Genomic DNA, 114,585 nt, shown 5'->3' with positions numbered 1-114,585 from the left:
CCGATGACGTGCGCGCAGGACAGGCCCAGCAGTTCGTCCGTGTCCGTGGAGCGCACCACGCACCCCAGCGTGCCGGAGCCGCCCCGCCGGTGGCTGATGCTGAAGCCCGGCAGCACCGGGCGGTCGTTGCTGATGAGCGACTCCAGCCACGGCGCGCCCACCTCGCGCACGTCGGTGGGCACACGGCCGCGCAGCCCCAGGCCCTCTACACTCACCGAGTCGGGGATGCGGCGGCTCGCCGCCACCTTGCTCTTCGGGCGCTTGAGGCGCACCAGCACCTGGAGCGCCAGGTCGTCCACGCGCCCGCGCTTCAGCTTGGGCGCGAAGCACAGGCCCACCACGTTGGGCGCGGTCCACCAGCGCGCGTGCTCCTTCGCGAGGATGGGGGCCGTCACCTCGGGCCGCGCGGAGCGGATGGCCATCCGGGCCATGGGCGGCGGGGTCGGGTCCGTGCCAATGGAGATGGCGTGGACCACGCGCCGCATCTGCTCGGACGTCAGTCGCAATCGCGCTGCTCCGGCTTCTTGTCCGTGCACTGGCCCACCGGGGAGAACTGCGCCTCGGCCTCGGCCACCGCCGCGTCCACGGGCTTCTCGCACTCGCGCTTCGCGATGTCTCCGCGGATGTCGAAGAGGCGCAGCACCTCCGTGCACCGTTGCTGGAAGGTCTTCACGCCGTCCTGGAAGAGCGGCCGCATGACCGCCGGGGCGAACGAGTAGCCGCTGGCCGTCTGCAGCTGGGACTCCGGGCGGAACATCCACGCCGAGCGCCAGCTCGAAGCCACCTGGTCGAAGCGCGCGGAGCCCAGCCACATGCTGGTGGCCGCCTGGAGCGCGACGGGCTCCTTCGGGACGAAGCCCGGGCCGGTGCGGCGGCAGAACGGGCCGATGTTTCCCTCGTTGTCCACGTCCGCCAGTCGCTCCTCGCAGACGTTGTACTCGGCGAAGCGCCGGCCGATGGCGGCCAGCTCGCCCTGCTGCACCTCGCCCACGCGCGGCTGCGTGACGAACAGGTCGATGGTGCGCATCAGCGTGCTGACGGCATGGGGCGGGGCGTTGGCCGTCTCCGCCTGGAGGCCGCCGGTGGAGATGATGAGCACGCGCTCGGCGCCGCGCTGGACGGCCTGGAGCAGCGGCAGGCCGGAGCGCACGCCGCCGTCGAGGAACGTCCCCCGGAAGCGACCGGTGTTGGAGGGCAGCCACGGCACCGGCTCGGCGAGGACGGGCTCGACGATGGAGGCCACCGCGGCGTTGATGACTCCCTCCACGCGCTGCTGCTCGGACGCCTTCGGGTCGATGTCCTGCGGGTCCTGGTCGCTGATGCCGTAGACGTCACCGGTGTTGAAGTCCACGGAGACCGTCACCAACTCCGTGTCGTTGGTGAGCTGCGCGGGGGTGACGGCGTTGCGCAGCTTGTTCTGGACGCCGTCGAAGCGGACGAGGCCGCGCAGGTCCGAGGCAATCTTCCATATCCAGGTGGAGTTGACGCAGTACAGGTCCGACTCCACCGAGCAGGTGTAGTTGTCGAGCAGCATCTGCCGGGCCTTCGCCTCCTGGCCGGGCGTGTGGAACAGGTCCACGAGGGTGCTGATGAGCGCGCCGGTGCTGGTGCCGGCGGCCAGGTCGATGCGGGCATCCCCGCAGCCCTCGGGCGCGGGCTTGCCGCGGCACTGCTCGAGGATGCCGAGCAGCCGCCACATGATGCCGGCGCTGAAGGCGCCATTGGCACCGCCGCCGCTGAGGACGACGGCGTTGGACGGGCGTCCCAGCTTGCGGCTCCAGCGGCGGGCGCTGATGTACTGCGCGGCGGACTCGGCGCCCTCGCGGATGCCGCGGCCGAGCTCGTTCGGGCTCACCGGGTCCTGCAGCGAGTCCTGCAGGGACACCAGCGACTGGGCGATGCCCAGCGCATTGCCGAGGAAGCGCGCCGCGTCCACCTCCGCGGCGGCCGGGTTGATGGGGTCCACCGACTTCGGAGGCGGCGGCAGTCCCCAGAGCGGCGCCGACACGGCCTTCTCCATGAAGGTCTGGAAGCAGGCCTGGTTGGTGCCGCCGGAGGTCTTCCGGAGGCACTCCACCTGGTCGAGGATGACCTGCGGCGAGCCGCCCATCGCCGACATCCAGCGGGCCACCTCGCGCGGGTCCACGTACGCGTCCACGAGGTGCGAGCGCGTCAGTCGCGCCGCGCGCTCGCGGGCGGGAATGGGCAGCGGCGCGGACTTGGGCTCCGAGGGCTTGTTCAGCTCGCTCAGCAGGTAGTCCGTGCGCAGGAAGCAGCCGCTCACGAGCGTGGCGAGCGCGGTCAGGAACAGCAGGGAGGTGGTGCTGCGGGTCATGGGTCCCCCGTCGGGAGTCTTTAGGGAGGGGACGTGGCCCGGGCGCGTGGCGGCCGGGTCCGGCGGCCCCTTCGCCGCATCAGCTTTGCGTGACGTTAGCGCATGGCCCTGTCCTGGTTGCGCAAAACCCCATGCCTCCTGTCCGGCGTCGACACACGCCCGCTCAAGGGGAGCCGCTCGGAGTGACTTCGGTGAGGAGTCCCTGCCGGTAGAGCCAGCCGAGGATGCCGACGCCCTGGCGCCACGGCACCCGCCGTGCCCAGGCCTCCGCCAGCTGCGGGAGCGTGAGTCCCTCGCGGAGGCTCTCCACGAGGGAGGCCAGCTCGACGCCGTCCAGCCAGGCCACGGGCCGCGCGAGCCGTGGATGGCTCAGCGCCCCGCGCAGCTCGATGACGTCGCCGACGATGCACGGCGTGTCCACCAGGATGGCGTCGCTCGCCAGGCGCCAGCGGCGGTGGGCCAGCGCGTCCTCCGGCAGCGGTGGGGGCTCCGGGGGCGACGGCATGGGGCCGCGTGCGGCGCGGCGCTTCCAGAAGGGCCGGTCCGCGTGGGCGCGATGCTCGCCGTAGTACCCGGCCGCCCAGGCCGCGTGTCGCGCCACCGAGTCGCGCTGGTCCTCCCGGTAGAAGCGCAGCGCGGCGGCCGCGCTGTCGGGCCGGACGAGCAATGTATGCACGGCCACGGCGCCGCTCAGCGCGGTCTGCAAGGCCTTCTGCACGCCCGAGGAGGAGAGCGGGTCGATGGAGAAACTGGCCTCGCCCACCTTGATGCAGTCCTCCTCGATGGGCACCTCGTCGCGGTAGCACGTCGCATCGCGGGCGTGCACGGCGCCGACGAGGCGGGGCGCCGTCCACGCCTCCAGCAGCCCCGAGCCTTCCATCAGCGCCCGGTAGAGCAGCTCCAGCGAACGCCGTCCGACGCTCCGCTCGCGCAGCAGCGCCGGGTCCACGAAGGCCATGGCGCTGAAGGTGCCATCCGGCAGGTGCGCGCCCCAGTACCAGCCCTCCGCCCCCGCCACCACGCGCGTCTCCGGGCCCTGGCGTTGCTCTCCGCGCCAGTACCCGTGGAGCGCCAGGGTGGATACGGAGACGGGCACCTTCCGTCCTCCCAGGCAGCCACCGCGCCCGCCCGCGTCCGCGAGGAACCGCGCTCGGAGGCGCGTTTCCCGTCCATCATGGAGGAGGGGCACCACCCAGCCCTCCGCCGTCCGCACGGGGCGCCGGGCCGTGGCGGGCTGGAGCACCCGCACTCCTGCGTTGGCCGCCGCGGCGAGCAGCAGCGCATCGAAGCGCCCCCGGTCCACCAGCAGCCCGTCCGCGCCCATGCGCACGGGCCGCGCGGTGGCGTCCTCCCAGCGCACGAGCGCCTCCCGCGCGGGAAGGAAGCCCGCGCTCCGGACGGCGTCCGCCACACCTAGCACCTCGAGCTGCGGCCACACGCCCGGCGTCAGGGCCTCGCCCACCTGGGGCCGGGGGAAGGCGTGGCGCTCCACGAGGCACACCTCATGGCCCATGCGCGCGAGCCGCAGCGCCAGCGCGGAGCCCGCGGACCCTCCGCCGACGACGCAGACCTCGGTGCGCGGCCCCGCGTCCAACCCGCTCATCCGCTCGCCGGAGGCAGGCCGAAGTAGTCGGGCCGAGCCTGGGAGAGCCGGCTGTACGCCTCCAGGCAGTAGTGCAGCCAGCCCCGGATGTAGTCGCAGGCCGGCCGCCCCCGCTGGATGACCTCGTGGTGGCAGCCGCCGCCGCACAGGTAGCGCGCCCAGCAGGAGCGGCACGGCTCCTGGCGGTGCACGTGACGCTCCGTGAGCCAGCGGGCCTGACGCTCACGGTCCACGCCGGTGACGAGGTCACCCATGGCGCCCTCCTCGTCCCCGACGAAGCGGTGGCACGCGGCCAGCTCGCCGCTGGCGGAGACGCCGAGGTAGCCCGCGCCCGCGCCGCACGGGTAGGGCCGGTGGGTGCCCTTGTGCAGCTCGCGCATGGCGTTGACCATGTTGGAGAACGGGTAGCGCCGCCCGGCGATGAGCCGCCGCTCGAACTCCTGGCCGCAGTCCACCATCTGCTCGAGCATCAGCTCCAGCTCCGCGTGCCCCATCTCGTCGCGGCCCGTGGGCGAGCTGAGCATTGGAGAGAAGCCGACGGCGTGGAACCCCTGCTCCACGAAGGCGTCCAGCGTCTGGCGCAGCTCCAGGTTGCGCGGCGTGACGGTGACGCGCGCGGTGACCTGCATCTGGCGCTGGCGGGCCAGCAGCGGCGCTACGTGGGCCATCACCTTCGCGAAGCTGCCCTGGCCGCCCTTGAAGGCGCGCAGCCGGTCATGCGTCTCCTGGAGTCCGTCCAGGCTCACCGTCACCGCGAAGCCGTGCTCCTCCAAGAAGGCGGCGTCGTCCTCGGTCAGGAGCGTGCCGTTGGTGGTGAGCGACAGCGTCAGCGAGACGCCCTTCGCCCGCGCGCCCTCCACGGCCCGCTCCGTCGCGGCGCGGATGACGGCCCGGTTGAAGAGGGGCTCGCCGCCGAGGAACGACAGGTTCACCCGCTCGCCCCGGCCGGCATCGCGCAGCAGCAGGTCCACCGCGTCCAGCGCCGTCTGCAGCGGCATGTTGCGCGCCGGGCCGCCGAAGTCGCCCTGCTGCGCATAGCAGTACGTGCAGCCCAGGTTGCACTTCTGCGCCACCGCCAGCGACAGCGCCCGCACCGGAGGAGACTGCACGGGCGTGTCGTCGATGAACGGCGCTTCCGAGACGCCCAGCGCCTCCAGCAGCCGCCGCACCTCTGCTCCGTCATGGTCCCGCCGCGCGCGGTCCAGCGCGTCGGACGCCTCGGCATCCACGTCGAACAGGCGGCTGCCATTCACCACCAGCAGGTGCTGGCCCACCTGCGTCTGGTAGAGGTGCACGTCCGGGACATGGGGTAGGGACAGCGCGAAGAGCCTTCGTGCCTGAGCCGCGTCCGGGCCGCTCATGCCGGAGGCTCCCCGTCTCCCTCCGGCAGGGGCACCGAGACACTGTCGCGGCCCTCAATCTGGAAGTGCAGCGACTCCTGCCAGTGACGGAAGAGGTCGTCGTAGGAGACCAGCCGCGAGTCCGAGCGGTTGTCGAGGATGTACTGCTGAGGCACCTCGGGGCCGCGCTCCTTCTGCATCCAGTTGATGCCGATGCTGGTGCCCTGCGGGCCCTGCTCCACGCTCACGTAGTCCGGGCGGCTGGCGGCCCAGTAGTAGCAAGCGCACTCGCGGTAGTCGTTCTGCCAGGGCGAGCACAGCCCCTGCGTCAGCTCGCCGGGCTGCGCCAGTTCCTCGGCGATGACGGCGAGCTGTCCCTGCGGGCCCCGGGCGAAGAAGTGCCGCACCTCCAGGTCCGCCACGACGAGCTTCTTCTTGTCCGTGGGAATGCCGGCGGGGAGGGGAGACTCCTCCTTGGTGAACTCGCAGCGGACCTTCTTGCCCGCCTTGGCGTGCAGCACCTCCGCCAGGGCGTTGGACCACTCCATGAAGGTGATGCCATCCGGGTTGGCCGAGTTGGTGAGCTGGATGGGCGCGGAGCCGGGGCGCTGCGGGCCCATGACGGGCACCACCAGCGGGTGGCCGTCCACGCGCAGCAGCCGGCGGTGGAGCAGGTGCTCCAGGCCCCTGTCCACCTTCATCACGTAGTTGTCCGCCTCGTGCATTTCGATGCCGACGAAGATGCGGCGCCACACGTTGCGGAAGTCGAACTCCAGCCCGGGGAAGCAGTTGGAGATGGCGGACGAGGGCAGGGTGCCCGGCGGGTTGCCGGCGGCGCGGTAGTGGAGCTGCGCGGACAGGTTCTTCGGGTCGAGCTTCTTCATTCCGTGTCCCCTCCGCTCCGGCCCGGCTTGCCCTGCTTGAACAGCGCCCTGCGCGCGGCCTTGCTGACGGTGTCCACCTGCCTGCGCGTGAGCGCCAGGGTGCGCCCGTCCGCTCCGCGCATCATCGCCGGCATCTTCCGGCGTCCCTTGTTGCTCAAGTCGCCCACCTCGTCGTGGCGCCGCAGCACGTCCGAGAACCAGGGCGCCGCCCCGCCCTGCAGCGCGGTGAAGACGTTCTGGTGCAGGGCCTTGATGGTGAGGTTGTCCACCAGCGACGGGGCCATGATGGGCTCGAAGAGGCGGCCGGTGTCCGCGGTGTCCTGCCGCACCATGGTGCTGGCCACGTCCACCTGACCATTCACCGTGTTGCCGTTCATCACCGCGGTGTTCATCAGCCGGATGGTCTCGAAGGCGCGGCGGACGATGTCCTCGGCCGCCTCCGGCGTGGCGTCGCGCTCGCGCGTCTGGGGCCCGTTCAGCGCCTGGTCCAGGTCATCCGCCACGGTGCGCACCGGGAAGCTGTCCGGCGCGAAGGCCGGCGGCCCGGCGCCGATGCGCGCGAAGGCCTTCAGCGGCTCGGCGGCGCCCTTGAGCTTGAGCTGGACGTGGACGAGTCCGTCGCACTCGTCGTCGAAGTACCCGCGGCTCTTCCAGTACGCGCCGCTCGGGTCGAACCCGCCCTTCTTGTCCGAGGAGTAGCCCGCGTAGATTTGAGCCGGCATCGTCAGCTCGGGGCCGGAGCTCTCCTGGTAGCGCGTCCAGTCGCCCTTCTCCGGGTCGTAGAGGATGCGCTCGGGCTGGAGATTCTCATCGGGGACGGGCTTGCCGTCGGAGCCCGGTGTCTCCGCGCTGGAGCCGTACACGTGGCCCGCCCCGGGGGTGAAGCGCAGGCGTATCTCCGGGAACTCGTCGGTGGGGCGGATGTACCGCACCGAGCCCAAGGGCAGCACCTTGCCCTCGCGGAAGTTGCGGCACTGGCCGTCCAGCGGGTGGGCGTCGTGGTCGGAGAAGCGCCCCGTGCTGGCGATGATCTTGTCCCGCTCCTTCCCCGTGCGGCGGAAGATCTTGATGTTGCCCACCCGCACCTCCCACTTCACGTCCGACGGCCGCAGCCCGTGCTCGGCGAGCAGCGCCACGGTGAGCGGCACCAGGCTGTCCTTGTCGGTGACGGCCCAGACCTCCAGGAAGGGCGCCACCGGGCGGATGTGGCCCTCGGGGGACTTGAAGGCGATTTCGGTGGGGAGGAAGGCCTCGGAGATGGCGCCCGTCGCCGGGTCCACGCGGAAGGTGGGGGCGGCGCGCAGGCGCCGGTAGCCGAGCGGGTCCCCGTCCGGGACTTCCAGCTCGTAGTTGTCCAGCGGGTCCGGGGCCTCGCCGAGACGCGCGATGGCCAGCGGGGGAAGGATTCGCAGTTCCTTGATGGTCACGCCAGGTCCTCCGGTGAGGCGGCTCAGGGCTTTGGAATCATCCGAAGGGCGCTCTGCAGCGCCGCTCCGTCCAGGTCCTCCAGGGCCCGGAGGTAGTCGGCGTGCCGGCCCGGGAAGCGCTGCTGCAGCGAGTGGTTGAGCTCCAGCGCCGTCTCCAGCAAATCCCGGTGCAGCCGCCACCGGTCCGGCTCCGTGTCCGGCAGGTCCAGCGTGTACGGCATCTCGAAGGGCGGCGCGGCCACCGCGCCCGAGCCCGACTCGTCGAGCGGCGACTCCACCAGGATGTTGGAGATGGCGCGCACGTTGTACATCTCACCGAAGGTGCGGTTGATGAGCAGCCCGCGCGGGGTGAGCGAGTCCCCCTGTCCCGTGGCGCCGGCGAGCTGGTACGCGTGCGTGAGGTACATCAGCAGCATGCGGTAGCGCACGTTGAACAGGTGGGCCCAGGTGACGGACTCCGGATGGGAGATGACGGTGCTCACGGTGACGGGCGGCGCCGCCTTGGCCTTCGCCGCGGACAGGCGCACCACCCGGCTGGCGTTGAGGTCCATCTCCGTCTTCGGGTTGATGGGCACCGGCCGCGTGGGCGTCCACTCGCCGTCGGGGAACTCGCGGTAGATGTCGAGGAAGCGGCGGAAGTGGGACTTCTCGTCCGCGTCCTCGTCGAAGAAGAGCGCCTCGCCCTGGATGCCGACGGCGGCCAGCGCGGCGACGGCCTCGTCCCGGTTGCTGACGGGCTGGACGATGACGTCCGGCGTGGCCTGTCGGGGCCCGCCCGTGGACTGCCCCCGCGCGCCGCGCATGTAGCCCCGGCCCCACTCGTCCCACGAGGCCTGGAACGTCGTGGTGGCCGCCTGGAAGTCCGCGTCCTTCACCCACTCGGGGTTGGCGAGCACCTGTTGCATCCGGTCATACAGCACGCCCACGCGGTGCAGCGGCTGCTGCGGCGAGGGGTTGCCCTGCTGCGCGCGCTTCTTGACCTCCTCTGCCTCCGCGCCCTCCCAGCCGGCCGGCATCTCCGCGTAGACGTAGCGGGCCAGCGAGTTCTTGGTGAGCGGCTCCAGGGTGAAGTCGAAGGGGTAGAACTGGCTGCCCCAGGGGTAGTCCTCGCGGTCCAGGTTCAGCGGCGCGCCGATGAGCCGCAGCACGTTCTGCACGGTGATGAGGTGCCCCATCTCCTCCTTGGCGATGCCCAGGATGACTTCCTGCCAGTGGCGCACCCGGTCGCGGTGCTTCGAGGGGACCAGCGGCCCGCCCAGCGAATAGGCGGCGTACAGGTACTGCGCCATCAGCGCGTGCTCCACCTCCGCGGCGATGTGGAGCAGGAGGACGGAGTAGTCGTGCCAGTTGAACTCGGGAGGCAGCTCCGGGACGGTATGGAAGAAGGGCTTCACGCCCCGGGCCTTCGGCTCCAGCGCCCGGAGCGCCGCCGGCTGCGGCTCGAATCGCAGCAGCGACTCCAGATGCCTGCTCATCCGTGAACGCATGTCCCCTCCCGACATCGTGGATGCGGCGGGCAAACCAGAACATCCTGATTTTCGGATGTCAATTTGGGATGTCTGCCCAACCCATGTCACAGCGCGGGAGGGTGCCTGGAATTGGCGTGCGTCTGGAGTTGGACGCCTATGGATAGACTTCGCGGCGCGGGCCCGGCACGACGGCTCCTTCGGCCCGGACGCGCTGGCGCCGGCTCACGCCGAGCGTGGCGCCGAGTACCGAGGAGACGAGGCCGAGCAGCAGTGCGCCGAAGATGCCCCAGAAGACGCGGCCGGTGGTGTCCGCGGCCTTGAGCGCGCCCTCCTGCACCTGCTGTCCAATCTGCCCTGCCTGTTGTTTGATTTGCCCTCTGGTCTGATTGAACTGTTGTTCAACACGCGTTGCGACGTCCTCCGCATCCTGGCGTGACAGCTTCGTGTTGTTCGCGATGGAGGTGACGAGCACCTCCCGGTCCAGCTGGCCCGTGCGCAGCGCGGTGCTGAGGACGTCGCTGGTGGCGTTCTGGAGTTGGTCGGCGGTGACGGCGGGCTTGCCCTCCTGGGCCAGCCGCTGGTTGACGGGGCCGAGCGCGTCGTTGGCGTCCAGTCCGAAGGCCTTCGCGGCCTCACCCCCTTGTGTCGCGGCGCCCACCACGGCCGTGCCCGCCGCGCCCACCGCTGTCTTGCCGACGCTGAACACCGCGCCCATCAGCGATGAGAGGGCCATGCTCATGAGGATGGTGCCCGCCAGCGTCGTCAGGCCCCACAGCACGGCGCCGTGCAGCGCTCCGCCACCCTTGTCCAGCACGCCCGCGGTGCGCGCGGCCACGAAGCCTCCGAAGAAGAGGGCGATGAGGGGCGCGACGAGGCTCCAGATGCCGGTGCCGATGCCCGCCGACTTCGCGCTGCCCGGGTCGTTCGGGTCCATCGCGGACAGTCCGAGCGCGAGGCCGAGCGAGTAGAGGAGTATCCACACGCCGAGCGCGACGAAGGCGCCTCCGAAGATGGCGCTCCAGCTCAATTTGGAGGGAACTCCCGCGACGGCTGGAACGACGGCGGGTCTTTCGTTCTCCACGATGGCTGCCATGGTTGCCTCTCCTGCTTCAGGGAGCGCCCGCATGGGAGGTGGACGCTCGGGTCCGAGGCAAAGATGGGCATGTGACAAGGGGTGGACGCTTACCCGTCGTCTGGATGTCCTGGGGGGAGGGGAGAGTGGAAGCTCAGCGCAGGCCGAGTGCTTCGACGAGCACCGCCTCGCGGGCCACCACGGGCGTGCGAGGCAGCGCTTCGAGGCGGAACCTGCTCACCAACTCCGCCAGCGTCACCGGGTCGCCCTCGCCCAGCCCGCTCCATGCGGCGAGCAGGCCCAGGACGCGCTCGGGAGGAAGGCCCCGCTCACGCAGCTCCGCCAGGGCGAAGGCGCCCTCGCGCTTGGCGAGCCGCTTGCCGTCTTCCCCGAGCACCAGCGGGACGTGGAGGAAGGACGGCGCGGGGAGGCCGAGCGCCGCGTAGAGCTGGAGCTGGCGGGGCGTGGAGGACAGCAGGTCGTCTCCGCGCAGCACGTGGGTGATGCCGGTGGCCGCGTCGTCCACCACCACCGCGAGCTGGTAGCTGGCCACGCCGTCGTTGCGGCGCACCACGAAGTCGCCGACCACCGCGTCTACGTCCTGGGTGTACGGGCCGAGCAGCGCGTCCTCGAAGCACACCTCGCCGGGGCGGGCGCGGAAGCGGTAGGCGGGAGCACGGGTGCGGGCGCGCTCGGTGGCCTGCGCGGCGGTGAGGTGCGCGCAGGTGCCGGGGTAGCGGGGGCCTTCCTCGGAGAGGCCGTGCGGGGCACTGGCGGCGCGGGCGATTTCTCCGCGTGTGCAGAAGCACGGGTAGACGAGGCCGTCTCGCTCCAGCTTCGTGAGGGCGTCGCGGTAGACGTCGTCGCGCTGGCTCTGGAAGAGGGGTGTCTCGTCCCAGGTGAGGCCGAGCCACTCCAGGTCGCGCATCAAGTCATCCACGTGCTGCGGCTTGCAGCGAGCGCGGTCCAGGTCCTCGATGCGCAGGAGGAAGCGGCCTTCTGCGGCGCGCGCCTGGAGCCACCCGAGCAGCGCGCTGCGGATGTTGCCCAGGTGCATGCGCCCCGTGGGGCTGGGCGCGAAGCGGCCTCGGAACGGACTCACGGACGGACCAGTGGCTTGCGGATGGGTTGCAGGGGCTTGCGGTCAGGTGCTGGAGCGGTGGGCTTCGGCGCTTCCGGGGCGTGCTTCTCGCTCACGGGGTACGGCACCTGCGAGGGCGGGGGTGCGAAGGCCTCGCCGGGCGCGGGCACCACGGGCAGGGGCTCTGACACACCGGCCTCCACGCCGCGCGCGGCGACAGCGGCGATGCCTTCGCGCAGCGGTGCGCTGGCCTCCAGCAACTCCGTGTCGACCGACAGTCGAGCCAGGCGGCGCGGCGTCGTGTCTCCGGGAGCGAGGACGAACGCGTCCACCGCGAGGCCCGTCACCGTGCGCGCCACCGTACCGAGCACCACGAGGTCCGCGCCCGCGGCGCGTCCCAGCGCCGAGGCCGCTTCGAGCGCGGCGGCGTCCAGCCGATTGCTCGCGAGCGCCAGGGCGAGCGCCGCATCGGGGCCGGTGCCGGAGGGGCGCACCTGCACCACGGCCTGCTTGTCCGGAGCCACCTCCACCACACCACCGACTGCATCGCCCGAGGGCAATACCGAGCGCCACAGGTGCGCGCCGGGAGGCACGTCGGTGACACGCAGGGGCGCGGCGCCCACGGGCCTGCCGTCGAGTGTCACCGCGAGCCCGGAGGGAACCGACTCGAAGCGCACGCCGCCGCGAGGTCCGGACTCCCGCGCGGCGCGTACACGCTCCACCGTCTTCGCGAAGAGAGGGGAGGTGGCGGCGAGCGGCAGGGGACGGTCGGGCGCGAGGGCGAGCGCCTGGGTGAGACTGGCGGCGGCTTCCGTGTCACGACCGGTGGCGTAGCGCACGGCGGCGCGCAGGGCGTAGGCGTCGGCCAGCTCGGAGGCCTCCGTGAGCTGCGCGGCCCCGGCGGCATAGGCGTCCAGCGCGCGGCCCAGCGCGGCCTCCGCGCGGGTGAAGTCGCGGGCATCCCGTGCGGCGGTGGCCTCCTTCACGGCCTCGCGCGCCACGGTGATGGGGTCGGCGGCGGGGACCTGCGCGGCGTCGCGTTGCGTGGCGATGGCCTCCTTCGCTGTCTCACGAGCCACCACGGGCGTGGCCTTGGCGCCCTGCGCGTTCCCGCGCGCGACGGCGGGCGTGGCCATGGCCTCTCCTGCCGCACGCGCCACGGACGCAGGCCCACCCGGGGCCTCCTCGGTCGCCCGGGGCAGCTCGGCGAGCGCGAGGCCCGCCGCGGCATGGACCTCCGCGGCGAGGCGCGCCGTGACGCGAGGCCCGGTGCGCGCGGGCACGTCGGCGGAGATGGCCTGGAACGGGAGGACGGCGACCTTCACGTCACGGGGCCGTGCCTTCCGAGGCTCGGCCGACCGCGAGGCGGTGGGGAGGACGCCGAGGATGAGGGTGAGCAGGAGCGCGGTTCGAGTCATCGTCGGAGAAGACAATACCCGACGGGGTGGACCCAGACGGAATGCGGTAGCTCAACCTCCGCCTGGCCGCCTCCAGGGCATGAACGTCCCCGTCCTGGCAAGCTGCGCCGCAGCCCCCCGAGAGTTCCTTTCAATCTTGACGAACCCGTCCACGAAATCTCGGGGCAAGCCCAGCCTGGAAGGCGGCGAAGGTGATCATTCAGAGAAGGTTTACGGCAACTGTGCTCCTCGTCCTGTGGTGTGTGGCCTGCGCGACGGTGGAGCAGGCTCCCACGGACCCGAGGGTGGTGGAGGCGGAGCAGGCCTTCGACGAAGCCAGGAGACTGTCCGCGGCGGGGCAATATGCGCAGGCGTTGCCGCTCGCCGAACGCGCACTCAAGCTCCGGGAGGCGGTGCTCCCCAAGACAGATCCGCTGGTGGCCCAATACCTCCATGCGCTCGGCAATATCCTTGTCGAGCTGGCGGACTATGCCCGCGCCGAACCCTTGTTGGTGCGCGCCCTCGAAATCCGGGAGGCCGCCCTCGGTGAGCACCATCCCGACGTCGGCGAATCGGTCAGCCTCCTCGCCGCCCTCTACTATTTCCAGGGCCACTACTCGCGCGCCGAGCCCTTGATGGTGCGCGCCCTCGAAATCCGGGAGGCCGCCCTCGGCAGGAGCCACCCGGACGTCGCCGTCTCGCTCAACGACCTTGCGACCGTCTACATGAGCCAGGGGCTCTATGCGCGCGCCGTGCCGTTGTATGTCCGTGCGCTTGAGATCTTGAAGGCCGCCCTGGGCGAGAACCACCCGGACGTCGCCGTCGCGCTCACCAACCTGGCCAACCTCTACGTGATCCAGGGCCTCTACGCACGCGCCGAGCCGTTGTATTTCCGCGCGCACAAGATCCGGGAGGCCGTCCTGGGCAAGAGCCACCCCAGCGTGGCCTACTCGCTCCACGGCCTCGCCGTCCTCTATATGGACCAGGGGTTCTACGCGCGCGCGGAACCCTTGATGGCACGCGCACTCGAGATTCGGACGGCGGCCTTCGGTGAGAACCACCCGGACGTCGCGACCTCACTCGACCGCCTGGGCACCATCTACATGAGGCAGGGGCACTACGCGCGCGCCGAGCTCCTGTATTCCCGCGCGCTCGGGAGCTGGGAGAAGACCGTGGGTGCGAATCACCCGGATACGGCCCGCTCGCTCCACAACCTCGCCGACCTCTACCTGTTGCAGGGGCTCTACACGCGCGCCGAGCCTTTGTTGTCACGCGCGCTCAATATCTTTGAAACCACTTTCGGTGAGAACCATCCCTCCGTCGCCGCCTCGCTCCACAACCTCTCCCACCTCTACAGGGCGCAGGGGCTCTATGCGCGCGCCGAGCCTCCGGTGGAACGCGCCCTCGAGATCCGGAAGGCCACCCTCGGTGAGAACCACTTTGAAGTGGCCTCCTCGCTTCAAAGTCTCGCGACCCTTGCCTACCTCCAGGGGCACTACGCGCGCGCCGAACCGCTGTATGCGCGCGCGCTCGAGCTCGCGAAGGCCACCCTCGGCGAAACCCATCCCACCATCGCCGTCTGGCTCAACAACCTCGCGCTCCTGCGCCTTGCCCAGAAGGACACCGGCGCGGCCCTCCAGTTGCTGGAGAAGGCCTTCACTATCTCGGAGCAGCATCTCCGCCAGGAAGTGTTTGGCCTCTCCGAGAAGAACCTCGACAGCTTCCTGGGCCTCCTCCGGGCCCAGGAGAAACGCGTCTACGCACTGGCACGCGCTCACCCCAGCGATGCGCGCGTGCTCCGCCTGGCCCTCTCCACCGCGCTTCTCCGCAAGTGCCGCTCCGTCCAGGAAGCCGCCAGCACCGCGCTCATCATCTCCCACAACCTGGGCCCCGCCGACCGCGATGCCTTCGAACGCCTGCGCGCCCTGCGTACCCAGCTCGCCTCGCTCTCGCTCGCCGGTCCCGGCCAGCGCCCCCTCGCCGACTACACGGAGCGCCTCAAGCAGCTCGCAGCCGAGGGTGACGCGCTGGAAGCCGACCTCGCCAGGCGCTCGGCCCCCCTGCGCGCGCTGACGGCGCTGCCCTCCACCGCCGACATCGTGGACCGCGTCGCCCAGGCCCTGCCCCGGGATGGCGCGCTCGTCGAGCTGATCTCCTACGAGGACCGGCCGCTCGTGCCCGAGCCTGGCACGCCGGAGTCAGGAGTCCCGAGCGAGCTCCGCTACCTGGCGCTGGTGCTCTTCCCCGACTCCCGCATCCTCGCGCTCGACCTGGGCCCCGCCGGGCCCATCAACTCCGCTGCCTCGCGCCTGCGCGACGCCATGGCCAACCGGGACGCCGCCTTCCAGCCCCAGGCGCGGGCGCTCTACCGGCGGGTCTTTCAACCCCTGCTTCCCCTGGTGGGGAAGACCCGCCACCTCTTCCTCTCGCCGGATGACCAGCTGTCCCTGGTGCCCTTCGCGGCACTCCACGATGGCCGCCAGTTCCTCGTGGACGCCTTCGACTTCACCTACGTCACCTCCGGCAAGGACCTGCTTCCCCGACCCCAGGAGACCATCTCCGCGGACTCCGTCGTCGTCTTCGCGGACCCCGATTTCAGCGCACCGCTTCCACCTTCCCCGCCTTCCAGCGCGGAGGCTCCAGCGCCCGCCGCCCGCTCCGCATCCGCCGAGCGCTTCTTCTCCTCGCTGCACGAGGGCGAGGTGCAGCGCGCCTGGACCACGACCCCGCTCCCCGGTACCCGACGGGAGGCCGAGTCCATCCATCGCCTGTTTCCCCAGGCCCGGCTCATCCTCGGCCCCGACGCCACCAAGGAGCGACTGCTGCACCTATCGACTCCCGGCATCCTCCACCTGGCCACCCATGGCTTCTTCCTGGATGACGCTCCCGCGGCTCCCCAGTCCCGTGCCGTGGGCACCTTCGGCGCCCTGGGCGAGGACCCGCTCGCCTCGCGCCCTCCGGACCCGCTGTTGCGCTCCGGGCTGCTCCTCGCTGGGGAGGTGGCATCGGCCTCCTCCACCCCGCCCGACCATGCGCTGGTGACAGCCCTCGAGTTGGCCGGCCTCGACCTGTGGGGCACCCAGCTCGTCGTCCTCTCCGCATGCGACACGGGCCGAGGTGACGTGAAGCTCGGCCAGGGCGTCTACGGGCTGCGCCGGTCCTTCATCGTGGCGGGCGCCGAGACAGTTGTCATGAGCCTGTGGCAGGTGAAGGACGACACGACAACGCAGTTGATGGAGGCCTACTACCGCAACCTGCTGGCCGGGCAGGGTCGCGCCTCCGCCCTGCGCGAGGCCATGCGCTCACTGCGTGCCAGCAGGCCCCACCCACACTACTGGGCCCCCTTCATCGTCCTGGGCCGTGACGCACCGCTGCGCGCGCCGGCACCCCCGCGCTGAGCCGGGGCCTGGGATGCCCGGGGGAGGCCACGTGCTTCGTGGCTTTGCTGGGCAGGCTCTCGGACGTATCCAATCCCGAACCCACACCGTGGCTCACCGGAGCCCTTACTGGGGCAGGGCTGATGGAGCTGCCGGGTTGTTCTTCCCTGGAAACAGGAACCGGAGAGAATGCCGGCCCCCGGTCGGCCGTTCCCCAGGCGGGATACCTTCATGCGCTTCGTCCACTGCTCCGACGTCCACATCACCGAGGACTACCGCACGCTCCCCCTGCTCCGGCTCGGCTGGCGGCGCTGGTTCGCCCTCGTCGAGCTCACCCTGGGAGGCCGCGCGAAGCGCTACGTCCGCGCACCCCAGGTCCTCTCCGCCATCGTCCGTGACGCCGACGCCCACAAGGTCGACCACTTCATCCTCTCCGGAGACCTCACCGCCTACGCGCTCGACGGCGAGTTCGCCGGAGCCCGCAAGGCCCTGGGCCCGCTGGCGGAGGACCCACGCCGCTGCACCGTCGTCCCTGGCAACCACGACGTCTTCACCCCTGGCAGCATCCGCACCGACCGCTTCGCCCGCCACTTCGGCCAACTGCTGCACAGCGACCTCCCCGAGTACCAGCGCGAGGGCCCGTACCCCTTCGTCCGGCTCGTCGGAGACGCCGCCGCCGTCGTGGGCCTGCTCTCCACCCGCCGAGCCCCCCTGCCTGCCTTCCCCTATGGCGAAATCGGCGAGGCCCAGCTCGAAGGCCTGGCGGCCCTGCTGAAGGACGCTCGCCTGGACGGCCGCGCCGTGCTCGTCGTCGTCCACCATGCGCCCCGCAACCGGAAGGGCGGCGCGGACCGGTGGAACCACGGCCTGCGGGACGCGGACGCACTGCTGCGCCTCTTGCCCGGTCCGCGCTTCGCCGTCCTCCACGGCCACATCCACCAGCGCTACCACCACCCGGCCACCGCCGACCGGCCCCACCTCTTCGGCGCCGGCTCCTCCACCGAGGCCGGCCACGAGGGCTACTGGGTCATCGAAGTGGCGGGCGGAAAAGTGGTGGGCGGACAGCCGCACACGCCCGCCCTGTGACAGCACGCCCGAGCGGCGGTAGAAACCCGTTCCATGCCGAACGCGCCGCACCCGCAGCCTTCGCCCAGCGATTTCACCCTCGAAGAATACAAGGCCCTGCGCACCCTCCAGCGCGCCGTGGATGACCTCCTCGAGGAGAGCCTCCGCGAGCGGGAGACGCTCACCCAGTCCTTCCGGCGCTGCTTCCCGCCCATCCTCAAGCTCACCGGCGCGCGGGCCGTGGCCATCACCACCCGTGACGAGGAGCTGGTGGAGCAGACCTGGAGCGAGGGCGACTGGGGAGACCGCTTCCCCGGCTCGCTCCTGGAGGGCCCGTCCGGCGTGAGGCGCATGGAGGGCGACACGCTCGTCACCCAGGCGCTGGACGTGGCCGGCACCCGCGTGGGCACCTTCGGCATGCTGTTCCCCGGGGACCTCACGGAGATGGAGGCCTCGGCGCGCGCGCTGCGCGTGCTGGACACCGTCGCCGAGCAGCTCGACACGGTGCTGTGCCTCGTGCACACCGCGTCGGAGAAGCACCAGCTCATCATCCAGTGCAACGCGCACCTGGCCAACCCCGTCTTCGAGGCGGGCATGGACCAGGCGGTGCTGACGCTGGCGCAGCGGGTGCGGCTGCCGGGCTTCCTGCTGCTGTACCGCGACGCCGTGCAGCCCCAGATGCTGCACTACCGCACCTACCGCAACGGCTACCTGGAGTTCGAGAGCGGCGAGCAGCCCAGCCCGGTGCTGGAGAAGGCCATCCGCCAGCACGGCCCGCGCCTGCTCGCGAGCGAGGAGTCCGCGCTGCGGCAGCTCTTCGGCGGCCGCACCACCGAGGCGGTGCTCATCTCCGGCGCGGCCTCCAGCGAGCCGCTGGGAAAAATCGTCATCTGGAGCGACGCGGGCTTCTCCGCGTACTCCATGGACCTCATCCGCGTGCTGGCCTCCACGCTCAGCCAGCGACTGTTGGACTACAACCGCGAGCGCATCCACCTGTCGCAGTTCTTCCCCAACGCCGTCATCGACGCGCTGTTGCAGGACCCGAACTACGCGCAGCACCTGCGCGCGCAGGACCAGGAAGTCGGCATCCTCTTCGCGGACATCAACGGCTTCACCCGCATCTGCGAGCAGGGCTTCGACAGCCCGCGCAACATCGGCCGCTTCGTGGACGAGTGGAGCGAGCGCGCCGTGGGCTGCATCTGGGAGCACGGCGGCGTGTTCGACAAGATGGTCGGCGACTGCGTCATCGGCCTCTTCGGTCCGCCCTTCTTCAAGTCCTCGCGGCTGGAGCGCGCGCAGGCCGCGGTGCGCGCCGCGTGCGACATCCAGGCCTTCACCGCGTCACTCGGCGCGCGCGAGGAAGTCGCGGCGCTGTGCCAGCGGGTGAAGCTGCCCGGGCTCGGCGTGGCGGTGGGCGTCAACCTGGCCAACGCCAACTGTGGCCTCTTCGGGCCCAACCGGCAGTACACGGCCTTCTCCAGCGGGATGAACCAGGCGGCGCGCCTGCAGTCGCTGGCGGGCTTCCGCGAGACGCTGGTGATGGCGAGCGTGCGCGACGTGCTGGGCACGTCTCGCGAGCCCTTCTTCCAGGGGCTGCGCTTCGGTCCGCTGACGGAGACGCCGGTGAAGAACGTGGCGCAGCCGCTGCGCCACTACCAGCTGGAGTCGCTCAAGCCGTGAGCTGACGGCCTGAGCGCTTATCGCGGCTCAGGCCTTGAGGTGCGGGGCCGCGTAGCGCCGGGAGAAGTGGATCCACCGGCGCTCGTCCACCTCCACCTGCCACTCGGAGTTGGGCGTCAGCGGCATGCGCTGCTTGAGGAAGCCCTCCAGGTGGTCCGCGGCCTTCACGGGTGTGAGGCCGGGCGCGCGGAAGGCGACGTGCAGGTAGACGTCCAGCGTGGCGCCCACGTCCACCGAGGCGCAGACGCGCAGGGTGCCCACGCGGCGCTGGTAGACGGCGTTCTGCCCGGGCCACACGGCCGGGTCCATCTGTGCCACCGAGAGCCAGTTGGACGGCTCGAGGATGAAGTCGAGCAAGTCGCTGCTCGCCTCGTCCAGCGTTGCGTGCTCCTGGATGGAAAGCATCGCCCACCTCCCCGATGAAACTGATGGAAAGAATGTGCCCACGTCCATGTTGCGTGCAAGGGCCCCCCCGCCGCTTTCACCGAACGTGTCCGTCACCGACAGGACGCACACACGTGGGTGTGGGGCGGGGCCCGCACAATCGAGTGAGTCAGGCGCGCTCCAGCGCGCGCAGCTCGTCCGCGGAGAGCTTGATTGACGCGGCGGCGACGTTCTCCTCCAGATGCTTGACGGAGGAGGTGCCGGGAATCGGGAGCATGACGGGCGAGCGGTGCAGCAGCCATGCGAGCGCGAGCTGCCCTGGCGTGACGCCATGGTGCTTCGCCGCCTGCGTGAGCGGGCTGGTGCTCCCCGTCAGCGCGTTGGCCGCGAGCGGGAAGTACGGGAGGAAGCCCAGTCCCTCGCGCTCGCACTCCGCCAGCACGTCGTCGCTCTGCCGGTCCGTGAGGTTGTAGCGGTTCTGCACGGAGACGATGGGGACGATCTTGCGCGCCGCGCGCAGCTGTTCCACGGACACGTTGGACAGCGCGACGTGGCGGATCTTCCCCTGCTCGCGCAGGCGCGCGAGGGTGCCCACGGACTCCTCCAGCGGCACGCGCGGGTCCACCGCGTGGAGCTGGTACACGTCGATGCGCTCCACGCGCAGGCGCTTGAGGCTGCCTTCCAGCGCGTGGGTGAGGTGCGCGGGCCTGCAGTCGCGCTTCCAGTCGCCGGGCCCGGCGCGGGTGAGGCCGCCCTTGGTGGCGATGACGACGCCGGCGGGGTACGGGTGCAGCGTCTCACCGATGAGGCGCTCGGACACGTCGGGGCCGTACGAGTCCGCGGTGTCGATGAGCTGCACGCCCAGCTCCACGGCGCGGCGCAGCACGGCCTTCGCCTCGGTGGGATTCTTCGGCTCACCCCAGATGCCCTCGCCGGTGATGCGCATGGCGCCGTAGCCCATGCGATTGACGGTGAGGTCGCCCAGCTTGAAGGTGCCTGCGGCGGCGGCGGTGGGAGTCGGGGACAAGGCAATCCTCGCGGGTTGGGCGGAGAGAAGGTCGCGCACGTTAACGAACACGGGTGACACCCGCCCGCCGTTCCCACCCTGCCCTCAAGGGCTGGTCGGAAGTGAACGGCGCGAGCGCCGCTCCACGGTGGACTTGAGCTGGCCGCAGCCCGCGTCGATGTCGATGCCCCGGCGCTGACGCACCGTGCTGGGCACCGCATAGGACGTCAGCACGTCCTGGAAGGCGCGCACGGACTCCGGGCGGCTGGGGCCGCCGTCGTAGCCCACGGTGGGGTTGAGGGGGATGACGTTGACGTGCGCGTCCATGCCGTGCAGCAGCTTGCCCAGCGTGTGCGCGTGCTCCGACGTGTCGTTGCGGCCGGAGATGAGCGTCCACTCGAAGAAGATGCGGCGCTTGCGCTTCTCGCTGTAGTAGCGGCACGCGTCCATCAGCTCGTCCAGGGGCCAGCGGCGGCCGGCGGGCACCAGCGCGGCGCGCTCGGCGTCGGTGGCGCCGTGGAGGCTGACGGCGAGCTGCACGGGGCGCTCCTCGTCCGCGAGCCGGCGGATGCCGGGCACCACGCCCACGGTGCTCAGGGTGATGAAGCGCGGGCCCATGGCCAGCCCGAGCGCATCCACCAGCACGTCCACCGCGGCCATCGTCCCGTCGTAGTTGTGCAGGGGCTCGCCCATGCCCATGAGGACGACGTTGCGCAGCGACTCGCCGGACTCGCGGAGGATGCGATTCACATGCAGCACCTGGCCCACGATTTCGCCGGGCGTCAGGTGGCGCGACAGGCCCATCTGTCCCGTGGCGCAGAAGACGCACCCCATGGCGCAGCCCGCCTGCGTGCTGATGCACACCGTGGCGCGGCCCTTGAAGCGCATGAGCACCGTTTCAATCGTCTGCCCGTCGTCGAGCTTGAGCAGCAGCTTGTGGGTGTGGCCGTCGCTGCTGAACGTCTCGGTGTGCGTGGCGAGGTGGCCCAGGCGGGCGCGCTCGCGCAGGGCGGCCTGGAGGTCCGGGCGCAGCCCCTCCACTTCGTCCAGCGAGCGCACCTGCTTGCGGTACAGCGCGGTCCACACGAGGTCGCGGTAGTAGGGGCCAAAGCCCCAGCCGGAGAGCAGCTCACCCAGCGCGGGGCGCGTGAAGTCGTACAGGTTGGTGGGCGTGTCGGACGGCATGGCCATGGACGGAGATAACACACCCGGCGGGCGTGCATCTGCCGGCCGCGGGCAGGGCACCGGGCGGGCGGCCCGGCGAGCCCCTTCGTCCGCCTGCCAGGGCAGCCGGCCGTGCACACCTTGAGCCCATATGGGTCTGGCCATCCAGCAGGAGGAGTTCCGCCCGGAGGACTACGAGCGCTTCTCGCGGCGGCTGAAGGAGAGCCTGGAGGCGCTGCGCGCGCTGCTGGCGCGCCCGGGTTTCGGGGTGGGGCCGAGCACCATCGGCGCGGAGCTGGAGCTGTTCCTCGTGGACGCGGCGGGCTTCCCGCTGCCCATCAACCGTCAGGTGCTGGCGCAGACGGTGGACCCGCGGGTGACGCTGGAGATGGACCGCTTCAACCTGGAGCTCAACCTGCGCCCGGGGCCGCTGGCCGGGCGGCCCTTCACCGCGCTCAAGGCGGAGTTCGAGGACACGCTGCGCGAGGTGCGGCGCGCGGCGGCCACGCAGGGCGCGCGGGTGGCCGTCGTCGGCATCCTCCCCACGCTGCGCGAGGCGGACCTGGGCAGCGGCGCGATGACGGGACAGGCCCGCTACCGCGCGCTGTCCGCGGCCATCCGCCACCGCCGCGCCGCGCCCTTCCACGTGTCCATCCGCGGCGAGGACACGCTGGCGCTCACCTGGGACGACGTGACGCTGGAGGGCGCCAACACGTCACTCCAGTACCACCTGCGGGTGGCACCGGGTGACTTCGCGCGGGCCTATAATGCCGCGCAACTGGCGACGGCGCCGGTGCTGGCGGTGGCCGGCAACTCGCCGCTCTTCCTCGGGCACCGGCTGTGGGACGAGACGCGGGTGGCGCTGTTCCGGCAGGCGGTGGACGACCGCGGCGAGCCGGGCGAGGGCGGCTTCCATCCGCACGCGCGCGTGTCCTTCGGGCACGGCTGGGCCCGCGAGGGAGCGCACGAGCTGTTCGCGGAAGCCGTGGCCCTGCACCCGCCGCTGTTGCCCGTGCTGGGGCGCGAGTCGCCACTGGAGCGCGTGAAGGCCGGCGCGCTGCCGGGGCTGGACGAGCTGCGGCTGCACCAGAGCACGGTGTGGACGTGGAACCGCGCCATCTATGACCCCAAGGAGTCGGGCCACCTGCGCATCGAACTGCGCGCCCTGCCGGCGGGCCCCACGGTGGTGGACATGGTGGCCAACGGCGCCTTCCTGCTGGGCCTGACGCTGGCGCTGGCGGAGCGGGTGGACGCGCTGCTGCCCGCGCTGCCCTTCGTCCACGCGTACGGCAACTTCATCCGGGCGGCGCGCCACGGGCTGGACGCGGAGCTGCTCTGGCCCGCGGACGCGGCGCCCAGCCCCAGGCCGGTGCCGGTGGTGGACCTGGTGCCCCGGCTGCTACCGCTGGCGCACGAGGGTCTGGTGAAGGCCGGCGTGGACGCGGCCGACGCGGATGCCATGCTGGGCATCATCGAGCGGCGCGTGGCGCTCGGGCGCACGGGCGCGCGCTGGCAGCGGCTGGAATTGGCGCGACTGGAGGAGCGGATGCCCCGCCCGGACGCGCTGGCGGCGATGCTGGAGCGCTACCTGCTCCACGCCGACTCGGGCGAGCCCCTGCATACCTGGCCGGTGGCGTAGGCCGGGCCCTCCGTCAGGGGGCGGATTGCAGGAAGGGGCGTGGGCCGGTGAATATCCGCTCGCCTGCCACGTCAGCGGGCTGGCGGTACTCCCGCGCAGCCTTCCGCTCACCTCCCGGCCGCTCATGGTCCGACTCCTCCGACTGCTGCCCTTCCTGTTGCTGTGCGCCTGCACCTCCCTGCGCGGCCGCGCCGATGACCTCGCCCGAAAGGGGCAGTTCGTCGAGGCCGCCGCCATCTACGACGACCTCGTCCGCAAGAGCCCCTACGACACGGAGCTGGTCTCCGCCCGCGACGACTTGCGCTGGAAGGGGCTGGAGCAGCTGCTGGGCAACGCCCGGCGCTACCGGCTGGAGGGACGCGACGAGGACGCGGAGGAGGACCTCTTGAGCTTCCTCAACCACCGCGCCCAGTGGAACTCGCACCTCAATGGCGCGCTGGAGAGCTCGCTGCTGGAGGAGATGGGCGGGACGCACCAGCACCTGCGCACGCTCATCGGCGCCCCCGCCCAGAAGGGCCACGCGCTGACGGCCGAGGAGTCGCTGATTCGCAAGCGGCCGCTCCTGGCCCACCGGGAGATGGTCGTCATCCAGCGGGAGATGGAGAACGCGGTGCTCCAGAGCGGCAAGGACGCCTGCCAGCGGCTGCGCACCGTCAGCAGCGAGGACACCCCTCACTGGAAGGAGCTGGTATTCCGCTACTGCTCCCACTGGCGCGAGTACGCGCCCCAGCCGCCCGCTGCCCCGGAGCTGTTCGGCCCCGCCTCATTCGAGGGCGACATCTCCGGCCTCGACGAGGCCCAGGTGGACCGGCTGCGGGAGCGCCTGACGCGCGCCTTCGAGTCCTCGCCCTGGTTCTCTCCCAGCGCCACGCCCCGGCCGGACTTCGCGCTGGCCGGACGCTTCTCCACCTCGCGCGACAGCCAGAACGTGGAGCTCACCGCGCCCTATTACGAGCAGGTGCCGTACACGGACCACGAGGACCGCACGGAGACGATTACGGAGCCCTACACGGAGGAGGAGGAGTACACGGACGAGAAGGGCGAGACGAAGAAGCGCACCGTCACCAAGACGCGCACGTACACCCGCACCTTCACGGTGGAAGTCACCAAGTACCGCGACGTGGCGAGGACCTTCGAGTACCACGCGCTGCGCCTGTCCGTGGACCACCGCGTGGCCCTGTCCTCCTCCGGCGTGCTCGACGCGCGGCGCGGCCCCCTCACCGCCGTGCTCCAGGACCAGTTCTCCGAGTCCGGCTACGAGCACGACGTTTCCTTCTCCGACGCCAACGTGTCGCCCCAGCACGTGTCCTTCACGCCCCCGCATGCCTGGCTCGAGCAGCGCATGGCGCAGCTGGAGAGCGTCTTCTCCCGGGGGCTCGTGGAGCACTGGCAAGAGTCCTACTGTGCCCCGCCCACGCTCACATTGGACGACGCCGCCCGCTGTGCACGTGCCGGTGCCGCGCTCCCCACCCCCGCTTACCGTGTTCTCTCTGAAGTCCTCGGTGATGACGCGGCGCGGGTGCCCCAACTCTACGCGTCACACTGACAAGTCATCGTCCCGGCGACGACGCTCCGGTGTCATTCAGGACTGTGTGGATTGTTGAGGAAATCTGACGTGAAATACCCGCGAGTTCGGGCTTTGACGCCGTGTCAAGCCCGTCCTCTCGTAGGACATTTCCAACCAGAGGACCCTTATGCATCCAACCGAAGTCCGAAGTCGTCTTTCCCGAAGGACCGTCGCGCTGTGGATGGCTTCTTCTCTGGCGCTCGCCGGGTGCGGCGAGGCAGGCGGGGCGGAGGCTTCTGGCGGCGCCGAGCCGTACGCGACGGAGTCGCAGCGGCTGGACGCGAGCGGTGACGAGGGCGTCTCCAGCGACCGCCGCATCATCGTGTACCAGACGCCGTCGCTGCAGCTGTACGCGGTGGACAAGAAGGGGAACGCCCAGCTGCTCGCGCAGCGCAGTGGCGCGCCGGTGCTGTCGCCGGATGGCCGCGAGGTGGCGTACGCGAAGCTGCCGGACTCGTGGAACGCGGGCGACCCGGTGACGCGCGCGGAGCTGCACGTGTTCGACACGCGCACGGGCCACAGTGAGCGGGTGACGCGCGGCAATGACGACACCGAGCCGGTCTGGACGCCCGACGGCCACAGCCTGCTGTTCCAGTCCACGAAGCGCTCGGGGATGGCGTCGCTCTGGAAGGTGAAGGAGACCGGCATCGACCTGGAGCAGGTGACGAACGAGAACTGCACCGGGACCAGCCCCGACTACGTCCCCAACCCGCTCTCGAGCACCACGGTGGAGTGGGACGCGGACCGCCGCATCATCGTCTACAGCACCACCAGCCTGACCAACGGCGACGTGCGCGTCATCCGCTTCGACCGCTCGCTCAACGTGGTGGAAGCGTACAGCCTGGGCGTGGGCTACGCGCCGAAGTGGACCGACCACGGCACCGTCGTCTTCTCGCGCGACGTGAACGGTCAGACGGTCACCATCGAAGTCAGCGTGGACTGAGTGGCGGTGACGCGGGGCCGCGAGGCGGAGGCCGCGTGAAGGGCAGTGAAGCAGCAGGATGAAGAGCAGTGGCCGCAGGCGGGCCGGCGCGGAAGCAACGGAGCGCAGGCGCCCGTGGGGAGGGGCAACGGAGGCCCTCCCTCGCCGCGGCCGGTCTTCATCTCCCGTCGTGAGGCACGTGCGACGTGGGGGCGCCCGGAAGGCCCGGGACTCAGCCCTCGTCCTCGGCGCCCCGGCGAAGGCCGAGCATGCGCCGCAGCTCGCGCGCGGACTGGCGGCTCACCTCCACCGCGTGGCCCCGGACGGTGCGCGCCAGGTAGCCGCCCGTGTCCAGCGGCTCCAGCCGGGTGACGTGGGACAGGTTCAGCAGCGCGCGGCGGTGGACGCGGTGGAAGCGCTCCGCGGGCAGCTTCTCCGCCAGCTCGTTGAGGGTGAAGTCGGTGAGGAAGTCGCCCTGCACGGTGAACACCGTCACCAGCTCGTCCTCCAGCGCCGCGTGCGAAATCGTCTCCGGGTCCACCAGGACGATGCCCTGCCGCGTGGGGATGGGCAGCCGCCCCAGCCCGCGCGCGGCCGGGGCCGCAGCCGCCGCCGTCTTCTCCGTGCTGGGGGCCGGGGCCTCGCGCGGGGATTCCTCCAGCCGGGCGCGTGCGCGCTCCAGCGCCTTCTGCAGGCGCGCGGGCTCCACGGGCTTGAGGACGTAGTCCACGGCGCCGTGGTTGAAGGCCTCCACGGCGTGCTCGGCGTGGGCGGTGCAGAGGATGACGCGGGGGCGCCCCTCCGGCATCAGGGCCAGCGCATCCAGGCCGCTGAGGCCGGGCATGTGGATGTCCAGCAGCACCACGTCCACGCCCCCGGCGCGCACGGCGGTGAGGACGGCCTCTCCGTCCGCGGCCTCGCCGCACAGCTCCACATCCGGGAAGGCGGCCAGCAGGCGGGACAGGCGCTTGCGGGCGAGCAGCTCGTCATCGGCGACGAGGACACGCAGGGTGGGACTCACGTGACGACTCCAGGCAGGGGGCCCGAGCGGGGCAGGATGACGGTGACGCGGGTGCGCTCTTGCGCGCTCTCCAGCGTGAGGCGGGCCCTGCCGCCATAGGCCAGGGCCAGGCGGCGCTCCACGGTGGGCAGGCCGGCGCTGCCCTCGCGGGGGCCCTTGGAGGCGCCGGGGTTTTCAATCGCCACCTCCACCTCGTTGTCTCGCACGGTGATGTCCAGCGACAGGCGGCCCCGGTGGCCGGCGGCGGGGCCGTGCTTCACGGCGTTCTCCGCCAGCGGCAGCAGCACCAGCGGCGGGACGGGCACGTCCCCCGTGCCGGAAGGAACGTTCATTCCAAGCTGGAAGAGGTCCGGGTCCCGCAGGAGGTGCAAATCGAAGAGGGTGCGGACGAGCTCCAGCTCCTGCGACAGGGGCCAGGTGGCGCTGCGCACCCCGGCGAGCACGGAGCGGAGCATGGTGGACAGCCGCAGCACGGCGGCCTCGGCGACGGCGCCGTCCTCGCGGCACCACTCGGCGATGGCGTTGAGGGTGTTGAAGAGGAAGTGCGGGTCCAGGTGGCTGCGCAGCGCGAGCAGCTGCGCCTGCTCCGCCTCCAGCGCGAAGCGCGCGGCGCGGGCCCGCTCCTTCACCAGGCTCTCCTCGAAGCCGATGTCCCGGCCCAGGCCCCAGCCGCCCACGAGGAAGAGCGCGCCGCAGATGGCGAGGTTGAGGCGCTGGGTGAGGAAGGTGGGCCCCATGCCGAGCAGCTTCGGCAGCACGAAGCCGGAGGTGAGCACCACGCCGCTGCCCACGGTGCAGTACAGCAGCAGGCGGATGCCGCCGTGGCTCAGGTCCAACCCCTCCGGGAAGAGGAAGCGGTAGGAGACGGGCGCCACGGCCACGAACAGCAGGCACATCAGCATGCCCAGGTAGATGGCCAGCGGCTCGCGGCTGAAGCGCGCCTGGGCGGCCACGAGCGGCGCGGCCACCAGGAGGATGGGCAACAGCCTCCGGGGCTCCACGAGGGCCCGCCACGTGGCACGGACGATGGATGCTTCCGACGTCTCCGACATGCGCCAGCGGGAGCCTACCCCGCCGGGGCGCTCAGCGCGCGGGGCCCTCCTCCAGCTCGGTCTCCATGACGTCCAGCACCATGCTGCCGGCGAGGACGATGGGGAAGAGGAGGATGGCGGCGAGGATGAGGAGGGGGGAGGGGAGGGCAAGCATGAAGGGCTCCTGACTCCGGGAAGCATGCCTTTGCAGTCTGACGTGTCTTCCCTGGCTGTGCTGACGTCCCCGGCCCGAGCGGTCGCCAACGGACAACGAACGGTCGCCCGGGCTATTTCCTGAACGTCGCTATGCCTCCGCGGCCAGTGCGTCCGCGAGCTGTGCCCCGTTGCGGATGCAGTCGTTGAGGCCCACGCCCTTGTAGGCGTTGCCCGCCAGGTGGAGGCCCGGCCAGCGCTGGAGCGCCGCGTCGATGGCGGACATGCGCTCCAGGTGTCCCACGTTGTACTGGGGAATGCCGCGTTCCCAGCGGATGACCTCCCTGAAGGACGGGGTCGCCGTCACCCCCGCGAGCGCCTTCAATTCCTCGCGGGCCAGCGCCACCAGCGCGTCCTCGTCCTGCTTCACCAGGTCCGGCCGGCGCGCCCCGCCCACCATGCACGTGTAGAGCACCCGCCCGCCCTCCACGCGGAAGGGGAAGGTGGTGGACGCGTGGATGGCACCCAAGAGCCGCCGCTTCTCGCCCGACGGCACGAGGAAGCCGAAGCCGTCCGGCGCGGGCGTCGTCCCCGCGTCGAAGCCCAGGTGCACGACGGCGATGGGCGCGTATTCGATGTCCGCCACCTTCGCCGCGAGCGTCGCGTCCAGCGGCCGCAGCAGCCCCGTGGCCACGTGCGACGGCACCGCCAGCACCACGTGCTTCGCGGACAGCTCCGCGCTCCGCCCGTGCTCGTGCACGCGGAGCCGCCAGCCGTCCTCATGCCGCTCCACTCCCTCCACCGTGGCATTCACGTGCGCCGCGTCGCCCAGCGCGGAGGCCAGCGCGTCGATGAGCGTCTGCAGGCCGCCGTCGAACGTGCTCAGCGCGCCGCTCAGCTTCGGCGGCGAGGCCGCGCCGCCCGTGCCCGCGGGCAGCGCCTTCTGCGCCTTCTGCGAGCGGATGGCGCCGAGGATGAGGCTGCGGTGCTCGCGCTCCAGCTTCACCAGGGGAGGGAAGGTCGCGGCCACGCTGAGCCGCTCCACGTCGCCCGCGTAGATGCCCGTCTGCACCGCGTCCAGCAGCACCTCCGTCGCCGTGCGTCCCAGGTGCCGGCGGCCGAAGTCCGCGAGCGACTCGTCCACGCCTTGCGGTGCGCGCCCGGTGAACAGCTCGCCCATGACGCGCAGCTTCGCGCCGAGCGGCAGGATGTCCGAGCCGAGGAACGCGGGCGGTGACGCGGGCACGGACCTGAGTCGGCCACGCGTGTAGACATAGCGACGCTTCGCCGCCGCGTCGGCCGCGCGGATGCGACCTTCCAGGTGGAGCGCCGTCGCCAGCTCGCGCGTGGCCGGCTCGCGGTCCAGAAAGCTGTTCGGCCCCTGCTCCACGAGGTATCCACCTCGCGCACGCGTCCCCACCGCGCCACCCAACCGCGCCGAAGACTCCAGGAGCACGCAATCCCTACCGCGAGAGCGCAACCGGTGCGCTATGACCAGTCCTGAAATCCCGCCTCCCACGACGACGATACTCATCGGGTTGTCCTTCCATGCTCAGTGCATTGAAACACCATCACGCAACCCTCACCTGTGAGCAGGGCTTCCGGTGACCAGCGTGCACTCCTCATTCACACTCCCCACTCGTCAACAGGCGCGTTTTGCCAGCGCGGTCCATTCGGCGCGTTAATGCCTCTCATGCGCTACGTCATCACTGGAGCAAGCCGGGGTATCGGTCTCGAGTTCGTCCAACAGCTCCTGCGAAGAGGGGACACCGTCGACGCGGGAGTGCGCTCGCCCGAGGGTGCGAAGCGGCTGGAGCCGCTGGCGCGCGAGGTGGGCAACCGCCTGCGCATCCACGCGCTCGACGTGGAGGACGCCGCCAGCATCCGCTCGTTCGCCGCGGACGTCTGCGCCGCGCCGGTGGACGTGCTCATCAACAACGCCGGCGTGCCCGGCCTGTGGTGCGCGCTCACCGACGTGGACTACACGGACATGGCGCGCGCCTTCGCCATCAACGCCCTGGGGCCGCTGCGCGTCACCTCCGCGCTCCTGCCCGCGCTGCGCCGCGGCGCCGTGCGCAAGGTGGCCCACGTCAGCTCGCGCATGGGCTCGGTCGCCGACAACACCGAGGGTGGCGCCTACGCGTACCGCATGTCCAAGGCCGCGCTGAACATGGGCGTGCGCACCCTGGCCAACGACTTGCGCGTGGAGGGCTTCACCACGGTGGTGCTCCACCCCGGCTGGGTGCAGACGGACATGGGCGGGCCGCAGGCGCCGCTGCCGGCGCCGGACTCCGTGCACGGCATGCTGCGCATCATCGACGGCATGGGGCCGGAGCACACCGGCCGCTTCTTCGACTACCAGGGCGCGGAAGTCCCCTGGTAGGGCGCATGACGCGGGGCGTGCTTCCGGATCCATGGTCATGGCCATGGCCGGGGGCCTACGGGTACAGCATCTCCGTGCGCCAGCCGTCGCCCTCGCGCAGGTAGACGTGCCGGTCGTGCAGCCGGCTGGGGCGGGAGTGCCAGAACTCGATGCGGTCCGGCACCACGCGAAAGCCGGACCAGTTCGGCGGGCGGGGCACCTCCTTGCCGGCATGGCGCGCCTCCACCTCCGCCACCCGCGCGTCCAATTCGTCGCGGGAGGGCAGGGGGCGGCTCTGGAGGCTGGCCCACGCGCCCACCTGGCTGCCGCGCGCCCGGCTGTGGAAGTACGCGTCCGCCTCCGCGTCGGACACGCGCTCCACCCGGCCCTCCACCCGCACCTGCTCCTCCAGCGGGGCCCAGTGGAAGCACAGCGCGGCGAAGGGGTGCGCCAGCAATTCGCGTCCCTTGCGGCTCTCGTAGTTGGTGAAGAAGACGAAGCCGCGCGCATCGAAGTCCTTCAGCAGCACCACGCGCGCGCTGGGGCGTCCGTCGTCGCCGACGGTGGCGACCACCATGGCGTTGGGGTCCACGGGGACGGCCTTCTTCGCCCGCTCGAAGAGGGTCGCGAAACGGTGGATGGGGTCCGGTGGAATATGCACGTTTGAAACATAGGGGACGGGCGCCCCGGGCGCACCTTCGCGGTTGACTCATGCGGGCCACACGTCAATGTGGGCCCATGAAGATTCTCTTCATCTCCTCGGAGGTGGCGCCCTTCTCCAAGACGGGAGGCCTGGGAGACGTGGCCGGGGCCCTGCCCGCCGCGCTCGCCTCGCTGGGCCATGACGTGAAGGTCGTCACCCCGCGCTACCGCGACGTGCGCGACGCCCGGCTCACCCCCACCGGCCAGTCCCTGGTGGTGCGCTTCCCCTCCGGCGAGGCGTCCGGCCCCATCCTCTCCACGCGCCTCTCGGAGAACCTGGAGGTCCTCTTCCTGGAGAACGAGGCCTTCTACGGCAGCCGGAGCGGCCTCTACGGCGACGCGTGGGGCGAGTTCGGCGACAACGCGCGGCGCTTCGCCTACCTCTCGGTGGGCGCGCTCCAGGCCGCGCAGCGGCTGCGCTTCGTCCCGGACATCATCCACGCCAACGACTGGCAGACGGGGCTCGTCCCCGTGGCGCTCCAGCGCGGGTTCCGAAACACCCCGCTGTCCCGCGCGAAGAGCGTCTTCACCATCCACAACCTGGCCTACCAGGGGCAGTTCCCCAAGGGCGTCATGGACGAATTGGGCCTGCCCTGGGACTTGTTCACCTCCGAGGGCGGCCTCGAGTTCTACGACGCGGTCAACTTCCTCAAGGGCGGGCTCGTCTTCTCCGACGCGCTCACCACCGTGTCGCCCACCTACGCGCGTGAAATCCAGGCGCCGGAGCAGGGCTACGGGCTGGACGGCCTGCTGCGCCGCCGCGCGCACCGGTTGCACGGCATCCTCAACGGCATCGACGCGCACGAGTGGGACCCCCAGGCGGACCCCGTCCTCCCGGCCCGCTACGGCCCGCGTGAATTGGAGGGCAAGGCGGTGTGCAAGCGCGACCTGCTCGCGCGCTTCGGGCTGCCGGACGGGGACGCGCCGGTGTTCGCCATCGTCAGCCGGCTGGCGTGGCAGAAGGGCATGGACCTGCTTCTGGACGTGCTGCCCACCGCGCTCCAGGCGGACATCCGCTTCGTGGGCATCGGCAGCGGGGAGGGCCCGCTGGAGGACGGCCTGCGCGCGTTGCAGGCCCGTCACCCGAAGCAGATGGCCGTGCACATCGGCTTTGACGCGGCGCTCTCGCACCTGGTGGAGGCGGGGGCGGACTTCTTCCTCATGCCCAGCCGGTACGAGCCGTGCGGGCTGAACCAGATGTATTCCCTGCGTTACGGGACGGTGCCCATCGTCCGGGCCACGGGCGGACTGGTGGACACCGTGGAGGGCGGGCTGGACGGCACCGGCGTCCTCTTCGAGGCGTTCCACCCGGCCGCCCTGCTGGCGGCCATCCGCCGGGCCCTCGCCCTCTACGCGGACCCACCCCGGCTGGAGGAGTTCCGGCGCCGAGGCATGGAGAAGGACTTCTCCTGGAGTGCTTCCGCCCGGAAATACGAGGCCATCTACACCGACCTCATGGCGGAATAGTGGGTGCGGACGGAAATTCGCAGTAGTCTTGTGGCGTGGCGGAAGCTCCGGACCTGGGCGGTTATGAGGTGGTCGGCCGGTTGGCCGTAGGCGGCATGGCGGAGGTGTACCAGGCGCGTGCCCGGGCCACCACGCAGCGCTCGCCGGGCGAACCGGAAGAAGTCGTCATCAAGCGGCTGCACCCCTCGTTCCGCAGTGACACCGCATACGTCAAGGCGTTCGTCGACGAGGCGAAGCTGACGGTGCGCCTGCGCCACCCGCACATCGTCCGCACCTACCGCCTCTTCAAGGCGGGGCCGGACTACCTGATGGTGCAGGAGCTCGTCAGTGGCCGGACGCTCGGCTACATGCAGGAGCTGCTCATCAAGGCCGGCGCGGCCATGCCGCCCGAGTCCGCCCTCTACATCGCCTGGTGCCTGGCGAAGGCGCTCGACTACATCCACCGGGCGAAGGTGGGGGATAACGGCGCCACCATCGTCCACCGCGATGTGAACCCGGCCAACGTGCTGCTGGGCATCAACGGCGACGTGAAGCTCACCGACTTCGGCGTGGCGGAGGTGGAGGGGATGATGCGCGGCGACTCGGGCGCGCTGCGCGGCACGCTGCCGTACATGAGCCCGGAGCAGGTGCTGGGCCAGGCGGTGGACGCGCGCACCGACTTGTACGCGCTGGGCGTCATCCTCTGGGAGCTGTGGGCCAGCCGTCGCCTGCACGCCGGGGACAACGAGGCGGACCTGATGCACCGGGTGCGCGACGCGCGGGTGCCGCTCTTGTCGTCGGTGGCGCCGGACCTGCCGGACTACGCGGTGCAGGTGGCGCGCAAGGCGCTCTTCGCGGACCGGGCGCGGCGCTTCCAGACGGCCGCGGAGTTCATCAAGGCGATCGAGGCGCTGTCCAAGCGCGCCGGCTGGCCCCTGACGGTGGAGGCGCTCCAGCCTCTGCTGGGCGGCTGAGTTCCGTGCGCCGCGCCACGACGGCGCCGGGTGGCGCGGGCTCCAGCCCGTTGAGCCCGGTGCGCCGCGCCACGCCGGTGCCAGGTGGCGCGGGCACTCCGGCCGCCAGCCCGTTGAGCCCGGTGCGCCGCGCCGTCATCGCGTTGCTGTGCGGCGGCGTCCTGTCCGGGTGTCTGGGCTCGGTGCCCTTCCGGTCTCGCGCCTATGACGAGGCCGTGCGCGTGGACACCGTCGCCGTGGACTTCCGGCCGGACGGCTCGGGCGTGCTGGATCTGGGGCTGGAGGTGGTCAACCCGTCCTCGGACGCGGCCAGCGTGTCAGCCGTGGACTTCGAGCTGCGGGTGGACGGGCGGCGCGTGGCGGCGGGCGTGCAACAGGTGGCCGTGGCGCTGCCTTCGGACGGGCGCCTGCCGCTGCGGGTGTTCTTCCCGCTGGCCAGCGAGGGTGCCACGGGCGGTGTGGAGCCGGTGGCGCGCCGGGTGCGGGTGAGCGGCGGCGTGGTGCTGCGCTTCGGCGGCACGGAGCGGCGCGCGCCCTTCGACGACGCGCGCGTGCTGCCCCTGGCGTACGTGCCGCCGCTGAACGGCCCGGAAGGGGACTGACGCTCAGCTCTTCGCGGTGACGGTCTCCACGCGCGTGTCGCGGACGCCGGAGTCCTTGCCGTCGCGCGGAGGGCCGTCGCGGGGCTCGCGCCCGTCCTTCCCGTCCCGGCTGTCCTTGCCGGTGGTGGACTTCAGGCGGGACATGCGCACGCGGTCGATGCGCGGCCCCTCCTTGGTGGCGACGACGAACTGCCAGCCGTTGTAGGTGAAGCGCTCGCCCACGTCCGGCAGGTGGCCGGCGAGCGACGACAGGAAGCCGCCGAGCGTGTCGAAGTCGCCCTCGGGCAGGGGGAAGCCGAAGGCCTGGGTGAAGGTGTCCACCTCCAGCGCGGCATCCACGAGGAAGCTGCCGTCGGCCATCTTCTCCACCTGCTTCTCCTCCACCTCGAACTCGTCGCCAATGTCGCCGACGATTTCGCGGAGGATGTCCTCCAACGTCACGATGCCCATGAAGCCGCCGTACTCGTCGACGACCATGGCCATGTGGATCTTCCGCTTCTGCATGTCCCGCAGCAGGTCCCCCACGGGCTTCAGCCAGGGCACGAAGTGGGCGGGGCGGATGATGTCCTGGAGGACGATGAGCTCCGGGTGCTGGAGCAGGGGGATGATGTCGCGCGCGTGCAGCACGCCGATGATGTGGTCCACGTCGTCCCGGTACACGGGGATGCGCGAGTGGTTCTCCTCGGCCAGCAGCCGCAGCAACTCATCGGTGGAGACGGTGATGTCCACGGTGACGACGTCCGTGCGCGGCACCATGACGTCGCGGCAGCGCTTGTCGGACAGCTCGAAGATGGAGCGGATGAGCTGCGGGGCGCTCTTGTCCACCTCGTTCTTCGCGGCCTGCGCGGCCAGCAGCTTCTCCAGCTCCTCCAGCGGCGGGGGCGGGGGCTCGAAGCGCAGCGTGCGGCCGAACGTCCGCGCCACCAGGTTGAGCAGGCTCAGCGTCAGCCGCATGGGCGGGTAGAGCAGGAAGACCAGCAGCGACACCACGCCGGACAGCCGCAGCGCCCAGCGCTCCGGGTTCGCGTTGGCCAGGCCGCGCATGGTGACTTCCATGAGGCTGGCCAGCACGCCCACGAAGAGGGCGCCGGCGGCCACGGTGGCCACGGGCAGCCAGGGGGCCTCGCCATACTGGGTCATGTCCAGCATGCGCGGCGGGACGAAGGCGCCAATGGCGGCGGCGAGGAAGCCGCTGAGCAGGGTGCCCAGCCGCAGCGCGGTGGCGGTGGCCTCGCGGTTGGTCTTGTGCCGATAGACTCGGCGGCTCGCCGAGCCGGGCTGCGTCTCCACCAGCTCCTGGGCGCGCAGGTCCGACGTTCCGTAGAGCGCGGACTCCGCGGCGGCGACCAGGGCCCGGATGAAGCACAAGGCCAGGCAGGCGACCCAGAGGGTCCAGGTAGGCATAGAGCCTCTCTCTTATCCCGTGCTAGGGGTACGTACCACCCCGCCGGAGCCCCCATGCCCGCTCGCATGTATGCCGTTGGAGCACTCCTGGCCCTCCTCGTTCCCGCCCTGGCCGGCGCCTGGCCGGTGGACCTGGTCGTCCCGCTGGAGTCCGGGAAGGAGCACTTCCACAAGCTGTCCACCGTGGACTGGGTGGAGGTGGAGGATGCCTCCATCGCCACCGCCGAGGTGCTCCCCGGCAGCAACGAACTGTTGCTCACCGGGCACTCGACGGGGCGCACGCTCCTCCTCCTGTATGCCGGGGGGCGCTTCGCGGTGTGGCGCCTCACGGTGGGCACGCCGCCGCCGGAGGACCCCGCGCCCCGGCTGGCCGCCGCGCGCAAGGCGTGCCCCGACTTGAAGACGACGGAGGGCGCGGAGCGCGGCCTGTCCGCCACGGTGAAGGACACCGCCTGCCGCATGGCGCTGATGGAGCTGCTGCGCACGGATGCGTACGTGGCGCGCGAACTGGAGCTGACCTTCGACGTGCCCGTGCTCCAGGAGCAGCTCGCGTCGGTGGGGGCGGGGCTCCAACCCCTGGGGTTGGAAGCGCGCTACAGCGGCGCGGGCATCGTGCTGTCCGGTACGGCGACGCCCGAGGTGCACCACCGCGCGCTGTGGGAGCTGTTCCGCCGCTCCGTGGGCCGCGTGCCCCTGAACGACAACGTGGAGGTGAAGGCCCCCGAATCCCCCGAAGCGCCCGTGGCGCCGCCGGACGCAGGGCCGGCCGTGAAGGCGGAGGCGCCGGTTCCGGTGGAGGTGCTGCCTCCACCGCGGAAGCGGAATCGCAAGCCCTGAGCACCGACGCGCCCGCTGCTTGCGCGTGGGCATCTTGAGGTATGACGGCGGGCCTCTACTCCGAGGGAAGGAGCCCGATGATGTCCGTGGTCCGGCTGACTCCGCAGGCGCTGGTGCTGGGCCTGTTGCTACTCACGCCGCCAGGCGCGCTCGCGCAGGATGATGGCGAGGCGAGAGTCGTGCCCCTGGAGGAGGCGGAGAAGGGCTGCCCGGCGAAGCCGGACGTGGTGCCCTTCACCTCGCGCACGCTGGTGGGGCTGTCCGGCGCGGGCTGGCTGGCGCACCAGGCCGTCATTCCCCCGGCGAAGGACACCTTCTTCCGGGGCGGCGAGGCCGACCGCGCCGGTGTGAAGCTGGTGCCGCCGGAGGAGGTGCGCAAGCTGGGCGCGCCGGACCCGGCCGTGCCGCTGTGGGTGTTCGGCAAGGCGGACACGGCGGCGTGCCGCGCGGTGCCCATCACCTGGTGGGCGGTGCGCATGGGCACCGACGAGGACCGCAAGACGTACCTCATGGCGGAGCTGGAGGTGGGGTGTGACTTGCTGCCCCCGGGCCGGCTGTCCGGCACGCCGGTGGCGGTGCGCCAGAAGGACGCGCCCACCGGGTGCAAGCTGCGCCGCGCGAATGACAATGACACGGGCCGCGCGGGCGTGGGGATGCCGCTGGAGGTGATGGACTTCGTGCCCTCGCGCGACTGCGAGGCCCCCGAGTGCGTGCGGCTGTGGGAGAGCTTCGGTAGCCGGTGGGATGACGGCAGCGCGGTGACGGACCTCACGGTGTCGTGGATGGAGCGCAAGGGGAAGAAGGACCCGTGTGACTGGCATACGGAGGACTTCTCGATTCTGCTGCTGCGCCCGCCCGACGCGATGGCGCCGATGCAGCTGAAGTCCGGCGGCGCCTTCTTCGGCGCGCTGTACGACAGCACCGGCCTACGCACCGTGCTCAGCCGCAACCTGGGCGTCGTCTACGTGCACGACGTGGCGAAGCCGAAGGCGGCGCCGAAGTCCGTGCGCTACGGCAGCCCCTCCGAGGAGGACCTCCTCACGGCGAAGCGCACGCTGTCTCCGTGCAAGCGGCGGTGAGTCTCCGGGCGCGCGGCCTTGAGACGGCTCGCGCTTCCGCATGTGCCTCGGCCGGGCATGCGTGCCGGGCCCGCCAGGAGCAGGCACACGCCCTACCGTTGAGGGCCATGAGCCCTCTCTCCCTCCCCGCGAAGCTCCGTTCCTGGCTCGGTTCGAGCCGGCTGCCCGTTCCCCTCCTGCTGACGGTCTCCGCCTGTGGGCTCGGCGCGCCCCGGCCGCGCGGCCTGCGTGCACTCACCGTCATCCCCGTGCTCCTGGGGCTGGCGTCCCTGGGAGTGCTCGGCTGGAAGGCCGCTCAGGCGCGCAGAATCACCGCGGGGACTCCCGGCGCGGCGCGCTCCAGGGTCCCCTTCGCCTTCACCTGGCAGATGTCCGAGGAAATCGTCGCGTCCGCTGCTTCCGGGCACTGAGGCCGCGGCGGCGCTCAGGCCGGCGTTGGCGTCGGGTCCGTCCACTTCCCTCGGCGGGTGGGCTCCTTCAGCGCGCGGGCGAGCGCCGCGAGGAAGCGCTTTCGCGGCCAGTGCTCCGCGCCGAAGCGCGCGAGGTGCTCGGTCTCCACCTGGCAGTCGACGAGCTGGAAGCCCCACGACTTGAAGCGCTCCACCGACGCGACGAAGGCCACCTTCGACGCGTCCGGCGCCAGCGCGAACATGCTCTCCCCGAAGAAGACCGCGCCCAGGGACACGCCGTACAGGCCGCCCTTCAGCTCGCCCTCCGCCCACGCCTCCACCGAGTGCGCGAAGCCCAGCTCGTGCAGCGTGACGTAGGCGCGCAGCATCTCGTCGGTAATCCACGTGCCGTTCTGGCCGGGGCGCGGCGCGCGGCCGCACTCCTCGATGACGCGCGCGAAGGCCGTGTCGTAGCGCACCTCGTAGGCGCCGCGAGCCATCGTCTTGCGCAGCGAGCGGCCCACGTGCAGCCGGTCCGGCTCCAGCACGAAGCGCGGGTCCGGCGAGTGCCAGAGGATGGGGTCCCCCTCGCTGTACCAGGGGAAGATGCCGCGTGAGTACGCGGCGAGCAGCCGCTCCGGCCGCAAGTCCCCACCCACCGCGAGCACGCCGCTCTTGTCGGCTCGCTCCGGAGGGGGGAACAGCTCCGGGTGCTCGTCACTCAGAAGGTAGATGGGCACGCGCGCGGCATTCTACCGGGACACGTTCAGCTTCACCTCACCGGACAGCGAGTAGGGCACGCGCATCAGCGGCGCGGTCAGCTCGCCCGTCACCCCGTAGGGCAGCACGCCCTTGGAGATGAGCGCCTTCACGTCCGGGCCGTAGGTGTCCTTCGTCACCGCCACCTCCACCGGGTACACCCCCGTGGCGGACGCCTCCACACTGTCCGCCTGCGCGAGCGTCCCTGTCTCGAGGCTCTTCCCCGCCACGGAGACCTGGAAGGTCATCCCCTCCAGCTTCAGCGGGAAGGGATTGGGGTTGTGCACACCCAGGCGGAGGTTGATCTGGACTTCCTCGGGCGAGTAGCGCGCCCCGTCCAGCTCCGCCACCACCACCGTGGGCAGGCGGGGCACGCGGGCCGCGCGGCTGGCGGCGAAGGGGACCTTCTCCTCCTGGTCTCCCGAGCGCACCACCAGCGTGCCCCGTAGTGCGAGCAGCAGCGTGCCACCCTGGGTGCTCAGCCGGGCGAGGTCCTCGGCGCTCTTCACATAGGGGGCGCGCTCCTCGAAGGAGATGTCCGCGGGCACTCCCGGCACCAGGTGCACGTCCAGCTTCGCGCTGCCCGTCTTCACCACCTGCCCGTCCGAGACGAGCTCGTAGTCCGCCCGCTCCACCACGGCGGGGGCGGGGCTGGCCACCTGGGCGCGGTAGCGCACGGCGGCCTCGGTGATGCCCTGGGACAGGACGGTGGTCTCCTGGGAAGTGAGGACGGCCGGCCCCGAGGGCTTCGTCGGAGCGGAGGCACACCCCAGGCCCAGGGTGAGCAGGGCGGACAGCAGGAAGAGGGGCGAAGTCGAGCGCATGGCGTTAGACATTGTGGCCAGCCTGGGGACCGACCCAAGGACTTTTCCGCTAGACTGTCCACCACTCGTGGCCCGACGCCGCCCCAACTTCAACAAGACGCTTCGCACCCTCATCCGGGACATCGCGGCGAAGATGCCGGAGTTCGGCCATGTGAAGCCGGGCCGCATCCTGGTGGTGGCCGGCGAGGCGCGCCGGGCCTCCCGCGGCACCGTGAAGCCGCTGTGCTTCCGGGGCGGCAAGAGCGTGGACCGCACCGGCCGCCGCAAGCCCATCATCCGGATTCGCGGCAAGCGGATGCTGTACTGCATCACCCTGCGGCCCCTATTCTTCCGCTCCTCCACCGCCCAGGCCCGGGTGGAGACGGTGCTGCACGAGCTCTTCCACCTGTCGCGCCGCTTCGACGGGACGCTGCACTCCGGCCGGCGTCACGCGGTGCTGGGCAAGGCCTTCTCGCGCAAGCTCGGGCCGCTGGTGCGCCGCTACCTCAAGCTGTGCCCGCCGGAGCTGCTCACGGAGCTGGCCCACACCGGAGAGGTGCGCGTCCTCCAGTGGCTGGAGCGCCCCGGCTCCGCGTACGTCCCCGGCACCCACCGCCGCGTGCGCCGCGTGTACACCGAGGACCAGCTCTACTACGGCATCGCCCGCATGGTGACGCGCAAGTCCCGCGCGGCCCGTGAAGCGCAGGCTCGCGCCAAGGTGCACTGACGCTTCCGTGAGGGGGGGGCCGCCGGCTTCGCCTGACGCGGCGCCTCGCGCCGGCTCCGCGCGCCGAGGGTGGCGGGCGCTGCCGGCTGAAACCAGGCGCGCGAGGGCCGCTCGTGGAAGCGGTGCCTCGCGCCCGTCCCGCGCCCGGGGACATGGGGCCTGCCCCGGGGTGTTCCCCTCCAGGCCTCAGCGTCGCCGCAGGGCGACGGGGGCCGGTGCGGCGAGGCCCACGGGCCCGGCGCTCTCCCCGAGCGGCTCGGGCTTCGCGGTGGTGGTGGGCTCCAGCGACCAGCCCGTCTTCAGCCCCACCACGAACCAGGCCAGGAAGAGCACGCCGAGCGCGAAGACGGTGTCGCCCGGGGCGCGCAGCCAGCGCAGCGTGTCCATCAGCGGCGTCTGGAGGAACTCCGCGCTGCGGGCCCACCACGTGCCGTGCTCGATGGCCGCCTGCGTCTGGAGGATGCCGATGGGCAGCATGGACAGCACCACCATCAGCACCAGCCCGCCGTTGAGAGACCAGAAGCTCCACGCCAGCGTGCGCGTGCGCCACCGGGCCTCGGGTGCCGCCATGCGCAGCGTGAAGAGCATCAGGGCGATGCCGAGCATGCCGTACACCCCGAAGAGCGCGGTGTGCCCGTGCACGGGCGTCAGGTTGAGGCCCTGCATGTAGTAGAGCGCCAGCGGCGGGTTGATGAGGAAGCCGAAGATGCCCGCGCCCACCAGGTTCCAGAAGGCCACCGCGACGAAGAAGAGGATGGGCCAGCGGTAGCGCTCCATCCACCCCGGGGCGCGCGACAGGCGCAGGTGGCTCCACACCTCGCGGCCCACCAGCACCAGCGGCACGATTTCCAGCGCGCTGAACGTGGCGCCCAGCCCCAGCGCCGAGGACGGCGTGCCGGAGAAGTACAGGTGGTGGAAGGTGCCGATGATGCCGCCCGCCAGGAAGATGACGGTGGAGAAGAGCACCGTCGGCGTGGCCACCCGCGCCGACAGCACGCCCAGCCGCACGAAGAGGAACGCCATCACCACCGTGGCGAACACCTCGAAGAAGCCCTCCACCCACAGGTGCACCACCCACCAGCGCCAGTACTCCACCATGCCCAGGTGGCTCTTCTGCCCGTACATGAGGCCCGCGCCGTAGAAGGCGGCGATGGCCACCGAGGACACGACGAACAGGAGGATGAGGGGCCGGCTCTCCGACGGGCGCTTCAGCGCGGGCCAGATGGAGCGCGCGGTGAGGAACAGCCAGACGAACAGGCCCACGAACAGGAAGATCTGCCAGAAGCGGCCCAGGTCCACGTACTCGTAGCCCTGGTGGCCGAACCAGAACCACAAGTCTCCGCCCAGCCGCTGCTGCACGCTGGCCCACTGCCCCACCATGGCGCCCGCGACGATGATGACCAGGCACACGAAGAGGAAGTTGACGCCGAGCCGCTGGAAGCGCGGCTCCACCCCGCTCACCGCCGGGCCGACGAACAGGCCCGTGGCCAGCCACGCGGTGGCAATCCAGAAGATGCCCAGCTGCGTGTGCCAGCTGCGCGTCACCGCGTAGGGCAGGTACTTCGCCAGCGGCACGCCGTAGAAGCCCTCGCCCTCCACGCCGAAGTGCGCCGTGATTCCGCCCAGCGCCACCTGCACCAGCATCAGCGCCACCACCACCAGGAAGTACTTGCCCGTGGCGCGCTGGCTCGGCGTCAGCACCAGGCCGGAGAACGGGTCCTCCGCGGGCGGCGTCTGTTCGCCCTCCTCCTGCTTGCGGCTCACGTACCAGACGAGCGCGCCCACCGCCGCGAGCAGCAGCACCACGGAGAGGTACGTCCAGAGGTACGCGCCCGTCGTGGGCACGTTGGCCACCAGCGGCTCGTGCGGCCAGTTCTGCGTGTAGCTCACCGTCTGGCCGGGGCGGTTGGTGGACGTCACCCAGCTCGTCCACCAGAAGAAGGCCCCCAAATCCTTCAGCTTCGCGGCGTCCGTCAGCGCGCCCTCGGGGATGGCGTAGGCCTGTCGCCCCTTCGAGAAGACGTCCGCGTAGTGCGCGGCGTTGGCGCGGTACGCCTCGGCGCGCAGCGGGTCCATCGTCACGGTGTCCGTGGCGGCGTCATACGTGTTGGTGCGGATGACGCCCTGCAGCCGCGCGCGCAGGGCTGCCTGCCGCTCGGCCGGGGCGGCGTCGTAGCCGGTGAGGCCCTCCGCGCGCGCCCAGGTGTCGAGGAGGAAGACGCTCTCGCGGTGGAGCCAGTCCGCGCTCCAGTCCGGCGCCACGTAGGCGCCGTGGCCCCAGATGGAGCCCACCTGCTGCCCGCCGATGGACTGCCACACATTCTGCCCGCGCTGGATGGAGGCTCCGTCGACGAGCAGGGTGCCGTCGGGGGTCACCACCCTGCCGGGGATGGGCGGCAGCGTCCGGGAGATGTGCACGCCCTCCCTGCCGAGGATGAAGAACGAGGCGAAGAAGACGGCGCCCAGTAGCGCCCAGAGCTTCTTGTGTTTCATGACGGCGACTCCGGAAGAAGGGGTGTGGCGGTGAGGCTTCCGACCCCTCCCAGAGCAAGCGGTGTTCCAGGCGCGCCTTCCGTCCGGCTCGCCCGTGCTCGCCTTCCGGGCCGTGCAGTCCGTGCGCTCCGCGCCCCGGTGTCGCGCAAAACATGCATCTAGAATGCTTGTTTCAGGGGGCAGGGGTCCTGGCACGTCCGTCGCAGCAGGGGAGCTTCCGTCGAGTCAGCTCGGAACGGGAGGTCCGTGATGTGGGGCAACGCCGCACGAAGAAGAGGTTGGGCCGGGGTGGTCGCCGCAGGTGCCGCGTGGGGCGCCCTGGCGTGTAACGAGCAGGGGGCTGCGTCCTCGAGCCCACCGCCGGACGTCGCCGCGGCGGCGCCCGCGTCCGCGTCCGCGCTCACGCCCGCGGTCCGCAAGGAGGCGGAGGAGGTCTTCAACTCGCGCTGCGTGGTGTGCCACGGGCCCCGGGGCGGGGGAGACGGGGCCGCGTCCGCGGGCCTCACGCCGCCGCCGCGCAACTTCCAGGACAAGGCCTGGCAGTCGGCGGTGAGCGACGAGCACATCGAGAAAATCATCGCGTACGGCGGAGGCGCGGTCGGCCGCAGTCCCGCCATGCCCCCCAACCCGGACCTGGCGGACAAGCCGGTGGTGCGCGGGCTGCGCGAGCACATCCGGGGGCTCGCGGCGAAGTAGCCGCAGCTCCCCACGCGAGAGCGAGGACATGGCCATGAAGACCTGGAGAGCAGGGTGGATGTGCGGAGCCGCGGCGCTGATGGCGCTGGCATGCAGCGGCTCCAACGGCGGCGGAGCGAGCCCGCCGGGGACGGCCTCCGCGGGCCTGGGCAGCACCGGGCTGCGGGACATGATGGAGAAGCGCGGGCTGTCCGAGGCGGACGTGGTGGCCGCGCTGAAGACGTACACGCCCTCGGGCAAGCACGACGAGTACTACCTGTTCGCGTCGGGCGGACACGGCGGCAACCTCATCGTCATGGGGGTGCCGAGCATGCGCATCCTCAAGTACATCGGCGTCTTCACGCCCGAGCCGTGGCAGGGCTACGGCTACGGTGACCAGACGACCGAGCTGCTGAAGCAGGGCAGCCGCGACGGGAAGATGCTCACCTGGGGCGACATGCACCACCCGGCGCTCTCCGAGACGGCGGGCGACTACGACGGCCAGTACATCTTCGTCAACGACAAGGCCAACCCGCGCGTCGCCGTGGTGTCCCTCAAGGACTTCGCCACCACGCAGATTGTCGCCAGCGAGCTCATCGAGAGCGAGCACGGCTCCACCTTCGTCACCCCCGACACCGACTACGTCATCGAGACGAGCCAGTACCCCACGCCGCTGGGCGGCAAGTACGCGGACGTGAAGCGCTTCAACGACGAGTACCGGGGCGCGGTCATCTTCTGGAAGTTCGACCGCGCGAAGGGCCGCATCGACCCCGAGGCGTCGTGGGCCATGGAGCTGCCGCCTTACATGCAGGACCTGGCGGACGCGGGGAAGCTGGCCAGCGACGGCTACATCTTCATCAACTCCATCAACACCGAGCGCGCCTACGGCGGCAACCTGGAGGGCAACCCGCCGCTCGAGTCCGGCGTGTCGCAGAACGACATGGACTACCTCCACGTCATCCCCTGGCGGAAGGCGGAGGCGGTGGTGAAGGCGGGCAAGACGGAGACGATTGCCGGCATGCGCGTCATCCCGCTGGAGACAGTGGTGGCGGAGGGGCTGCTCCACTTCGTGCCCGAGCCCAAGAGCCCGCACGGCGTGGACGTCACGCCGGACGGCAAGGACATCGTCGTCGGCGGCAAGCTGGACACGCACGCCACCGTCTTCAGCTTCGAAAAAATCAAGGCCCTCATCTCCGCCGGGACGGTGGTGGGCAAGGACCCGTACGGCGTGCCCATCCTCCCGTTCCAGGAGGCCATCCGCGGCCAGTGCGAAATCGGCCTCGGGCCCCTGCACACGCAGTTCGACAACGAGGGCTTCGCGTACACGTCCGTCTTCATCGAGTCCAAGGTCGCCAAGTGGTCGCTCAAGGACCTGAAGCTCGTGGACAAGATTCCCACGCACTACAACATCGGCCACCTCGCGGCGGCCGAGGGGGACACCGTCTCTCCGGACGGGAAGTTCCTGGTGGCGATGAACAAGTGGGCCATCGACCGCTTCGCGCCGGTGGGGCCGCTGCTGCCGCAGAACTTCCAGCTCGTGGACACCACCGGGCAGAAGATGCAGGTGCTCTACGACAGCCCCATCCCCCTGGGTGAGCCGCACTACGCGCAGATGATCAAGGCGGACAAGATTCACCCGCTCGACATCTACAAGCCCGCGGGCATCAACGCGCTGACGCACCAGAAGGACGCGGATGCGGTGGAGGGCGGCAAGGAGCGCGTGGAGCGCCGGGCGGACGGCGTCCACGTCTACATGACGGCGGTGCGCAGCCACTTCACGCCGGACATCGTCCGCGTGAAGGAGGGGGACACCGTCCACCTGCACATCACCAACATCGAGCAGGCGAAGGACGCCACGCACGGCTTCACCATCGGCTCGCAGAACATCCACCTGAGCCTGGAGCCGGGCAAGCACGTCAACGTCACCTTCGTGGCCGACAGGCCGGGCGTGTACCCCATGTACTGCACGGAGTTCTGCTCGGCGCTGCACCTCGAGATGGCGGGCTACTTCCTCGTCGAACCGAAGTGAGGGCCCTCGGCCACCTTCTTCTTCCTGCCTTCCCACACGCCATGACCTTCCTCCTCCATCGCCATGCCGGAGCCGCGCTCGCCGCCGCGGTGGCCCTCTGCGGCTGCGCGCGGCCTGCTTCCACGCAGGTGGCGCGGCAGGGCACCGTCCCCGCCGCGCTCGCGCGCCCGCCGCGGTGCCGGCCCGTGGAGGCGGGGGCCGCCGTGCAGCCCCTGCTCGACGGCGCCCGCGAGGGGGAGTCGCTGTGCCTGGCGCCCGGGAGCTACCGGGGGCCGCTGCGGCTGCCGGCGGGCGTCACGCTGTGGGGGCCGCGCGAGGCGGTGGTGCGCTCCTCCGGCGAGGGCACCACGGTGCGGCTGGAGGGGGAGCGCGCGCGGCTGTTGGGGCTCACCGTGGACGGCAGCGGCGGCCGGTTCGACACGCTGGACGCCGCCGTCCACGTGCGCGGGCGCGGCGCGGTGGTGGAGGGCATCACCGTGCGCAACGCGGTGTTCGGCATCCTGGCGGAGCGGGCGGAGGGCGTCACCGTGCGCGGCAACCACGTGGTGGGCTCGGGCGGGCCGGCGCTGGGCATGCGCGGGGACGCCATCCGGCTGTGGGAGACGCAGCACTCGCGCGTCGAGGACAACCTCGTGGAGGCCGGGCGCGACGTGGTGGTCTGGTACTCCAGCCACAACAGCGTGCGCCGCAACACCGTCACCGGCGGGCGCTACGGCACCCACTTCATGTACAGCCACGACAACGTGGTGGAGGACAACCACTACCTGGGCAACGAGGTGGGCATCTTCGTCATGTACAGCCGCGGAATCGTTCTGCGGCGCAACGTGCTGGCGGGGGCCACGGGCGCGGCCGGCATGGGCCTGGGCCTGAAGGAGAGCGGCAACGTCACCGCGGTGGGCAACCTGCTGGTGCACAACACGGTGGGCCTGTACCTGGACACGTCGCCGCTGCAGGAGGGGGACGCCAACGTCTTCGAGGGCAACCACTTCCGTCTGGGGGAGGTGGGCGTGGTGTTCCACAGCAGCGAGCGGCGCAATGCCTTCCGCGGCAACAGCTTCCGCGACAACGCCGCGCCGGTGCAGGTGGAGGGCGGCGGGGACGCGCTGGAGGTGGAGTGGCGCGGCAACGACTTCGACGACTACGCGGGCTACGACTGGGACGCCGACGGCGTGGGGGACGTGCCCTACGAGCTGCGCAGCCTGTCCGGCGACCTGGTGGCCCGCTACCCGGACCTCGCCTTCTTCCGGGGCTCGCCCACGCTGTCGCTGGTGCGCGCCGCGGGCGAGTTGCTGCCCCTCTTCACGCCGAAGCCGGTGCTGCGGGACACGGCGCCGCGCATGGCGCCCCTGGCGCTGGAGGCCGGCCATGCGGATTGAGCTGAAGGCGGTGCGCAAGCGCTTCGGTGGCGCGGAGGCGCTCAAGGGCATCACCCTGTCGGTGCCCTCCGGGCGGCGCGTGGCCCTCATCGGCCCCAACGGCAGCGGGAAGTCCACGCTGCTGCGCTCGCTGCTGGGGCTGGTGGAGTGCGAGGGCGAGGTGCGGCTCGACGGGCGCTCGCCCTTCGAGGACCGGCTGGAGGTGGCGCGCCGGCTGGCCTACGTGCCGCAGGTGGCGCCGCAGCTGGGCGCGCCGGTGGAGGACGTGGTGGCCCTGGTGGCCCGGACGCGGGCGCTGGCCCCGGAGGCCATCGCCCGGCTCGCCGCGCGGCTGGAGCTGGACGTGGACGCGCTGCGGGGCCGGCCCTTCCGCGCGCTGTCGGGGGGGATGAAGCAGAAGCTCCTCATCGCCCTGGCGCTCGCGTCGGATGCGAGCCTGCTGGTGATGGACGAGCCCACGGCCAGCCTCGACGCGCGGGCGCGCGAGCGCTTCTTCGCGCTGTGCGAGGAGCAGGCCCCGGGCCGGACGCTCGTCCTGTGCTCGCACCGGCTGGAGGAGCTGCGGCACCTCGCCGGACACGTGGTGTCCCTGGACGACGGGCGCGTCACGTACGACGGGCCGGCGGAGGACTTCCTCGCGGGGCGGGGGCTGGCGGTGGTGGAGGTGGCCACCGGCTCGGCGGAGGCCGCCGGCTGGCTGGAGGCGCGCGGCTTCCGCACGGGGCTGCGCGGCTGGTGGGTGCGCACGCTGTCGCAGGCGGAGAAGCGGGAGCTGGTGCCCGAGCTGGCGCACGAGCTGGGGCGCGGCATGAGTGACTTGCGGGTGCGGGACGTGGAAACGGTGGAGGTGTCCCATGGCGGCGACTAGGCACCCCTGGCGGTGGCTGCGGCGAGGGGTGGTGGTGCTGGCAATGGTGGGCGGGCTGGCGTTCGCGGTGTCGTGGACGGAGCGGCTGCCCGAGGGGCCGGCGCCGGTGGCGTGGGACCGCGAGGCGTGCGCGCACTGCCGCATGCACGTGGGCGAGCCCGCCTTCGCCGCCCAGCTCCAACTGGTGGACGGGCGGGTGCTCCACTTCGACGACCCGGGCTGCCTGCTGCGCTACGAGGCCGAGACGCACCCCCGCGTCCACGCGGCGTGGTTCCACCACGTGCGCGAAGAGCGGTGGATTCCGGGCGCGCGGGTGGCCTTCGTGCCGGTGAGCCCCACGCCCATGGGCTACGGCGTGGGCGCGGTGGAGGCGGGCGTGCCCGGGGCGCGTGCCCCCGCCGAGGTGCTCGCGGGGCTGCGCCGCGAGCGGGACGCACGGGAGGGCACGCCATGACGTCGCTCACACGGGAGGTCGCGGCGGTGGCGCGGCTGGAGCTGGCCGAGGTGCTGCGCTCGCGGTGGATGGTGTTCTGCGGCGCGGTGTACGCGCTGCTGGCCGGGGCCTTCGTGCTGGTGGGGCTGCGGGAGTCGTCGCTGCTGGGCTTCTCCGGCATGGGACGGGTGCTGCTGTCCTTCTGTCACGCGCTGGTGCTGCTGTTGCCGCTGCTCGCGCTGACGGCGACGGGGCAGGTGGTGAACCGCGCGCGCGAGGACGGCACGCTGGAGCTGCTCTTCAGCCTGCCTGTGCGCCGGGGGGCCTTCTTCGTCGCGGTGAGCGGGGTGCGCTACACGGCGCTGGTGGTGCCGCTGGTGGTGCTGATGCTGGGGATGTCGCTGCTGGGCCAGCTCGCCTTCGGACAGGGGGTGCCGTGGGGCTTCCTGCTGCGGGCGGTGGCGGTGTGCGCCGCGCTGCTGCTGGCCTTCGTGGGGCTGGGCATCGCGGTGAGCACGCTGGTGCGCAGCCAGGCGCGGGCGATGATCTGGCTGCTCACGCTGTGGGCGCTGGGCGTGGCGCTCATCGACTTCGGGCTGGTGGGGCTGATGCTCCAGTGGCGGCTGGACCCGCGGACGGTGTTCCTGCTGGCCGCCCTCAACCCGGTGCAGGCGGCGCGCATGGCGTTGCTGTCGGGTGTGACGCCGGACCTCTCGGTGCTCGGGCCGGTGGGCTTCTTCCTCGCGAACCGGCTGGGCGGCGCCGGGCTCTTCGCGGTGGGGACGCTCTGGCCGGTGGCCGTGGGGCTCGGCGCGTGGGCCCATGCGCTGCGGCGCTTCCAGAGGAGTGACCTCGTATGACACCGAAGTTCCATGCCTTCCTCGACCAACCCCTCTTCGAGCGGGCCCGCGTGGTGCTCGCGCTGCTCGTCGTCCCGTTGCTGCTCACCTTCTCGGCGCCGCTGTGGCGAATCGACCTGAGCGCGCCGCAGTACCCGGACGGCCTGTCGATGAACATCTGGTCCTACAAGCTGGAGGGCGGCGGGGATGGGCAGCACATCCAGGAAATCAACACGCTCAACCACTACATCGGCATGCACCCCATCGACCGGGCAGCGCTGTCCGACTTGGACTGGCTCCCCTTCGCGGTGGGCGCGCTGGCGCTGATGGCCCTGCGCGTGGCGGCGCTGGGCAACGTGCGCTCGCTGCTGGACCTGACGGTCCTCACCGCCTACGTGTCCCTCTTCGGGATGGGGCGCTTCGCCTACAAGCTGTACGTCTTCGGGCATGACCTCTCTCCGCGCGCTCCCGTGAAGGTGGAGCCCTTCATGCCCGTGCTGCTGGGCTCGAAGCAGATCGCCAACTTCACCACGACGAGCTACCCGGCCCTGGGCAGCCTGTACCTCGGCCTCTTCGCCACGGGCCTTGTCGCCCTCACGGTGTGGCACCTGGCGGTGGGACGGCAGCGCGCAACCCGCGCGTCCGCGTCCCTGCTGTTCCTCCAGGCGTGAACGCACGCCTGCCTCGCGAGGGTTGCGCCGCCACGCACCTCCGGCGAAGGTTCGGCAGGACTTCGCCCCCATGAGCCCGCCGTTCTCCGACTTCGCCAGCCTGGCCTCACTCCACCGCGAGCTGGAGGAGCGGTTCCTCCAGCACCAGGACGCGCTGCTCGACTTGGACGTGGCGCTGGCGACGGAGCGGCTCGACGGCTACGAGGCGGCGCTGCGCCGGCACCTCGAAGCGGAGGAAGCGCTGCTGCTGCCCGTCTTCGCGCGGGCGGGCCGCATCCGGGGCGCCTCGCCGGACCTCTTCACCGGTGAGCACCAGCGGCTGCTGGAGTTCCTCGCGCGCTTCCGGGCGGAGCTGCGCGCATTGGAGCCGGAGTCCGCGGGCTTCAAGCGCGCCGTGCTGCGGCTGCTGGACGCGGAGACGACATTCAAGCACCTCTCGCACCACCACGAGCTTCGGGAGGAGACGTACTTCTTCCCGGCGCTCGACAGCGTGACGGACGAGGCGGAGCGGCGCGAGCTGCTCGGTGCGTTCACCGCGCAGGTGAAGCCGTAGGCTACGTGCTCGTCCCGGGCGTGGCCTGGGGCGTGGCGCCCACGCGGCTGACGACCTGTGCGGCCCAGGCGGGGCTGATGGGCGACACGTCCGTCTGGAGCTCGGCGGGGAGCTGTCCCTGGCGCTCCAGTCCCTCCGTCACCTCGGGCAGCGCGCGCCAGGGCGTCTGCGGCTTCAGGTGGTGCGCCTGGTGGTAGCCGGCGTTGAAGAACCAGCGGTTGTAGAAGGGCGACGTGGACGTCACCGCCAGCCGCGAGCGCTCCCGCGCATCCGCGCCCAGGTGCGCCGCGAGGTTGAGGTAGTGGATGCACGTCTGCGTGAAGATGAGCGTGCCCAGCAGCGACAGGCCGAGCGACGGCTGCCACAGCGTCAGCGCCAGCAGCGTGCCGTCCACCACCGCGAAGTCGATGACCAGCTCCGCCTTCTGCCCGCGTGTCTTGCACGCGCCCCACACCTTGGTCACCGCGTCGAAGGGCCAGAACCACGGCGTCAGCGCCCAGCGCACGCAGTAGCGCAGCGCGCCCTCGCCCGGGTGGCGGCGCCCCCAGTCCCCGTCGCCGTCGTTGTAGCGGTGGTGGTTGAAGTGGTGGAGGTAGTAGCCGCGATACGCGAAGCCACATGCCAGTCCCAGCGTGCGCGACACCACCCACTTGAGCGCCCGGGGCTTCGCGATGGGCACGTGCATGTGGTTGTGCAGCACGGCGTAGTTCCAGAACATCAGCGCCCAGCCGAGCACCATGGCACCCACGCGCGCCGGCATGGCCAGTCCGCTCCAGAGCACGGCCGTCGTCGCCAGCCACACGGCCCAGAGCGCATGGACGCCCATGCTCGGGAGGTCCAACCGCGGGTCCACTCGCGAGGCCTGTGTGTCGGTCCTGGTCATGAGCCCCCTCCCTGACGGTGAATCAGTGGCCGACTCTAACAACACATGGCGGAAGCGCGAGCCCACGGGGTCCCCGGCTACCCGGTGGCGGACATTGACCCGGTGCGCACGCGTCGCCTCGCGAACGTGCGACGCGAGGAGCAGGCAGGCAGGCGGCAGGGGCCGCCGCGTGTCGGTCGGAGGACATCTCCGAGGGGCAGCAGCGAGCGGGCAGGGGACCCGTGGCCTCCCCGGTCCTGCCATGCCGAGCGCGGCGCGTGCTGTCCTGCGCGAGCCCTGACGGGGATAGGCGGGGCTGGAGGTTCCACGGCGTTGCGTTTCGATTGGCGGGCGTCCTGGGTCCTGGTGCTGTTCATGCTGGCCTGCGGGCCGGGGCAGGGCGGCGAGCCGTGCGAGGCCTCGTGCGCGGAGGATGACGCCGCGTGCCTCGAGCAGGCGTGCGCCGATGCGCCGGCAGAGGCGATGCGCGCCACCACTGACTGCTCATCCCTGCCCGAGGGCGGCCGGTGCATGGGGACTCGCGTGGTGGAGCGGTGCCTGCTGGGCATGCTCCTGCGCGAGGACTGTGCCGTAGGCGAGGCGTGCGTGGAGGAGGAGGCCGGAGCCCGCTGCGAGGAGGGCGCGGCGTGCGTGGACGGCGTCACGCGCTGCGCGGCGTCCGGAGGGTTGGAGGCGTGCGTGGATGGGCGCTGGCGCTCGCGGGAGTGCACGGCGGGCTGCGTGGAGGCGGGGCGCCGGGGCTGGTGTGGCGCGCCGGGGAACACGCTGAGCGGCAACGTGCGCTACGCGCGCCGCCGGCCCGATGCCTCGTTCCATGACTGGACGCCGGAGGCGGAGTGGGTGCCGGCGGGCGGCTTCCTCGTCGCGTCGTACCGGGGCGAGACGCTGGTGGACATGGAGGTGACGGACTTCGACGGGCACTTCACCGTGCGGGTGCCGTCCGGCGTGCAGTCGCAGGACCGCATCGTCGTCTACGCGGCCGGGCGGAGCAGTGCCGCCACGGTGGACTATGCGGTGGCCGACCCGGCGCTGTCCGGCGAGCAGCGCGTGCCCGCGGTGCCGGGCGCGTCGGCGCGCATCTGGAGCTGGTCTCGCTCCACGCAGGCGCTGGTGGAGCGGCCGGTGTTCAGCATCCGCGAGTCAGATGGCTCGGGCGCCGCGGCCGTGTTCGACTCGCTGCGCCTGGCGTGGCACCGCGCGCGGGAGCGCTACGGAAGCCCGGGCCTGCCGGTGGTGGCGTGGCTCGGCTTCGGCACTACGTGGTCCTGCGGGGCCTGCTTCTCGCCCCGGCCGGTGACGGCGGCGGGGCGCAGGTGGGAGGCGCAGGTGTGGCTGCCCGGAGATGCGGACGCGGCCTGGTGGTCCGAGGCCATGGTGCTGCACGAGCTGGGGCACTGGGTGATGGCCAGCCACGGCAGCAGCCCGGAGGAGGGCGGTCCCCACTTCATCGGCGTGCCCACCTTCCCCGGACAGGCGTGGAGCGAGGGCTGGGCCACGTGGTTCAGCTCGGACACGCGCAACAGCTCGCGCTACTACGACCGGCAGGGCGGGACGATGTTCTGGGTGGACCTGGCGACGCGCGCGCCCGCGACGGGCACGTGGACGCGGCCGAAGCCCGGGGACGGCCTGCTCCAGCGCATCGACGAGAACGAGGTGGCCGCCATCCTCTACCGGCTCGGCGGGGGCACGGCGTCACGGCAGCCGCTGTACGAGGCGCTCGCCGCGCCCGCGATGAATGCCTCGCCGTGGGCGCGGGGCTACCTGCGACACCGCTGGCGGATGGAGGACGGGAAGACGGTGGATGTGGAGGAGACGGACGACTCCGCGCCGTGCCTCGCGGACTTCCTGGACGCGCTGATGTGCCGCGGCTTTCCCCGCTCGGTGATGGACCTGGCCACCGAGCCCGCCGTGGCGTTCCCGTACCCCAGTCATGCGCCCCTGTGCCGGTGAGCGTGATGACTCCGTGTTTCCCGTGTGAGGTCTCGTGCTGCCAGTGATGCGACGAACCCCGCTGTGCCCGAACCCTCTCCGGGAGGTTCCCTCGTGCTCCTGACGCGACGAACTCCGCTGCGTCCGTACTCCCTCCAGGAGGTGCTCCCATGCTCCTGACGCGACGGAGAATCGCGGGCGTGGTGCTCGCCCTGGCGCTCGCGGGAGCGCTGTCCGCGGGAGTGGCCTCCGGCGTGGAGCGCGTCCGAGGCAAGGCGCGGAAGCGGCCCGAACTGCCGCCGCCCTTCTCCCAAGGGGAAAGGATCCGGAGCCGCGTGGATGCGAAGGCGCGAGCCACTCCGGAGGTGCCGCGCACCAAGGCCGCGAAGCCGGTGGAAGCCGCCGCGTCCGAGGCCGAGGTCTCCTCCTTCACTCGAAGCGAGCGGAAGGGGGCTCGCGCGGAGGCGAGGGCAAGGCACGCCGCCGCGTGGAAGGGCGGCACCGCAGAGGAAGTTCCGCCGCCGGATGCCGGCGCGCCGGACGACCATGCCGAGACACACGCTCACAGTGCCTCGCTGTCCGGGCTCACCGCCCGCATTCCCGCGCCGATGCGGGTGGGCTGGTCGGTGGTGGAATCATCCGCCGGACGCGTGCGACTCCTCGCGGAGGTGGAGCGGCGGATGGGGTTCGGGGCGCCAGTGGCCGTGCGCATCTTGCTGCCGCGCGACGCGGCGCTCCTCGAAGGGCCCGAGGACTTCACCGTGCCCGAAGGCCCGGGCGGGGACGTCCGCACCGTCGCGTACGTCGTCACCTTCGGGACGAGTGCGCCACCCATGGACGACCTGGTCCTGGTGGCACATGCCGAGGGCACATCCTTCGGTGCCCACGCCGAGGAGCGCTACGCCTTCGGACGCACGCTCACCGCCGGGCCGCGTCCCGTGCCAGAAGGCCCCGTGCTGTCCCCCTCGCTCATGATGGGTGAGGCCTCTCCCACGAACGACACCGGTGAGCCGTCGCACTGAGAGGAAATGACGCCTCCAGCAGCTCGACCTCGCGGAGCCTGACATTTCCGAACAGCACACTCCCGGCCTGCCTCCGGCAGCACAGCCGTGAATCGCTTTCCCGGTGCCGCGACGAGCCTGCACACGCGAGACATCCGGGTTAGACACGGGCCTCCGTCGTCGTGGAGGAGTCGCGTTGGAGACCGTCGCGCTGGTGCTGGTGCTGTCGTCCGCCTTCCTCCATGCCTCGTGGAACGCACTGCTCAAGCGGCACCCGAATCCCGAGGTGGGCGTGGTGAGCGTCATCACCGTCGCGGTGGTGTGCGGCGCGCTGTGGACGCTGGGGATGCGAGGGGAGGCGTTTCCCACGGTGCGCGGTCTCACGTGGGCGCTGGGCGCGGGGGCCTGCGAGAGCATCTACCTGGCGTCACTGTCCCGGGCGCTGAAGCAGGCGCCGCTGGGGCTCGCGTATACGGTGTCTCGCGGCGGGGCCATGTTGCTCGTGTGGCCGGTGTCCGTGTTGTGGCTGGGCGAGGCCGTGTCCGTGTGGATGGTGTCCGGCGCGGTGCTGCTGGGCGTGGGGCTGGTGGTGATGAACCTGTCCCCTCCGAAAGGCCCCGCGGCCACGGGTGTGGCGTGGGCGGCGCTGGCGGCGGTGTGCATCGCCGGCTACCACCTGAGCTACAAGCTGGCGCTCGGCGAGGGCGCGCAGCCACCGGCCCTGTTCGCCACGGGGCTCCTCGTCGCGTTGCCGGTGCTCGTGCTGGAGCGGGTGCGGAAGCTCGGCTGGAGCACGCTCAAGCGGGAGGCGGTGGTGCGTCCCGGGCTCGTCGTCTTCACCGGCATCGTCTGCACGCTGTCCTTCGCGCTCCTGCTGTCCGCGCTGGGAAGCAGCGGCGCGGGCGTGGTGCTGACGCTGCGCAACACCTCCATCGCCTTCGCGCTGGGGCTCGCCGCGCTCCAGGGCGAGCGGCTGGAGCGGAGGCAGCTCGCGGGCGCGGCGCTCGTCGCGGTGGGCGCGGTGCTGCTGGGCGTGCCGGGCTGAGTGCTACGGCGCCGGCGCCGCTGCCGCCGCCGTCGTCATCCGCTTGAGGGCGGCCTTCGCATCCTCATGGTCCGGCTGCAGCTTCAGCGCCGTCTCGTAGGCCTGCTTCGCCTCGTCCGGGCGCTTCGAGTTCTCCAGCAGCTGCCCCAGCGCGTTGTAGGGCTCGGCGAAGTTGGGGTCCACCTGGGTGGCACCGCGGAAGGACTTCTCCGCGTCCTTGGCGTTGCCCTGCTGGTACAGCGCGTGGCCCAGGTACAGCAGCCCCAGCGCGTTGCGCGGCTCCACCGCCAGCACCGCCGTCAGCACCTTCTTCGCCTTCGCGCCGTCACCGCCGCGCAGGTAGAGGAAGCCCAGCTCGGCCCGTGCCTCCAGCTGCGCCGGGTCCTTCGCCACCACCGCCTCCAGCTCCGTCACCGCCAGGTCCGGCCGCCCGCGCCGCGAGTGGACGATGCCCAGCCGCGCCAGCGCCGCGGTGTCGGGCTCTTCGCCCTCCTTCGGCTTGAGCAGGCCCTCCGCCGTGACGTAGTCGCCCATGGCCATCAGCAGGTCCGCCAGCGCCAGCTGCGCCACGCGGTTGCCCGGCTCTTCCTTCAGCAGCGCCTCGTACAGCGGCTTCGCCTTCGCGCTCACCCGCTTCTTCGCGTACGCGTCCGCCAGCGCCAGCCGGTACTCCACGGTGGGCGACAGCTCCACGCCCGCCTCGTACTGGGCAATGGCGCCTTCCAGATCACCCTTCGCCTTGAGCGCGTCGCCGTACGCCGCCCGGGCGCTCGCGTCCTTGGGGAAGGCCTCCACCGCCGTCTTCAGCGTAGCCACCGCCTCGTCGGCCTTGCCCAGCCCGAGGTACGCGCGCGCCAGGCCCTGGTACGCCTCCGGCGTCTTCTTCCCGTCCTCGGTGCTCTTCTCAATCGCCTTCTGGAAGGCCACCACCGCCTGCTTCTTCTTGCCCTGCGCGAGGTACAGGTGGCCCAGCTGGGTGTACGGCCCGCTGGCGCGGCGCGGCTCCAGCACCAGCGCCTTCTCGAAGGACTTGGTGGCGCGCACGTTGTCGCCGAGCTGGAAGTACGCGAGCCCCAGGTTGAAGTGCGCCTCGGCGTACTTCGGGTCCGCGGCGATGGCCTTGAGGAAGGACTCGGTAGCCTTGCGCGGGTCGCCCATCTCGTTCACCGCGACGCCCAGGTTGTTGTGCGCGCGTGCGTGCTTCGGCTCCGCGGCGAGCGTGAGCTGGTACTCGGCGATGGCGCCGGCCAGGTCGTTCTCCCTCATGAGGATGACGCCCAGGTTGTAGTGCGCCTCCGTGTCGCCTGACTTCTCGCGGGTGGCCTCGCGCAGCGTCTCCTTGGCCTCCGCGTTGAGGCCCTTCTCCGCCAGCGCCTTGCCCAGGTTGACGCGGGCGACGTTGAGCTTGGAGTCCAGCTTCAGCGCCTCGCGGTAGGACTCGATGGCGTCGTCGGTGCGGCCGGCGCGCTGCAGGGCCTCGCCCAGGTTGAAGCGCAGCTCCGCGTCCTGCGGGGACAGCTCCGAGGCCACCGAATACTGGCTGATGGCCACGTCCGACTCGTCCAGCACGCGCGCCAGCAGGCCCCGCTCCGCGCGCAGTGTGGAGTCCTCCGGGAAGGCGGCGATGGACGTGTCCAGCACCGTGCGCGCCTTCTCCGCGTCACCCGACAGGCGCAGCGCGCGGGCCAGCGCCAGCTTGGGCGGCACCAGGTCCGGCTCCAGCTCCACCAGCTTCGTCAGCGGCTCCACCGCCTTCTTCGGCTTGTTGAGCGCGAGGAAGGCCGTGCCCAGCCGGTAGAGCGCGTCCGAGTCCTCGGGAGACTGCTCCAGGCGCGCGCTCTCCACGGCGGCGGCGCGCTCGAGGGCCGCCGCGTCCGGCGCGGGAGCCTGCGCGGTCAGCAACTGGAGGACGAGGAAGCCGGCGGTCGTCGACATTTTAGAGGTTCTCCACGTAGGGACTGGCCCGTGCGTCGAAGGTCTTCTTCGCGAGCGCGGCCTTCTTCGTCTCCCACGCCTCGCGCGCCGCCTTCTCCTCCTTCTCGTCCTCGGCCAGGCCGGTGCGCTCCTCCTTCACGTCGGCCTCGCACTCGGACACCTGCTCCTCGAACTCCTTCGGCTCCAGCTTCTCGCTGCCCTCCACCTTGGCCTTGCGGGCCACCGTCAGGCGGGCGAGCTCGAACTTCGCGAAGGCGCAGCGCAGGGCCAGCTTCTCCACCTCGCGCAGCCCCACGCTGAGCCGCTGCTTCGCGCGCAGGTACTCCACGCGCGCTTCGGCCTCGGCGATGGCCAGCTTCGCCACCTCGCGAGAGACTTCGTCGGTGGCGCGGTCCACCTCGTCCTCGGCCGCTTCCTGACGGGAGCGGGCACGGCGGATGTTGTCGCGCGCGCGGCCAATCTCGTTGTCGGCCACGTCCACCTTGTCGATGGAGAGGGCCAGGTCGTTCTCCGCCTCCAGCAGCTCGATGCGCGCCTCGTAGGGCAGCTTCTTCTCCATCGAGTCGGGAACGCGCATGCCGTAGCGCGGACCACAGGCGGCGAGGAGGGGCAGGGTGAGCAGGACGATGCGCTTCATTGTTGGACCGTAGCCTCGAAGCTTCCGAAGATGGTGCGGCCTGAAAAGACGTCGATGCCGTTGATGAACGTGACGTGGAACTCGCCGGTGATGCGGCTGCTGGGGGCGACGGCGGTGCTGTCCACCTTCAGCACGCCGACCTCCAGCTGCGGGAAGGCCCGCACCGGCTCGTCCAGCACGCTGCGGCCGATGGCGCCGCGCTGCACGCCGCCCTCCAGCTCCTCCGCGAGGTTGATTTCCAGCGGGCCGTCATAGCCCTCCGGAAGCATGTCCCCGACGAACGCGCTGACCTTCAGCACGGTGTTCACCCCCGAGCCCTGCGGGGTGACGAAGTTGATGGCCAGCTCGCCGGGAGACCACTGGGCCTCCGCCCGCTCGTAGCGGAGGTCCATGAGCGGGGCCACGCTGCCCTCCAGCTCGCCGCCCTTGGGGCCGCAGCCGCTGGAGGCCAGGAGCGCGGCCCCGAGCAGCAGGGCCCGCGCCGCGGCGCGTGGAGTGAGGAGGCTCACTTGCACGCCTTCCACCCTCCGTCCACGTCGGCGCCGGTGAGCGTGTTGACGTCCTTGAGGACGGCCAGCTCGCGGCGGGCCCCGTCCACGTCGCCGAAGCGGCAGCGCAGCGCGGCCAGGTTGAGGCGGGCCTTGCCGAACGTCGGGTCCGAGTCCATGGCCTTCGCGTACGCGGCGCGCGCCCCCATGGCATCACCCATGTTGAGCAGCGCCACACCCAGCGCGGAGTGCGCCGAGGCCCGCGTGTCCTGCAGCTCCGTGACACGGCCCAGGGTGAGCTGCGCCATGCCGTACTGCCGCGCGTCCAGGTAGGCCAGGCCCAGCGCTTCCAGCGACTCGGCGCTGAGCGTGCGCTCGGCCTTCTTGCGCAGCTCCTCCAGCGCGGCCGGCTGCGTGGGCGCACCCGGCTGCGGCACCGGCAGCGCCGCCGTCTCCGAGCGCGTGCGGCAGCCCACCACCGCGGCGCTGAAGACCTCCAGCGACTCGGCGCGGGACAGGCACGCCTTGAAGGCCTCTTCGGAGCGCTGCTTCAGCGGCGCCACCTGCTCCTTCACCGCGGCCTGGAACTGCTGCGTCTCCGCGGCGGACAGGCCCGCCGGCACCGGCGTCGCCTCCACCACGTCGGCGATGTGGCCGTACGCGAGCGCCAGCTTCCACAGCGAGGCCACCGCCCACTCCGGGTAGCCCAGCTGCGCGGCCTGGGTGTAGATGCCCTCCAGGCTCTGCAGCGCGGCGACCTTCTCCTCCACCTTGTCCGCGGGCAAATCCTTGTAGCCGCGGTAGAGGACCTCGCCGAGGTACCACAGGCCCTTGGCGGCCTCTTCCGTCTGCCCGTTGGGGCCCTGCACCGCCTTGGTGAGGCTGGCGATGAGCGCGTCGGCCGGGGCCGTGGGCGCGGTGGCAGCCTGCACCTGGGCCAGCACCGCCGCGGCGCCCGCGCTGGTGCCGTCCAGCTTCAGCGCTGCGTCCGCCGCCGTCTTCGCGCGGGTGTAGTCCTTCTGCTTCAGCCGCGCCTCGGCCAGCAGCACCAGCACCTCGGCCTTGCGCGCGCCCGCCACTTCGGACGCGGCCTCCAGGTTGCGCGACGCTTCCTTGTACTCGCCCAGCGCCATGCGCAGCCGCGCGCCGGCCAGCCAGCCGTCCACCGCGGCGAAGTCGCCGCCGAGCTTCTGGCCCACCTGCTCGAACCAGCCCGCCGCCTCGCCGAACGCCGCGGACTCCGCCGCGTGCCGGCCCAGCGTGAGGAGCACGTCCGACAGGTACTGGCTCTTCGGGTAGTCCTGCGCCAGCTTCGCGCCCAGCTCGCGCTCGGCCTGCATGTCGCGCTTCTCGCGCGCCGCGGTGAAGGCGCCGTACAGCGCCTTCTCGCCGATGTCGGTGTTCTTGTTCTGGTCCGCGACCTTCACGAGACCCGAGATGACGTCGCCCGTCTCCTGGGCGCTCTGCAGCGCCAGCTCGTCGAGCGCCTCGGCCTTGCTCTCGGTGAGAATCTTCTGCACGTCCGCGCGGAAGTTCTGCGGCAGCGGCGCGGCGAGGAACTTCTTGCCCGTCTCCTCCAGGCCCTTGAAGTCGTTCTGCTGCCGCAGGCTGTCCAGCGCGAGGTTGCCGGCGACCGCGGCCTCCTTGTGCTGCGGGTGCGTCAGCGCGAAGGCCGTGAAGAGCTCCGCCGCCTTCGGGTACTCACCGTCCTCGTAGTAGGCGCGGGCGATGTTGAACTTCACGTTCAGCGCGTTGGCGCTCTGCGGGTAGCGCGAGACGAACTGCGCGCCCAGCAGCTTCATGGCCTGGCGTGCGTCCGCCACCTCGAAGGCGTTGCGCTTCTGCGCCTCCTCCGGCTTGAGCGTCGCGAAGTGCGCGAGCAGCGCCGCGTTGAGCGCTTCCTCCTCGCCCTTGGCGTCCTTCGCCTTGGACTCGTAGCGGGCCAGTTCCTCGAACTGGCGCGCGGCCTCCGGGAAGGCGTTGGCGGAGAAGAGCGCATCGGCGCGGTTCTTCATGATGGGCCGCACGTACTGCTCGGGCCGGAAGAGGCTGAGGTACGCCTCGTAGGCCGCGGCGGCGCGCAGGTAGAGGTCCTTCTCCTCCTTCTTCTGCGCGGCCAGGTGCAGCTGCGTGGAGAGGTCGCGCGCCATCTCCTCCATCTCCACCAGGTGCTTCTTGCGGTCCGTCTCGGGCAGCTCCGGGTCCGTCTTGCTCTCCACGGCGGCGCGCACGAGGAAGCGCAGGTCCTCCGGCTCCGGGAGCACCTTGCCCTTGGACGCCTTGATGGCGTCATAGAGCTTCTGGCCGCGCTCCAAATCCAGCTCCGGGTCGTGCTGGATTTCCATCAGCTTGCGCAGCGCGGGGATGGCCCACTCGTACTGCTGCTTGATGAAGTAGCGGTTGCCCAGCTTGTCCAGCGCGAGCGCGTAGGTGGCGCGGCTGTCGCTGAGCTTCTCGAAGTAGTTGAGCGCGCCCTTGGCGGGCCGGGCCTCGGTGTAGCTGTAGACGAGGTCCAGCAGCGCCTCGCGCTTGACGTTGAGCGCCTTCTTCGCGTCCACGCCGGGCAGTGGGGCGCTGGCGGCGGCGGCCTCGAAGAACGTCACCGCCTCCGCGTGCTTGGCCTGATTGACGCGAATCCAGCCCAGCTTGTAGCGGGCCAGGTCGTGCACGGGGGAGGGCGGGGCCTCGAGGATGGCCTGGTAGTGCTTCTCCGCCTCGACGAGGTCCGCCTTGTCGAAGAAGTGGTCGCCCAGGATCTGCTCCGCCTCCAGCCGCAGCGGGCTGTTGGGGAACTTGCGCGTGAGGTCGCCGAGCGTCTTGAGCATCTCGTCGAACTGGCCCAGCTCGCGCTGCTCGTGCGCCAGGTAGAACGTCACCTGGTCGCCGTCCTTGAAGTCCGGGTACTCGCGCAGCAGCCGGTAGTACATCTGCACGGCCTTCTGCTTCATCAGCCGCGTCTCGGGCGAGACGATGGCGCCCGACGCACCCTCGGGCCGCGTCTCCGCCTGGAGGTAGTACACGTAGCGGCTCTTCTCCACGTACAGCTCGGCCAGCCGGAACTGGAGGTCGGGCAGGTACGGCGCGTTGCGGCTCTTGGAGATGAGCTTCTCCGTCTCGCCGATGGAGCGGTCCACCTTGAAGATGTCGCGCTTGAGCTTGGCGATGAACTCGTCGCGCTCCTTCGCCTTGGAGACAATCGGGTTGGCGTTGGGCCCGATGCGCGAGGGCGCGCCGGGGGCCGCCGCCAGCAGGGCGGCGGCAATCAGGCCGGTCAGGTGGCCGGTCATGGGGTCTCCTCGATGCAGCGGCTCTCGATGCGGACCCGGTACGACTTCAGCTCGTCGTTCCAGTACTCCCCGCTGAAGCGGAAGGCGACCTGCGCGGGGGACAGCTCCTGCTCGTCCTCCGGCGGCACCACCTTCGCGCCCTTCTTCACGCGCTCATACAGCTTCAGGCCCACTTCATACTCCATCAGTCGTACCTGCTCGGCGGCGCGCAGGAGCGTGTCCGCTTCCTGCCGCACCGCCTCGGCCAGCCGCGCGTCGTGAACGCGGACCGCCTCGGCACGGGACAAGGCATACATCTTGACGAGGTGTGCGAAGAGCTGGTCGCCGAAGCTGCCGGCGTAGCGGCCCAGTCGCTCACTCTCCGAATCCAACAGCTCCATGAAGCGCGCGGCGCGCTGGGTGCCGCCGTGGGCATCGGCCGCGCGGCGCAGGCGCGCGTCCTGGGTGAGGTCCTCGCGGCTGCGCACGGCCTCCAGCGAGTCCGCGAAGCGGCGCGTCAGCTCCTTGGCGGCGCGCTTGGCGGGCAGGTAGTGGCACAGGTCGCGGTAGATGAGCGCGCGCAACAGGTACTTGTCCGGGAGGAACTCGTCGCGGAAGACGGGGGCGTCCAGGGTGGTGAGGATGCCCATGGACGCACGCAGCTCGCCCAGCTTGTAGCGGGTCCACGCCTCCTCCAGGTAGAGGCTGGCGCGGCCCGGGTCCAGCTCGGGCAGCTTCACGAGGTTGTACGCCTCCAGCGCGCCCGTGTAGTCCTTGCGCTCGTAGCGCAGGCGGGCCACCGCGAGCGCCGCCTCGTTGCGCGCCTCGCGGGTGAGCTTCTCGTCCTTGGACAGGCCGAGGAAGTCGGTGATGAGCTCCTCGGAGGGCTCCTTCACCGACTTGAGGCGGGTGACGAGCAGCGCGAACTTCGCGCGGCTGGCCTCGGCGCTGGTCTCCGACAGCTTGGCGAAGTGCGTGTTGGCCCAGCGCTCGTTGCCCACGCGCAGGTCCACCAGGCCCTGCTGGTAGTGGGCGTACGCACCCGTCTCCTCCGGGAGGAAGCCCAGGTCCAGCGCGCCGAAGACCTGCTCGTCGATCATCACCTCGTCGTGCGGACGGTCGGTGAGCTGCTTGAGCGAGTCCAGCGCGCGGGGAATCACGTTGGGGTTGGTGCGCTCGCGGGCGATGCGCGACAGGTACGTGGCGCCCGCGTGCGACAGGCCCAGGTCGATGAGGCTGCGCGCGAGGAAGTACTGCCCCCAGGCGTAGTTCTCGTCCGTCTTGGGCGCCTGCTGCAGCCAGGCGTACAGCGGCCCGGCGGCGGCGCGCGGGTCACCGTCGAAGTAGTCCTGCAGCGCCTTGTCGAAGACGGCGTTCTCCACCTTCTTCGGCGCGGCGGGCGCGGCCTCGGCGGCGGCGTCCGGCTTCTTCGGCGCGGCCTCGCCTTCCGCCGCGGGCTTGTCGCCCTCGGCGGCCGGCTTGCCGTTGGCGGCGGTCGCGGGAGGTGCCGCCTGCGCGCCAGCGGGCTTGCCGCTGGCGGCGGGGGCGGACGGGGTGGTGGCGCCACCGGCCGGGCGCTGGGCGCCGGCGGGAGGCGGGGGCATGGGCAGCGCGCCGCCGCTGGACTGGGCGGCGGCGGGTGCCGGGGACACGAGGAGCGCGGCGCTGGCGAGCGCGGCGACGAGTGAGCGGGGATTCATTCCGTGGCGCCGAAGTTGAACGCGGTGCCGAGCTGGACCGAGAGGACGTTGTTGATGTTGCGGGTGCCGGTGAAGACGACGTTGTTCGTCACGTCGAGGCGGAAGGACACGGTGTCGCCCTTGAAGAGGCGCATGCCGAGGCCCACGTTGGCCGCGGGGCGGAAGCCGTCCGCGCGGTTGATCTTCACCACGGAGCCGCCGCCGAGCAGGAAGGCCTCGAAGTGCAGCACCTTGTTGTTGAGGACGGCCAGCTTCCCGTACAGCGGGCTCCACATCAGGTCCGAGCCCACCATCCACTGGACCTGCTCCTCGTAGGCGGAGGCCGTGGGGGCCACCTCGAAGTCGCGCTCCAGCTGCCTGCGCAGGCCCGTCTGCACGTTGTAGCTGTACGTGCCGCGGCCCACCTGCCACGCGAAGGTGTCGCTGAAGTGGTACGTGTACGAGACGGTGCCGACGAGGCCTTTGTAGAAGGCGTCATCCGGCAGCACGCCGACGCCGAGCAAGAGCTCGTGGTGCATCCGGTACTGACGCTCCTGGATGGCGGAAACGGCGCCGGGGTTCTCCAGCGCCTCGGCCTGTGCGCGGGCGAGGCCGGGCGCCAGGAACAGGAGGATGAGCAGGGCGTATCGCACGGTGGGGCTTCCTGGAGGTTGGAGGGAACGGACGTGGGAAGGGGGAGCCCGCGTCAGTAGCCGACCGAGTTGAAGAGGAACGGGTAGGTGATGATGACGACGCCGCCCTTGGGGGCGGGGAAGGTCCATGACTTGAGGCTGGCGAGGATGCAGCCCTCGACAGCGGCGTTGCTGAGCGTGGAGGACTTGGTCTTCGCGGCGACGACGCGGCCCGCGGCGCCGATGGTCCACTCCAGCACCACCTTGCCGGCCAGGCCGGGCTGCTTCAGCAGGGCGCGCTCGTAGCAGCCGTGCACCTCGTTGAGGTGGCTGTTGATGACGCGGGCCACCGCCTCGCGGTCCACGGTGCCCTGGGTGGAGGCGATGCTGCGGGCCGTGGCGCGGGTGACGGTGCCGCCCACCTTGCCCTTGCCCACGCCGCCCACGCCCAGCGCGCCAATGCCGCCGCCGCCCTTGCCGCGCAACAGCTCCGCGCCCAGCGTGGCGCCGCCGCCCTTGCCGCCACCGCCAAGGCCGAAGGTGCCCAGGCCCGCGTTGGCGATGGGCGCCTTGCCGATGAGGCCGGACAGCTTGTAGTTGCTGTTCTTCACGTTCTTGCTGCCAGGGCCACTGCCCAGCTTGTCCACGGCGGCGAGCAAATCGTTGGTGGCGGGCCCGGCGGCGGACAGCTTCGCCAGCGCCTTGAGCGCCTTGTTCTCCGACGCGGCGGCCACGGCCTTGTTGGGCGGCGGCGGGGGCGCCTTCTCCACCGGCTTGGGCGGGGCCTTCTCCGCCACCTTCTCCTTCACCGGCTTGGGCGCCTTCTGCTTGATGGCCTCCAGCTTCTTCTTCGCCTCCTCCTTCTTCTTCGGCTCGGGGGCGATGAGGCGCAGGGCCACGGGGGGCAGGTTCTTCTGCGTGAAGTCCGCCGTCTCCGGGCTGTCCGGCTTGAGGACGATGAAGGACGCGAAGGCGCCGATGAAGAGGACGAAGCTGGCCAGCGCCAGCCAGGGGATGCCGCGCAGCGGGTTGACGAAGACGCGCTCGGGCTTGGGGGCGGCGTAGGCCACCAGCGACATGTGTCCCTGCGTCAGGCGCGCGGCGGTGCCCTCGCGCAGGGTGAGGAAGCGGCGGCTGCCGTCGGACTCGAGCGCGGCGCCGGTGACGGGGGCGAAGCGGCCGTCATTGCCGCTCTTCTCCACCTCGGTGCCCGGGGGCACGAAGAGGCGGAAGGAGCCGTTGAGCGTCTCGGCGAGCGTGAAGGGCGCGCCCGTCTCCGGCAGCGTGAAGCCCCACAGGGGCATGGCCTCGGGGAGGTCCAGCGAGGCCTGCACCGGCTTCTTCTTGTCCGGGGCGAAGCGGCGCGCGTCGCGGCGGATGGCGCCCCAGTACAGCTCCAGGTAGAGCTGAGCTGCGCCCTTGCCCGGGGCCAGCTTCGGCGCGTGCGTGGGCCGCGTGACCACGCGCTGCTCCTGGAGCAGCGGACCGGAAGGCTCCGGGAAGGCGTCGAGCGAGACGTCCGCCATCAGGTCGTCCGCGAGCAGGATGCCCGGGCTGGCGCTGACCTGCTGCTCCTGCGTGGCGCGGCGGCGCACCGAGGGCAGCGTGCCGGCCGGCACGGCCACGGGGGCCTGCTGCTGCGAGGGCCACGGCGCGTGCGCCCCCGGAACCGGCATGGGCGAGACCACCTGCTGCTGCGGCGCCGGCATGGCGACGATGGCGGGCGCGGCGGCCTGCGAGGCCGAGGGCGGCGGGTATGCGGCCTGCGTCACCGCGTGGCCCATGCGCGCGGCGGGCTGCTGCTGCGGCGGCTGCGGCACCGGCCGGAGCTGCGGCTGGGCCTGGGGCGCCTGCGGCACGGCGCGCACGGCGGGGACGGTGGTGGCGAGCGGCTGCTGGGGCGGGGCCACCTGCGTCGCCGGGCGGAGCTGCCGCACGGGCGCGGGCTGCTGCTGCGCCGCGACGGGGGCCACGGCCGGAGGCGGGGGCTGCGCGGTGCCGAGCAGCGAGGCGAGCTCCGGCGGCGGCTGGGGCTTGGCCTCCTGTGGCCTCTGGGCCAGCACGCGAGTCTTGAGGACGAAGGGGCCGCAGAGCACCTCGTCCACCGAGCGGATTTCACACGCGGAGACGCGATGTCCGTTGACGAAGAGGCCGATGGCGGAGCCCGCGTCCTGGATGGCCGCGCGTCCGTTCTGGAAGTAGAGCAGCGCGTGGCGCGGCTCGACGGACGGGTCATCCAGGCGCAGGTCGGACGTCGGGTCCGAGCCGAGCGAGTAGGTACCGGGGACGAAGACTTCCGTCCCCACGAGGAGGCCGTCGCGGAGGATGACGACTTGCAGGACGCTGGGCTGGCCGCTCAACGGTGACGCTCCCTTCAAGGGCTGGTGGGCGGTGCTTCCCTACTGGTCGTACACCGTGGAGAGCGTCTCGGCGCGGAAGCTCTCGCGTTCGCGGATCATCGACCGCGTCTTCAGCTCCTTGCGGTCATAGAGATAGACGGCTCCGGACTTGTTCGTCTGTCCCTGGATGAGCCGGTCATCGAAGTCGATGCGCGCGGGTCCGCGTTGCGGCGGCGCGGCCGAGGCGCTGGCCTCGGGCTCGCCCGTCATCGGATCCGTCACGGCGGAGCCCTTCGTTTCAATCTTTGGCGGGGCCTTGTTGTTGGCCTTCTTGCTGGACTTCGATTTCGCAGAGCGCGCCGTACGGCCGCGGCTCTGGGCCCAGGAGTCACTCGGGGTGAGCAGCGTGCCGAATCCGAGGAGCTGGGCGACGGCCATGCAGAGGAGGAAGCGTCGCATCATCAACAGGTTAAGCGATGCGTGTACCGAGCTGTCAACGCACACTCCGGGGCCGTGAGGAATGCGAGCACACAAAGGTGTGGGGGGCACTCCACCCCATGTGGGGCGCGTGCTCCACGAAACGGCTCGGATGTTGCCGGCTCGCTGGAAAGATGGCGTGAGAGAGCGTGATTCTTCCGCTCCCGAAGTTGGAGCCCAACCGAGCAGGCAGGGCTCGAAGTCATCGCGGTGTGACAGGGGATGAAGGATGCTGCCGCGAGGAGGTCACGTGACACGCATGGCTCGCAGGTGGGGTGCGCTCGCGGCGCTGGTGGCGGTGCTGGCCGTGGCGGGCCTGGTGGTGTTGCGCCGGGGCGCGGAGGAGAAGGCGGCCCCCGTCGCCACGACGCCCGCGCAATCCGCTCCGGGCCCACGGCTCGTGTCCGTGGGGCCCCGCCTCACCAGCAATGAGACGTCTCAGCCTTTATCGATATATGGTGAGCGGCTGCGGCCCGGGCTGCGGCTGGTGCTGGGCCCGCCGCTGTCGCGTGAGCTGCCGCTGGTGGTGGTGGACGCGGGCCACGCCTATGCCCGCCTGCCGTCCGGCCTGACGCTTCCGGAGGACGTGCCGCAGGCGGTGGTGGAGGCGCGGCTGGCGGGAGACTCGAGCACCGAGGGCTCCGCGCGCCTCACCGTGGTGAACGACGCGGCCTTCGCGGACCTCACGGCGATGGCGCTGTCTCCGGATGGGCGCACGCTGTTCCTCGCCTCGCCGCCCACGGACACGGTGTTCGCCCTCGACGTGGAGTCGGGCCGCGTGGAGCCGCTCGCCGCGGGCGACGGGCCCTCCGCGCTCGCGACCTACAGGGATGCGGCGGGCCGGCCGTGGCTGGGCGTGGTGCACCGCTACCAGCCGGAGTTGCGCCTGTACGCGCTGGACTCGCCGGGGAGCGCGCCAAAGGTGCTGCCCGCGCCGCTCGGCGCCCACGGGCTGGAGGTGGATGGCGCGCGCGGCGTGGCCTTCATCGCGGAGCACGTGAAGGACCGCGTCCACGCGCTGTCGCTCGACGACGGGAAGACGCGCTGGTCCACGGCGGTGGACCCCAACCCCCGCGCGCTGGCGCGGTGGAAGGGCCTGCTCGCGGTGGGCAGCCTCCAGACGGGACAGTTGGAGTTGCTGCGGCAGGAGGATGGTGCGTCCGTGGCCACGGTGGTGCCGGGGCCGGGCGTGTCGATTCTGGGCGGCCACACGGAGCCGTTCCGCGCGCAGGTGATGGGCGGCAAGGCGCCGCGCGCGCTGGTGGCGAGCGAGCGGCTCGGCCGCCTCTTCATGGCGAGCCTGGGACCCAATGTGGGCCCCAACCCGAAGCGCATGGAGGTGAGCGCGAACAGCGGCGTGGCGGTGGTGGACCCGGCGACGGGCGGCTACGTGCGTCACCGGGGCTTCGGCGCGGGCGCGACGGAGGGGCTGGCGCTGGATGATGCGGCGGGCCTGCTCTATGCGGCGGATGTGGGCATCGGCCGGGTGCGGGTGCTGGATGCGCGGGCGCTGGCGGGCGCGGAGAAGGTGGCGCGCGGGGCGGTGCTGCAGGAGGTGGTGATGGCGCCGCCGGACGGCACGCCGCGCATCCGCCCGGCCGCGGACTTCGGGACGAAGGGACGGGCAGGGGAGGAGCTCCACTCCGGCCCGCGCTCACTGGCCCTGTCGCCGGACGGGCACACGCTCTACGTGCTCAACCGCTTCACGCGGACGGTGGCGGTGGTGGACGTGCGCGAGGCGCGAGCGGGCCAGGCCCGCGTGGTGCGCCAGCTTCCGGTGGTGCCGGGGCGCGCGCAGGCCAAGCGCCGCCTGGGCCAGGTCCTCTATTACGTGGACCTGGGGCGCACCGGCATCACCTGCGACGGCTGCCACATCGAGGGGCACACCGGCGGCGTCTTCTACGAGAAGACCCATCCCAACCGCATCTACCGCTCCACCACGGTGCTGGGCAGCCGCGATACGCCCCCGTATTTCACGCCGGCCAGCCAACACAGTCTCGCGGAGACGGCGAGCTTCGTGGGCGCGCGCAACCGCTTCCACAACCCGGACCCTTCTCCCGAAGAGGTGGAGGCGCTCACCCTCTTCAACGCGCTGATGGCCACGCCGCCCAACCCCTACCGCGGCGAGGACGGCGCGCCCCTGGAGACGGTGGAATTGCCGGACGGCCGCACGGGCCGGCCCGCGCACGGGCGTGAGCTGTTCGAGGGCAGGGGCCGCTGCGTGGAGTGCCACCCCGCGCCGCTCTACACGCTGGACCAGGACCCGGCGACGCGCGGGAAGTACCTCGATGTGGGCACGCCCATCGCGCTGCCCTTGCGGCTGGAGCAGCAGACGCTGGTGCCCGGCGCGGCGCCGCCGTCACTCGTGGGCACGTGGGACGTGTGGCCCATGCTGACGAGCGCCACCGCGGGCTACGCGGTGAAGGAGGACCGGCTGGTGGTGGGCACGCGCTTCCCGCTGCGCGCGGTGCTGGAGACGTCCGGGCCGAAGCACGGAGACGCCCAGGCGCTCACGCCGGAGGAGCGCGATGACCTGCTCGCGTTCCTCCTGACGCTGTGAAACATGTCTCGCGTCCACCCACCTTTGGTGCCAGACGAGCAACCAGCCCGGCACGGATGTTCCACGGCGGGCCGAAATCTCGGCTCTCGCTGTGCCACTCTCACCCTGAATCCGTGACCTGAGTGGGTGTGACTTGCGCCCTCTCGGGGAACTGCGGTGTACAATCCGACAGATGCGCGCCCTCTCGCGTTCCGCCTGGCTCCTCGTTCCCGTGCTGTTGCTGTCGTGCTCCGACGCGGGCCTGTATGCCCTGGACGGCCGGGGCCCCCATGGAAAGGACCGCGCCGCCTTCTCCGGCAACGTCTGCGTTCCGCTGGCGGGCGGTGACGCCTTCCCCACCAAGGTGCTCTTCGCCATCGAAGGAGGAGAGGGCGTGGAGGCGGAGATGGTGGGCTACGCCACGGACGGCCTGTCCACGCTGACCAGCCGCTTCTCCGGCCCCTTCGTGAAGTTCGGGCTCGTGGCCTACCACACGGTGGCGACCGGCCTGCTGGGCGGCTTCTCCGACGCCTCGGAGTTCCAGGCCACGCTGCCGCGCTACGCGTCGTACCAGGAGTCGGGGCCGGTGAGCGTCCACGCCTCCCTGCGGCTCGCCAAGACGCTCCTGTCCGGCGACATGCAGACGTCCTGCCGGGGCGAGGTGGCCCGCACGCGCTACATGGTGGTGGTCATCGTCCGCACCGGGGACAGGACGTGCGCCCGCGCTCGCGACGACGACGACTTCGGCGTGGGGCTCGACTCGCGCTGCCTCGCCCTGTCCACCGCGGCGAGCTGCGGCCCCGTCGGCTCGCCATCGCGCGACGCCTGCGATGCCCAGTGCGGCAGCTGCGAGCTGACGGCCGTCACCGGCGAAATCAAGGCGCTCGCGGAGCAGTTCGGCGTGGGCGAGGTGGTGGTGCAGCCCATCTACGTGCGCGGCACCGCGCCGGACCCGCTCACCCGCCAGCTCGTGGCCGCCATTGCCAGCGCCGGTGGCACCGAGCCCATTGAAGTGGACTTCGCCGGCCTGCCCGGCGCCCTCACCGGCATCAAGTACGCCGCGCGCACCAACTCCTTGAAGCTCAAGCGCTTCATCGCCTTCAACCGCAACGTGGTGGTGCGCGCCGGCCAGGCGCTCCCCGACAGCGACGGGGACGGCCTGCCGGACTCGGACGAGGACGCGCTGGGCACGGACGCGCTCGTGCTGGACTCGGACCAGGACGGGTTGATGGACGGCCTGGAGGTCCGCATGGGCCTGGACCCGCTGGTGCCGGACGTCATCAACGGCTGCAACCTGTCCCTGGACGAGGACGGAGACCGGCTCAACACCTGCGAGGAGCGCGTGCTCGGCACGGACCCGTGCATCGGCGACACGGACGGGGACGCGCTTCCGGACCTGGTGGAATTGCTGTCCATGACCAACCCGCTCGTGCCCGAGGACCTGCTGGACTCGGACCGCGACGGCATCACCAACGTCGCGGAGGTGGAGGCGCACGCCGACCCGCTCAGCGCCGACCTCGACTTCCACGTCGAGCGCGGCTACGGCTACGACCTGGTGGAGTCCGAGCCCTCCGCCGACGGCCGCACCTGCTACGCGGCGCGCGCGGAGAACATCACCGTCGTCCCCACCCGCGAGCGGCCCCACCCCTTCATTCCGGGCGAGGTCATCCCCGCGGGCACCAACGAGGTGTACCTCTACCTCCAGGCCGGCCGGGACAATGACCCCCGCGGCGCCGGCATCGGCTCGCTCCTCGTCCAGCCCATCCAGTACAGCGAGGAGGCCGGCCGCACCCCCGCGGGCACCATCCCCCTCGACCCCAACGACTTCATTCTCGGAACCTGATCCACGTCCTGGTGTGGAGTCCACCCCACGTCTTCAATGGGGAGTGCCCCCCACATCCCCGCGGCCCGCTTCCCAGGCTTGTCTCCAACCTCTTGATTCTCCAAGGTTTCGTTCGAGTGTTGGCTACGGATCGCTCCTTGCTAGGAGCAATGGGCTGAAAGGAGTCACCATGTCACTCGTTCGCGTTGCATCGGCTCTCACGCTGGGAGCTTTTCTCTTCCTGAGCCCGTCGGTGGCCCAGGCGCAGTCCAACAACAACCCCGACAATCCGGAGTGCCTCGGCGATAGCTGCGGCAAGCCCCAGGAGGAGGGCGGCGGTTGTGGCTGTGGGTGCGGCTGCTCCGTCTGGGTGAACTACACGGATGACGGCGACACGCTGGCCTACACGGACGACGCGGACGGCGACGGCAAGGCGGACGACCGCGACAACTGCCCGTTCGTCTCCAACCGCGACCAGACGGACGAGGACGGCGACGCGGTGGGCAACGCGTGCGACAACTGCTCGGCGCTCTCCAACTTCACGCAGCGCGACGCGGACGGCGACGGCAAGGGCGACGACTGCGACGGGGACCAGGACAACGACACCGTCGAGAACGCCAGGGACAACTGCGCGCTGGTGCCCAACAAGGACCAGAGCGACCTGGACGCCGACGCCGCCGGTGACGTCTGCGACCTCGACGACGACAACGACGGCGTCGCCGACGGCCAGGACAACTGCCCGCGCGTCTCCAACCCCAGCCAGGTGATGCCCACGGACGGCAGCCAGTGCCGCGTGGACGCGGACGGCGACAACATCTCCGACAACGGCGACAACTGCCCCGGCCTGGCCAACCCGGACCAGGCGGACGCGGACGCGGATGCCCAGGGTGACGCGTGCGACGCGGACATCGACAACGACAGCATCCTCAACGCGCAGGACAACTGCGTGGCCATCTCCAACCGCGAGCAGCTCGACGATGACCGCGACGGCTCCGGCGACGCGTGCGACACGCGCTACTGCCTGGTGCTGGACGAGGGCCGCCCGGATGACTGCCTGGACCCGAAGGCGCCCTTCACCATCAGCGGTGGACAGACCATGACGGTGGATGAGGCCGGCAAGGCGCTGCGCCCGCCGCTGTTCGCCAACCGCAACGGCGCGGCCATGGAGTACAAGTGGACGGTGACGAAGCGCCCCGAGGGCTCCAGCGCGGTGGTGGAGAACCCGCAGGGCGCCGTGACGCTCAGCCGTGACTGGCAGTACACCTACGTGGACGGCAGCGTGCCGACCTTCACGCCGGACGAGGAGGGCGAGTACGAGCTGCAGGTGACGGCGCGTCTGGCCTTCTCCGACCGCGTCTTCCCGGACCAGCGCGTCTCCACCTCCAACCTCATCGTCAAGGTGGGCAAGACGGGCGAGGGCCCGAACTGCAGCTCGGTGCCCGCGGGCTTCAGCGTCACCGCGCTCGGCGCCGCGCTGCTCAGCGTGCTGATGCGTCGCCGTCGCCGTCAGCAGTAACATCGCAGTCCCATGCCAGGAGGACCGTTCCGCATGCGCCGCCTCGTTCGTTTCCCGCTGCTCGCGGCGGGCCTCCTGGCCGCTGGCCTTCTGTCCTGCACCGACTCGCTGCTCGAACCGAGGGCGACGGTGCAGGACAACCTCGATGACCGGCTGACACTCCAGGGGCGGGTGTGCACGCGCCCGCCCAACCCCTCCGGCTTCCCGGTGAAGGTGGTCGTCGTCATCGACGAGTCGGGCAGCATGTGCATCTCCGACCCGCCGGGCGCGCAGCTGGACAGCGGCTTCTGCCAGCGCGCGGAGGTGCAGGCCGTCATTCCGCCGGGCGTCACCGAGCCCGCGCGCGTGCGCGCCCTCAAGCGTCTGGTCTCGCAGTTCCGCGCGGTCAACGCCCAGGGCGGCAACGTGCAGGTGTCCGTCGCCCCGTTCGAGACGAACGTGCGCAACGTGTGGCCGCCCACCACGGTGGGCAGCCGCTTCGCGCGGCCGGACAACAACATCGACAGCTACATCGACGGCCTGCAGAGCCAGCTGGGCAAGGGCACCGACTACCAGGGCGCCCTGTCCTACGCGTACAGCATCATCGCCAGCGACATCAACGCGGTGGCGCAGTCCAACCCGGAGCTGCTGCCGCGCACGCGCTACGTCGTCGTCTTCCTCACCGACGGCACCCCGTACCCGCGCTGCTCCGCCACCGACAACCTCAGCGTCTACGCCAACCCGGACAACCCGGACCTGACGTGGGCGGACTCCATCGTCGACTTCTGCAACGCCACCAGCACCACCGACGCCATTGATGGCTTCGAGGTGGGCACGGACCGCAACCAGAACTACCAGCTGTTCAGCTACGTGCGCCGGCTGATGGAGCTGAAGGACCAGTACAACGTGGGCGACGTGCGCATGCACACGGTGCTGCTCTTCAACCAGGAGGCGGTGCGCGCCTGCGGCCCCATCTGCCAGGAAATCTACGGCATCTACCCGGGCGTGGAGCAGGCTCGCTATCCGGAGGCCGCGAAGAAGATTGCCTCGTGGCTGCTCAAGCGCTTCGCGGACATGGGCAACGGCGTGTACCAGGAGTTCAACGACACGGCGGAGATCTCCAACCTGGGCCTGGGCGCGCTGGACTACTCGTCCTTCGCCTCGCGCAACGTGATGAAGTCGTTGGTGGTGGAGGCGCTCAGCTCCGGCCCGGGCGACGAGGGGCGGGTGCTGGACAGCGACGGTGACGGCGTGCCGGACTCGGAGGACAACTCCTTCACGCTGAAGACCAATACCTTCCTCCCCGACAGCGACGGCGACTGCCTGGACGACGGCTTCGAGGCGCGCCGCGAGGACCAGGGCTTCCGCGCCAGCAACGATTTGGACGCTCGCGGCTGTGACCCGGCCTCCCCGCTCACCCGCAACTGCGTGTGCCGCGACACGGACGGCGACGGCCTGTCGCAGTTCGCCGAGGACTACCTGCACACGCGCACGGGCATCGTCGACAGCGACGGCGACGGCGCCACGGACCGCATGGAGGCGCGCTGGGGGTTGAATCCGCTGGAGCCCAGCGTGTCGGGCCTGGACACGGACGGGGACGGGCTGCCGGACGACGTGGAGTTGCGCTCGGGCACCGACCCCACCCGGAGGGACCGCGCCTTCTACGAGCGCAACGGTTACCAGTACGAGACGCGCGTCGCCGAGGTCCGCCAGGACGGCAGCATCTGCTACGACTTCACCGTGACGAACCTGCAGCTCGTCACCCCGCCGGACCGCGCGGGGGCGAAGCAGGGTCACAACCTCTTCAAGGTGTGGTTCGCCGAGGCGCCGGAGAGCGGCGTCTCCACCGACTACGGCGTGTGGCGCACCGCCTGCGCCTGGGCCCAGTACGCGCCGCCCAGCGTGCGCGTCCCCGCCGGCCCGGAGCTGTCCCTCACGGACGCCAACTTCCGCCGCCCCGACCAGCTGAGCAACCCGTGGAACAACCAGAACGACTGTGTCGGAACGCCGCCCGCGGGCGCGGGGAGCAACCCGTGAGCCGCGCCGGACGTGTGCTGGCGGGCTGTCTGTGCGCGCTCGCGGTGGTGGTGGCCTGTACGGATTCCTACCTGTACGACCCGCGCCGCGAGACGGAAGTCCCGGTGGACCGGGCCGTGTCCTTCGACGGCCGCTTCTGCACCGTGGGCAGCAACGAGGTGGTGCGCCCCATCAAGCTCGTCGTCGCCATGGACGCCTCGCAGTCCATGCGCGTGAGCGACCCGGACGGCACGCGCGCCACCGCGCTGGTGCAGCTGATTGAGAACCTCCCCAGGGACCCGGAGGTCTCCATCGCGGTGATGCTCTTCGCGGGCAGCACCACGGCCTTCCTCACCCAGACGCCGGGCAACCCGCCGCAGGACGGCTTCGTGCAGGTGGCGTCGATGGACGACGCGACCCGCCGCCGCCTCACCGAGCAGCTGCTCACCTTCCGCAACCCGGACAACTCCCCGAACCGCGACTCGACGGACTTCGTCAAGCCGCTGTCGGACATCTACTCGCTCATCAACACGGACATCGCCCGCAGCCGGTTGGAGCCGGGCGGCGCCCAGGCGCTGGCGCAGGCGCGCTACTCCGTCATCTTCCTGTCGGACGGCAAGCCCACCAACGACCAGGACGACGAGCTCATCCAGGGCGACGCGGTGGTGCGCATCCGCCAACTGCGGGACCTGGTCGAGGACGTGCGCGTCAACACCGTGCACGTCTTCCTGCCCACCCAGCCGGTGTCTTCGTGCGACATCGGCGGGGACGGCGGCTGCCCGCTGCTCATCATCAACCAGAACGCGGACCGGCTGGAGCAGATGGCCACGCTGGGCGGCGGCAACTTCCGCGACTTCCGCAACAACGAGCCCATCAACTTCCTGGACTTCACCTTCGGCCAGGTGCGCCGCTCCTTCATCGTGAAGGAGGTGGTGGCCTCCAACTTCTCCGCGCCCCCGGGCAGCCCGGTGGAAGAAGCGGACACGGACGGCGACGGCCTGACGGACGCGCGCGAGGCCGAAGTCGGCACCAACCCCAACCTCATGGACACGGACGGCGACGGCTTCAGCGACGGCGTGGAGGTGTACTTCCGCGAGCGCGGCGTGGACTTCAACCCCACCCAGATTGCGCTGCCTGACGGTGGCGGGCTGGACAAGGGCTGCCCGCCGCTGCTGCGCGCGGAGGACTCGGACTGCGACCGGCTGCTGGACTGCGACGAGCAGTTCATCGGCACCAACGCCAACCTCGCCGACAGCGACCGCGACGGCGTACCGGATGGCGTGGAGTGGCGCGGCGGCACCCAGGGCGCCAGCAATGACCTGGACGAAGACCCGGACAACGACGGGCTGACGAGCCGCGCCGAGCTGCGCCTGCACACGCGCCCGCTGGAGGTGGACACGGCCAACCTGTCGGTGGACGGCTACCGCTACTCCTTCGAGGCGGACGGGGCCCCGGATGCGCTGGGCCGCCAGTGCTACAAGCTCCGCGTCGACAACGTCCTGCTGGCGCCCACCATCGCCGCCGCGGACGACGCGGGCGTGGTGACTCGCGGGGCGGGCTTCAATGACCTCTCCCTGTCCGTGGCCATGGTGCCCGCGGACGACCCCACCGCGCGCACCCTCGTCCGCACCTACCGCGTGGACACCGTGCGCTACCCGGTGGGCGGCATCAAATCGCCCGCCGACGGCATCATCCGCGTGGAGCCCGAGCACTTCATCGACGGCTGCCCCGGCCGCGTCGACGCGCCCCCCTCGCCTTGAGAACCCCCGCCATGCCCACCCCCGTCCGACTGCTGCCGCTCGCGCTGCTCGCCCTCGTTGCCTGCTCGTCCGGAGGAGGCGGCGAGGACCCGGACGCGGGCACCAACCCCGTGGAGGACCTCTGCAACAGCCGCGAGGAGGCGCTGTCGCAGCCCGAGTGCGAGCTGAAGCCGGGTGAGGCGCTGGACCGCTTCCTCGTGCAGGCGGGCGAGACGAAGGCCGGAGACCAGGACTGGTACCGCATCGTCCTGCCCGCGGACACCAGCGCGCGCACGCTGCTCAACGTCAACGGCGCGTACCTGGCGTCCAGCACCGCGGTGAACCTGTCCATCACCGTGCTGGAGACGCTGCCCAACGGCAGCGACTCGGCGCTGGTGAAGAAGGAGGACAAGCACGGCCAGGGCGCGCCGCGTCCGGTGGACATGGTGCTGCCGCTGCGCAACGACTTGAAGAGCAAGACGCTGCTGGTGCTGGTGCAGGACTCGCCGGACGTGCCCACGCGGCCCAACTACGACGCGAAGAGCCCGTACCGGCTGAAGGTGGAGATTGCCACCAACCCGGACACGCACGAGCCCAACGACACCCAGGCCACGCCCACCCCGATTGCGCTGGCCGCCGAAGGCGCCCAGCAGGTGGGCACCACCACCGGCTACCTCGCCACGGACAACGACGTGGACCACTACACCTTCGACCTCGCGGTGGGGAAGGTGGCGTACGTGCGCATCGTCGCGCCCAACCAGGAGTTCGTCCCCAACTGGCGCCTGTCCTACGAGCTGCGCCGCCCGGGCTTCGCCGAGAAGGAGGACGAGGGCCAGGTGCCGCCCCAGGTGCGCGGCGGCGTACTGGCCACGGCGCGCAAGGTGAAGCTCGCGGGCACGTGGATGCTGGTGGTGAAGGGCTACCGCGGCCTCAACGACAAGGACACCGCCCAGGGTGATTTGCGCCAGCGCTACGAGGTGGAGGTGCGCGTCATGGACGAGGAGGACGTGCAGGACCGCACCGGCGCCGGCAATGACACCGTGCAGGGCGCCACGGCGCGCAGCCTGGAGAGCGCCACGCCCGGCACCCCTCAGGCGACGGCGTCCTTCACCGGCCGCCTGGGCTATGTGCCGGACCGCGACTGGTACTCGGTGCGGCTGCCCGCCTCCACCGTGCCCACGGTGCTGAGCTACCGCGTGGTGCCGCTGGGCACGGGGGGACGCTTCCCGCCCCTGCCGGACACGGCGGACCGGCTGGTGCAGGTGTTCACCCTGGTGAGCAAGGGCGCCAACGTCAGCGAGTGGCGCACCGCGTGCCTCAGCGACGTCACCGCCTGCCCCAAGGGCTACGGGGAGAACCCGGACGCTCGGCAGCTGGTGGAGGGCTACTGCACCCGTGGGGATTTGCCGGCGCCCATGTGCACGCACTCGTACCGTGAGGAGGTGACGGCCAACTCGCGCTTCACCAACCTGAGCAACTTCCGCGGCGTCATCCCGGTTCCCGCGCACGCCTCCGCCGTCACGTACTACCTCGTCGTCCAGGACGACGGCACCAACTGGGCGGATGACCGCGACTACCGGCTGGACGTGGCCTGGGACGTGGAGGACGCGGACGAGCTGTCGCGCTACACGGGCGGCGTGGAGGGGCCGGTGGCCCGCACCCTGGCGTCCACCACCGCCTTCCCGGCCCCGCCGGACACCGCCGAGTTCTCCGTGACGGGCCAGCTGTCACACGGCTATGGCCGGCTGCGCAGCGGTGATGACCGCCTCAACGGCCTGGGAGTGCGCGGGCCGGCGGACTACGACGCTGTGCCCTCGGACGTGGACTCGTACCAGTTCCAGCTCCCCACCGTGGCGGCCCCCGAGGACCGCGCGTGGCTGGTGCAGTGGGAGGTGCAGAAGCTGGCGGACGGTGGCACGCCGCACGGCCTGGCGCTGGACCTCACCTTCTGCGACGGCGACGCGGCGGATGCCGGCACCGGCACCTGCTCGCCGGTGACGACGGGCAGCCGCAACGGCGCGCTGACGCTGGGCTACCGCTCGGACGCGCTGCGCGCCTGGCACACGCCGAGCGGCGCGACGCTGAGCAGCCTGCAACCGCAATACACCCTGGAGGAGCGTCCGGGCTCCACCGTCGTCACCCTGGCGCCGTACGCGTGCGGCTGCCTGGAGCGGCGCTTCATCCACGGTGGCACCATGCGGGTGGACGTGTCCGCGTCCGAGCGCCTGGACTACGAGCGCGTCAACTACACGCTGCGCACCGGCTACGGCACCTATCCCCAGAGTTACACGGTGGACGGCGGGGCCAGCGTGTCCTGCCCGGTGCCGGCGCAGGATGGCGGCACGACGCTGCCGGACGGAGGCGTGACACCCCTGGGCTGGGGCGGGGGCTGCGTCTTCACGCGCCAGCCATGAGCGCGGCGGCGGTACGGCGGGAGTCAAAGCTCCCGCCAGGGGGATGGACGCCCCCGCGAGGGGGATGGAGGCTCCCGCCTGGGAGGCGGAAGCCCCGCCCCGACTCAGGGGTCCACACCCAGGCCGTTGAGGGTGATGACCTTCTCCGCCGCGTTGGCCGCGTTGGACTTGATGGTGAGCGTGCCCGTGTACGCCACGTTGTCCGTGGGCTTGAACTCCACCTGCACGAAGGCGCGCTTGTACGTCTCCAGCGCGAGCGGGGTTTCAGCGGTGAATCCCTCCGGGAGCGTCACCTTGAACTGCGACGGTGCGGACACGGTGATGCCGGTAATCTGCAGCGTCCCCTCGCCGCGGTTCTCCAAGACGAGCGAGTTGAAGCCCGTCTGCCCGACGAAGGTGCCGCTGCCGAACTCGCGGTTGAAGGCCATCTCGTCGCGGTCGGTGAAGAGCGTCGGCTCCTTGGGAATCTCCGTCTCGTTTCCACAGCCGGCCAGGGCGAAGAAGAATATGGGGAGCCACCGGGTACGCAGTTGCATGGACGTCCACTCCTCGGATTGAGGGTCAGAAGATGATGTCGTTTGTAACAGTGTTTCAGCGCAACGCACAGGTGGCCGCGGTGCTGTTCTTCGCGGTGTTCCTGGGCGCGTGTGGGGGCTCGCGCGAGGACTTCATCGGCCCACGTGTGAAGGACACATGTGATGCGTCCTGGCCCGTGTGCAGCCGCGTGGCCGGCTGCATCCTCGGCACGGAGAGCTACGCGGAAGGACGCTTCCCCGGACGCGGCCAGTTCATCGTCCAGGTGCCGGAGGCCGCCACCGTCAAGGTGCGCTTCTACCTGGAGGACGTGACGTCCTCGGGCGAGGAGACGGTGGTCCTCTTCCATGAAGAAGGCTGCCGCGCGCGCACGCGTGAGGCGGCGGACGGGCGCGCGGTGCTCGACACCATGGAGAAGTTCGGTGAGTTCACCCGCGAGGCGGACCTCACCGGAGTGGGGGACCACCTCATCGAGTTCGAGTCCGACATGCAGGCGCGCTACGTCGTGAAGGTGGACGTGACGCCGCTGCGCAACCGGTAGCGCGCGCGCTCAGCCCTTCATCGCGCGCACCAGGTGGTGCGCGACGCGGAAGCTGTTGGCTGCGATGGTGAGCGTGGACGGCACGCTGCCGCCGGTGGGCATGAAGCTGCCGTCCACCACGTAGAGGTTGGGCACCTCGTGCGCGCGGCAGTGCTTGTCCAGCACCGAGGCCGCCGCGTCGTTGCCGAAGCGGCAGGTGCCGTGCTGCAGAATCGTCGTCTCGCCCATGACGCCCTTGCGCCGCACGTCATCCGGGTCCAGCCGCAGCAGCACCTCTTCGCCGCGCTCCACCAGGAAGCGCGTGGCGGCGAAGTCCATGGGGTGGCGCTCCACGGTGATGGCCGCCACGGGGATGCCGTACTTGTCCTTCGTGTCCTCGGACACGCTCACGTAGGTGCCGGACGTGGGGAGCCACTCCGCGTAGACTTCGAACTGCAGGATGCGCGAGTCACGGTACTCCCGCATCTTGTCCTTCAGCGCCTTGCCGAAGAGCGCGCTCTTCCCGTCGCCGGCCAACTCCACCGCCGCATGGATGGGATTGGGGTGCGCCCACATGAAGCCCAGCGTGCCGCCCTTGCGGAAGCCGAAGCGGCTGTCGGGCAGGAGGTAGAAGTCCTGCACGCTGCGGTTGACGAAGGGCGCCGGGTCCTTCAGCCACGGCCGCGCCTCGCCCTGCTTGGACACGCGGAACGTCGCGTACGACTCGCCGAAGGAGCTGAAGAGAAGGTTCTTCCCCACCAGCCCGCTGCCATTGGCCAGTCCGCGCGGGAAGCGGCCGGAGGTGGAGTTGAGCAACAGGCGCGCGCTCTCCACCGCGGTGCAGGACACCACCACCACCTTGGCGGGCTGCTCCTGGACCACGCCATTCTCATCCAGGTAGATGACGCTCTTCGCGCGCCCCTGCTTGTCCACCTCCACGCTGCGTGCCATGCAGCCGGGGCGCAAGTCCACGTTGCCGGTGGCCAGCGCGGCGGGGATGAGGCTGGCGTTGGTGCCGCTCTTGGCGCCCGTCTCGCAGCCGTAGCTTCCGCACAGCGAACAGTAGGAGCACGGCGCGCGGCCCCGGTACGGCCGGCTGATGATGCCGCGCGCGGTGGGCAGCGAGTGCCAGCCCATGGCCTTGCAGGCCTTGTCGATTTCCGACGCCACCGGGTGCACGTCCAGTGGGGGCAGCGGGTAGGGCCCCGAGCGCGGCTCCGCGAAGGGGTGGGGCACGGCCTCTCCGGACACGCCCAGCTCGGCCTCGGCCTTGTCGTAGAAGGGCGCCAGCTCCTCGTAGGAGATGGGCCAGTCCGCCAGCGTGCTGCCCGACACCGCGCCCAGCGTGGAGCGCAGCCGGAAGTCCACCGGCTTGAGCCGGTAGAAGAAGCCGCTCATGTGCACGGTGCCGCCGCCCACGCAGTTGGCCGTCCACGCGACGTTGGAGCGCTCGTAGCGGCTCTGCGCGCCGTGCCGCACCAGGTGCGGCTCCTCCCACGGCAGCGGCATGAAGAAATTGCGGCGGCTGTTCAGGATTTCGTCGTGGATGAAGTCCTGCGGCTGGTAGTGGCGGCCCTTCTCCAGCACCACCACCTTGAAGCCCGCGCGGCCCAATTCCAGCGCCATGGGCGCGCCGCCCGCGCCGCTGCCGATGATGCAGACGTCGACCTCGGGCAGGCTCATTTGTGGGCGCCTCCGTGGTGGAGCCCGCACTCGCGCAGGCACTTCGGGCCGTCATGGCCCTCCGGGGGCGCCATGGCCACGGTGCCCACGGCGCCGAACCCCATCAGCTTCCAGCCCACCTTCCCCTTGTTGCCGCCGTAGGACGGGTCCCCGAGGTAGCCCTCCAGCGTCATGACGGTGAGCAGCTCGAAGAAGTGCGCCTCGCCGCTCTTCGGCGGGCTGTCCCGGAAGAGGGCGAGCAACTCGTCCTGTTGCTCGGGCGTGAGGGCGGAGAAGCCCTTCTGGAACATGCGCTGCGAGCGGCGCTCCAGCGCGGCCACGCCGCTGAGGAAGTCGTCGCGTATCGTCTCCAGCGCCGGTGTCTGGAGGATGCGGTCGATGTAGACGGGCACGTCCGCGTCCAGCGCACCCGCGTCCTCGTCACGCGGAAGGATGCGCTCGCAGGCGGCGGCCACCGCGGCGTACTCGAATGCCGAGAAGGTGCGAAGCGCCTGGCCGTTGACGGTGGCGCCAAGAGGCCCCGGGTCCGCGGGCGGTGCCTTGGCCTTTTCCTCGGAGCGCTTGCAGGCGGAGCCGAGCAGCACCACGCCACCGCCGAAGAAGGAGAGTCGCTGGATGAAGGAGCGCCGGGACAGGCGGCTCCGGGGGGAATGTGCGCGGGGCATGGGACGCCGAGTCTAACCCAGCCCCCTCGTGTATCGCCGCGAAGATGAAACCTGCTCGGCTGCTCCCCATGACGCTTCGCTGGCATAGAATGCGGGCCACGACGCACAGGGCCGACAACGCAAGGAGACGCACATGAAACGGCACGCCTGGGTACTGGGAACGGCACTCGCGCTGGTGGGCTGCGGCAAGGACAACCCGGGCAACCCCGACGGGGGCAACAAGCCGCCGGATGACCCCAACGTCAACTCGCCCTTCACCCGGCTGGTGGTGGACTCGGACCCGAGCGAGTTCCACCAGATTTCCTCCATCGCCATGGCGGTGGGCCCCGAGGACCGCATCGGCATGGCGTACTTCGTCAAGCTGAGCACCCAGACGCAGAACGCGCCCGACTTCGAGCTGCGCTACCGCGAGTTCGACGGTGGCTCGCTGAAGGCCGCGGAGGTGGTGGCCAAGGTGCAGCGCGTGTACGGCGTGTCCGTGGCCTTCGGCGCGGATGGGCAGCCGGCGGTGACGTACCTGGGCGGTGGCCGCGACGACTCGACGTTCTGGTACCAGAGCGACCTGGCGGTGGCGTACCGCGCCGCCAACGGCACCTGGACGGAGCGCATCCCCGTGACGCGCTCCAACCAGGCGGCGGCGGGCAACCCGGTGAGCGACAGCGGCTTCCTCGTGGGGCTCAATCCCTCCATCGTCTTCTCCGGCAGCCAGGCGCTCGTCGCGTACCGGGACGGGCACCAGGGCAACTTCGGGCGCCAGGACTGGGAGTCGAGCGACGTGGAGATGGCCGTGGGCGGCCCCACGGCGTGGCAGCCGCGCATGGTGGCGCCGTCGGGTGACAACAAGCTCGGCTTCGGCGGCCACATCCAGCTCATCATGGCGGGCGCGCAGCCGGCCATCATCTACGACAAGGCCCCCGAGTCCGCGCTGGCCAGCGGGACGGACGTCATGTTCCAGCGGCGCAACGCGGACGGCACCACCTGGTCCACGCCGACGCGCGTGCAGGCGGTGAGCAACACGCAGATGGGCCCCTCGGTGGCGTACGACGCGACGGTGGGCTTCGGCGTCGCCGCCATCGAGAAGATTGGCGACAAGCTGACCTACATCGAGTGCGACGGCACCTCCGCCACGAAGTGCACGGCGGCCGGGGACTGGTCCACGCCGGACCCCGTGTTCAACTCCGGCACCGGCGGCTGGTACCCGTCGCTGGCATTCGACCCGGTGAATCACGAGCCGTCCATCGCGTTCTACAACTGCGCGCTGGAGTCGGGCCGCAACGACACCGGCTGCAACCCGAACGACGACGAGCTGGTGGTGACCACGCGCATCTCCGGCATCTGGCGCGAGGCGCTGGTGGACGCGGGCGGCGGCTGGTCTCCCAAGCTGGCGTACCTGTCCAACGGCAAGCGCGTGGTGCTCTACCGGGCCCCCGTGGTGGCCACGGACAACGGCACCCTGAAGCTCGCGGTGGAGAAATGAGCCGGGCGGCGCGAGCACTGGTGGCCTTCGGGCTCGCGGGCCTCGCGTCCGGCGTGGGCCTGGTGGGCTGCGGGCTGGAGGACAACTCGCTGTCCGGCAGCGTGTCCGAGCTCTTCCCGCTGGGGGACATCTCCCGCGTGGAGGTGCTGCGCAACGCCGAGGCGCTGCAGGTGAGTTACTACCGCAACAACGAGCTGGACGTGGACCTGGTGGCGCGCCTCACGGTGGCCACCGAGGGGTTGGACTTGCGGCCTGGCGCGAAGGTGGACCTGGCGGGCACCACGCCCTCGGGGCTGGCGCGCGCCACGGTGGTGCACCTCAACGCGGGCGAGCCGGCGCGTGCCTTCGCTCCGGTGGAGAACGGCGACCTCCAGCTGGACACGGGCGGCAACCCGGGCGAGTCCACGCGCGGGGACTTCTCCATGTCCTTCCAGAAGGGCGAGGGCTACGGCGCGGGCCGCAGCCTGGAGGGCGCGTTCAACGCGGTGGCGACGGATGCCAGCTTCGGCCCGGAGCCGGGCGAGCTGCTCGACGCGGGCGTGCCGCCTCCGTGACGGCCGCGGGCTACCGCTCGGGGCGGGCTTCTGGCCCTCGCAGCCCCGAGCGGAACAGCCACAGGAAGAGCAGCGCGAAGGCCACGGAGATGGCTGTCAGGACTCCCCAGGCGAGGTAGCTCGCAACGTCCGTGACCTGCTCGTCGAACAAGGCGGCGATGACGACGAGCAGCCACAGGCTGCTCGCCGTCAGGCCCACGCCGCCGATGACGAGCTTCAGCCACGAGCCCCCCGTGCGAGGGTCTTCCGCGGGCCGCGCGGGCGGAGGCGACCAGGAGGGTGGGCCCATCACGACGACGCTCGCGGTGGACACCTGGCCGCCCGGCCCTTGCATCATCACCGCTGCCTCCGCCGCGAGCAGTCCGGCGGGCGCGGACATGAGGGCGAGCTGCTCTGACTGCAGGGCGCGGTAGAGCTTGCGGCCCCACTGCACCTCGAGGGCGAGCACTCCGAGCGAGAGCACGGCGAAGCCCGTGCCCGTCATCAGGAACAAATCGTAGGCGCCGTGCAGCAGGGTGGCCTGTCCGAGCCCCGCGGCCAGCAGGCCGAAGCGCTGCGCTTCCGGAGCGAGCCTCGCGCGGCCGACGAAGGCGCCCATCACCACGCCGGTGAAGGCATGGCCCGGCACTGCGGTGAGGGCGCGCAGGACGGCCACGCCCAGGCCGTGCTCACCCACGTAGAGGATGTTCTCCAGCGTGGCGAAGCCGAGCGAAGCGGTGGCGCCATACACCACGCCGTCCAGCGGCTCGTCGAAGGCGGGCTTGCGCCAGACGTAGAGGTACAGCACGAGGAACTTGAAGAGCTCCTCGGGGATGGCGGCGCCGAGGAAGGCCCGCACCAGCGCGGAGCCCCAGACGCCGTCGGCGTAGGGCGCGCCGAGCTTCTGGAGCGCCAGGGCCGTGGGCACCACGGGCGCGCAGATGACAGCGCCGAGGAGGAACGTCTTGAGCAGCAGGTCATGCGGCTCGGGCCGCTTGTCCCGCGCGTAGACGTACCAGAAGAGCAACAGCGACGGGACGACCGCTGAACCACCGAGCACCAGCACCGACATGGCTCCGCACGGTAGCAGGCGGGCCGTGCGTGGCTGAAATCAGGCGCCGCCGAGCGGGCGGGGCAGGAACCACCCGGGTTGTGGGTCCGGGTGCGGCTCGAGACTGTCGTCGCCGTGGAGCGCACCGCGGCTGTGGCGGTCCGGCTCACCGTCGTCCCGCCCGGCAGCCGGCGAGCGCGGAAGGAATCTTCATTCCGCGAGTCCGCTGCCCGAAGGGGATGGCCGGGCGGTGGCTTCACGCGTCTTGGGCGAACCCGGGCCTGACCCCTCCGGGGCGGGGGCGGAGGGGTACTGTTCGGAAATGTCGGGGGTTTTGTGCCGTGAGAAGTCCCGACATTTCCGAAGAGGACGCTGCCGGAGTGGCTACGGGGCCACGCAGGCGTTGAGCGCGAGGCCGCGGGACACGGCGGTCTGCGCCACGGTGTGCTTCGCGAGGGCCGCCGCGCCGCCCTCTTCGTACACGCGGCGGGCGAGCTGCATCGCCTCGCTGGCGTGGACCGTGAGGGTGGTGCCGGCCGCGTCCGTCACGGCCACCGCGCCGTCGGCCGCCGCGCGGGCCTGGACGAGCAGGTTGCCGGCCTCGTCGCGCGCCACCATGCCGTCCTCGAGCGGCTCGAAGAAGCGCACCACAGGCTCCTGGCCTTCGCGGTCCAGCTCGATGCGCATGACGCCCGTCTCGGTGTCGCGAGACATTCGCAGCGTGTCGGTGGGGCTGAGCTTCACGACGCGGGTGCCGTCGTCGGCGCCCTCGATGCTGCCCACGGGGTTGCTGCCGGACCAGAACTCGATGCTGTTGATGATGAGCGCGTCGATGAGCGCGCCAATCTCGTAGACAGGGACGATGACGAGCACGAGGAACATCAGCCACTGCACGAACTTCTCGCCCGAGATGCCCTTGTTGAACTGCCATATCTTCTGCGTGAGCTTGAACTGGCCGAAGCAGCCCGTCGCGTGCATGGAAACGAAGCCCGCGCACAGCACGGCGAGCCAGGGGGAAGGACGCTTCATCGTGAAACCTCCTCAGGGGGTTGGCATGACTGCGAGTGCGGCGCCACCATGCCATGCGCGCTACGGCTGTCACGCCCTCTTCGTGACTGCGTCCGCTGTGATGCATTTGCCTGCGCATGACGGGAGGGTGGCGTGATTGCACACTTTGCAGCCGCGTTGCTGCTCGCGGCGTCCCCGGATGCGGGCGTCGCGTCAGCGGACCTGCCCCCCGCGCCGCTGGCGTGCGTGGCGAAGTGGTACCCCGCCGTGGTGCCGGTGCGCCTGGAGTCCGGCTGGGGCTTCCGCCTCCCCGACGGCCGCACGTACCCGTTCGACGACGGGCAGGTGAAGACCTTCGCGCAGCAGCTCGAGTCCCCCGACCTGGAGGACGCGCTCTCCATTCCCTACCGCACCGGCCCGCTCACCCCGGTGACACGCGAGGACGAGGACCCCGGCCGCATCCGCTTCGACCCGCTCTTCCTCGCCACCTATGGCGCGTCGGCGGCACAGGTGGACGTGGTGCCGGTGCGCATCCTCGGCCAGCGCCTGAAGGTCCACCGCAAGGCGGCGCCCGCCTTCCAGCGCGTGGGGGCACGCCTGGAGGCGCTGCTCGCGAAGGACGCGTCGCTGAAGCCCTTCCTCACGAACCTGGGCGGCACCTTCAACTGGCGCACCATCGCCAACACCCACCGGCGGAGCGCGCACTCCTTCGGCGTGTCCATCGACCTGAACCCGGCGCGCGCGCACTACTGGGAGTGGCAGCAGCCGAAGGCGCCGCTGAAATGGCGCAACGCCGTGCCCCTGGCCGTGGTGGAGGCCTTCGAGGCGGAGGGCTTCATCTGGGGCGGGCGCTGGTACCACTACGACACGATGCACTTCGAGTACCGGCCGGAGCTGTTGGACCCGGCCTGCGCGCCGCGTTGATGCAGGGAGCGGTCAGTCCCCCTCGCTCTGCACCAGCCCGTACTTGTGCAGCAGCGAGTACAGGTGCTTGCGGTCCAACTCCGCCTCGCGGGCGGCGCGGGCGATGTTGCCGCGGGCGCGGCCCAGCAGGCGGGTGAGGTACTCGCGCTCGAAGGCGCGAATCAGCTCGTCCTTGCAGACCTTGAAGGGCCCCGTGAATTCCACCGGGAGGAAGTCACCGGCGGCGGCGGGGGCCTCGCGGGTGAACTCGCGCAGCAGGGTGTCCCCGGCCAGCTCGGGGATGTCCACCATGTGCCGCGCGCGCTCCAGCGCGTTGCGCAGCTCGCGCACGTTGCCCGGCCAGGTGTGCCCGGTGAACTGCTCGCGAATCTTCTCCGGCAGCCGCGTCCACAGGCCCTCGCCCGCGAAGGCGTCCACCAGCAGGGGGATGTCCTCCTTGCGGTCTCTCAGGGCGGGCAGGCTGAAGGTGAAGACGGAGAGGCGGAAGTAGAGGTCCTCGCGGAAGCGGCCCGCCTGCGTCTCCGCCCACAGGTCCTTCTTGCTGGCGACGATGATGCGCGCGTCGAAGGAGATGGGGGTGGACGAGCCCAGCCGGCGGAACTCGCGGTCTTCAATGGCGCGCAGCAGCTTGGGCTGGAGGTCCAGCGCCAGGTCGTCGATTTCGTCCAGGAAGAGGGTGCCGCCGTTGGCGCGCTCCAGGCAGCCGATGCGCTGGCCGACGGCGCCGGTGAAGGCGCCCTTCTCGTGGCCGAACAGCTCGCTCTCGATGAGGGAGTCGGACACGCTGGCGCAGTCGAAGACGACGAGCGGCCCGGGGGAGCGGGGGCTGAGCTTGTGGATGGCCTTGGCGGCGGCGCCCTTGCCGGAGCCCGTCTCGCCCACCAGCAGCACGGTGGAGTCGGTGGGGGCGATGCGCTGGAGCAGGGCGAAGATCTGCCGCATGGGCAGGCTGCGGCCCACCAGGTCTCCGAGGCGGTCCTCGGCGGTGGGCTCCACCTGGACGGGGGACACCTGCGGGCTGAAGCGCAGGCGCACGTCGCCCACCTCCAGCAGGGCGCCGGGGCGCAGGTACGCCTCGCGCACCTGGGCGCCGTCGAGGAAGGTGCCGTTGGTGGAGCCGAGGTCCTGCACGAGGAAGCGGTCGCCCTGGCGGCGGACCACCAGGTGGTTGCGGCTCACCGTGGGGTGGTCGATGACGACGTCGTTGTCGGGCGCCTTCCCCACGCTGAGGTGCTCGTTGGCGAGGGGGAAGACGGTGCCGGCGCGCTCGGTGTCGAGAAGCACGAGGTGGAAGTGCTGAGCGGACAGCCGCTCCCCCTGTGCCCGGGCGCCGACGACGGTGTGGGTGGGGATGGGGGCTGGCGGAAGGGCGGGCATGACTGGCGGGGGATTGTAGACGGCTTCGCGACGCGTGGTGACTTCATCCTGGGGCCGCGCCCGCCCAAGCGAGCAGCCAGGCGTGGTCGGACCCGGGGTGAACTGCTACGACGGCCACCCCATGCGCACCCCCTTCCTGCTGCTGGCGCTGGCCACCGCCTGCGCCACCGTCCCCGAAGCGCCACCCCCCTCGGAAACGCCCGCCCCGCCCCCCGCGCCCGCCCGCGTCTGGAAGCAGCCGCGCGCGGTGGTGGTGCGGCACGCCACGGTGATGCCCGCCAGCGGGCCGGCGATTGAGGACGGCGCGGTGGCCTTCGTGGACGGAAGGCTTGCCGCGGTGGGTCGTAATGCGGACGTGGCCTCGCCCCCGGGGGCAGAAGAGGTGGACGGCACCGGCCTGTACGTGACGCCCGGCATCATCGACGCGCACAGCCACCTGGGCGTGTACGCCACGCCTTCCAGCTTCTCAAACGACGATGGAAACGAGGCCACCGCCCCGGTGACGGCCGAGGTGTCCGCGGAGCACGCCTTCTGGCCGCAGGACCCGGGCCTGCGGCGCGCGGCGGCGGGCGGCATCACCTCGCTGCTGGTGCTGCCGGGAAGCGCCAACCTGATTGGTGGGCGGGGCTTCCCGGTGAAGCTGCACTTCGGTCGCTCGGCGGCGGAGATGCGCTTCCCGGGGGCGAAGGACGCACTGAAGATGGCGTGCGGAGAGAATCCGCGGCGCGTCTACGGCGAGGCGAAGAAGACGGCGCCCGCCACGCGCATGGGCAACGTGGCTGGCTACCGGCAGGCCTTCGCGCAGGCGCGCGAGTACATGAACAAGTGGGACGACTGGCGCACGAAGAAGGAGAAGAAGCCGGACGAGGCGGGCCCCGAGCCGCTGCGCGACTTGAAGCTGGAGACGCTGGCGGAGGTGCTGCGCGGCAACATCCTGGTGCAGAACCACTGCTACCGCGCGGACGAGATGGCGGTGATGCTCCAGGTGGCGGACGAAGCGGGCTACCAGATTCGCGCCTTCCACCACGCGCTGGAGGCCTACAAGCTGCGCGACAGGCTCGCGGAGAAGAACGTGGGCGTGGCCACGTGGGCGGACTGGTGGGGCTTCAAGCTGGAGGCGTGGGACGGCATTCCGGAGAACGCCGCGCTGGTGTCGCAGGCGGGAGGCAAGGCCGTCATCCACTCCGATTCCGAGTACGGAATCCAGCGGCTGAACCAGGAGGCGGGCAAGGCGATGTGGCGGGCGCGCGAGTCCGGCATCCCCGTCACCGAGGAGGAGGCGCTGCGCTGGGTGACGCTCAACCCCGCGTGGATGATGGGCGTGGAGGCCGTCACCGGCACGCTGGAGCCGGGGAAGATGGCGGACGTGGTGCTGTGGAAGGGCCACCCGCTGAGCGTCTACGCGCGGGCGCAGCGCGTGTGGTCCGACGGCGTCGTCACCTACGACGCGGCCACCGGCGCGGTGGAGCCGAGCGACTTCGAGGTGGGTGACAGCGTCGCCAACGCCGCGAGGCTGGTGGCCAGCGCCGCGCCGGCGCCGTCCTTGGAGGAGCTGGGCCTGGCCTCGCGCTGCGACGCGGGGAAGGACCGCGCCTGTGCCACGCCGCTGCCGCTGGCGAAGGAGGCGTGCACCGCGTTCCAGGGCGTGACGGCCTTCATTGGCACCGAGTGGTTGAAGGAGGCCACCGTGGTGGTGGCGAACGGGAAGGTGCACACCGTGCTGGCGGGAGCGGTGCCGACGCCCGCGGGCTGCGCGGTGGTGGAGGGGAAGGGGCGGCTGCTCACGCCGGGGCTCATCGACCCGCTGACGGAGCTGGGGTTGGTGGAGGTGGGCGCGGAGGAGGCGACGCAGGACGACGTGCTGCGCGGGGACGCGGCGAAGCAGGACGTGCGCGCGGCGCTGCAGGCGGCGGACAGCCTCAACACCGCGTCGGCCGTCTTCCCGGTGGTGCGGCTGGGCGGTGTCACCGGTGCGGTGTCGGCGCCGAAGGGCGGGCTGGTGTCGGGGCAGAGTGCCTTCGTGACGACGGACGGCACCCTCCGTCAGACGCCGCTGGCCATGCACCTCAACCTGGGCCGGGCGGGCCGGGAGGCGGTGTCCGGCTCGCGGGCGCTGGTGCTGGAGCGGGTGCGTGAGCTGCTGTTCGACGCGCGCGAGTACGGCCGGCGCAAGGCGGACTTCGAGCAGCGCCGCATGCGCGACGTGGCGGCGAGCCGGTTGGATTTGGAGGCCCTGCAGCCGGTGTTGGCCGGAAGGCTGCCGGTGGTGGTGAGGGCGGACCGTGTCTCGGACATCCGCGCGGCGCTGGCGCTGGCGAAGGAGTACGGGCTGAAGCCCATCATCGCCGGGGGCAGCGAGGCGTGGATGGTGGCGCAGGAGTTGGCGGCGGCGAAGGTGCCCGTGATTCTCCACCCCACGCAGAACCTGCCGGCGGACTTCGACCGGCTGAGCAGCCGGCTGGACGCGGCGGCGCTTTTGCGCGCGGCCGGCGTGAAGGTGCTCATCTCCGTGATGGGCGAGCCCCCCATGGTGCGCACGCTGGCGCAGGAGGCGGGCAACGCGGTGGCGTGGGGCCTGCCGCACACGGACGCGCTGCGCGCGGTGACGCAGGACGTGGCGGAGGCGTTCGGCCTCGACGGCGGCCGGATTGCTCCCGGCGCCCCGGCGGACCTGGTGCTGTGGAACGGCGACCCGCTGGAGTCGTCCACGCGCCCGGTGGGCATGTGGCTGGCCGGGAAGCAGGTGCCGCTCACCAGCCGTCAGCAGGCGCTGTTCGACAAGTACAAGGCGCTGGCGAAGTAGGGCGCCGTGAAAGAAGACGGCGGCCGTCCCCCGGTGTGAGAGGACGGCCGCCGCGCCTTCAGGCTACGCGGGTGGGGTCAGTCACCCGTGTAGATGCCGATGATGCCGGGAACCACGGTGCCGTCCTTCTTCGTGTAGCCCTGGAAGGACACGAGCACCCGGCGCTTGCCGCCGCTGCGGTCGAACTGGATGTCCGAGACACTGCTGCCATTGACGAGCTGGCTGCCGAAGACGTTGGTGCCGTACTTCATGACCTCGCCGCTCTTGAGCCGGGTCATGCCGCCCCACCAGTGGGCGCCCACCCAGACGCTGCCGTCCTGCGGGTCCACCGCCACCGCCGAGGAGGGGGCCTGGGCCGGCTTTCCATTGCCCGCGGGCGTGTAGTTGATGAGGTCCTGCATCACCTTGGTCTGTACGGTGCCGTTCGGGCTCAGCCGGGCCAGGCCGTAGAAGAAGGAGCTGACCCACACGTCCCCGCTGCTCGTCACGGACATGGCGGAGATGTGGTCATCCACCCGGTCCGCCTCCGTGGGGTAGGGCCACTCCTCGTCCCGGTCCTTGTCCTCCCAGATGTCGAAGCGGTTCCAGCTGTACGGCGGGTCCTCCGTCTCGGCCTGGGCGCGCCAGTAGTTCCCACCATTGGTGCCGTAGCGGAAGCGCGTGGAGCGCAGTTGCCCGCCGAAGAAGACGTCACCGTTTTCGGCCACGGCGATGCCGAAGTAGCGGTCCGTCAGGACCGGAGCAGAGCCTCCGGGAGCGGGCGCGCCGGAGATGGCCGGGTGCACATGCTCCAGGAGCCCGTTGCAGGAGAAGTCCCACCAGAAGTCCTTGTCCGTGTACGGGCGCGGGTCGAAGCACGCGACCGGGACGTTGCCATCGAACTCCGCGTCACCCCGGGCGAAGCCGTGGTTGCCGCCGAACCAGACGCTCTGCGTCTTCGGGTCATAGGCGATGCGGTGGATGGTGCAGAGCTTCTCGCGCCCGCGCATCTCCCGGCTGACCTTGTTCGGTCCGGTGTGGATGTCGTAGTGCACGACCTTGAGGGTGCCGTCGGCCTTGAGCGTCACCTTGTCCGCGTCGCCGCTCTTGTAGATGGCGGCGATGGGCTCCCGTCCGGCGTTGTAGGACTGGTCCCACTCGTCCTCGCAGGTGGGCATGCCCTTCTGCGGGGGCTTGCCCTCGTAGCCCACGAACACGGTGCCCGAGGGACCGCCGGCCACGGAGATGACCTTGAGGTACTTGTCGCCCGGAGGCGGGCCACCCACGCCGTCGCGCATGATGCCGTACGGGTGCAGGCCGTCCTCCAGGGTGAAGCGGCGGAGGGTGTTGTCGCCCTTCTTCATCAGGAAGAGGCCGTCCTCACCGCCGGCCACCCAGACGTTGCCGCCCTGGTCCGCGCTGACGCCGTAGACGAAGCGCGGGCCTCCCTGCTGGCGACCGTAGAACTCCCAGCCCGCGGAGGAGGGGATGGTGACGACCACCTCGCCCGCGTCCGGCGTACCGGAGTCGGGGGTGCCGGAGTCCGGCGTTCCGGAGTCAGGCGTGCCCGCATCCGGCACGGGGTCGGAACCCCCGTCGACAGGCGGGGTGCCGGCATCGGGGATTTCCCCCCCGGCGTCCGGCAGGTTGCCCCCCGCGTCGGGAGTCCCGGAGTCCTCCGCTGGCGGTTGAACGGCCTCTGGAGGGTCCTCGACCACCGGCTTCCCCGGGTCCGCCGACTCGTTCCCCGAGCCGCAGCCCACCGCCGTCCACATCGCGCCCGCCATGAAGAGCGCGCCCGCCCAACGCCATCCGCCCGTCATATCCGCCACCCACCCCTGCGAAGAAACCGGCCGGCCCGTCACGGGCAGCCGCGTCCGCGCCGCTCCTTCGCAAGCGGGGTGCCAGCGCGGCCCGTCCCTGGGAGGGGGGCCACCGTCCGCTCCCCGACACGCGGTGGGCAACGCGGTTCCCACCGTGTGCACGTGCCTGTCCCGAAGAGCCCTGGAAACGTGCTAGTTCCTGGGAGAATGGGTGGAAACGACGCGCGGGGCCGGACGCCGCTTTCACTGGTAGGGCAGGAGCCGGACCTCCTCTTCTACACCCGGCAAGCAAGCGAGCATGGCGGGCCCGTGCTGGTGCTGGGCGCCGCCAATGGCCGCGTGGTGTGGGCCCTGGCCGAGCACGGCTTCACCACCGTGGGCGTGGACCCGTCGGAGGTGATGATTCGCTCCGCCGAGGAGCGCCGTGCCTCGGAGTCCGCGGAGGTGTCCAACCGCGCCCGCTTCCAGGTGATGGACCTGCGCTCCCTGCGCCTGCCGGACCGCTTCCCGCTGGTGCTGGCCCCGCAGCACGCGCTGGGGCTGATGCCGGGCAATGATGACCTGGAGGCCTTCCTGGCCACGGTGCGCTTCCACCTGGCCCCGGGGGGCACCTTCGTCTACGACGTGCTCAACACGCCCCGCGAGCCGGTGCTCCCGCGCGACGACGAGGAGCCCGGTGCCGGCCTGGAGCCACGCCGCCCGCTGTTCGCCCTGCACCTGCGCGAGCGCAAGCAGCCCGGAGGCCCCAGCCCCATCCGCCGCCTCAAGCTGCGGCACTTCTCCCCGGAGGAATTGGACACGGCCCTCAACGCCGCCGGCCTCGTGCCGCGCGAGCGCTACGGCCGCTTCGACGGCAAGCCCTTCGATTTGGAGGACTCGCGGCACATCGGCATCGCCGGGCCGTGAAGCCCTACCGCTCGAAGCGGTAGCCCAGGCCGCGCACGGTGAGGAAGTGGCGGGGCTCCTCGGGGTCCGGCTCGAACTTCAGGCGCAGCTGGCGCATGAAGTTGTCCACGGTGCGCGCGCTGCCCTCGTAGTGGTAGCCCCACGCGCCGGACAGCAGCTCGTCGCGGGTGAAGGTGCGCCCCGGGTGGCCGAGGAAGTGGGCCAGCAGCTTGAACTCCTGCGCCGTCAGGTCCACGGGCGTGCCGTTGCGGGCCACCGTGCGCGCGGACATGTCCACGCTCACGTCGCCGAACGTCACTGGCGGAGGCGCCGCGCCCGCGGTGGGGTAGCGCCGACGCAGCACGGCCTTGATGCGGGCCAGCAGCTCCTGGAGGCCGAACGGCTTCACCACGTAGTCGTCCGCGCCCAGGTTGAGGCCCAGAATCTTGTCCGTCTCCATGCCCTTGGCGGACAGCACCACCACGGGCGTGTCGCGGCCGCGCTGGCGCAGCTCCTTGAGGAGCTCGAAGCCGTTGAGCTCCGGGAGCATGAGGTCCAGCACCACCAGGTCCGGCGACTCGTCCAGCGCGCGCGCAAGCCCGGTGCGCCCGTCCTGGGCCTGGAGGACCTCGTAGCCCTCGAAGCGCAGGTTCATGGACAGGCCGGCGAGGATGGACAAGTCATCCTCCACCACCAGGATGCGCCGCGTCGTCTCCGTCATGCCTTCCCTACCGGCAGGTGGATGGTGAACCGGCTGCCCTTGCCGAGCTCGCTGTGCACGTTGATGCGTCCGCCGTGAGCCTCGACGATGCGCCGGGCGATGGCCAGCCCCAGCCCGCTGCCCTCCGTGCGCCGTGTCAGCAGGTTATCCACGCGGTAGAAGCGCTCGAAGATGCGCTTGCGCTCTTTCGGGGCAATCCCCACGCCGTTGTCCTCCACCGAAAGGTCCACGTGCCGGTGTCCTCCGCGCACGCTGAGGACGATGCGACGGTCTTCGGGGCCGCTGTACTTGTAGGCATTCTGCAGGAGGTTGAGCAGGGCCCCGGCCATGGCGTCCTTGTCCACGTCCAGCCGCGGCAGGCTGCCCTGCACGTCCACCTTCAGGTCCACGCCGCCCTCCAGCCGCTGGGCGCGGAAGGCCGCCACCGCCGCCTCCACCACGTCCATCACCGGCAGGGGCGAGCGCTGGTACACCTTGCGGCCCCCTTCGATGCGCGCCCAGTCCAGCACGCGCTCGATGAAGATGGACAGGCGCTCCGTCTCGCGCGTCAGCAGGGTGAGCACCTCCTGCATCTGCGCCGGGTCCTTCAGCCGCCCCAGGGCGAGCGTCTCGATGAACATGCGGATGGAGGTGAGCGGCGTGCGCAGCTCATGGCTCACCAGCGACACGAAGTCCGTCTTCATCCGGGACAGCTGCGCCTCACGGTAGAGGGCGCGGCCGGTGTAGACGACGCCGAAGGTGAGCGTCAGGTAGAAGAGGCCCAGCAGCACGCCGTACAGCACGCGGTTGCGCGTGGAGGCGCGCGCCACCGGGTCCTCGCCGGTGGGCAGCACCACCAGCCGGAAGTCCTGGAGGGGCGGGGACAGCACGCGCTCGGCGAGCCCCACGGGGCCCAGCGCACTGGCGCGGGCCTGCGCCACCTCCGACACCAGCCGGCCCATCAGCCCGCCCTCGTTGACCTCGCGCGGCACGGGCTGCAGCGTGAAGCGCACCGGCTCTCCGGAGACCGCGCGGGGGTCCACGTTCTCCGCCAGCAGCGACTCCAGCGCCCGCACCGACAGGCGCACGCCGCGCACCACGTCGTCCTTGCGCTCGGCGGCCACCATCACCGCGCGCCCGCCGGCCGTCAGGGTGAAGACGGTGGGCTCGGTGGGCAGCGAGCCCGTCTCCGGGAGCACGGCGGTGACGGCCTCCGACAGTTGGGGGTCGCTGGTGTGGACGCGGCCGTCCTGCACCTGGAAGGTGCCGTCCGGCTCGGACACCACCCGCCCGTCCGGCATGACGAGCCGCAGCGTGCCCGCCTCCTCTTCCAGATGGGCGGACGCCAGCGCCTTCGGCAGCTCGGAGGACAGTGACTCCAGCGTGCCGCGCCAGGCGGACTCCAGTCGCTTCTCCACCGCGGCGCGCTCGTTGATGATGGCCACCACGCCGAAGCCGGACAGGCCGGCGGACGGCACCACCACCAGGACGATGAGCAGGGCGAACGTGCGCCGGAAGTTGAGGATGACGGGGGGAGAGCGCGACACGGCTTCTCTCATTTACTCCCACCCGGGGCGACACGCTCGCGACGTTTCAAGGGGAACGCCCGCCCGGAGACTGTCCACCACCCACACCCGGGGTGTGTAAGACATCGACTTCCGGGGCCTTCTGGTGCAAGCATGTGGGCCCGCGGGGGAGGCGAGCGACCAGGGCCGGCCGTCATTTCCCCCGCTACATGTCGCAGGCGCTCGGAGTCTGGCTCGGGCCGTGGGTGACGGGGCCGGGCGCTTGTGAGGAGGACCTTCCAATGAGACGGCACGTTCTTGCCGCGGTGCTGGCTTCGATGCTGGGCCTGACGGCGTGTGGTGACCGCCAGGCCGAGGCGACGTGGAACAACGCGTCAGGCTCGGTGGCGCTCAGCCGCGATGACGCCTTCCTGTACGTCGTGGACGCCGACAACGGCGTGCTGTCGGTGGTGGACACCGGGCGCAACGAGAAGGTGGGCGAGGTGAAGGTCGGCCGCGGCCCCGAGCGCGTGGTGGTGGGCCCGGACGACACCGTCTACGTCTCCAACCGCGCCGAGCGCAGCGTGTCCGTCATCCGCCGGGGTGACTGGAACGAGGCGGCGCGCATCTCCGTGGGCGTGGAGCCCATGGGCCTGGCCGTCGCGCCGGGCGGGGACACGCTGTACGTGGTGAACAGCACCGCGCTGGACTCCAGCGAGCACGGCACGCTGATGGCCGTGGACACGCGCAACCTGACGGTCCGCTGGGAGTTGCCGGTGGGCGAGGAGCCGCGCGGCATCGCGCTGGTGGACAACGGCAAGCGCGCGCTCGTCAGCCTCTTCCGGCACAGCGATCTGGTGACGGTGGACCTGTCGGACTCCGGCCGGCCCCGCGTGCAGCGCGAGCGCACGGACCTGTACTCGCGCGCCAACGTCAGTGACTCCTCCAGCAGCGGCGGCTCCGGCTCGTCGGATGCCCCCCTGCCGCCGGGCGTGGCGCTGAACATCCGCTTCCGGCCGCGCGGCATGTCGGACGTGGTGCTGACGCCGAACGGCGAGCGCGCGCTGGCGCCGGTGCTGTGGGCGCGCGAGGACCCCATCGGCGGGCCGAATACGGGCAACCCCTCGGGCGGTGATGGCTCGCTCTATGGCGGCGGTAGCCCGTGCAGCTCGGCCGGCGTGGTGGCCCCGGGCATCGTCACCTTCGACACCGAAGACGGCAGGCCGGTGGTGGACGACCTGGACCAGTGCCGCCCGCCCCCGGAGCAGTCGCCGGACTTCCCGCCGTCCACCATCGTCAGCCCGGAGCCCACGCACGCCATCCAGGGACCGGTGGCGGCGGTGGTGGACCCGTCCGGGCTGTGGGTCTTCGTGGTGAACCGCGAGACGGACAACGTGGCCATCATCCCCATGGACCGCCGCTCGGGGCCGGACATCGTGAACTTCACCGGCAGCAGCGTGCGCCAGCTGGTGCGCGTCGGCTCCGGGCCCAGCGGCATCGCGATGACGCGCGACGGGCGCAAGGCCTTCGTCCACAACGCGTTCGACCACACGGTGACGACGCTGGTGAGCGACGGCTCCTCGGGCGTGGCCAACGTGCACGCGGAGGGCGCGGCGCTGGCGCTGGTGGGTGACGTGCTGGAGCCCCAGGCCGTCGCCGGCCGCAAGCTCTTCTACTCGGCGCTGGACTCGCGCATGACGAGCGCCTCGGTGAGCGCGTCCTGCGCGTCCTGCCACCTGGACGGCCGCGAGGACGGCCACGTGTGGGGCTTCCCGGACGGCCCGCGCCAGACGCCCAGCCTCGCGGGCCGCAAGGTGACGAAGACGGGCCCGTTCCACTGGAGCGGCGAGTTCCCCACGCTGCGTGACTTCCTGGACGCCACGGTGCGCCGGCGCATGGGCGGCACGGCGCTGGACAGCGTGATGGTGTCGCAGCTGTCGTCCTTCATCGACGTCATCCCCGTGCCGGACAACCCGCACAAGCGCGAGGCCCTCACCGACGCGCAGGCCCGCGGGGCGCTCGTCTTCAAGAAGGCCAGCTGCGACACCTGCCACGAGGGCGAGACGCTCACGAACAACAAGCAGGCCGACGTGGGCACCTTCATCACCAATGGCCCCATCCAGGATGACGCGCAGGTGCGCAAGGTGGGCCTCAACACGCCGTCGCTGCTGGGCCTGGCGCGCACGGCGCCGTACCTGCACGACGGCAGCGCCCTGACGCTGAAGGAGCGGCTCACGCAGGGGCGTGACACGAACCGGCACGGCTCCACGGCGCAGCTGAGCGACGCGGAGGTCGACGACCTCGTGGAGTACCTGCGCACGCTGTGAGCGCAGGGGCCCGTCAGGGCCTGGAGTCAGACGGGGGCCGCTTCCGCGTCACGCGGAGCCGGCCCCCGCTGTCGTTTCAGGGCTCGCCGGCGTCGGCCGCGGCCGCGGGCGTGGCGAGCACTGCCGGCGTCGTGGCGACGAGGGCGGAGCGCGCGACGTCGAGGGCCCGGTCCGTGTCCGCGCCCAGCCAGGTGACGATGAGGGCGCAGGGCGTGTCGTCGTCCCACGTCATCACCTGGAGCATGCCCTGCGCGGGAGCGCGGCGGACGGCGGCGCGGCCCAGCGCGGGCACTTCTTCACCGCCGGCCCGCAGGGTGGGGGCCATCAGCGCCTTCACGTCCGCCTGCGTGTGGCGGGGGTTGCAGTCCCAGGCCACCGACGCGGAGGTGTCCGCTTCGGAGGTCGAGCGGAAGGTGCACAGGGGCCCGCACGTCGGGCACGCGCGCTCCTCCTTCATGGTGAAGCCGGGGAGCATCAAGTCGCGCACGTCGGCGGGCATGAGCACGTCGCAGCCCGGGAGCGGCAGGTCCGCGGCCTGGGCCCTGACGCCGGCACCCGCGTCGGGCGCCGAGGTGACGTCCGGGCTCCGGGCGCGACATGCGCCCACCGTCAGTGCCAGCACCAGTGCCGCGCGCCCTCCTGCCCTCATCCCGTGGTCTCTCCCTGGCGCACGCCGTGCGCGGCGCGGAATGTAGACCGGAGCCGGGCCCGCGCGGCCACGTTTCCCGAGCGAGGGTGCTTGCTTCCGAACGGCTCTCCCGCCGGGCGGGGGAGCGGGCGGGCTTCGCTCGTGTCATCCCGCGCGGTGGACTAAGCTGACGCCCGCTTCCATGGTCCCCGCCCGCCTCCTGTCCCTGCTGTTGCTCGTCCCGGGCGTGCCCGCCCTGGCGCAGTCCCCCGAGGCCCCTCCCGCGCGCAACCCGCCCGCGGACGAGTCCTGGGCGGCGCCTGGTGAGGTGGAGGCGCCCCGGCGCAACAGCGCTCCGGATGATGCCTCGTGGGCGGACTTCCCCGGCGCCACGGCGGTGCCGGCGGGGAAGGACGCGGCGGCCCTGCCGAAGCTTCCGGAGGTGCCGCCCCTGGTGCCGGTGGACGACGCCGCGGTGGCCTCGCCACGGCCGCCGGGCCGTCCCCGCCGTGCGCAGCAGCAGTCGCAGCCCATCAACAACCTCGTGAGCGTGCTGGGAGCGCGCACGATGGGGAAGGGCGGCCTGGGCGCGAGCTTCTCGCTGGGCTTCCCCACGCTGTCCGCCCGGGTGGCGTATGGCGTGCTGCCCCGCGTGGATGCGCTGGTCGGCGTGGACAGCCTCTACGGGATGATGAACGAGGTGCGGCTGGGCGGGCGGTGGATGGTGCTGGACGGCGGCCCGCGCTGGAGCCTGGGGCTGGTGGTGGAGGGCAGCCATGCCTTCTTCCTCCGGCCGGCGAGCGTGGAATTGAAGGGCGCGCGCTACCTGAGCGGCCGGCGCAACTGGAACGTGCAGCCCGGCCTCGTGGCCAGCTTGCGGACGGGCGCGAAAGCGTCGCGGCTGTTCCTGGACGTGCGCTACCACCTCTCCCTGGACACCGAGCCGATTCAGCGCACGCCGCTGGGCGGGCTGCCGCCCTCGGTGGTGTCGGGCAACGCCTTCCCCATCCGCTTCGGCGCCGAAGTGCCCCTGACGGAGAAAACGTCCTACTCTGTGACGGTGGGTGGAGACGTGCGCACCCGCCCCGACGACGCGGACTTCATGCCCGTGCTCTCCGTCGGAATCGTCACCGGTCTCTAGAGGCGCCCCGGCTGCCTCCCCCTCCAGCGAGGTCTTGCATGCGTGGCAGTGTCATCGGCTCCGGCTCCTTCGGTACGGCCCTGGCGAACGTGCTCGCGGTCAACTGCGACGAGGTGCGGCTGTGGGGCCGGGAGCCCTCCGTGGTGGACGCCATCAACACGAAGCACGAGAACAGCACGTACCTGAAGGGCATCCCCATCTCGGAGCGGGTGCGGGCCACGAACAGCCTCGAGGAGGCGCTCGCCGGCTCGGAGCTGGTGGTGCTCGCCACGCCCAGCCACGCGACGCGCGAGGTGGTGGCGAAGGCGAAGCCGTACCTGCCGCGCCACGTGCCCATCATCACGGTGGCGAAGGGCATCGAGAACGAGACGCTGCTGACGATGACGGAGCTGCTGGAGGACTGCCTGCCGGAGGAGTTCCATCCGTACATCGCGGTGCTCTCCGGGCCGAGCTTCGCCAAGGAGCTGGCGAAGCGGATGCCCACGGTGGTGACGATTGCGTCCCACTGGGACAAGGTGGCGGTGCGTTGCCAGAAGGCGCTGCAGACGGAGACGTTCCGCAGCTACACGTCCACGGACGTGGTGGGCGTGCAGTACGGCGGCGCGCTGAAGAACGTCATCGCGATTGCGGCGGGCATGGCGGACGGGCTGGGCATGGGCCACAACGCGCGCGCGGCCATCATCACCCGGGGGCTGGCGGAGATTACGCGCCTGGCGGTGCGCAAGGGCGCCAACCCGCTGACGCTCTCCGGCCTGTCCGGCATGGGAGACCTGGTGCTGACGTGCACGGGCGAGCTGAGCCGCAACCGGCACGTGGGCATGGAGCTGGGCAAGGGCCGCAAGCTGCCGGACATCCTCGCGGAGATGAAGGAAGTGGCCGAGGGCGTGAAGACGGCGAAGAGCGCGCGCGACCTGGAGCTCAAACTGGGCGTGGAGCTGCCCATCTGCCATCAGGTCTACCTGATTGCCTACGAGGGGAAGAACGCGAAGAGCGCGGTGGTGGACCTGATGACGCGGCAGCCGAAGTCGGAGCTGTCGGGCGTCTGAGGTGCGCCTGCTAGACTGCGCTTCACGTGACTGCCCGCCGCCTGTCGAGCCTGCCTTCGTTCCGCGCCTTCGGGCACCGTGACTTCGTCGCCGTGTGGTCTGGAGCGCTCGTCTCCAACATCGGCGCGTGGATGGAGGTGGTCGCGCTCGGCGTGTACGTGACGGCGGTGACGGGCAAGGCCGAGTGGACGGGCGGCATCGCCGCGCTGACGTACCTGCCCTCCGTGGTGCTCTCCCCTCTGGGGGGCGCACTCGCGGACCGGTTCGACCGCCGCATCTTCATCGCGCTGTGCACGCTGGCGCAGGCGGTGCTGGCCGGCACGCTGGCGACGCTCGCCTTCACCGGCCATCTCTCCGTGCCGGCGGTGGCGGTCATCTCCTTCTTCAACGGGTGCGTGCACGTGCTGGCCATGCCGGCCTACACTGCGCTGATTGCCGGGCTGGTGCCGCGTGAAGATCTGCACAGCGCGATGAGCCTCACGTCGACCCAGTTCAACCTGGGGCGCATCCTCGGGCCCATGCTGGCGGTACCGCTGCTCGCCGCGGGCGGGGTGGGCTGGGTGCTCGCGTTCAACGCGGTGTCCTTTCTCGCGGTGACCGGGGCGGTGATGACGGTGCGCCCGCAGCGCCGTTCGGCCTCCGCCGCGCCGTCCCGGGGGCTGTGGGCGGACATCTCGGAGGGTGTACGGGTGTCGCGGCGGGACTCGGCCCTGTGGCTCGCGCTGGTGGCCATGTTCGCCATGGCGGTGCTGGTGACGCCGTTCATCGGCCTCGTCCCGGTGTTCGCGCTGAAGGTGTTCGGCCAGGACGCCACGGCGGCGTCGGTGCTCGTGTCCATGCAGGGCGTGGGCGCGCTCGCGGCGTCGGTGATGGTGGGTTCGCTGGCGGAGCGGTGGGGGCGGCAGCGGCTGCTCGACACGACCCTGCTGGTGCTGGGCCCGGTGGCGGCGCTGTACTGGCTGTCACCCACGCTGCCCCTGGCCATGGCGGCCATGTTGGTGCTGGGCGCGGTGTACATGGTGGCCATCGCCGGGCTGGGCACCCGCTGTCAGGAGCGGGCGCCCCGGGAGATGGCGGCGCGGGTGAGCAGCCTCAGCGCGGTGCTGCTCAACGTCGGCTACTCGCTGGGCGTGTGGATGCAGGGTGCGCTCGCGGACCGGATGGGCGTGCGGCCCGTCACCGCGACCGCCGCGGTGCTGTTCCTGGCGGTGGCAGTGGGACTGCGCGCGCAGCGGCCTCGTGAAGTGGGCGTCCCGGAGACCTGAAGCCTTCCGGGACGCGCGCCTTCAGCCCGGCGTCCCTTCCTTCGTGGGGAGCAAAGCGAGCACGCGCGAGAGCACGGCGATGCCCTCCTCGTACTCCGCCAGGTCGATGTGCTCGTTCGGCGTGTGGTCCAGCGAGGAGTCCCCAGGGCCGTAGGCCACGATGGGCACCTGCCACGCCGACGCCACCGTGTTCCAGTCGGACGTGCCCGTCTTCAGCCGCAGCGTCGGGCGCACGCCGCGCTCGCGCAGGGCCTGCTTGAAGGCCCGGGTGAGGGCGTCATTCTGTCCCGCGCTCACCGCGCCCTTGCTCGACACGGTGTGCACATTCACGCCCGGCACGCCGGTCAGGCTCGCGAGCAGCGCGTCACCCTCACACGACGGTCCGGTGCGGATGCTCACGCTGGCCTTCGCCCACTCCTCCGCTTCCTCCGTGCCGGTATGGAACGACGTCAGCGACGGCAGGTCCTGCTCGAACAGCGTACGCCCCTCGTTCCAGCCGTCACACCGGCGGCGCAGCGCATTCCACGCCTCGATGACGTGCTCGGCCGGCGCACGGTAGTCACGGCTCGCCGTGTGACGCCGGCTCGCGCGGTGCTCCAGCTCCAGCCGCGTGAGCCCCTTGTAGCCCACCGTGACTGCATGCGCGCCGCTCGGCTCGCCGTTGACGACGAAGTCCGGCCGGTACTGCTCGCGCAGGTGCAACGCGCCGCGCGTAATCGCGACCTCTTCCTCCACGCAGCCCAGCAGCAGGAAGCGCTTGCCGGCGCGCTCCTGCGCATCCAGCAACTCGACGGCCTCGATGAAGGCGGCGAGCGCCCCCTTCGCGTCCACGGCGCCACGGCCAAACAGGCGCGAGCCCTCCATCCGCACCGGCACCTCACCGGGCACCGTGTCGATGTGGCCCAGCAGCGCGATGCACGTGTCCCCGTCACCGAGGCTCGCAATCGTGTTGCCCACTTCATCCACGTGGGCGCGCCAGCCGCGCTGCTCCAGGCGGCCCGCCAGCGCGCGGGAGAAGGCCTGCTCGTGGTGGCTGGGGCTGTACTGCTCCACCATCCACCGGAGCAATTCCGGGCTCTGCTCACGCGCCCGCATCGACCACCGCCTGGGGAAGGGTGAGCTTCGTGCCGGCCTCGCCCGTCAGCGCGGACAGCACCGGCCGGGGATTGCGCGACGCGCTCACGTGGACGACAGGCACGCCGCCCGTCAGCGCACGCCGTGCCGCCTCCATCTTGTAGCGCATGCGCCCGCCAGCCAGCTCCATCGCGCGCCCGAGGTCATCACTCCAGCGCACCAGCGTCGCCGGGTTCTTCGGGTCCTCCAGCAGGCCCGGCACGTTGGAGAGCATCACCAGCGCCCGAGCGCCGAGCGCCGTGGCGACGGACGCAGCGGCCTGGTCCGCGTCGACATTCACCAGCGTTCCGTCCTCCGTCACCGCCGGAGGGCAGATGACGGGCACGTGCCCCTGCTCCAGCAGCAGGCCCAGCAGCCGCGTGTTCACCTCGGTGATTTCACCGGCCAGGTGCTCCCGGTCGATGCGCGTGCGCTCACCGTCCTGGATCTTCAGCGGAGGCCTGCGCCGCGCGAGCAGCACGCGCCCGTCCGCGCCGCACAGCCCCAGGCCGGAGACGCCCTTCGCCAGCAGCGCCACGACGGCGCGCTTGTTCACGTCACCCACCCACGCCATCGTCAGCACGCGCAGGGTGGCCGCGTTGGTGAGCTTCACCACGTTGCCCGACGCGGTCGTCGCCTCGGGGCGCTCCATGGACAGGGCCTTGAGAAGCCCGTCCCCGGCGTCCGAGCCGCCATTCACCACGACGACGCGCTCACCGCGCCGGGCCAGCTCGGCCACGTCCGCGCAGACATTGTCGAGGTCCACGCCCGCGGCCCCGCCAATCTTCACCACCAGCGGCGGACGCCCACCGTGCTGCTGCGACGCGGGGCTCATCCGATCACACTCGCGCCGCCATCCACCAGCTGCACCGTGCCGGTGATGAACGAGGCGCGCTCGCTCGCGAGGAAGGCGGCCGCGGCGGCGAACTCCTCCGCCCGTCCCACCCGGCGCATGGGGATGTGCGCGGCCATGGCGCGCAGGCCCGCCTCCACGTCCGCTCCCGCGGAGCGCTCCACCGGAGGCGTGCGCGTGTAGCCCGGCGCGAGCACATTGACGGTGACGCCGCAGTCGCCCAGCTCCTGCACCAGCGCCGACGCGAAACCGACGAGCCCCATGCGAGACATGCCGGAGAGGGCGAAGCGGGCCACCGGGCGCACCACCGTCTCGGAGGTGATGAGCAGCAGGCGTCCCCAGTGCGCGGCCTTCATGTACGGCAGCGCCGCCAGGGCCAGGTTGATGGCGGGCAGCGTCACCACGTTCATCGCGTCCTGGTACGCCTGGATGCTGAACTGCGTCGCCGGTCCCGGCGGCGGCCCGGCGCTGTTCGTCACGGTGATGTGGATGCCGCCCAGCTTGCTGGCGACGTCCTCCACCCATGCCTTCGCGGCGCCGTGGTCCTTCAGGTCCACGGCGGTGGCGAGCACCTTCCCGCCGCGAGACAGCGCCTTGAGGCTCGCTTCCGCCCGGGCGAGCTTCTCCGCGTCGCGCGCGCCGATGGCGACGTGGGCACCTTCCTTCACCAGCTCCTCCGCCACGGCCAGCCCCAGCCCGCTCGAGCCTCCGGCGATGAGGGCGACTTTATTGGCCAGTCCCAGTTCCAAAGGTGTCCCTCCTCGAGTCCGCGGCGTTCACTGACTGCTCGGGATGCACGACGTGCATGGAAGGGGGCGACGCGCGGCCGTAGCGGTAGCGCCCCATCAGCGGCCACGCCAGCGCGGAGGCCACGGCCTTCGCCCGCGTGGACAGCTCCTTGCGCCACGTGTCGTCCCCGGCCCGGAGCAGCGTGGGCCCGCTCAGGAAGCGGTCCGGGTTGCCGGTGACGGTGTGGTTCTTCCCCAGGTTGACGGTGCGCACGTGCACCGGGTTCTTCGAGCGCTCCACCCCGATGAGCGACAGCAGGCTGTCCACGGTGGCGGCCGGCTCGGAGATGAAGTCCTCGTAGCGCAGGAACAGCGAGCGCTCCGGGTAGCGCCGCGTGACGAGCTCGGAGCCGACGTTGAACCCGAGCCAGTACGCGGTGCTGCGCGCCGCGGACATGGGCACGACGTACTGCTTCGTCTTCGTCCACGAGTGCGCGACGGCGCGCGGATCTCGCACCAGGTGCAGGTAGTACGGGCGGATGCCCTCCACGTGCGGCAGCAGCGCCGCCTCGGAGGGGAACTTGCCGCTGTCCACGATGACGCTCGCACCCGTGGCGTCGGAGATGGTGCGGTACGTCTTCGCCAGCAGGTCGGCGTGCTCGCGCAGGGCCGGTGAGGGCGAGTCCTGCCGCAGCACGCGCAGCGTGTGGCGCGTGCGCACCGTGTCCTGCTGCCGTCGCACCACGCGCGCGGCGTGCTCGCGCGGCGTCTCACCGGGGGCCACGCCCTGCTGGAGCACCTTGGACCAGAGCGCGCACTCCACCAGCTGCGCGCCACAGCCGCACAGCGTGTTGGAGCCGTTCCCGTGGGCGTTCTTCCACAGGAAGCTCAGCTCCCCGGTGTGGAAGCACCCTGGGACTTCATTGAGCACGTTGCCGATGATGGTGCTGCCGCTGCGACACCAGCCGGTGACGTAGAGGACGGTGAGCGGACTCATGGGCGCAGCGCGGCGTGGAAGAAGTGCGTGGGCAGGTGGACGGCCAGCGCCTCGTAGATTTCGCCGCAGACCGCCAGGCCCTCGCGCGGGAAGATGCCCGGGGGCGGCTCCGCGAAGCGGATTTCGGAGCGGCCGGAGTCGTAGATGGTGGCGCCCGCGGTGAAGTCACCGACGACGACGGTGCCCTGGGAGACCATGCGCGTGCGGCAGATGCGGATGCCCATGGCGGACAGCTCCGCCAGCAGGCCGTTCTGCCCGAGGAGGTACTGGTAGTAGTCCACCGAGTTGATGAGGATGCCGTCCGCCGAGCCGCCCATCTGCTCGACTTCGGCGCACGCGGCGAGCAGCGAGGACACCGGGTCCTTGCGCGCCGGCAGGCGGGTGACGCCGGGCGTCTCCAGGATGCCGCGCACGCGGTCTCCGCCCTTGCCGATGGTGAGCGCCTGGTTCTCCGCCGTGCACAGGCGCACCAGCAGGCGGAAGTCGATGAACTGCGCGAGCGCCTCCGGGTCGTCCAGCAGGTTGGGGGGCAGCTGAATCCAGCCCGTGGTGGGCCGCAGCGGCTGCTGGTCGAAGTGGAACTCGAACCCCGCCTCCGGCCGCAGCGTCACGTCCTGCACGTGGGCGCCGGGCGCGACGGTGGGGTGCGTCTCGTACCAGTAGCGGGCCTGGGGCTTGTCGGACGGCTTCACCTTGAAGAGGGCGCGCACGGCCACGCGGGGGCGGCGCTTGAAGCCCGGGAAGTCCTCGGTGATGGTGGTGGAGAACTGGGCACGCGCCTTCGTGCCGTCCTTCTTCACGGCGGCGGCGAAGACAGCGCCGGGCGACAGGGGGGTAGGCTCCGGGGACAGCGTGCTCATGGTGTGCCTTTCGCGCTCTCGCGTCAGAGGGGGTGGAGGCCGCGGAAGCCGAGGCCTTCCGTCTCGGGTCTGCCAAGCATCAGGTTGAGGACGTGCACGGCGGTGCCGGCCGCGCCCTTCACCAGGTTGTCCAGCGCGGCATTCACCACGATGCGGCCGCGCTCGGTGTCCACGTCCACGGCCAGGTCGCAGTGGTTGGTGCCCAGCAGCGGGCCCGGCTCGGGGAAGGGGGACGCGCTCGCGTTGGGCCGCAGCACGTGGACGAAGGGCTTCTCCCGGTAGCTGGAGGCCAGGGCGCGCAGCGGCTCGGACTCGTCCAGGGGGCGCGCTGCGAAGGCGTGCACGGTGGCCAGCACGCCGCGCACGCTGGGGACGGCCGTGGCGCTGAAGTGGATGGTGGGGCGCTGGCCGGTGAGGCGCGCGGTGATGCCCTCCAGCTCGCCCGTGTGCCGGTGGCCCACCGGCTTGTAGCAGCGCAGCGCGGAGGCGCGCTCCGGGTGGTGGGACGCGCGGTCCGGCGTCGAGCCGCCGCCCGAAGAGCCCGTCTTCGCGTCCACGATGATGTCCGGCTTCACCAGCCCCGCGCGCACCAGCGGCAGCAGGGCCAGCAGCGCCGCGTGCGCCATGCAGCCGGGCACCGCGACGAGCCGCGCATTCGGAAGCTGGTCGGCCGTCCACTCCGGCAGGCCGTAGACGAACTCCGGCGCGTTGGCGGGACGAGGATGCTTGCGGTACCAGCGCGCGTGCTCGGCGTCCTCCAGCCGGAAGTCCGCGCTGAGGTCCACGACGCGGCCCGCCAGCTCGCTCACGCGCGGCCAGCGCTGCAGCAACCCGCCCTGCGGCATGCAGCTCAGCAGCACGTCGCACGGCCCCAGCTGCTCGTGCGGTACGAAGCGCAGCGCGCTCAGTCCGCGCAGGTGCGGGTGCGGGTAGTCCAGCCGCTTGCCCGCGAACTGGTCGGACGTGGCCTGCACCACCTCCACGGCGGGGTGGGCCAGCAGGAGCCGCAGCACCTCGCCGCCCGTGTAGCCGCTGGCCCCCAGCACCGCGACGCGCGTCATCGCAGCACCCCGAGGACGTAGTCCGCCATCAGCTCCGGGAGGGGAATGCCGGTGACTTCGATGCTGCGCGCGAACTCCACGCAGTGGTTGATTTCATTCACCAGCACCTTGCCGTCGCGCGTCTCCAGCAGGTCCACGGCGAGGATGTCGCCACCCACGGCCTCGGCCGCGCGCTCGGCGAGCTTCGCGTGGGAGGGCGGCACGTCGTACCGCTCGGGCATGGCGCCGCGCGCGGTGTTGGTAATCCAGTGCTCCGAGCGGCGGCGGATGCCGCCCACGGCCTTGCCCATGACGTAGACGCGCAGGTCATAGCCCGGCTTGTCGATGTACTGCTGCACGAGCGCGACGTGGTCCGACGCGCCGCCCATCTCGAAGCGCATGGACATGAGCCCCTCCGCCGCGCTCTTGCTGTCCATGCGCGCCACCATGCGGCCCCACGAGCCCGTCACCGGCTTCGTCACGGAGGGGTAGCCCCGGCGATCCACCTCAGCCACGCTGGCCTGCTCCTCGAAGCCGAGGAAGGACCAGGGCATGGGCACGTCCTTCGCGGCCAGCGCCAGCGTGGTGAGCGCCTTGTCGCCACACGTGGCGATGGCGTGCGCGCTGTTCAGCACGCGCGAGCCCTTCACCTCCAGGATGGAGGCGAGGTAGCGCGCGCGCGTGAAGGACATGCTGCGCATGAGCACGGGCGCGCCGTCTCCCCAGCGCTCCCTGTCCAGCGACAGCACCAGTCCCGCGTCCGCGTACGAGTCCACGGCGCAGCCGCGCGCACGCAGCGCGTCGGCAATCATCCGCTCCTCGGTGCGCAGGCGCGTGTAGACGAGGTTGACCTTCATGACCGGGCTCACTCGCCCCAGTCTTCTTCCACTTCCGGCGCTTCGGCGAAGCGCAGCGGGGCCAGGCCCACCACCTCGAGCTCCGCCGAGCAGCCTCCACACGTGACGACTTCACCCACCTGGTACCGGTCCCCGGTGATGGGGGCGGCGCACGTAGGACACTCGTTGACTCCGACGCTCTCGAGCTTCTGCGGCTGCATTCTCATCCCCTCCTGAGGGCAGGTTTCAGAGCCGCCCGGCGCGGGCGCGGCAGTGCGTGCAGAATCTGTTCGGCCAGGCTGGCCCCATCAATTCCGTGACGCTTGAGCAGCTCCTCGTGCGAGCCGGCCGTGGAGTCGTAGCGGTCCTGGATGCCGACGCGGACCACTCGCGCGCCCAGCCCCAGCGCGCAGACACTCTCGCATACCGCTCCCCCGAGGCCTCCCACGATGGAGTGCTCCTCCACCGTGAAGAGCAGCTGCGTGCGCTCCACCGTCTCCTGGAGCGCCGCCTCGTCGAGCGGCTTGAGGGTGTGCATGTTGAGCACGCGCGCCGAGACGCCCTGCGCCTCCAGGAGCGTTGCGGCCTCCATCGCCACACAGACGCCGACCTCGCCGTGGGCGACGAGGCCCACGTCGTCGCCCTCGCGCAGGCACACGGCCCGGCCGATCTGGAAGTCGGGGCGCGGCAGGTCCAGCCGGCTCACGCGGTTGCGGCCGAGCCGCAGGTACACCGGGCCCTCGAAGTCCACGAGCGCGCGGATGGCCTGCACCGTCTCCAGGGCGTCCGCGGGGGACACCACCGTCATCCCCGGCATGGAGCGGAGGATGGCCAGGTCTTCAATGGCGTGGTGCGTGGGCCCGAAGAACGCGCCGGACAGCCCGCCGTAGTCGCAGACGAGCTTCACGTTGGCGCGCCCGTAGGCCATGCCGAGCCGCACCTGCTCGCACGCGCGCATCGCCCCGAAGGCGGCGAAGGTGTGGGCGAAGACGACCTGCCCGGCGGCGGCCATGCCACACGCCGCGTCGATCATCGTCGCTTCGCAGATGCCCAGGTTGAGGAAGCGGTCGGGGTGGCGCGCCTCGAACGCGTCTCCGCCGCCCGCCAGGTCCGCCTCCAGCAGGACGACGCGTGTGTCGTCGTCCGCGAAGCGCGCCAGCGCGTGCCGGAACACCTGCCGGTTGGACAGGGTGGGGTTCTCCTTCAGCCACGCCTCGGGTGCCACGGCCAGGTCCGCGCCGCCCTGCGCGGGGGCCGTCACGGCGTCACCTCGCCGAGGGAGGCGAGCGCGCGCTTCAGGTGGTCCGCGCTGAAGACGGCGTAGTGCGGGCCCTTGCCGCGCAGCATGGGCACGCCCGCGCCCTTCTGCGTGTTGGCGACGAGGGCGCGGGGCCCGTCGCCAGGGACCTCCAGCGCGGTACAGAGCGCGTTCAAGTCGTGTCCGTCCACCTCGGCCGTCTGCAGGCCGAAGGCGCGCAGCCGCTCGCCGAGCGCCTTCTGCGACAGGATGGACTCGGTGGGCCCGTCGTTCTGCCCGCCGTTGCGGTCCACGATGACGGTGAGGTTCTGCAGCCGGTGGTGGGCGGCGATCTGCAGCGCCTCCCAGTTCGAGCCCTCGCCCATCTCCCCGTCGCCGCAGACGACGTAGACGCGGTTGGGCCGCTGGCGCATCCGGTGGCCCAGCGCGAGCCCCACGCCCAGCCCCAGTCCGTGCCCGAGGCTGCCCGTGGGGAAGTCCACCCCCGGCACCTTCGCGCTCACGTGGCCGGTGAGGTGGCTGCCCTCCGCGTTGTAGCCGCGCACCAGCTCTTCGACGTCGATGAAGCCGAACTCCGCCAGCGCGGCGTAGAGCCCGGCGGCCGCATGGCCCTTGGACAGGATGAGGTGGTCCCTGACTTCGGCGCGGGGCGCGCTCGGGTCCACCTTCATGACGCGACCGAGCAACGCCACGAGGATGTCCACCACGGACAGCGAGCCGCCGAGGTGGCAGCCGGTGGACGTCGCCGCGAGCCGGACGATGGTCCGGCGGATGCGACGCGCGCGCTCCTCGAGGGGTACCTGGGCCATGGGTGTCATTCCGTCCGCAGGGGTTCGGACGTCATCGTCTCTGTCGAAGATTCCTGGCTTTGCGGCGCAAGCTAGGAAACCTGAAGCGCGCAAGTCAATGTGTGTGATTGAGATACAGAGCAATGGAGTGTGTGGAATCGCAGCCTTGCACGAAAAACGTGTGAAAGCTATGGTCGCGCGCGGCCGCGTTGGCCCACCAGATCCCAGGGAGTGTGCGCGAGATGGCGGGAGGTATCGGCAGGGGCCCGGCGCAGGAGAAGGGGACGCTGTATCGGAGTCGTGGTTGGTGGCGTGACGAGACGGTACTCGACGATCTGCGCCGTGCCATCCAGGCCCATCCGGACAAGCTGGCCATCGTGGCTGCCCGCTACTTCGCGAAGGATGTCACCAAGCTGACATACGCGGAGCTGGGCCGATACACAGAGCGTTTCGCGGTCGCACTGCTGGAGCTGGGCGTGGGACGCGGGCAGCTGGTGGCGGTACAGCTTCCGAATTGGTGGCAATTTACAGCGCTGGCGCTGGCGTGTGCGCGCATCGGCGCTGTCATCGCGCCCATTCCCCCGGACTACCGGCGCCGCGAGGTGGAGTTCATCCTCGGCAGGACGGAGGCGTCCGTCTACGTCGGGCCGGCGAGCTGGACGGGCCACTCGCACCGCGACATGGCCCGGGAGCTGGCGCGGGCGCTGCCGACACTGAAACATCGCATCCTCATCGGATTGGATACCCAGACACCGCGTGAAGATGGCGAGCTGGATTTCGATACGCACTTCATCCAGCGGCACTGGGAGGACGAGCGCCCGAAGAGTGTGCTGGACGCACTGTCGGCGCGCGCGGACGACCTGTGCAACGTGCTCTACACGTCTGGGACGACGGGCGAGCCCAAGGGCGTCATCCACTCCCACAACACGAACTACGGCATCACCCGCGCGCTCAGTGACACACTGGGTCTGGGGAACGATGACGTGGTGTCCCTGCCGTCGCTGCTCACCGCGTCGAGCGGGTTCACCTACCTCTACCTGATGCCCATCCTCCTGGGGGCCACCGCCGTCTACATGGACGTGGGGGACCCGGAGCTCACGCTGCGCCTCATCGAGGAGCAGCGCGTCACGTTCATGTATGGGATTCCCACGTACATCATGAATGTGATTGCCGCGAAGCGTAAACACGGGCGTGACACATCGTCGCTCCGGCGGCTCGCCACGGGCTCCATCCCCGTCCCGCCGCACCTCATCGCCGCGGTGCGTGAGGACTTCGGCGTCCAGCTGCACACGCTCTGGGGCATGACGGAGAACGGCGCGGTGACGATCACGCGCCGTGAGGACCCGCCCGAGTGGCCTTCGAGCAGTGATGGGCGTCCGGTGGAGTGGATGGAGGTGAAGGTCGTCCCCGCACTGGCCGAGGATGGCACGCCCTACCCGGAGGGGACGGGGCGGCTGCTGGTGCGCGGCGCCAGCCAGTGCCTGGGCTACTTCAAGCGCGAGGACATCTACTCCGCGTGCGTGGATGCGGACGGCTGGTTCGACACCGGCGACCTCGCGCGGGATGACGGGCGCGGCGGCATCCGCATCGTCGGGCGGCTCAAGGACGTCATCTTCCGGTACGGCCAGAAGATTCCCGTCGTCGAGGTGGAGTCGGCGCTCTACTCCCACCCGAAGGTGAAGGAGGTGGCCGTCGTCGGTCACTCCGACGACCGGATTGGTGGCGAGCGGGTGTGCGCCGTGGTGGTGCCTCGCGAGGACGCGCCGACGCTGGCCGAGCTGCGCAACCACCTGAAGGGGCTCGGCATGTCCAACCAGTACTGGCCGGACCGCCTCGAGGTCGTCGCGGAGATGCCGAAGACGCCCTCGGGGAAGATCCGCAAGTACCTGCTGAGGGAGCGCCTGAAGGAGCTGTCCGCAGCGAAGCCTAGCTGAGCCCGGCCCCCGCCGTGCCAGGAGGAGTGACAACGTGAGCAACGACCAACCCAGCACCCCGCTGATGCAGCGGCTGTCCGGCTATTGGCGAGAGCTGCTCGGGGTAGAGGTCGTCCGTCCGGAGGACCACTTCCTCGAGGTAGGGGGCAACTCGCTGATGGCGACGATGCTCGCCAACCGCATCGAGAAGGACCTGGACGTCCAGCTCTCGATGGTGGACCTGTTCAACACGCTGGAGCACGTCGCCGCGCTTTGCGAGGAGCAGCTTCGCGAGCAGGGCCGCTCCATGCCGGCGGTTTGAGTCTCCCAGACAACGAGGTCCCGACATGAGCGCGCGCGAGCCGAAGCCCCCGGCGTCCCGGAGCCGTAGGCCGCCCCCGGTGGTGCCCGTGCCCAGGGAGGGGGCGCCGCCGCTGTCGTTCGCGCAGCAGCGCATGTGGTTCCTCGCGCAGCTGGACCCGCAAGGCTACGCGTACAACGCGCCCTTCTTCGCGCGCCTGAAGGGACCGCTGGACGTGCCGGCGCTGGAGCGGGCACTGGCCGGCGTGGTGCAACGGCACGAGGCGCTGCGCACCACGTTCACGGAAGTCGAAGGCCAACCCGTGCAGCGCATTTCGCCAGAAGTGGCGGTGCCGCTGCCGGTGGAGTCGCTGGAGGGGCTGCCACAGGAGGCGCGCGAGCGCGAGGTGGTGCGGCGCGCGGAGGAGGACGCGCGGCTGCCGTTCGACCTGGAGGCGGGGCCGCTGCTGCGGGCGAGGCTGCTGCGCGTGGAGGCGGAGGAGCACGTGCTGCTGCTCACTCTGCACCACGTTGCGTGTGACGGGTGGTCGCTCAGCGTGCTGGAGCGTGAGCTGCGGGAGCTGTACGCCGCGTTTCATTCCGGCACGGAGGCCGCGTCGCGGGCGCTGCCGGTGCAGTACGTGGACTACACGCTGTGGCAGCGCGAGTGGCTGAAGGGTGACGTGCTGGAGGCGCAGCTCGCCTGGTGGAAGGAGAAGCTCGGGGGCGTGTCGCCCATGCTGGAGCTCCCCCTGGACCGGCCGAGGCCGCCGGTGCAGTCCATCCAGGGTGCGGTGCTGCACGTGCCCATGCCCGCGGAGCTGATGCGCGCGGCGCTGGAGCGCAGCCGTCAGGAGTCGGTGACGCCCTTCATGCTGCTGCTGGCGGGCTTCCAGGCACTGCTGTCTCGCTACAGCGGGCAGCGGGACGTGGTGGTGGGCACGCCGATTTCGGGGCGCAACCGGGGCGAGCTGGAGGGGCTGATCGGCTTCTTCGCCAACACGCTGGCCCTGCGCGTGGACGTGGAGGAAGGGGAGAGCTTCCGGAGCCTGCTGGGCCGCGTGCGCCAGACGTGCCTGGGGGCGTACGCGCACCAGGACGTGCCCTTCGAGACGCTGGTGGACGCGCTGCAGCCCGTGAGGGACTTGAGCCGCTCGCCGCTGTTCCAGGCGATGTTCGTCCTGCAGAGCGCGCCGCCCCTGGTGCGGCTGGACGGGCTGGTGACGGAGGAGGTGGACTTCGAGCCCGGTGTCTCGAAGTTCGACCTGACGCTGTTCCTGCGGGAGACGGCGGACGGCTGGGTGTGCGTCTGGGAGTACAGCACGGCCCTCTTCGACGAGGCGACGGTGCGCCGCCTCGCGGAGCACTACGTGCGGCTGCTGGACGCGGCGGTCTCCAGGCCGGAGACACGCGTCGCCGACCTGCCGCTGTTGGGGGCCGAGGAGCGCCGACAACTTGTGGAGGAGTGGAGCGGGCCCGTCGACGCGGCCTACAGGCCGGGCCTGATGCACCAGTGGGTGGAAGCGCAGGTGGCGCGCACGCCCGACGCGGTGGCGGTGACGGACGGGCAGGTGGAACTGACGTACGCGCGGCTGGAGGCCCAGGCCAATCAGCTCGCGCATCACCTGGTGGCGCTGGGTGTGAAGCCGGGCGGCACGGTGGGGTTGTGCCTGGAGCGCGGCAGCTTGCGGATGCCGGTGGCGGTGCTGGCCACGCTCAAGGTGGGAGCGGCCTTCCTCCCGCTGGACGCGAGCTACCCGGCGGAGCGACTGGCGCAGATGCTGGAGGACACGGGCGCGCCGGTGGTGCTGGTGCAGGGCCGGCTGGAGGAGGCGCTGCCTCGCGGGCTCCAGGCGAAGGTGGTGCGACTGGAGGAGGAAGCGCAGGCGATTGGCGCGAGGTCCACGCACGCGCTCGCGCTGCCGCTCTCACCGGAGACGCCCTGCTACTTCGTCTACACGTCAGGAAGCACGGGCCGACCGAAGGGCATCGTCATGTCCCACCGGGCGGTGGGCAACATGCTGCGCTGGTTGCTGGAGCGCACGGTGGAC

Annotated in this window: 95 protein-coding genes (1 of these 95 cut by a window edge); 44 read left to right on the top strand and 51 right to left on the bottom strand. The window is 71.2% G+C overall.

The window, feature by feature from the left end; translation table 11 throughout:
• The 10 genes from G4D86_RS23800 to G4D86_RS23755 form a co-directional block, all read right to left on the bottom strand.
• Positions 1-506, bottom strand: the start of a protein-coding gene (locus tag G4D86_RS23800) for a hypothetical protein (RefSeq protein ID WP_163996286.1). The gene continues 547 nt to the left of window position 1, outside the view; the window shows 506 of its 1,053 coding nt (coding positions 1-506); its start codon is at positions 504-506; the stop codon falls past the left edge of the window.
• Entirely contained in the window at positions 497-2,335 is a 1,839-nt protein-coding gene (locus tag G4D86_RS23795) for a patatin-like phospholipase family protein (RefSeq protein WP_163996285.1), read from the bottom strand. Before G4D86_RS23795 ends, G4D86_RS23800 begins: the two co-directional genes overlap by 10 nt.
• A 163-nt stretch (positions 2,336-2,498) precedes the next feature.
• A complete protein-coding gene (gene qhpG, locus G4D86_RS23790; protein WP_163996284.1) occupies positions 2,499-3,938 on the bottom strand; it encodes a flavin-dependent monooxygenase QhpG in 1,440 nt (479 codons plus the stop codon).
• Positions 3,935-5,299: a radical SAM/SPASM domain-containing protein gene (locus tag G4D86_RS23785; RefSeq protein ID WP_163996283.1), complete on the bottom strand. Its 1,365-nt coding sequence runs from the start codon at positions 5,297-5,299 to the stop codon at positions 3,935-3,937. Before G4D86_RS23785 ends, qhpG begins: the two co-directional genes overlap by 4 nt.
• Positions 5,296-6,162, bottom strand: a complete 867-nt coding sequence (locus G4D86_RS23780; RefSeq protein ID WP_163996282.1) for a hypothetical protein — start codon at positions 6,160-6,162, stop codon at positions 5,296-5,298. Before G4D86_RS23780 ends, G4D86_RS23785 begins: the two co-directional genes overlap by 4 nt.
• Positions 6,159-7,589, bottom strand: coding sequence for a hypothetical protein (locus tag G4D86_RS23775; RefSeq protein WP_163996281.1), 1,431 nt, complete (start codon positions 7,587-7,589; stop codon positions 6,159-6,161). The genes G4D86_RS23780 and G4D86_RS23775 overlap by 4 nt, the downstream gene beginning before the upstream one ends.
• A 23-nt stretch (positions 7,590-7,612) precedes the next feature.
• Entirely contained in the window at positions 7,613-9,064 is a 1,452-nt protein-coding gene (locus tag G4D86_RS23770) for a ferritin-like domain-containing protein (RefSeq protein ID WP_163996280.1), read from the bottom strand.
• Between the two features lie 148 nt (positions 9,065-9,212).
• Positions 9,213-10,151 carry a hypothetical protein gene (locus tag G4D86_RS23765; protein WP_163996279.1) on the bottom strand — a complete coding sequence of 313 codons (939 nt, stop codon included), beginning with the start codon at positions 10,149-10,151 and terminating at the stop codon, positions 9,213-9,215.
• Between the two features lie 133 nt (positions 10,152-10,284).
• On the bottom strand, positions 10,285-11,232 hold the full coding sequence (gluQRS, locus tag G4D86_RS23760) for a tRNA glutamyl-Q(34) synthetase GluQRS (protein ID WP_163996278.1): 948 nt from the start codon (positions 11,230-11,232) through the stop codon (positions 10,285-10,287).
• Positions 11,229-12,629, bottom strand: a complete 1,401-nt coding sequence (locus tag G4D86_RS23755) for a PEGA domain-containing protein (protein ID WP_163996277.1) — start codon at positions 12,627-12,629, stop codon at positions 11,229-11,231. The genes gluQRS and G4D86_RS23755 overlap by 4 nt, the downstream gene beginning before the upstream one ends.
• A 221-nt stretch (positions 12,630-12,850) precedes the next feature.
• On the opposite strand from G4D86_RS23755, the gene G4D86_RS23750 reads away from it, so the two are divergent.
• From G4D86_RS23750 to G4D86_RS23740, 3 genes are all read left to right on the top strand, one after another.
• A complete protein-coding gene (locus tag G4D86_RS23750; protein WP_240360439.1) occupies positions 12,851-16,006 on the top strand; it encodes a CHAT domain-containing tetratricopeptide repeat protein in 3,156 nt (1,051 codons plus the stop codon).
• Positions 16,007-16,216: 210 nt separating this feature from the next.
• Positions 16,217-17,071, top strand: coding sequence for a metallophosphoesterase family protein (locus G4D86_RS23745; RefSeq protein WP_163996276.1), 855 nt, complete (start codon positions 16,217-16,219; stop codon positions 17,069-17,071).
• Positions 17,072-17,104: 33 nt separating this feature from the next.
• Positions 17,105-18,730, top strand: a complete 1,626-nt coding sequence (locus tag G4D86_RS23740) for an adenylate/guanylate cyclase domain-containing protein (RefSeq protein WP_163996275.1) — start codon at positions 17,105-17,107, stop codon at positions 18,728-18,730.
• A gap of 27 nt (positions 18,731-18,757) precedes the next feature.
• Here the strand turns inward: G4D86_RS23740 and G4D86_RS23735 are convergent, their stop codons facing one another.
• The 3 genes from G4D86_RS23735 to rlmN form a co-directional block, all read right to left on the bottom strand.
• Positions 18,758-19,135: a hypothetical protein gene (locus G4D86_RS23735; protein WP_163996274.1), complete on the bottom strand. Its 378-nt coding sequence runs from the start codon at positions 19,133-19,135 to the stop codon at positions 18,758-18,760.
• Between the two features lie 148 nt (positions 19,136-19,283).
• Positions 19,284-20,141: an aldo/keto reductase gene (locus tag G4D86_RS23730; RefSeq protein WP_163996273.1), complete on the bottom strand. Its 858-nt coding sequence runs from the start codon at positions 20,139-20,141 to the stop codon at positions 19,284-19,286.
• Positions 20,142-20,225: 84 nt separating this feature from the next.
• Positions 20,226-21,305 carry a dual-specificity RNA methyltransferase RlmN gene (rlmN, locus tag G4D86_RS23725; protein WP_163996387.1) on the bottom strand — a complete coding sequence of 360 codons (1,080 nt, stop codon included), beginning with the start codon at positions 21,303-21,305 and terminating at the stop codon, positions 20,226-20,228.
• Between the two features lie 130 nt (positions 21,306-21,435).
• On the opposite strand from rlmN, the gene G4D86_RS23720 reads away from it, so the two are divergent.
• From G4D86_RS23720 to G4D86_RS23710, 3 genes are all read left to right on the top strand, one after another.
• Complete coding sequence (locus G4D86_RS23720; protein ID WP_163996272.1) at positions 21,436-22,923, top strand: glutamate-cysteine ligase family protein; 1,488 nt, start codon at positions 21,436-21,438, stop codon at positions 22,921-22,923.
• 124 nt (positions 22,924-23,047) lie between these two features.
• Positions 23,048-24,469: a hypothetical protein gene (locus G4D86_RS23715; protein ID WP_163996271.1), complete on the top strand. Its 1,422-nt coding sequence runs from the start codon at positions 23,048-23,050 to the stop codon at positions 24,467-24,469.
• Positions 24,470-24,671: 202 nt separating this feature from the next.
• Positions 24,672-25,433, top strand: a complete 762-nt coding sequence (locus G4D86_RS23710) for a TolB family protein (RefSeq protein WP_240360438.1) — start codon at positions 24,672-24,674, stop codon at positions 25,431-25,433.
• Between the two features lie 211 nt (positions 25,434-25,644).
• On the opposite strand, the gene G4D86_RS23705 is transcribed toward G4D86_RS23710, so the two are convergent.
• The 4 genes from G4D86_RS23705 to hemG all read right to left on the bottom strand — a co-directional run bounded on the left by G4D86_RS23705 (position 25,645) and on the right by hemG (position 29,151).
• Positions 25,645-26,433 carry a LytR/AlgR family response regulator transcription factor gene (locus G4D86_RS23705; protein ID WP_163996269.1) on the bottom strand — a complete coding sequence of 263 codons (789 nt, stop codon included), beginning with the start codon at positions 26,431-26,433 and terminating at the stop codon, positions 25,645-25,647.
• Positions 26,430-27,485 carry a sensor histidine kinase gene (locus tag G4D86_RS23700; protein ID WP_163996268.1) on the bottom strand — a complete coding sequence of 352 codons (1,056 nt, stop codon included), beginning with the start codon at positions 27,483-27,485 and terminating at the stop codon, positions 26,430-26,432. Before G4D86_RS23700 ends, G4D86_RS23705 begins: the two co-directional genes overlap by 4 nt.
• Before the next feature lie 31 nt (positions 27,486-27,516).
• The gene (locus G4D86_RS53865) at positions 27,517-27,639 is read right to left on the bottom strand and encodes a hypothetical protein (RefSeq protein WP_275899141.1); all 123 of its coding nucleotides are present in this window, start codon (positions 27,637-27,639) and stop codon (positions 27,517-27,519) included.
• Between the two features lie 129 nt (positions 27,640-27,768).
• A complete protein-coding gene (gene hemG, locus G4D86_RS23695) occupies positions 27,769-29,151 on the bottom strand; it encodes a protoporphyrinogen oxidase (RefSeq protein ID WP_163996267.1) in 1,383 nt (460 codons plus the stop codon).
• Between the two features lie 159 nt (positions 29,152-29,310).
• On the opposite strand from hemG, the gene G4D86_RS23690 reads away from it, so the two are divergent.
• On the top strand, positions 29,311-30,000 hold the full coding sequence (locus G4D86_RS23690) for an SDR family oxidoreductase (protein ID WP_163996266.1): 690 nt from the start codon (positions 29,311-29,313) through the stop codon (positions 29,998-30,000).
• Between the two features lie 55 nt (positions 30,001-30,055).
• Here the strand turns inward: G4D86_RS23690 and pdxH are convergent, their stop codons facing one another.
• Complete coding sequence (pdxH, locus tag G4D86_RS23685) at positions 30,056-30,640, bottom strand: pyridoxamine 5'-phosphate oxidase (protein WP_163996265.1); 585 nt, start codon at positions 30,638-30,640, stop codon at positions 30,056-30,058.
• Between the two features lie 77 nt (positions 30,641-30,717).
• Here pdxH and glgA point away from each other — a divergent pair, with 77 nt between their 5' ends.
• From glgA to G4D86_RS23670, 3 genes are read left to right on the top strand one after another with little or no spacing between them, the layout of a single operon-like run.
• Positions 30,718-32,148 (top strand): glycogen synthase GlgA, encoded by a 1,431-nt coding sequence (gene glgA, locus G4D86_RS23680; protein WP_163996264.1) that lies wholly within the window; start codon positions 30,718-30,720, stop codon positions 32,146-32,148.
• Between the two features lie 35 nt (positions 32,149-32,183).
• Positions 32,184-33,101: a serine/threonine protein kinase gene (locus G4D86_RS23675; RefSeq protein ID WP_163996263.1), complete on the top strand. Its 918-nt coding sequence runs from the start codon at positions 32,184-32,186 to the stop codon at positions 33,099-33,101.
• Between the two features lie 5 nt (positions 33,102-33,106).
• Complete coding sequence (locus G4D86_RS23670) at positions 33,107-33,703, top strand: DUF4424 domain-containing protein (protein WP_240360437.1); 597 nt, start codon at positions 33,107-33,109, stop codon at positions 33,701-33,703.
• 3 nt (positions 33,704-33,706) lie between these two features.
• Here G4D86_RS23670 and G4D86_RS23665 read toward each other — a convergent pair whose 3' ends face one another.
• Complete coding sequence (locus G4D86_RS23665) at positions 33,707-35,107, bottom strand: hemolysin family protein (protein WP_240360436.1); 1,401 nt, start codon at positions 35,105-35,107, stop codon at positions 33,707-33,709.
• A gap of 54 nt (positions 35,108-35,161) precedes the next feature.
• On the opposite strand from G4D86_RS23665, the gene G4D86_RS23660 reads away from it, so the two are divergent.
• The 3 genes from G4D86_RS23660 (at position 35,162) to G4D86_RS23650 (ending at position 37,433) form a co-directional block, all read left to right on the top strand.
• Entirely contained in the window at positions 35,162-35,944 is a 783-nt protein-coding gene (locus tag G4D86_RS23660) for a hypothetical protein (RefSeq protein ID WP_163996262.1), read from the top strand.
• Positions 35,945-36,021: 77 nt separating this feature from the next.
• Positions 36,022-37,023, top strand: coding sequence for a hypothetical protein (locus tag G4D86_RS23655; RefSeq protein WP_163996261.1), 1,002 nt, complete (start codon positions 36,022-36,024; stop codon positions 37,021-37,023).
• Positions 37,024-37,130: 107 nt separating this feature from the next.
• Positions 37,131-37,433 carry a hypothetical protein gene (locus tag G4D86_RS23650; protein ID WP_163996260.1) on the top strand — a complete coding sequence of 101 codons (303 nt, stop codon included), beginning with the start codon at positions 37,131-37,133 and terminating at the stop codon, positions 37,431-37,433.
• A gap of 14 nt (positions 37,434-37,447) precedes the next feature.
• Here G4D86_RS23650 and aat read toward each other — a convergent pair whose 3' ends face one another.
• Both aat and G4D86_RS23640 read right to left on the bottom strand, forming a co-directional pair.
• Entirely contained in the window at positions 37,448-38,152 is a 705-nt protein-coding gene (aat, locus tag G4D86_RS23645) for a leucyl/phenylalanyl-tRNA--protein transferase (RefSeq protein ID WP_163996259.1), read from the bottom strand.
• A gap of 12 nt (positions 38,153-38,164) precedes the next feature.
• Complete coding sequence (locus G4D86_RS23640) at positions 38,165-38,995, bottom strand: LEA/WHy family protein (protein ID WP_240360435.1); 831 nt, start codon at positions 38,993-38,995, stop codon at positions 38,165-38,167.
• Positions 38,996-39,062: 67 nt separating this feature from the next.
• Between G4D86_RS23640 and G4D86_RS23635 the strand changes: the two genes are divergently transcribed.
• Positions 39,063-39,701: a hypothetical protein gene (locus G4D86_RS23635; protein ID WP_163996257.1), complete on the top strand. Its 639-nt coding sequence runs from the start codon at positions 39,063-39,065 to the stop codon at positions 39,699-39,701.
• A gap of 186 nt (positions 39,702-39,887) precedes the next feature.
• On the opposite strand, the gene G4D86_RS23630 is transcribed toward G4D86_RS23635, so the two are convergent.
• On the bottom strand, positions 39,888-42,194 hold the full coding sequence (locus G4D86_RS23630; protein ID WP_163996256.1) for a nitric-oxide reductase large subunit: 2,307 nt from the start codon (positions 42,192-42,194) through the stop codon (positions 39,888-39,890).
• 288 nt (positions 42,195-42,482) lie between these two features.
• On the opposite strand from G4D86_RS23630, the gene G4D86_RS23625 reads away from it, so the two are divergent.
• The 8 genes from G4D86_RS23625 to G4D86_RS23590 all read left to right on the top strand — a co-directional run bounded on the left by G4D86_RS23625 (position 42,483) and on the right by G4D86_RS23590 (position 49,638).
• Entirely contained in the window at positions 42,483-42,890 is a 408-nt protein-coding gene (locus tag G4D86_RS23625; protein ID WP_163996255.1) for a c-type cytochrome, read from the top strand.
• 34 nt (positions 42,891-42,924) lie between these two features.
• Complete coding sequence (gene nosZ / locus G4D86_RS23620) at positions 42,925-44,898, top strand: Sec-dependent nitrous-oxide reductase (RefSeq protein ID WP_205519700.1); 1,974 nt, start codon at positions 42,925-42,927, stop codon at positions 44,896-44,898.
• A gap of 41 nt (positions 44,899-44,939) precedes the next feature.
• Positions 44,940-46,274 (top strand): nitrous oxide reductase family maturation protein NosD, encoded by a 1,335-nt coding sequence (nosD, locus tag G4D86_RS23615; RefSeq protein ID WP_163996254.1) that lies wholly within the window; start codon positions 44,940-44,942, stop codon positions 46,272-46,274.
• Positions 46,264-47,142 carry an ABC transporter ATP-binding protein gene (locus G4D86_RS23610; protein ID WP_163996253.1) on the top strand — a complete coding sequence of 293 codons (879 nt, stop codon included), beginning with the start codon at positions 46,264-46,266 and terminating at the stop codon, positions 47,140-47,142. Before nosD ends, G4D86_RS23610 begins: the two co-directional genes overlap by 11 nt.
• Entirely contained in the window at positions 47,129-47,596 is a 468-nt protein-coding gene (locus G4D86_RS23605; RefSeq protein WP_163996252.1) for a hypothetical protein, read from the top strand. Before G4D86_RS23610 ends, G4D86_RS23605 begins: the two co-directional genes overlap by 14 nt.
• Positions 47,593-48,435, top strand: a complete 843-nt coding sequence (locus G4D86_RS23600) for an ABC transporter permease (RefSeq protein ID WP_163996251.1) — start codon at positions 47,593-47,595, stop codon at positions 48,433-48,435. The genes G4D86_RS23605 and G4D86_RS23600 overlap by 4 nt, the downstream gene beginning before the upstream one ends.
• Positions 48,432-49,085: a hypothetical protein gene (locus G4D86_RS23595; RefSeq protein WP_163996250.1), complete on the top strand. Its 654-nt coding sequence runs from the start codon at positions 48,432-48,434 to the stop codon at positions 49,083-49,085. The genes G4D86_RS23600 and G4D86_RS23595 overlap by 4 nt, the downstream gene beginning before the upstream one ends.
• A 70-nt stretch (positions 49,086-49,155) precedes the next feature.
• Complete coding sequence (locus G4D86_RS23590) at positions 49,156-49,638, top strand: hemerythrin domain-containing protein (RefSeq protein WP_163996249.1); 483 nt, start codon at positions 49,156-49,158, stop codon at positions 49,636-49,638.
• Between the two features lies 1 nt (position 49,639).
• Here the strand turns inward: G4D86_RS23590 and G4D86_RS23585 are convergent, their stop codons facing one another.
• Positions 49,640-50,521, bottom strand: coding sequence for a fatty acid desaturase family protein (locus G4D86_RS23585; RefSeq protein ID WP_163996248.1), 882 nt, complete (start codon positions 50,519-50,521; stop codon positions 49,640-49,642).
• Between the two features lie 312 nt (positions 50,522-50,833).
• Here G4D86_RS23585 and G4D86_RS23580 point away from each other — a divergent pair, with 312 nt between their 5' ends.
• The 3 genes from G4D86_RS23580 to G4D86_RS23570 all read left to right on the top strand — a co-directional run bounded on the left by G4D86_RS23580 (position 50,834) and on the right by G4D86_RS23570 (position 54,496).
• Positions 50,834-52,471: a hypothetical protein gene (locus G4D86_RS23580; RefSeq protein ID WP_163996247.1), complete on the top strand. Its 1,638-nt coding sequence runs from the start codon at positions 50,834-50,836 to the stop codon at positions 52,469-52,471.
• Positions 52,472-52,620: 149 nt separating this feature from the next.
• Entirely contained in the window at positions 52,621-53,472 is an 852-nt protein-coding gene (locus G4D86_RS23575; protein ID WP_163996246.1) for a type 2 periplasmic-binding domain-containing protein, read from the top strand.
• A 175-nt stretch (positions 53,473-53,647) separates the two neighbouring features.
• Positions 53,648-54,496 (top strand): EamA family transporter, encoded by an 849-nt coding sequence (locus G4D86_RS23570; protein WP_163996245.1) that lies wholly within the window; start codon positions 53,648-53,650, stop codon positions 54,494-54,496.
• Between the two features lie 3 nt (positions 54,497-54,499).
• Here the strand turns inward: G4D86_RS23570 and G4D86_RS23565 are convergent, their stop codons facing one another.
• The 8 genes from G4D86_RS23565 to G4D86_RS23530 are packed head-to-tail and all read right to left on the bottom strand — an operon-like array spanning position 54,500 to position 65,934.
• Positions 54,500-56,431 carry a tetratricopeptide repeat protein gene (locus tag G4D86_RS23565; RefSeq protein ID WP_163996244.1) on the bottom strand — a complete coding sequence of 644 codons (1,932 nt, stop codon included), beginning with the start codon at positions 56,429-56,431 and terminating at the stop codon, positions 54,500-54,502.
• A 1-nt stretch (position 56,432) separates the two neighbouring features.
• Positions 56,433-57,068 (bottom strand): hypothetical protein, encoded by a 636-nt coding sequence (locus G4D86_RS23560; protein ID WP_163996243.1) that lies wholly within the window; start codon positions 57,066-57,068, stop codon positions 56,433-56,435.
• Positions 57,065-57,577 carry a hypothetical protein gene (locus tag G4D86_RS23555; protein ID WP_240360434.1) on the bottom strand — a complete coding sequence of 171 codons (513 nt, stop codon included), beginning with the start codon at positions 57,575-57,577 and terminating at the stop codon, positions 57,065-57,067. The genes G4D86_RS23560 and G4D86_RS23555 overlap by 4 nt, the downstream gene beginning before the upstream one ends.
• A complete protein-coding gene (gene bamD, locus G4D86_RS23550) occupies positions 57,574-60,843 on the bottom strand; it encodes an outer membrane protein assembly factor BamD (RefSeq protein ID WP_163996241.1) in 3,270 nt (1,089 codons plus the stop codon). The genes G4D86_RS23555 and bamD overlap by 4 nt, the downstream gene beginning before the upstream one ends.
• Positions 60,840-62,522, bottom strand: coding sequence for a hypothetical protein (locus tag G4D86_RS23545; protein WP_163996240.1), 1,683 nt, complete (start codon positions 62,520-62,522; stop codon positions 60,840-60,842). Before G4D86_RS23545 ends, bamD begins: the two co-directional genes overlap by 4 nt.
• A complete protein-coding gene (locus G4D86_RS23540) occupies positions 62,519-63,154 on the bottom strand; it encodes an outer membrane beta-barrel domain-containing protein (protein ID WP_163996239.1) in 636 nt (211 codons plus the stop codon). The genes G4D86_RS23545 and G4D86_RS23540 overlap by 4 nt, the downstream gene beginning before the upstream one ends.
• Before the next feature lie 53 nt (positions 63,155-63,207).
• Positions 63,208-65,493 carry an AgmX/PglI C-terminal domain-containing protein gene (locus G4D86_RS23535; RefSeq protein WP_163996238.1) on the bottom strand — a complete coding sequence of 762 codons (2,286 nt, stop codon included), beginning with the start codon at positions 65,491-65,493 and terminating at the stop codon, positions 63,208-63,210.
• Between the two features lie 39 nt (positions 65,494-65,532).
• Positions 65,533-65,934 carry a hypothetical protein gene (locus G4D86_RS23530; protein ID WP_240360433.1) on the bottom strand — a complete coding sequence of 134 codons (402 nt, stop codon included), beginning with the start codon at positions 65,932-65,934 and terminating at the stop codon, positions 65,533-65,535.
• A 274-nt stretch (positions 65,935-66,208) separates the two neighbouring features.
• Here G4D86_RS23530 and G4D86_RS23525 point away from each other — a divergent pair, with 274 nt between their 5' ends.
• From G4D86_RS23525 to G4D86_RS23500, 6 genes are all read left to right on the top strand, one after another.
• Positions 66,209-68,509, top strand: a complete 2,301-nt coding sequence (locus G4D86_RS23525) for an MtsA protein (RefSeq protein ID WP_163996237.1) — start codon at positions 66,209-66,211, stop codon at positions 68,507-68,509.
• A 172-nt stretch (positions 68,510-68,681) separates the two neighbouring features.
• Positions 68,682-70,331: a thrombospondin type 3 repeat-containing protein gene (locus tag G4D86_RS23520; RefSeq protein ID WP_163996236.1), complete on the top strand. Its 1,650-nt coding sequence runs from the start codon at positions 68,682-68,684 to the stop codon at positions 70,329-70,331.
• Positions 70,332-70,500: 169 nt separating this feature from the next.
• Entirely contained in the window at positions 70,501-71,826 is a 1,326-nt protein-coding gene (mtsC, locus tag G4D86_RS23515) for a cell-cell cohesion MYXO-CTERM protein MtsC (protein WP_163996235.1), read from the top strand.
• 33 nt (positions 71,827-71,859) lie between these two features.
• Positions 71,860-73,842: a cell-cell cohesion protein MtsD gene (mtsD, locus tag G4D86_RS23510; RefSeq protein WP_163996234.1), complete on the top strand. Its 1,983-nt coding sequence runs from the start codon at positions 71,860-71,862 to the stop codon at positions 73,840-73,842.
• Positions 73,839-75,581: a vWA domain-containing protein gene (locus G4D86_RS23505; RefSeq protein ID WP_163996233.1), complete on the top strand. Its 1,743-nt coding sequence runs from the start codon at positions 73,839-73,841 to the stop codon at positions 75,579-75,581. The genes mtsD and G4D86_RS23505 overlap by 4 nt, the downstream gene beginning before the upstream one ends.
• Positions 75,582-75,592: 11 nt before the next feature.
• Positions 75,593-77,974 (top strand): hypothetical protein, encoded by a 2,382-nt coding sequence (locus G4D86_RS23500; RefSeq protein ID WP_205519698.1) that lies wholly within the window; start codon positions 75,593-75,595, stop codon positions 77,972-77,974.
• A 104-nt stretch (positions 77,975-78,078) separates the two neighbouring features.
• Here the strand turns inward: G4D86_RS23500 and G4D86_RS23495 are convergent, their stop codons facing one another.
• Positions 78,079-78,510, bottom strand: coding sequence for a hypothetical protein (locus G4D86_RS23495; RefSeq protein ID WP_163996231.1), 432 nt, complete (start codon positions 78,508-78,510; stop codon positions 78,079-78,081).
• A gap of 32 nt (positions 78,511-78,542) precedes the next feature.
• On the opposite strand from G4D86_RS23495, the gene G4D86_RS23490 reads away from it, so the two are divergent.
• Positions 78,543-79,049: a hypothetical protein gene (locus tag G4D86_RS23490; RefSeq protein WP_240360432.1), complete on the top strand. Its 507-nt coding sequence runs from the start codon at positions 78,543-78,545 to the stop codon at positions 79,047-79,049.
• A 9-nt stretch (positions 79,050-79,058) separates the two neighbouring features.
• Here G4D86_RS23490 and G4D86_RS23485 read toward each other — a convergent pair whose 3' ends face one another.
• On the bottom strand, positions 79,059-80,711 hold the full coding sequence (locus G4D86_RS23485) for a GMC family oxidoreductase (protein ID WP_163996230.1): 1,653 nt from the start codon (positions 80,709-80,711) through the stop codon (positions 79,059-79,061).
• Positions 80,708-81,376, bottom strand: coding sequence for a gluconate 2-dehydrogenase subunit 3 family protein (locus G4D86_RS23480; protein WP_163996229.1), 669 nt, complete (start codon positions 81,374-81,376; stop codon positions 80,708-80,710). Before G4D86_RS23480 ends, G4D86_RS23485 begins: the two co-directional genes overlap by 4 nt.
• Before the next feature lie 133 nt (positions 81,377-81,509).
• On the opposite strand from G4D86_RS23480, the gene G4D86_RS23475 reads away from it, so the two are divergent.
• A complete protein-coding gene (locus tag G4D86_RS23475) occupies positions 81,510-82,853 on the top strand; it encodes a hypothetical protein (protein ID WP_163996228.1) in 1,344 nt (447 codons plus the stop codon).
• A complete protein-coding gene (locus G4D86_RS23470) occupies positions 82,850-83,407 on the top strand; it encodes a hypothetical protein (RefSeq protein ID WP_163996227.1) in 558 nt (185 codons plus the stop codon). The genes G4D86_RS23475 and G4D86_RS23470 overlap by 4 nt, the downstream gene beginning before the upstream one ends.
• 10 nt (positions 83,408-83,417) lie before the next feature.
• On the opposite strand, the gene G4D86_RS23465 is transcribed toward G4D86_RS23470, so the two are convergent.
• A complete protein-coding gene (locus tag G4D86_RS23465; RefSeq protein WP_163996226.1) occupies positions 83,418-84,458 on the bottom strand; it encodes a PrsW family intramembrane metalloprotease in 1,041 nt (346 codons plus the stop codon).
• A gap of 363 nt (positions 84,459-84,821) precedes the next feature.
• The gene (locus tag G4D86_RS23460; RefSeq protein ID WP_163996225.1) at positions 84,822-85,466 is read right to left on the bottom strand and encodes a DUF3332 domain-containing protein; all 645 of its coding nucleotides are present in this window, start codon (positions 85,464-85,466) and stop codon (positions 84,822-84,824) included.
• Between the two features lie 132 nt (positions 85,467-85,598).
• Here G4D86_RS23460 and G4D86_RS23455 point away from each other — a divergent pair, with 132 nt between their 5' ends.
• Positions 85,599-86,369: a M15 family metallopeptidase gene (locus G4D86_RS23455; protein ID WP_240360431.1), complete on the top strand. Its 771-nt coding sequence runs from the start codon at positions 85,599-85,601 to the stop codon at positions 86,367-86,369.
• Between the two features lie 12 nt (positions 86,370-86,381).
• Here the strand turns inward: G4D86_RS23455 and G4D86_RS23450 are convergent, their stop codons facing one another.
• On the bottom strand, positions 86,382-87,746 hold the full coding sequence (locus G4D86_RS23450; RefSeq protein WP_163996224.1) for a sigma 54-interacting transcriptional regulator: 1,365 nt from the start codon (positions 87,744-87,746) through the stop codon (positions 86,382-86,384).
• A 121-nt stretch (positions 87,747-87,867) separates the two neighbouring features.
• Here G4D86_RS23450 and G4D86_RS23445 point away from each other — a divergent pair, with 121 nt between their 5' ends.
• The gene (locus G4D86_RS23445) at positions 87,868-90,549 is read left to right on the top strand and encodes an amidohydrolase family protein (protein WP_163996223.1); all 2,682 of its coding nucleotides are present in this window, start codon (positions 87,868-87,870) and stop codon (positions 90,547-90,549) included.
• Between the two features lie 77 nt (positions 90,550-90,626).
• Here G4D86_RS23445 and G4D86_RS23440 read toward each other — a convergent pair whose 3' ends face one another.
• Positions 90,627-92,351, bottom strand: a complete 1,725-nt coding sequence (locus G4D86_RS23440) for a ligand-binding sensor domain-containing protein (RefSeq protein WP_163996222.1) — start codon at positions 92,349-92,351, stop codon at positions 90,627-90,629.
• Positions 92,352-92,558: 207 nt separating this feature from the next.
• Here G4D86_RS23440 and G4D86_RS23435 point away from each other — a divergent pair, with 207 nt between their 5' ends.
• Positions 92,559-93,257 carry a class I SAM-dependent methyltransferase gene (locus tag G4D86_RS23435; protein ID WP_163996221.1) on the top strand — a complete coding sequence of 233 codons (699 nt, stop codon included), beginning with the start codon at positions 92,559-92,561 and terminating at the stop codon, positions 93,255-93,257.
• A 4-nt stretch (positions 93,258-93,261) separates the two neighbouring features.
• Here G4D86_RS23435 and G4D86_RS23430 read toward each other — a convergent pair whose 3' ends face one another.
• A complete protein-coding gene (locus G4D86_RS23430; RefSeq protein ID WP_163996220.1) occupies positions 93,262-93,957 on the bottom strand; it encodes a response regulator transcription factor in 696 nt (231 codons plus the stop codon).
• Positions 93,954-95,483, bottom strand: coding sequence for a sensor histidine kinase (locus G4D86_RS23425; protein ID WP_163996219.1), 1,530 nt, complete (start codon positions 95,481-95,483; stop codon positions 93,954-93,956). Before G4D86_RS23425 ends, G4D86_RS23430 begins: the two co-directional genes overlap by 4 nt.
• A gap of 260 nt (positions 95,484-95,743) precedes the next feature.
• Between G4D86_RS23425 and G4D86_RS23420 the strand changes: the two genes are divergently transcribed.
• Entirely contained in the window at positions 95,744-97,768 is a 2,025-nt protein-coding gene (locus G4D86_RS23420) for a c-type cytochrome (RefSeq protein WP_163996218.1), read from the top strand.
• A 76-nt stretch (positions 97,769-97,844) separates the two neighbouring features.
• Here the strand turns inward: G4D86_RS23420 and G4D86_RS23415 are convergent, their stop codons facing one another.
• The gene (locus G4D86_RS23415; protein ID WP_163996217.1) at positions 97,845-98,417 is read right to left on the bottom strand and encodes a hypothetical protein; all 573 of its coding nucleotides are present in this window, start codon (positions 98,415-98,417) and stop codon (positions 97,845-97,847) included.
• Positions 98,418-98,598: 181 nt separating this feature from the next.
• Here G4D86_RS23415 and G4D86_RS23410 point away from each other — a divergent pair, with 181 nt between their 5' ends.
• Genes G4D86_RS23410 through G4D86_RS23400 form a run of 3 tightly spaced genes read left to right on the top strand, consistent with a single transcriptional unit; the run spans position 98,599 to position 101,848 of the window.
• Positions 98,599-99,537 (top strand): hypothetical protein, encoded by a 939-nt coding sequence (locus G4D86_RS23410; protein WP_240360430.1) that lies wholly within the window; start codon positions 98,599-98,601, stop codon positions 99,535-99,537.
• A gap of 38 nt (positions 99,538-99,575) precedes the next feature.
• Positions 99,576-100,583 carry an NAD(P)H-dependent glycerol-3-phosphate dehydrogenase gene (locus G4D86_RS23405; RefSeq protein WP_163996216.1) on the top strand — a complete coding sequence of 336 codons (1,008 nt, stop codon included), beginning with the start codon at positions 99,576-99,578 and terminating at the stop codon, positions 100,581-100,583.
• 26 nt (positions 100,584-100,609) lie between these two features.
• Entirely contained in the window at positions 100,610-101,848 is a 1,239-nt protein-coding gene (locus G4D86_RS23400) for an MFS transporter (RefSeq protein ID WP_163996215.1), read from the top strand.
• A gap of 21 nt (positions 101,849-101,869) precedes the next feature.
• Here G4D86_RS23400 and G4D86_RS23395 read toward each other — a convergent pair whose 3' ends face one another.
• From G4D86_RS23395 to G4D86_RS23350, 10 genes are read right to left on the bottom strand one after another with little or no spacing between them, the layout of a single operon-like run.
• Positions 101,870-102,943 (bottom strand): M20/M25/M40 family metallo-hydrolase, encoded by a 1,074-nt coding sequence (locus tag G4D86_RS23395; protein ID WP_163996214.1) that lies wholly within the window; start codon positions 102,941-102,943, stop codon positions 101,870-101,872.
• Positions 102,930-103,796, bottom strand: coding sequence for a [LysW]-aminoadipate kinase (locus tag G4D86_RS23390; protein ID WP_163996213.1), 867 nt, complete (start codon positions 103,794-103,796; stop codon positions 102,930-102,932). Before G4D86_RS23390 ends, G4D86_RS23395 begins: the two co-directional genes overlap by 14 nt.
• The gene (locus tag G4D86_RS23385; protein WP_163996212.1) at positions 103,793-104,563 is read right to left on the bottom strand and encodes an SDR family oxidoreductase; all 771 of its coding nucleotides are present in this window, start codon (positions 104,561-104,563) and stop codon (positions 103,793-103,795) included. Before G4D86_RS23385 ends, G4D86_RS23390 begins: the two co-directional genes overlap by 4 nt.
• Positions 104,541-105,539 carry a sulfotransferase gene (locus G4D86_RS23380; protein ID WP_163996211.1) on the bottom strand — a complete coding sequence of 333 codons (999 nt, stop codon included), beginning with the start codon at positions 105,537-105,539 and terminating at the stop codon, positions 104,541-104,543. The genes G4D86_RS23385 and G4D86_RS23380 overlap by 23 nt, the downstream gene beginning before the upstream one ends.
• Complete coding sequence (locus tag G4D86_RS23375; protein WP_163996210.1) at positions 105,536-106,399, bottom strand: family 3 encapsulin nanocompartment shell protein; 864 nt, start codon at positions 106,397-106,399, stop codon at positions 105,536-105,538. The genes G4D86_RS23380 and G4D86_RS23375 overlap by 4 nt, the downstream gene beginning before the upstream one ends.
• 23 nt (positions 106,400-106,422) lie before the next feature.
• The gene (gene argC / locus G4D86_RS23370; protein WP_163996209.1) at positions 106,423-107,460 is read right to left on the bottom strand and encodes an N-acetyl-gamma-glutamyl-phosphate reductase; all 1,038 of its coding nucleotides are present in this window, start codon (positions 107,458-107,460) and stop codon (positions 106,423-106,425) included.
• Entirely contained in the window at positions 107,457-108,308 is an 852-nt protein-coding gene (locus G4D86_RS23365) for a RimK family alpha-L-glutamate ligase (protein ID WP_240360429.1), read from the bottom strand. Before G4D86_RS23365 ends, argC begins: the two co-directional genes overlap by 4 nt.
• Positions 108,305-108,496: a lysine biosynthesis protein LysW gene (gene lysW, locus G4D86_RS23360; protein ID WP_163996208.1), complete on the bottom strand. Its 192-nt coding sequence runs from the start codon at positions 108,494-108,496 to the stop codon at positions 108,305-108,307. The genes G4D86_RS23365 and lysW overlap by 4 nt, the downstream gene beginning before the upstream one ends.
• 2 nt (positions 108,497-108,498) lie before the next feature.
• Positions 108,499-109,536, bottom strand: a complete 1,038-nt coding sequence (locus tag G4D86_RS23355; protein ID WP_163996207.1) for a transketolase family protein — start codon at positions 109,534-109,536, stop codon at positions 108,499-108,501.
• Complete coding sequence (locus tag G4D86_RS23350; RefSeq protein WP_205519696.1) at positions 109,533-110,342, bottom strand: 1-deoxy-D-xylulose-5-phosphate synthase N-terminal domain-containing protein; 810 nt, start codon at positions 110,340-110,342, stop codon at positions 109,533-109,535. Before G4D86_RS23350 ends, G4D86_RS23355 begins: the two co-directional genes overlap by 4 nt.
• A 221-nt stretch (positions 110,343-110,563) precedes the next feature.
• Here G4D86_RS23350 and G4D86_RS23345 point away from each other — a divergent pair, with 221 nt between their 5' ends.
• The 3 genes from G4D86_RS23345 to G4D86_RS23335 all read left to right on the top strand — a co-directional run.
• Positions 110,564-112,255, top strand: a complete 1,692-nt coding sequence (locus tag G4D86_RS23345; protein WP_163996205.1) for an AMP-binding protein — start codon at positions 110,564-110,566, stop codon at positions 112,253-112,255.
• A gap of 34 nt (positions 112,256-112,289) precedes the next feature.
• The gene (locus G4D86_RS23340) at positions 112,290-112,556 is read left to right on the top strand and encodes a phosphopantetheine-binding protein (RefSeq protein WP_163996204.1); all 267 of its coding nucleotides are present in this window, start codon (positions 112,290-112,292) and stop codon (positions 112,554-112,556) included.
• A gap of 25 nt (positions 112,557-112,581) precedes the next feature.
• On the top strand, positions 112,582-114,585 hold a 2,004-nt coding region (locus G4D86_RS23335; protein ID WP_163996203.1), incomplete at its 3' end, for a condensation domain-containing protein.

Source organism: Pyxidicoccus caerfyrddinensis (genome assembly GCF_010894405.1).
In the GTDB taxonomy this organism is placed as follows: domain Bacteria; phylum Myxococcota; class Myxococcia; order Myxococcales; family Myxococcaceae; genus Myxococcus; species Myxococcus caerfyrddinensis.
The sequence above is the reverse complement of the archived record's forward strand: the minus strand, read 5'-3'. Positions and strand labels throughout refer to the sequence as shown.

Bases quoted from the DNA above. Each gene is read 5' to 3' on its own strand.
- G4D86_RS23795 (WP_163996285.1), bottom strand. From the start codon at position 2,335: ATGACCCGCAGCACCACCTCCCTGCTGTTCCTGACCGCGCTCGCCACG.
- qhpG (WP_163996284.1), bottom strand. From the start codon at position 3,938: ATGAGCGGGTTGGACGCGGGGCCGCGCACCGAGGTCTGCGTCGTCGGC.
- G4D86_RS23785 (WP_163996283.1), bottom strand. From the start codon at position 5,299: ATGAGCGGCCCGGACGCGGCTCAGGCACGAAGGCTCTTCGCGCTGTCC.
- G4D86_RS23780 (WP_163996282.1), bottom strand. From the start codon at position 6,162: ATGAAGAAGCTCGACCCGAAGAACCTGTCCGCGCAGCTCCACTACCGC.
- G4D86_RS23770 (WP_163996280.1), bottom strand. From the start codon at position 9,064: ATGAGCAGGCATCTGGAGTCGCTGCTGCGATTCGAGCCGCAGCCGGCG.
- G4D86_RS23765 (WP_163996279.1), bottom strand. From the start codon at position 10,151: ATGGCAGCCATCGTGGAGAACGAAAGACCCGCCGTCGTTCCAGCCGTC.
- G4D86_RS23755 (WP_163996277.1), bottom strand. From the start codon at position 12,629: ATGACTCGAACCGCGCTCCTGCTCACCCTCATCCTCGGCGTCCTCCCC.
- G4D86_RS23745 (WP_163996276.1), top strand. From the start codon at position 16,217: ATGCGCTTCGTCCACTGCTCCGACGTCCACATCACCGAGGACTACCGC.
- G4D86_RS23740 (WP_163996275.1), top strand. From the start codon at position 17,105: ATGCCGAACGCGCCGCACCCGCAGCCTTCGCCCAGCGATTTCACCCTC.
- G4D86_RS23735 (WP_163996274.1), bottom strand. From the start codon at position 19,135: ATGCTTTCCATCCAGGAGCACGCAACGCTGGACGAGGCGAGCAGCGAC.
- rlmN (WP_163996387.1), bottom strand. From the start codon at position 21,305: ATGCCGTCCGACACGCCCACCAACCTGTACGACTTCACGCGCCCCGCG.
- G4D86_RS23720 (WP_163996272.1), top strand. From the start codon at position 21,436: ATGGGTCTGGCCATCCAGCAGGAGGAGTTCCGCCCGGAGGACTACGAG.
- G4D86_RS23715 (WP_163996271.1), top strand. From the start codon at position 23,048: ATGGTCCGACTCCTCCGACTGCTGCCCTTCCTGTTGCTGTGCGCCTGC.
- G4D86_RS23710 (WP_240360438.1), top strand. From the start codon at position 24,672: ATGGCTTCTTCTCTGGCGCTCGCCGGGTGCGGCGAGGCAGGCGGGGCG.
- G4D86_RS23700 (WP_163996268.1), bottom strand. From the start codon at position 27,485: ATGTCGGAGACGTCGGAAGCATCCATCGTCCGTGCCACGTGGCGGGCC.
- G4D86_RS53865 (WP_275899141.1), bottom strand. From the start codon at position 27,639: ATGCTTGCCCTCCCCTCCCCCCTCCTCATCCTCGCCGCCATCCTCCTC.
- hemG (WP_163996267.1), bottom strand. From the start codon at position 29,151: ATGAGTATCGTCGTCGTGGGAGGCGGGATTTCAGGACTGGTCATAGCG.
- G4D86_RS23690 (WP_163996266.1), top strand. From the start codon at position 29,311: ATGCGCTACGTCATCACTGGAGCAAGCCGGGGTATCGGTCTCGAGTTC.
- glgA (WP_163996264.1), top strand. From the start codon at position 30,718: ATGAAGATTCTCTTCATCTCCTCGGAGGTGGCGCCCTTCTCCAAGACG.
- G4D86_RS23665 (WP_240360436.1), bottom strand. From the start codon at position 35,107: ATGCCTACCTGGACCCTCTGGGTCGCCTGCCTGGCCTTGTGCTTCATC.
- G4D86_RS23660 (WP_163996262.1), top strand. From the start codon at position 35,162: ATGCCCGCTCGCATGTATGCCGTTGGAGCACTCCTGGCCCTCCTCGTT.
- G4D86_RS23655 (WP_163996261.1), top strand. From the start codon at position 36,022: ATGATGTCCGTGGTCCGGCTGACTCCGCAGGCGCTGGTGCTGGGCCTG.
- G4D86_RS23650 (WP_163996260.1), top strand. From the start codon at position 37,131: ATGAGCCCTCTCTCCCTCCCCGCGAAGCTCCGTTCCTGGCTCGGTTCG.
- G4D86_RS23640 (WP_240360435.1), bottom strand. From the start codon at position 38,995: ATGCGCTCGACTTCGCCCCTCTTCCTGCTGTCCGCCCTGCTCACCCTG.
- G4D86_RS23630 (WP_163996256.1), bottom strand. From the start codon at position 42,194: ATGAAACACAAGAAGCTCTGGGCGCTACTGGGCGCCGTCTTCTTCGCC.
- nosZ (WP_205519700.1), top strand. From the start codon at position 42,925: ATGAAGACCTGGAGAGCAGGGTGGATGTGCGGAGCCGCGGCGCTGATG.
- nosD (WP_163996254.1), top strand. From the start codon at position 44,940: ATGACCTTCCTCCTCCATCGCCATGCCGGAGCCGCGCTCGCCGCCGCG.
- G4D86_RS23610 (WP_163996253.1), top strand. From the start codon at position 46,264: ATGCGGATTGAGCTGAAGGCGGTGCGCAAGCGCTTCGGTGGCGCGGAG.
- G4D86_RS23605 (WP_163996252.1), top strand. From the start codon at position 47,129: ATGGCGGCGACTAGGCACCCCTGGCGGTGGCTGCGGCGAGGGGTGGTG.
- G4D86_RS23600 (WP_163996251.1), top strand. From the start codon at position 47,593: ATGACGTCGCTCACACGGGAGGTCGCGGCGGTGGCGCGGCTGGAGCTG.
- G4D86_RS23595 (WP_163996250.1), top strand. From the start codon at position 48,432: ATGACACCGAAGTTCCATGCCTTCCTCGACCAACCCCTCTTCGAGCGG.
- G4D86_RS23590 (WP_163996249.1), top strand. From the start codon at position 49,156: ATGAGCCCGCCGTTCTCCGACTTCGCCAGCCTGGCCTCACTCCACCGC.
- G4D86_RS23585 (WP_163996248.1), bottom strand. From the start codon at position 50,521: ATGACCAGGACCGACACACAGGCCTCGCGAGTGGACCCGCGGTTGGAC.
- G4D86_RS23575 (WP_163996246.1), top strand. From the start codon at position 52,621: ATGCTCCTGACGCGACGGAGAATCGCGGGCGTGGTGCTCGCCCTGGCG.
- G4D86_RS23565 (WP_163996244.1), bottom strand. From the start codon at position 56,431: ATGTCGACGACCGCCGGCTTCCTCGTCCTCCAGTTGCTGACCGCGCAG.
- G4D86_RS23560 (WP_163996243.1), bottom strand. From the start codon at position 57,068: ATGAAGCGCATCGTCCTGCTCACCCTGCCCCTCCTCGCCGCCTGTGGT.
- bamD (WP_163996241.1), bottom strand. From the start codon at position 60,843: ATGACCGGCCACCTGACCGGCCTGATTGCCGCCGCCCTGCTGGCGGCG.
- G4D86_RS23545 (WP_163996240.1), bottom strand. From the start codon at position 62,522: ATGAATCCCCGCTCACTCGTCGCCGCGCTCGCCAGCGCCGCGCTCCTC.
- G4D86_RS23530 (WP_240360433.1), bottom strand. From the start codon at position 65,934: ATGATGCGACGCTTCCTCCTCTGCATGGCCGTCGCCCAGCTCCTCGGA.
- G4D86_RS23525 (WP_163996237.1), top strand. From the start codon at position 66,209: ATGGCTCGCAGGTGGGGTGCGCTCGCGGCGCTGGTGGCGGTGCTGGCC.
- G4D86_RS23520 (WP_163996236.1), top strand. From the start codon at position 68,682: ATGCGCGCCCTCTCGCGTTCCGCCTGGCTCCTCGTTCCCGTGCTGTTG.
- mtsC (WP_163996235.1), top strand. From the start codon at position 70,501: ATGTCACTCGTTCGCGTTGCATCGGCTCTCACGCTGGGAGCTTTTCTC.
- mtsD (WP_163996234.1), top strand. From the start codon at position 71,860: ATGCGCCGCCTCGTTCGTTTCCCGCTGCTCGCGGCGGGCCTCCTGGCC.
- G4D86_RS23500 (WP_205519698.1), top strand. From the start codon at position 75,593: ATGCCCACCCCCGTCCGACTGCTGCCGCTCGCGCTGCTCGCCCTCGTT.
- G4D86_RS23495 (WP_163996231.1), bottom strand. From the start codon at position 78,510: ATGCAACTGCGTACCCGGTGGCTCCCCATATTCTTCTTCGCCCTGGCC.
- G4D86_RS23490 (WP_240360432.1), top strand. From the start codon at position 78,543: ATGATGTCGTTTGTAACAGTGTTTCAGCGCAACGCACAGGTGGCCGCG.
- G4D86_RS23485 (WP_163996230.1), bottom strand. From the start codon at position 80,711: ATGAGCCTGCCCGAGGTCGACGTCTGCATCATCGGCAGCGGCGCGGGC.
- G4D86_RS23480 (WP_163996229.1), bottom strand. From the start codon at position 81,376: ATGCCCCGCGCACATTCCCCCCGGAGCCGCCTGTCCCGGCGCTCCTTC.
- G4D86_RS23475 (WP_163996228.1), top strand. From the start codon at position 81,510: ATGAAACGGCACGCCTGGGTACTGGGAACGGCACTCGCGCTGGTGGGC.
- G4D86_RS23470 (WP_163996227.1), top strand. From the start codon at position 82,850: ATGAGCCGGGCGGCGCGAGCACTGGTGGCCTTCGGGCTCGCGGGCCTC.
- G4D86_RS23465 (WP_163996226.1), bottom strand. From the start codon at position 84,458: ATGTCGGTGCTGGTGCTCGGTGGTTCAGCGGTCGTCCCGTCGCTGTTG.
- G4D86_RS23460 (WP_163996225.1), bottom strand. From the start codon at position 85,466: ATGAAGCGTCCTTCCCCCTGGCTCGCCGTGCTGTGCGCGGGCTTCGTT.
- G4D86_RS23450 (WP_163996224.1), bottom strand. From the start codon at position 87,746: ATGCCCGCCCTTCCGCCAGCCCCCATCCCCACCCACACCGTCGTCGGC.
- G4D86_RS23445 (WP_163996223.1), top strand. From the start codon at position 87,868: ATGCGCACCCCCTTCCTGCTGCTGGCGCTGGCCACCGCCTGCGCCACC.
- G4D86_RS23440 (WP_163996222.1), bottom strand. From the start codon at position 92,351: ATGACGGGCGGATGGCGTTGGGCGGGCGCGCTCTTCATGGCGGGCGCG.
- G4D86_RS23435 (WP_163996221.1), top strand. From the start codon at position 92,559: ATGGGTGGAAACGACGCGCGGGGCCGGACGCCGCTTTCACTGGTAGGG.
- G4D86_RS23430 (WP_163996220.1), bottom strand. From the start codon at position 93,957: ATGACGGAGACGACGCGGCGCATCCTGGTGGTGGAGGATGACTTGTCC.
- G4D86_RS23420 (WP_163996218.1), top strand. From the start codon at position 95,744: ATGAGACGGCACGTTCTTGCCGCGGTGCTGGCTTCGATGCTGGGCCTG.
- G4D86_RS23415 (WP_163996217.1), bottom strand. From the start codon at position 98,417: ATGAGGGCAGGAGGGCGCGCGGCACTGGTGCTGGCACTGACGGTGGGC.
- G4D86_RS23410 (WP_240360430.1), top strand. From the start codon at position 98,599: ATGGTCCCCGCCCGCCTCCTGTCCCTGCTGTTGCTCGTCCCGGGCGTG.
- G4D86_RS23405 (WP_163996216.1), top strand. From the start codon at position 99,576: ATGCGTGGCAGTGTCATCGGCTCCGGCTCCTTCGGTACGGCCCTGGCG.
- G4D86_RS23395 (WP_163996214.1), bottom strand. From the start codon at position 102,943: ATGCGGGCGCGTGAGCAGAGCCCGGAATTGCTCCGGTGGATGGTGGAG.
- G4D86_RS23390 (WP_163996213.1), bottom strand. From the start codon at position 103,796: ATGAGCCCCGCGTCGCAGCAGCACGGTGGGCGTCCGCCGCTGGTGGTG.
- G4D86_RS23380 (WP_163996211.1), bottom strand. From the start codon at position 105,539: ATGAGTCCGCTCACCGTCCTCTACGTCACCGGCTGGTGTCGCAGCGGC.
- G4D86_RS23375 (WP_163996210.1), bottom strand. From the start codon at position 106,399: ATGAGCACGCTGTCCCCGGAGCCTACCCCCCTGTCGCCCGGCGCTGTC.
- argC (WP_163996209.1), bottom strand. From the start codon at position 107,460: ATGACGCGCGTCGCGGTGCTGGGGGCCAGCGGCTACACGGGCGGCGAG.
- lysW (WP_163996208.1), bottom strand. From the start codon at position 108,496: ATGCAGCCGCAGAAGCTCGAGAGCGTCGGAGTCAACGAGTGTCCTACG.
- G4D86_RS23350 (WP_205519696.1), bottom strand. From the start codon at position 110,342: ATGGCCCAGGTACCCCTCGAGGAGCGCGCGCGTCGCATCCGCCGGACC.
- G4D86_RS23345 (WP_163996205.1), top strand. From the start codon at position 110,564: ATGGCGGGAGGTATCGGCAGGGGCCCGGCGCAGGAGAAGGGGACGCTG.